The sequence below is a fragment of the Xanthomonas sp. CFBP 8151 genome, assembly GCF_011761885.1.
Classification (GTDB): Bacteria; Pseudomonadota; Gammaproteobacteria; order Xanthomonadales; family Xanthomonadaceae; genus Xanthomonas; species Xanthomonas arboricola_B.
The window spans coordinates 402,412-515,776 of record NZ_JAASQZ010000003.1; the positions used below are offsets into that span (position 1 = coordinate 402,412).

The following is a 113,365-nucleotide window of genomic DNA, read 5'->3' on the forward strand; positions in this document are numbered from 1 at the left end:
GCCGCCGGGCCAGACCTGGACGCGTGGCACGCCGAACATGTGGACCACCGCCGCGGCCGACGAACAGCTGGGCTATGTGTATCTGCCGATGGGCAACTCCACCGCCGATTACTGGAGCAGCTCGCGCACGCCGCAGGAGAATCGCTATGCGACCTCGCTGGTGGCGCTGGATGTCACCACCGGCAAGCCGGTGTGGAATTTCCAGACCACGCATATCGATGCCTGGGATTACGACCTGGGCTCGCAGCCGAGCCTGATCGACTTCCCCAAGGACGGCGTCAACGTGCCGGCGGTGTTGTTGCCGAGCAAGCAGGGCGAGTTGTACGTGCTGGATCGGCGTACCGGCAAGCCGCTGGTGGGCGTGGAAGAACGCGCGGTGCCAGGCGGTGGCGTGGAGCCGCAGATGCGTGCCAAGACCCAGCCATTTTCGCTGTACCACACGCTGCGCAAGCCGGATCTGACCGAGCGCGACATGTGGGGGATGACGCCGATCGATCAGCTGGTGTGCCGCATCCAGTTCCGCAAGGCCAGCTACAAGGGCATCTACACGCCGCCGGAAGCCGACCGCCATTCGATCGAGTATCCCGGCTACAACGGCGGTTCAGACTGGGGCAGCGTGTCGGTGGATCCGCGTCGCGGCGTGATCGTGGCCAACTACAACGACATGCCCAACTACAACCTGCTGGTGCCGCGCGCCAAGGCCGACAAACTGGGCTGGGCGCCGCGCGATGAAGTGCGCGGCGATGCCGGTGGCGCAGAAGGCGCGGGCGATCCGCAGGCCGGTACGCCGTATGCGATCAACGTCAACGCCGGCTGGCGCCTGCCGTTCACCAAGCTGCTGTGCAAGCAGCCGCCGTATGGCGGCATCCGTGCGATCGATCTGGCCAGCGGCAAGACGCTATGGGACCGCCCGTTCGGCAGCGCACGCGGCAATGGTCCGTTCGGCATCCGCTCGGGTCTGCCGATCGAGATCGGCACGCCCAACAACGGCGGTTCGGTGGTGACGGCCGGCGGATTGATCTTCATTGCCGCAGCCACCGACGACCTGATCCGCGCCATCGATCTGGCCACCGGCAAGGAACTGTGGCACGCCAAGCTGCCGGCCGGCGGCCAGGCCAACCCGATGGTCTACGCCTACGGCGGCCGCGAGTACCTGGTGATCATGGCCGGCGGCCACCACTTCATGGAAACGCCCGCTGGCGATGCTGTGGTGGCCTACGCGCTGCCGCAGCAGGCACCGTGATGAACGCAGCGATCAAACCAGCAAGCTGAGGGTTGTCGGCCATCCCCGAGGCCTGAAACGAAAAAGCGCACCGCAAGCGGTGCGCTTTTTTCATGGGCAATCGCATCACAGCAGTCGCTTCATCGGGAAGCGGTCAAACAGCATGCATCTACCTGTTGACCCAACAGAACCCCGCACCCACGCTCTTACGATTCCCGATTCCCGATTCCCGATTCCCGATTCCCGACTCACCCAACGTTAGCCGCAGCCGCATCCTCCATCACCGCATCCCGCACATCCTGCGCCAACGTGGCCTTGACGATGATCGAGCGGATGGCATCGGTGGCATCCGACAGCGGCACATCGCTGCTCAGGCGCTGGAAGGTATCGCGGCTGTTGTAGCCGGACCCGTCCTTCAGATAGTGGTCGTACATCGACAGCAGGTCCTGGCAGGCGGTGATCAGCGCCGCGACGTTGCCGCGCAACAAGGCATAGCCGATCTGGTCGAAGCTGTGCAGGCAATCGGCCAGCCAGTGCAGGTCGTAACGGGCAGTGGCCGGTTCCGGCGCAGTGTGGCCGCGGCTGTAGGCGCTGTAGCGGCGAAGGCTGCGTGCCACCCGTGCGACGTGCGCAAACAATGTGCCGATCTCGTTGGCGATATCCAGCCGCTGCACCATCACCATCGGAATCACCTGGCTGTCGGCAGCCGGCGCCTGTTCGGCGGCCGTCTGTTCCTGCTGCTCCAGCGATTGCTTGAGGACGGTGTAGCTGCGTTGCAGCGATTCCAGCTCCAGCACGCTGGCGGCCGCACGCGCCTTCGCCTGCGAGAGCGCGGCCTGGTAGCGGGCAAGGCTGTCCTGGGTGCTGGCGAGCTGGCCTGATTCGGCGCGCAGCTGCCGGCCACGCACGAACGCCAGCACGGTGGCAATCAGCGCCCAGAGCGCGAATGCAGGCACCAGGTAGATCAAGATGCCCATGGAGATTCCTCGAAACGTTGCATACCTTGTCGGCTTGCACGCGGCGGACTTGAGGGCAATCGTCGGGAATGTGACCGGCAACGATGTCCTCGCTTGCAACCTAAAGCCGGAAGCTCTCGCGCCCCTGACCAAAGGCACGTGGCGGGCGTTATCCCAGCATGCTCGAATCAGCGCACTCGCCAGCCCGGAGCCTTGCATGCGCAGATGGATCGATCGCTGGCCGCCAACACTGCGGCGCGTCCGCTCAGCCGGACTGATCTGCGTCGTGATGTGCGCCACCGCGCATGCCGTTGCAGCCATGCCGTCATCGGCATCCGTGCAGGTGGGTTACAGCGAGGCCACGGATCTGTTCAACCTGCTGGATAACCTGTCGGACTGGTTGCCGGGCTATACGGCGCCCGTCTATCGCAGCTATTTCGAAACCCATGGCGGGCTGGACCCGGCCGATCGTGCAGCCCTTGTGGCCTACGCAGCTTTCCGTCGGCGCACCTCGGGGCTGGCAAAGGACGACGATCTGGAGGTGCTCGACCGTGTGTTTGCGCCAGATGCCACTCGTGAGGTGGATCCTTTCTCCCGGCATTTCCTCGGGGATGCGGGATTCGAGGCCTCAGCGGACGCCGCCATTGCCGAGCAGTCGGCAGACGATCAGGGGATGTTGCACGCGTACTTTGCCCGCTTCGTTCCGCGCGCCAGGCGCCTGGTCGCCGTTGCACCGCGCTTCGAGCAACAGGCGCGCGAGCTGGGCGAAGAACTGTCCAACCCCGCCGTCTCGCGGTTGGCAGCGCAGATGCGGGCGTTCTTTGCGGTGCCGGAGCCTGCGGTGTTCCAGGCAAGATTCGTCTGGTGGCCGGAGCCGGACACCACCCAGGCCAAGGTGCGTGGACGCACCATGCTGCTGTATTCGCAGCATGATGCGCGTGCCGGCACGGCCTCGATGGACTGGGCGCCGATCGTGTTGCATGAATTGAGTCACTACCTGTCTGCGGGGCAGCCCTTGGCGCGCAAACGCATGCTCGCTGCCAACTTCGTGCGGCTGTGTCCGGGTGCGGCCACCTTGCGTAACCCGCTCAACGCGCTGGAAGAGCCGTTGGCGATCTACTGGGGACAGTATCGATTCGAGCAGGCAGTGCGCGGGCGTTCGCTGCCGCCGTCGTCGCAGTGGTATATCCAGGCGGACGCCGATCGCGCGGCGAAGGCGATCGCAGCGGCCTATCCAGCAAGCGGTGCGGCACCGGTGCTCGATGACAACGCATTGCTGGCCGCTGCTGCATCGGCCTGCAAGTAGACCTGATGGAGCTGGAAGCCGCCGGCAAAACGCAGCGGATCGTCGTCGCCTGCTGCGGATGGTGCGCTCACAACCGGTGATCTCCGCGTGCTGCGTGCCGACCGCGTGCGGCGTGCACGCGGTCGGCGAAACAACCGGGGCCGAAAATCCTCAGCCGAGAATGCCGGGCAAATCCAGGCCTTTTTCCTTCGCACAGTCGGTGGCGATGGCGTAGCCGGCATCGGCGTGGCGCATCACGCCGGTGGCCGGGTCGTTCCAGAGCACGCGCTCCAGGCGTCGGTCGGCCGCCTCGCTGCCATCGCAGACGAGGACCATGCCGGCGTGCTGCGAGAAGCCCATGCCGACGCCGCCGCCGTGATGCAGCGATACCCAGGTGGCGCCCGAGGCGGTGTTGAGCAGGGCGTTGAGCAGCGGCCAGTCGGAGACCGCATCCGAGCCGTCGGCCATGGCTTCGGTTTCGCGGTTGGGCGAGGCGACGCTGCCCGAATCCAGATGATCGCGGCCGATCACCACCGGCGCCTTCAATTCACCGCTGCGCACCATCGCATTGAAGGCCAGGCCGAGCCGATGGCGGTCGCCCAGACCGACCCAGCAGATCCGCGCAGGCAGGCCCTGGAAGGCGATCTTTTCGGCAGCCATGTCCAGCCAGCGATGCAGATGCGCATCGTCGGGAATGAGCTCCTTGACCTTGGCATCGGTCTTGGCGATGTCGTCCGGGTCGCCACTGAGCGCGACCCAGCGGAACGGGCCGATACCGCGACAGAACAGCGGCCGGATGTAGGCGGGCACGAAGCCGGGGAAGTCGAACGCGTTGTCGACGCCTGCTTCCAGTGCCATCTGGCGCAGGTTGTTGCCGTAATCCACGGTGGGCACGCCGAGTGCGTGGAAGGTGAGCATGGCGCGGATGTGGTTGGCCATCGAGTCGCGCGCGGCCGCTTCCACCTCCGTCGGTACGGACACGCGCCTGGCGTCCCATTCCTCCACCGTCCAGCCCTGCGGCAGGTAGCCGTTGATCGGGTCGTGCGCGGAGGTCTGGTCGGTCAGCAGGTCCGGCTTGACCCCGCGTAGCAGCAGTTCGTCTAGCACGTCGGCGACATTGCCGAGCAGGCCGACCGACAGCGGTTTCTTTGCCGTGCACGATTGCTCGATCAGGCGCAGCGCTTCGTCCAGGTCGTCGGTCCAGGTGTCCAGGTAGCCGGTGCGCAGGCGCATGTCGATGCTGGAACGGCGGCATTCCACCGCCAGGCACGAGGCACCGGCCATCACCGCGGCCAGCGGCTGCGCGCCGCCCATGCCGCCCAGGCCACCGGTGAACAGCCACTTGCCGGCCAGGCTGCCGCCGTAATGCTGGCGGCCCATCTCCACGAAGGTTTCATAGGTGCCTTGCACGATGCCCTGCGCGCCGATGTAGATCCAGCTGCCGGCGGTCATCTGGCCGTACATCGCCAGACCCTTGCGATCGAGTTCGTTGAAATGCTCCCAACTGGCCCAGCGCGGCACCAGGTTGGAGTTGGCGATCAGCACGCGCGGCGCATCGGCATGCGTGCGGAACACCCCGACCGGCTTGCCGGATTGCACCAGCAGGGTCTGGTCGTCGTCCAGGCGGGTGAGCGCGGCGACGATCGCATCGAAGGACTCCCAGTCGCGCGCGGCGCGGCCGATGCCGCCGTAGACCACCAGTTCCTGCGGGCGCTCGGCCACGTCCGGGTCCAGATTGTTCATCAGCATGCGCAGCGGCGCTTCGGTGAGCCAGCTTTTTGCGGTGAGCATGGTGCCGGTGGCGGCGCGGATGACGCGGGTTGCATCGTGACGGGTCATGCCGGTTTCCTTGCAATCAACGGTGCGCCGCAGGCGGCGTGGTGGCGGAGGAGTGCGCGGTAGCGTTCGCAAACTGCAGGCAGGTCAGCAGGACGTGGCGCAGCACCGCGCGCAGTGCGACCGCATGTGCGGGCAGCCAGGGCGTGGGCCAGGTCTGCGGGGTGATGGTGTCCGGCTCGCGCATATAGCCGCGGCAGGCCAGCTCCATCTGCAGCGTATGCACGCCATGCCCGGGCTGCGCGTAATGGCGGGTGATCCAGCCGCCCTTGAAGCGCCCGTTGCGCACGGTGCTCGAGCCGCTGCTGCGGCACAGCTGCTCCACGGCGTCGGCCAGTGCGGGATCGCAACTGCGCTCGTCGTTGCTGCCGATGTTGAACTGCGGCAGCTCGCCATCGAACAGGTGCGGAATATGCGAGCGGATCGAATGCGCGTCGTAGACCACGATGCTGGCGTGCTGCGTGCGCAGGCGCGCGATCTCGGCAGCGAGCGCAGCGTGATAGGGGTCGAACCACTGCGTGCGGCGCCAGGCGATCTGCGCTTGGTCGGGTTCGGCGCCGTCGGCATACAGCGGCTGATTGTCGAAGGTGGTCAGCGGACACAGGCCGGTGGTGTTCTGGCCGGGATACAGCGACGCCCCGCTGGGGTCGCGGTTGACGTCGATCACCGAGCGCGAGATGGCGGTGCGCACGGTGGTAGCGCCCAGCGATTGCGCGAAGTCGTACAGCTGATGCACCCACCAATCGGCATCGCGGCGTGCCAGCCAGGGCGAGACGAACTGGTCGACCATCTCCTCGGGCAGCTCGGTGCCTGTATGCGGGAAGCTGAGGATCAGCGGCGCATCGCCGCGGTGGATCTCGAGCCAGGGCAGGGCGCTCATCGCGGTGCGCCTTGTGCTGGTGCGATCGTCAAGACGCGACGATGTCGCGCCTGCATCCGCTCGGCGCGCGGCGCGCAAGCGCGCACCACGGCCTGACGCGCAAGCAATGCGCGCGCGCATATCGCCCGCAGTGCATGGTCGTCGCGCAGATGCGCGCTCGGCAGTGACGCAAAACCTTGCACGTGCGAACCCCACTTTGCCGAGATCATTCCAGCAGCTGCGATGTGTGGCGTCATGCGTGCTGCTCCACGCCCGGCAAGGCAATGGCGACCGCCTGCGCGAGCGCGCCCGAGCGCACCAACGCACTGGCCGCCAGCATGTCGGGATGGAAATAGCGGTCGTCCTGCAGCGTCGGCACCTGCGCGCGCAGCAGGGCGCGTGCGGCTTCCAGCGCGGCGCTGGAGCGCAGCGGCGCATGGAAGTCGCAGCCTTGCACGGCCGCCAGCAGCTCGATGCCGATCACGTGCGCGGCGTTCTCCGCCATCGCCAGCAAACGCCGCGCGCCGTGCGCGGCCATCGACACATGATCTTCCTGATTGGCGGAGGTGGGGATCGAATCGACACTGGCCGGATACGCGCGTTGCTTGTTTTCCGACACCAGCGCCGCAGCGGTGACCTGCGGAATCATGAAACCGGAATTCAGGCCCGGGCGCGGGGTGAGGAATGCCGGCAGGCCCGACAAGGCCGGGTCGACCAGCATCGCAGTGCGGCGTTCGCTGATCGAGCCGATTTCGCAGACCGCCATCGCCAGCATGTCGGCCGCGAAGGCCACCGGCTCGGCGTGGAAGTTGCCGCCGGACAAGGCCTCGCCGGTATCGCTGAACACCAGCGGATTATCCGAGACGCCATTGGCTTCGATCTCCAGGGTGCGTGCGGCCTGACGCATGATGTCCAGCGCCGCGCCGATCACCTGCGGCTGGCAGCGCAGGCAGTACGGATCCTGCACGCGCACATCGCCGAGCCGATGCGATTCGCGGATGCTCGAATCGGCCATCAGCGCGCGCAGTGCCGCAGCGGTGGCGATCTGCCCTGGTTGGCCGCGCAAGGCATGGATGCGCGCATCGAACGGCGTGTCCGAGCCCTTGGCCGCTTCCACCGACAGCGCGCCGGTGACCAGCGCGGCCTGCAGCACGGTTTCGATCTCGAACAGGCCGGCCAATGCGCAGGCGGTGGAGAACTGGGTGCCGTTGAGCAGCGCCAGGCCTTCCTTGGCGCCCAGCACGCGCGGCTGCAGCTGCGCCTGCGCCAGCGCGTCGGCCGCAGGCAGGCGTCGCCCACCGACGAAGGCTTCGCCGACGCCGATCATCACCGCGGCCAGGTGCGACAGCGGTGCCAGATCGCCGGAGGCACCGACCGAGCCCTGGCACGGCACCACCGGCGTGATGCCCAGGCGCAGCATCGCGTCCAGCAATGCCAGCGTCTGCGGCTGCACGCCGGAGGCGCCCTGGGCCAGGCTGGTGAGCTTGAGCGCCATCATCAGCCGCACCACTGGCACCGGCGTGGGCTCGCCGACGCCGGCGGCGTGCGAGAGCACGATATTGCGCTGCAGGGTCTGCAGGTCTTCGCGCTCGATGCGCACGCTGGCCAGCTTGCCGAAGCCGGTATTGACGCCATACACCGGCTCGCCGCGCGCCACGATGGCCTCCACCGTCTGCGCGCTGCGCAGCACCGCGGCCGCGCAGGCGTCGTCCAGCACGACGTCGGCGCCGCGATACAGCGCACGCCACTGCGCCAGCGTGACCTGGCCGGGCTGCAAGACAATAGATGCACTCATGACAACTCCGGATTCAGCAGGAATGCCCGCGCCAGACGCGGGCATGAAGAGGGTTGAAGCCCATGCGGTAGACCAGGTCGGCCGGCGCATCGATGTCCCAGATCGCCAGGTCGCAGTGCAGGCCGGCGCGCAGCCGGCCGAGTCGCTCGCCGCGCCCGAGTGCGCGTGCGGCTTCGCGGGTGAAACCGGCGATGCATTCGTCCACGGTCATGCGGAACAGCGTGGCGGCCATGTTCATCGCCAGCAGCGGGCTGGTCAGCGGCGAGGTGCCCGGATTGCAGTCGGTGGCCAGGGCCAGCGGCACGCCGGCGGCGCGCAACGCCGCGATCGGCGGCAGCTGGGTGTCGCGGGTGAAATAGAACGCGCCCGGCAACAGCACCGCGACGGTGCCGGCGCCGGCCATTGCGGCAATCCCGGCGTCATCCAGGTATTCGATGTGATCGGCCGACAACGCGCCATGGCGTGCAGCCAGTTGTGCGCCATGCTGGTTGCTCAGTTGCTCGGCATGGATCTTGATGTCCAGGCCGTGTGCCTGCGCGGCGCGGAAGACCTGTTCGGCCTGCGCGGGCGAGAACGCCAGATGCTCGCAGAACACGTCCACCGCCTCGGCAAGGCCTTGCGCGGCAATCGCCGGAATCATCTGCGTGCAGACCGCGTCGATGTAGGTTTGCGCATCCCCGCCCGGCGGCACCGCATGCGCGCCGAGGAAGGTTGGCACCACTTCGACCTTGCGCAGCGCAGCGAGCCGACGTGCCACGCGCAGCTGCTTGGTTTCGTCCTCCAGCGTCAGCCCGTAGCCGGATTTGATTTCCAGCGTGGTCACGCCTTCGGCGAGCATGGCGTCCAGGCGCGGCAGGCTGGCGGCCAGCAGCGCTGCGTCGTCGGCAGCGCGGGTGGCGCGCACCGTGGCCACGATGCCGCCGCCGGCTGCGGCAATCTCGGCATAACTGGCACCGCGCAGGCGTTGCTCGAATTCGTTGGCGCGATTGCCTGCGTACACCAGATGGGTATGGCAATCGATCAGGCCGGGGCTGATCCAGCGGCGCCGGCAATCGTGCGCGGTGCCCGGCTTCAGCGCCGGGGCCTGCGCGGCCGGGCCGGCATAGGTGATGCGGCCGTCCTGGCAGGCCACAACGCCATCGTCCACGATGCCCAGGCCACCATCGACCGCGTCCAGGGTCATCAGCTGTGCGTTGTGCCAGAGGACGTCGCAATGCATGGCGCAGGCTCATGGTGTCTGATATGTATATACAATAGAACCGGCAATCGAGGGTGTCCAGTGGCAGACCAACAGGTGCAGGCGTTGTGGGCAGCGCGGGCTCTCTTGCCCGATGGCTGGGCTGGCGATGTGCGGATCACGCTGGCGCAGGGGCGTATCGCGTCGGTACAGACTGCCACCACGCCCGCTGCCGACGACAGCCGGGTCGAGCTGCTGCTGCCTGGGCTGGGCAACCTGCACAGCCACGCGTTCCAGCGCGGCATGGCCGGCCTGAGCGAAGTGGGCGGGCGCAGCGGCGACAGTTTCTGGAGCTGGCGCGAGTTGATGTACCGCTTCGTCGACCGGCTCGATCCGGACAGCCTGCAGGCAATCGCCGAACAGGCCTATGTGGAGATGCTCGAAGGCGGCTTCACCCGCGTCGGCGAATTCCATTACCTGCACCACAGTCCCGGCGGCACGGCGTATGCGCAGGCCGGCGAAATGTCCGGACGCATCGCCGCTGCCGCCGCCAACACCGGCATCGGGCTGACGCTGTTGCCGGTGTTCTATGCGCATTCGGATTTCGGTGGCGTCGCGCCCAGTGCAGCGCAGCGACGTCTGATTCACGACATCGACGGTTTTGCGCGGTTGCTGGACGACTGCACGCGCAGCCTCGAGGTATTGCCGGATGCCGTGCTCGGACTGGCGCCGCATAGCCTGCGCGCAGTCACGCCGGAGCAGCTGGCTGCGTTGGTGCCGCTCACCGATGGCCCGATCCACATCCATATCGCCGAGCAGCAGCGCGAGGTCGAGGCCTGCCTGGCCTGGTCGGGCCAGCGCCCGGTGCAGTGGCTGCACGCCAACGCGCCGGTGGATGCGCGCTGGTGCCTGGTGCATGCCACGCATGTGGACGCGCGCGAGCTGCAGGCCATCGTCGACAGCGGCGCGGTGGTCGGGCTGTGCCCGATCACCGAGGCGAATCTGGGCGACGGCCTGTTCCCGATGCAGGCATTTGCCGCCGCGGGCGGGCGCTTTGGCGTGGGCTCGGATTCGAATGTGTTGATCGACGCGGCCGAAGAACTGCGCTTGCTCGAATACGGCCAGCGTCTGCGACTGCAGGCGCGCAATGTGCTGGCGCGGGCGGGCGCCTCCAGCGGACGTTGGTTGTTCGAGCAGGCCGGCGAGGGCGCGGCGCAGGCGTTGGGCGTTTCCCACTGCGGCATCCGTGTGGGTGCATCGGCCGACCTGCTCGAACTGGACCCGACCCATGCGGCGCTGCTGGCGCGCAGCGACGATGCGCTGCTGGATAGTTGGCTGTTCGCCGCGCGCGGCGGTGCGGTGCGCACCGTCTGGCGCGCCGGGCAAGCGGTGGTGCGCGATGGACGCCATGTGGATCGCGCGCGGATTGCCGCCCGTTTTGCCGGTGTCCTGCGATCGCTGCTGAGCAGTTGAACGGATGCGCGCACAATGCGGGTCTGACCGGAGACCTGTTTTGACCGCCACCCCCACCGCCGCGCCCGGCACCCTGCATCAACGCATCCGGCAGGATCTGGAGCGCCGCATCCACAGTGGCGATTGGCCGCCCGGTCATCGTGTGCCGCCCGAGCATGAACTGATGACGCAATACGGCTGCTCGCGCATGACCGTGAACAAGGTGCTCGGCCTGCTCGCCGATGCCGGCATGATCGAACGCCGGCGTCGCACCGGCTCGTTCGTGGCGCGGCCGCATCCGCATCTGGAGCAGGTCGCGTTGTCGATTCCCGACATCGAAGTCGAAATGACCGCGCGCGGTCACCTCTACCGGTTCTCGCTGTTGTCGCGCCGACTGCGCAACCTGCGCCTGCGCGTGCCGCAGGAGCGTGCCCTGGGCAGCAGCGGCAAGGTGCTGGCGCTGGAAAGCGTGCACCTGGCAGACGGCCGTCCGTTTGCGCTGGAGCAGCGGGTGATCGACACCACCACCGTGCCCGAGGCATTGCTGCAGGCGTTCACCGACGTGGCGCCGGGCAGTTGGTTGTTGCGCAACGTGCCATGGACCCGCGCCGAGCACCGCATCAGCGCCGTCAATGCGGATGCCGCACAAGCGGCACGCCTGCAGGTGGACGATGGCGCGGCATGTCTGGTCATCGATCGCCACACCTGGCGCGGAGATCAGCCGGTCACTTACGTGCGTCAACTGTTCCTGGGCGGATCCTACGACCTGGTGGCGCGCTTCGCGCCGGGAGTGCGCTGATCCCAGGCGGGACGGGCAGCGTATGGCTCGATGCGCGGATCAGATCGTCGTGCACTGCCGCCAGCGTACCGGTTCGTCCACGCCGGGGCGCGGATTGAGCTGCACACGCACGGTGCGCAGGTATGGGTAGCGCTGCAGTTCGCGGCAGATCAACGGCCACGCCGCCGCATCGTCAACCGAGCGATCGACCGCCAGCGTCGCCTGGGTGATCCAGATACCGCGCACCAGACCGGGTGTCTGTGCCAGTGTCTTGGACACCTCGCGCTGATAGCCCTGCATGGTCGCCGCATCCGGTTCGGCGCCGGCTGTCAGTGGTGTCGGTGCAGGCAACGCGGCTGATGGCGGCGCTGCCTGCGGCGAGCCTGTGCCCTGCGGTGAAGGTGGCGCAGCGACCGCTGCGGCAACGCGTGGAGCAGCCACCCCCGCTGCTTGCTGCGTGGGCGCAGGCGGCTCTGTCGGTTGCAAGGCTAGCCCCGCAGCCAGCGCCAGGGTCGCCAGTGCTGCACCGGCAATGAGGCTGTGAAGGATCGCGCGACGGCGCGCCATGCCGACCACGCCGGTTTCCACATCGCCCGGCAGATACGGTTTGAGCAAGGGCCACAGGCGCACGCCATCCAGCACTTCGATGGACTGTTTTTCGGCGGCTGCCAACCCTTCGCGTTGCATGCGCCCCTCGGTCACCATCACGCCGCCACCTGCGCCGGCCAGTCGCGCCATCGCGCCCAATTCGTTCACCGCTGCCACGCCGATGCGGTAGCCACGCCCGTGCTTGCAGGCCACCAGGCGCGTGCCTTGCTCGGTCTGCATCATGAAGTCAGCCGTCGGCAGGCCGTCCTGGGGCGCCTGGGTGGGTTGCCAGCCGCGCTGATCCTGCAGCACGCGCAGCACCACGGCGGAAAAGTCGCGCCAGTGCATTGCCGCCAGCGCACGCACGCCTTCACTGGTTTCGTCGGCGCGGCGGCGCACCAGCCACACATAGGCGCACACCCCCAGCCAGAGCAGCAGGAAAGCCACAAGCGCCACAATCCAGGAAGGCATGAGCATCAAGCGAAGGTATGGCACGTGTGACGGAGCGGTACGCCTAGAAGAATCTTTCGCGGCAGGTCCGTCAATGGATCGCGGGCGGCGATGGCACGAGCTGTGATCCAGATAGCGAAAGACCCGCCAGTCCGAAGCCGTGAGGGGAGGGGAGCAAACGGACTTCGTGTTACAGGACTGGCGGGTCCTTCCCGATTGTCTAAAAAATCATGCTGCTTTGCAACATTGTCGAGCTGGCTTATTCATCATCGAACGCAGTGCCGGTCGGACCGGAGCTGCCGCTGGCGGGGCCTGCACCAGTGGTGTCGCTGCTGGCGGCCTGCGCCGCCTGATTGGCGGTGCGGTTGGCGCGCTTGGTCGCGGCGGTGTTGGCGCGCACCTGGGCCTTGAGCGATTCCACCTCGCGACGCAGGTTTTCCAGTTCGTCCTGCTCGGGAATGTTGAGCGTGCGCAGCACGCCCTTGACGCGTTCGTCGAAGGCCTTGCCCAGCTTGTCCCAGCCGCGTACGGCGGTGTCACGCGCCTGCTCGAACTGGGTTTCCACCTCTTCGCGCAGCTCATCGACGCTTTCGGCCGCCTTGCGCTGGCCGCTGCGCTCGTACGCCGCGCCTTCGCGCACCAGCGAATCGAACAACTTGCCACCCTCGCTCTGCACCCGTCCCAGTGCACCGAGCCCGGCCAGCCACACCGTCTGCGCCGATTCGCCGAGCCGGCGCGAAATCTGTTCCGCCTGCGCCTGGAAGCCGTGCGCTGCGTCGTCGCGCTTGCCGTTCTGATCGTATCCGGTCGTCATGGAATGCTCCTGTGGGTTGCCAAAGTGACGTTGCCTTCACCCTAGTCCCGGCACTGCATCGGGCAGGTGAAGCACCCTCAGAGCATCCGCCTGCGATGGGCTGCGCGGGTGACTTGTCGCTGAAGCACCGGCGCGGCCAGGCATGGTCGGGCGACCCGGACCAACGGCACCCCGGACCAACGGCACCCCGGACCAACGGCACCGCATGCTCAGGCGAGTTTTTCGGCCAGTAGGCGGCGGATCTCCGATTCCACCATCGGTTGCATCGCCGACAACAGGAAGCCGAGCTCGGCGGTGACATGGACCTGCTGCGGCAGCAGGGCGATCGCCCCATCCACGCCGGCCCGCGCGATGCGCAAGGTATCGCCTTCCCAATGCGAGGCGACGCCGTAGCGATCGGTCAACTTGCGTGCCGCCGCGTCGATCGCTGCGCGGGCCTGGGCCGGCGACAAGGCATGGTCGTGGCGGATATCGATGCTGGACATGGGTTCCATGGGAAAGACGAAAGGAGCGCGCATTGTGCGCATGCGCGGGCCCGGCTCCAAGTGCGGCGCACGCGGGGCGGGCAGCGACGACGCCTCGGTATGGGCACACGTCGGCTGGACGCCGGTCGTTGTTGGCCGCTGCGCGTGGCAAACCTGCTAGTCTGCGGCGGGTGCGCGATCTGCAAGTTCATTTCACCCACCGGCAGCAGCCGGATCATTCCCTCAAACCCGGCGTCCACCGGATCGTCCGCCATGCCTCCGGCAGCGTGCGGGTGGTTGCCGATGCGCAGGGCGCGCTGCTGTTGGCGCAGTTTTGCCTGGATCAGCGCGGGCTGTGGCTGCAGGTGGCCAACGGGATCCGCGGCATCCACGTCAACGGACGTCCGGTACGGCGCATGGCGCTGCTGCGCCCCGGCGACGCCATCTATGCCGACGGCGTGGAGATGCTCCTGCGCAGTGCGCCGTCGAGCGCGCCGGCCAACGATGCTGCAGACGACGATGCCGGCCTGAGCGAGGTGTGCCTGCTGTTGCGCGGGCTGGGCGGACGCCATCATGGGCGTAGCTTCACGCTGGACCGCTCGCGCCTGGTCGGCAGCGACCCGGCGGCAGACATCGTCATCGACGACCCGGCCTTTGCCGCCCAGCATGCACGTCTGGAACGCCACGGCGACCGCGTGCTGATCCGCGATCTGGGCTCGGAAGAAGGCAGCTGGATCAACGGCGTGCAGGTGCGCGACGGCTGGCTGCAGGCCGGCGACCAGGTCGTGTTCGATGCCCGCCACCGCTTTGTCGTGGAAGTGCCGCGCATCCATCACGGCACCACCTGGGACATCCCCGAGCCGGAGCCGTTGCCGCCATCACGCGCGCCTGGCGAACCGGCGCGTGCGCCGGTCAAGGTCGCGCGCTGGCCATGGCTGCTGCTCAGCGCAGTGTTGCTGGCGGCAGCGTTGAGCGCCTTGCTGTGGTTCGGCGCGCGCTGAGTTTCTTCCAGATCCGCCAGCCCAGCAGCAGCGCCAGAATGCCGGCATACAGCGCCGGTTCGCGGATGTCGGATTTCACCAGCCACCAGAAATGCAGTACCGCCAGCAGCCCGATCGGGTAGATCAGCATGTGCAGGCGGCTCCAGTTGCGCTTGAGCCGCCGCATCCAGCCCTGGGTCGAGGTGATCGCCAGCGGCACCAGCAGCAGCCATGCCGCAAAGCCCACCGTGATGTAGGGACGCTTGAGGATCTCCTCGAAGATCTGCGTCCAGAAGCCGCGCAGATCCAGGCTCAGGTAGGCCGCCAGATGCACGCTGGCGTAGAAGAACGCGTACAGCCCCAGCATGCGCCGGAAGCGGATCAACGTCGCCTGGCCGGTGAGCTGGCGCAATGGCGTGATCGCCAGGGTGATCAACAGCAAGCGCAGCGCCCACAACCCGGTGCGGTGCTCGATCTCGGCCACCGGATCGGCGCCCAGCGCGTCGCTGCCGGTTTGCCATACCTGCCAGAACTGCCAGCCGAGCAGGGCGATCGGCGTCAGCGCGGCGACATGCACCAGGGTCTTGGCGGCGATCAGGGATGCGGAGGTCTTGGCCATGCGATCTCGAAGTAAGGAAGCGATGCCGCGCGGGCATGAAACGTAGGAGCGCACCTGGGCGCGACTGGCATGGCCAGCAAAGCCAGTCGCGCCCAGGTGCGCTCCTACGACAGGTGGATGTCAGATTGTGTGTTGCCTAGAACCACTTCTTCAGGTCCATCCCCGCATATAGCGAGGCGACCTGGTCCGCGTAGCCGTTGAACGGCGTGGTCGCGACGCGTTCGGCGAACAGTTTGCTGGCTGTGCCGGCGATACGGCGCTCGGTCTTCTGGCTCCAGCGTGGATGATCCACCGCCGGATTGACGTTGGAAAAGAAGCCGTATTCGGAGGGCTGCAGATCGTGCCACGCGGTCTCGGGCATCTTCTCGACAAAGCGGATCTCCACGATCGACTTGATGCTCTTGAAGCCGTACTTCCACGGCACCACCAGCCGCAGCGGCGCGCCGTTCTGCTGCGGCAGCGGCTTGCCGTACAGGCCGGTGGCCAGCAGGGTCAGTGGATGCATGGCTTCGTCGATGCGCAGGCCTTCCCGATACGGCCAATTGATCGAACGGTAGCGCACGCCCGGCATCTGCTGGGGATCGGCCAGCGTGGTGAACGCCACATACTTGGCCTTGGAGGTCGGCGCGAAGCGCTTGAGCACCTCGCCCAGTGGCACGCCCGTCCAGGGGATCACCATCGACCAGCCTTCCACGCAGCGCAGCCGGTAGATGCGTTCTTGCGCGCTGATGCCCTTGAGCAACTCGTCCAGCGACAGGCTGCCGGGCCTTTCGCACTCGCCGCTGACCTTCACCGACCACGGCGACAGCTTCAGGGTCTTGGCGGCCTTGGACGGGTCGGTCTTGTCGGTGCCGAACTCGTAGAAGTTGTTGTAGCTGGTGACGTCTTCCAGCCGGGTCAGTTCCTCGGCGGTACGGAAGCCGCTGCGCGCCTGCGCCGGGGTCACCACGGTCTTGGGCGGGGGCGGCGGATCGGCCTCGGCGCAGCCGGCCATGCCCAGCGCCGGGGTCAGCGCAAACAGCTGCAGCAGCCGGCGTCGGTCGCGGTAGACGGCCTCATCGGTGATCTCGCTGGACGGCGTCTTCAAGACATCGCGAAGGGACATGGCTCGCTCCTGACAGTGGCTGCTGATGAGAATAGCGGACCACGGTGATGGCGCTGCCGATGATCCAACCAGACCATACGTCGACGCCGATGAGAAGGATGCACATGCAACTTTTCTGCAACGCTGCCAAGGCCGGTGCGCTGCGGCATACTAGAAGGCTAGCTCGACAAGGTGTGCCATGACACGCGCGTTCAATTTCAGTGCCGGCCCTGCGACATTGCCGGAATCGGTCCTGCGGCAGGCGCAGACAGAGATGGTCGAGTGGAACGGCGTCGGCGCCTCGATCGTGGAAATCAGCCACCGCAGCGGCGATTTCATGGCCGTGGCGGCCGCGGCCGAAGCCGACCTGCGCACCCTGTTGTCGATTCCCGACGACTACGCGGTGCTGTTCACCGCCGGTGGCGCCACCACCATCCAGGCGCTGCTGCCGCTGAATTTCGCCGCACCCGGCCAGGCTGCCGACTACGTGATCACCGGCCACTGGGGCAAGACCGCGATCAAGCAGGCGGCCACCTATGTGGATGCGCGCATCGCCGCAGACGGGCAGGCGGGCGGCTTCACCGACATTCCGCCGGTGTCTGGTTGGACCTTGTCCCCGCACTCGGCCTATGTGCACATCACCGCCAACGAGACCATCCACGGCGTCGAGTTCCGCGACACGCCGGCCGTGGGCACGTTGCCGCTGTTTGCCGATTTCAGTTCGTCGATCGCCTCCGAACCGCTGGATGTATCGCGCTACGGGCTGATCTACGCCGGCGCGCAGAAGAATCTGGGCCCGGTGGGTATCTCCGTGCTGATCGTGCGGCGCGACCTGCTCGAACGCGCCGGCCAGCCGCGTGCGGACATTTTCAACTATGCCTCGCATGCCGCCCGCGATTCGATGCTCAACACGCCGCCGACCTGGAACTGGTATCTGCTCGGACTCACCGTGAAGTGGATGCTGGAGCAGGGCGGGGTGCAGGAGTTCGCCCGCCGCAACGCCGAAAAGGCCGCGCTGATCTATGGCGCGATCGATGGCTCCGGCGGTTTCTACCGCAATCTGGTCAAGCCGGCGGTGCGCTCGCGCATGAACATCCCGTTCTTCCTTGCCGACGAGCAGCTGGATGCGTTGTTCGTCAGCGAATCCAGGGCGGCCGGTCTGCTGGCGCTGAAGGGGCACAAGGCGGTCGGCGGCATTCGCGCTTCGCTCTACAACGCGATGCCGGTGGCGGGCGCGCAGGCGCTGGCGCGTTTCATGCACGACTTCCAGCAGCGTCACGGCTGAATCTTCATTCGACCGCGGCGCATGCCGCGCAGGCGCATGCGCCGTAATTTCAAGGAATGCCGAGCAATGGCTCCCAAGTCCAGCAAGCCCAGTGCCGCCAACGGCGGCAAGACCAAACCGGCAGGCAAGTCCGCGGCCAACTCCGCTGACAAAGGCGCGACCAAGCCTGCCACGGCTGCGCCGGTGCTGGCCGATGTGCGCGCCAAGATCGACGAGATCGACCGCACCATCCAGGCGTTGATCGCCGAACGTGCCAACTTCGCCCATCAGGTCGGCAAGGCCAAGGGCAAGCTCGCTGCGGCGGTGGATTACTACCGGCCCGAGCGCGAGGCGCAGGTGCTGCGCATGGTGGTGGACCGCAACGAAGGCCCGCTCAGCGATGAAGTGCTGGTGCACGTGTATCGCGAAATCATGTCCGCATGCCTGGCCCAGCAGGAGCCGCTGAAGATCGGCTATCTCGGCCCGGAAGGTACCTTCAGCCAGCAGGCGGTGCTAAAGCATTTCGGCCGTTCGGCAGTCGGCCTGCCGATGGCCACCATCGAGGAAGTGTTCCAGGAAGTGGAAGCCGGCAATGCCGATTTCGGCGTGGTGCCAGTGGAGAATTCCGGACAAGGCACCATCCAGGTCACCCTGGACATGTTCCTGACCTCCAACCTGAAAATCTGCGGTGAAGTCGAGCTGCGCGTGCACCAGTACCTGCTCTCGCGCAACGGCCGGCTGGAAGACATCGAGCGCATCTATGCGCATTCGCAGTCGTTTGCGCAGACCGCCGGTTGGCTGCGTTCGCACTTGCCAAAAGTGGAGAAGATCGCCGTCTCCAGCAATGCCGAAGGCGCACGCCGCGCGCGCAATGCCGAAGATGCCGCGGCGATCGGTGGCGAGAGTGCCGCGCATGTGTATGGCCTGAAGAAAGTCATCATGAAGTCGATCGAAGACGACGACGACAACACCACGCGTTTTCTGGTGATCGGCCGGCAGATCTTCCCTACCTCCGGGCATGACCGCACCTCGGTACTGGTGTTCATCCACGACAAGCCGGGTGCGTTGTTCGACGTGCTCAGCCCGTTCGCGCGGCATGGCATCAGCATGAACCGCATCGAGTCGCGTCCCTCGCATCAGGCCAAGTGGGAATACGGCTTCTTCATCGACCTGGCCGGTCACGTGGAAGACGAGGCGATGAAGCAGGCGCTGGCCGAACTGGAAGCGCACTCGGCGCAGATCAAGGTGCTGGGCTCCTACCCGGTCGCCATCCCCTGAGCGCAGGGCGTCCCGCCAGCGCGGTCCCAACTGGCGCGCCGTCGCCGGCCGAGGTGACGGCAGCGCCACCACACTCTTCAACACGCATCACCAAACCTGGCGATGCCGCAGCAACCGGATCACACGCATGAGCAGCAGCACGCACCACTGGATCGCCCGGCAGGGCAGCGCATTGCAGGGCAGCCTGGCCATTCCCGGCGACAAGTCGGTTTCGCACCGCGCGGTGATGTTCGCCGCGCTGGCCGATGGCGTGTCGCAGATCGACGGCTTTCTCGAGGGCGAAGACACGCGCTCCACCGCAGCCATTTTCGCCCAGCTCGGTGTGCGCATCGACACGCCGTCGGCGTCGCAGCGCATCGTGCACGGCGTCGGCGTGGATGGCCTGCAGCCGCCCGGCCAGGCGCTGGACTGTGGCAACGCCGGCACCGGCATGCGTCTGCTGGCCGGCCTGCTGGCGGCGCAGCGTTTCGACAGCGAGTTGGTCGGTGATGCGTCGCTGTCCAAGCGCCCGATGCGGCGCGTGACCGGCCCGCTGGCACAGATGGGCGCGCGCATCGACACGGAAGACGACGGCACCCCGCCGCTGCGTGTGCGCGGCGGTCAGACCTTGCATGGCATCGACTTCGTCTCGCCGGTCGCCAGCGCGCAGGTCAAATCCGCAGTGCTGCTGGCAGGCCTGTATGCGCAGGGCGAGACCTCGGTCAGCGAGCCGCACCCCACGCGCGATTACACCGAGCGCATGCTGTCCGCGTTCGGCGTGGAGATCGATTTCTCGCCCGGCAAGGCGCGGCTACGCGGTGGTCAGCGTCTGCGTGCGACCGATATTGCAGTGCCTGCCGATTTTTCGTCGGCCGCGTTCTTCATCGTGGCAGCCAGCATCATTCCCGGCTCGGACGTGCTGCTGCGGGCGGTGGGCCTGAATCCACGTCGCACCGGGTTGCTCGCGGCATTGCGGCTGATGGGCGCGGATATCGCCGAAGAACGTCATGCCGAACATGGCGGCGAGCCGGTGGCCGATCTGCGCGTGCGCTATGCGCCATTGCAGGGCGTACAAATTCCCGAAGCGCTGGTGCCGGACATGATCGACGAATTCCCGGCGCTGTTCGTGGCTGCCGCTGCCGCAACCGGGAAGACGGTGGTTACCGGCGCTGCCGAACTGCGGGTCAAGGAATCCGACCGCCTTGCGGCCATGGCCACCGGGCTGCGCGCGCTGGGCGTGCAGGTGGACGAAACCCCGGATGGCGCGACCATTCATGGCGGCAGCATCGGCAGCATCGGCAGCGGCGTGATCGAAAGCCATGGCGACCACCGCATTGCGATGGCGTTTGCCATTGCCGGGCAGCTGTCTACCGGCAGCGTGCGGGTCAACGACGTGGCCAATGTCGCAACCTCGTTCCCGGGCTTTGATAGCTTGGCGCGGGGTGCCGGTTTCGGGCTTGAAACGGCCTGAGTAGCGAGACAGCTTCGGTAGAAAAGCATGCAGTCCTCAGCGGATGAGGACTGCTCGACCAAATCGTGGTGGCTGAGTAACGCTTGGCGGTCGACGCTCGAATGCCGCATTGCAGCCAGCGCAGCGATGCTGCGATTCAGCTTGGTCGATGATCCCACTTAGCGCTCTGCCGTGAACTCCACCGGCACCTGCACGCTGCTGACGACGGCATGGCCATCGCGGGTGGCCGGCTCGAAACGCCACTGGCGCAAGCTATCCATCACCGCTGCGTCCAGGCGCAGGTCGTTGCTGCCGCTGCGATCGACGATGGTCACATCGCTCACCTGGCCTTGCACATCCAGTTGCAGGCGCGCGGTGCGGCGGCCTTCGATCCCGGCCTGCGCGATGTCCGACGGATACTTCGGCATTGCATTGCCCGGCAGCGGAATCGCCTCCTGGGTGCTGATCGGCGCGCGTGCGGGTGGGTGCGCGATCATGGTCATCGTAAGCGCGCCCTCCGAGGTCGGCAGGATCTGGCGGCTGGCTGCAGGCACGGGACGCGTGTCGGTCGCAAACGATTCGTCGCTGTGTCGGGCCCACCACCAGGTCGGCAGTACTACCAGTACCGCCAGCAGTGTCGCCCACAGCCATGGCGAGGCACCGTCGGCAGTGTCGTCGCGTACGCGGTCGTCAGCGTGCGCGGGCCGATGCGGTAATGCCTGCGTGGGATGTGAAGAGGGATTGGAGATGAAGGACATGGCCGGCCTCCTGGCACATCTTTGGGATGACGTGGTCAGTCTGGTCAGCCTTGCCTGAGGCCCAGCTAAGGCAGGGCACTTAGGAAGGTTTAAATGGCGGTAGACATTCAGCTTGGTCAAGCCGAGTCAAGGTCTGGTTCGACCCGCTTTGTCCGGTTAATGCGCAGTGATATTCGTCGATTGCGGCAGTTTGGCCGTCGTTGGTCTGCGGTGCGCACGACGCGGCTTATCGGCCGGGTTTACTGCGCCGGCTTGAACTCGAACGGGATATCCAGACTGCCGGCAACCGGCTGGCCGTTGCGCTGGGCCGGATGGAAGCGCCAGTGACGCACCGCCTCCATCGCGGCGCGATCCAGATCGCGCGAGCCGCTGCGTTGGACCAGCGTCACGCCGCCCGGATTGCCCGCTGCGTCCACGTCCACCCGCACCACCACATCGCCGGCATCGCCGCGACGCAATGCGGCCGACGGATAGCGCGGCGGCGGCATCTGGCCCTGCATCGGCACCGGGCGATCTCCACCTGCAGCCGCCGCGGCGTTCGCCGGTGCTGCGTTGCCCGGCGCACCGACAACCGCGTCTTCCGGCAAGGGCGTCGGCGCGGGCGTGGCTGCAGGCGCGGTTTCCACCAGTGTCGGGGTTTCTTCCGGCGGTTTGGCCTGCGGCATGTCGCTGGCACCGTCCTGGGCCGGCAGCGGCGCGGGCAGCGGCTGGATGTTGTCGTCGGCCTGCGCACCTGCAGCCGGTTGGGCCGGCGAGGCCTTGTAGAAGTCGTCCTTGCGGCCGGTGGCCCACACCAGCAGGAACAGCAGCAGGCCGGCGACGAAGGCAATGCCGGCAATTTTCAGGGTGTGGCGGGGCAGACGCAGGACGATCTGACGATCGGATGCAGGGCGGGGCGCGGGCATAGGGCTCACCTGAAGGATCGGGCCAATTCTGGCATAGCGGCGGTGAATCGATCGCAGCAGGTGGCGGAACAGGCGATAATCTCGCGCTTCCTACCGACACACAGACTCCCGATGCTAGATCCGGCCCTGCTTCGTCAACATCCCGCCGACCTTGCCGAGCGCCTGCGCAGCACGCGCAGTTTCTCCCTGGACACTGCGGAACTGGAGTCGCTGGAAAGCGAGCGCAAGCGCATCCAGGTGCGCACGCAGGAACTGCAGAGTCAGCGCAATTCCAAGTCCAAGGCGATCGGTCAGGCCAAGGCCAAAGGCGAGGATGTCACTGTGCTGATGGCCGAAGTGGCCGGTTTCGGCGATGAGCTCAAGGCCTCCGAAGAAGCGCTGGAGGTGATTCGCGCCAAGCTGGAGACCATCGCCCTGGGCCTGCCCAATCTGCCGGCCGACGCTGTGCCGCAGGGCAAGGACGAGAGCGAAAACGTCGAGCAGTCGCGCTGGGGGACGCCGCGCCAGTTCGACTTCCCGGTCAAGGACCATGTGGAACTCGGCGCGCCGCACGGCTGGCTGGACGGCGAGACCGCCGCCAAGTTGTCGGGTGCGCGCTTCACCGTGTTGCGTGGGCCGGTCGCGCGGCTGCACCGCGCGCTGGCGCAATTCATGCTCGACCTGCATGTGGGCGAGCATGGCTACGAAGAAACCAACGTGCCGCTGCTGGTCAATGCCGAGTCGATGCGTGGCACCGGGCAACTGCCCAAGTTCGAGGACGATCTGTTTCAGACCGAAGTGGGCGAGTCGCGCCGCTATCTGATCCCCACCTCCGAAGTACCACTGACCAATATCGTGCGCGACGAAATCATCGATGCTGAACGTCTGCCGCTGCGCATGACCGCACATTCCATGTGCTTCCGCGCCGAAGCCGGCAGCGGTGGCCGCGACACGCGCGGCATGATCCGCCAGCACCAGTTCGAAAAAGTCGAGCTGGTCACCGCCTGCGCGCCGGAACACAGCGACGCCGAACATCAGCGCATGACCCGCTGTGCCGAAGTGGTGCTCGAGAAACTTGGCCTGCCGTATCGCAAGGTGCTGCTGTGCACCGGCGACATGGGCTTCTCTGCGATCAAGACCTACGATCTGGAAGTGTGGCTGCCGTCGCAGGACACCTATCGCGAGATTTCGTCGTGCTCGAACTGCGGCGATTTCCAGGCGCGGCGCATGCAGGCGCGCTGGCGCAATCCGGCCAGCGGCAAGCCGGAGCTGTTGCACACGCTCAACGGCTCGGGCACCGCGGTGGGCCGCGCAATGATCGCGGTGATGGAGAACTACCAGAATGCCGATGGCTCGATCGATGTGCCCGAAGTGCTGCGTCCGTACATGGGCGGGCTCGAGCGGATCGGATAGGAGCGGCCAAGGCACCGGCTGCGCAACGTCCAGGCGGGCGCGGCCGATGCCTGAAATGGGCGTGCGTGCATCCTCATTTTCAATTCCGGGCGGGCAGCCAGTCTCGACTGGCGATTGCCAGCTCCGGCTCGCTCGTTAGCCTTCTTGGGCATGTTGTAGGCGCGGCCGCTCAGCTGCCCAAGTTGCGGTGGGATAGCTGTTGAAAATATTGATCAAGAACGGGGCCGTTACTGGCCCCGTTTGCATTTTCATGGTGCACGGCCTGTTGCGTCGCTTGGAAGACCCTGGCGGATCTTGCGAGCGCTACCTGACGACAGCTGCGCTTGGTGCTACGCGAGCCGCGAAAACGAGGGAGGTCCGAGCGCAAGAGTTCGATGTTCCGGCTGCGCGAAACTACATTTCTGATGTATCAGGTCGTTGCTCTGTTGGAATAAAGGTGATTAAATGTCACTTATCGTTCTATCCATGGATGCATGCGCCATGCACGACCTGAATGACCTGTACTACTTCGCGATGGTGGTGGACCACGGCGGCTTTGCCGCGGCCGAGCGTGCGCTTGGGATCCCCAAATCGCGCTTGAGCCGCCGTATCAGCCAGCTCGAAACCGACCTGGGCGTGCGCCTGTTGCAGCGCTCCACGCGCCGCTTTGCGGTCACCGACGTCGGCACCAGCGTGCATCGGCACGCGCAGACCATGCTGGCCGAAGCCCAGGCCGCGCGCGAAGTGGTGGATCGTCTCAGTGCCGAGCCGCGTGGCCTTGTGCGCGTGAGCGTTCCGGTCTCGCTGGCGCAGATCCAGTTGCCCAAGCTGTTGCCGGAGTTTCTGGCCAAGTATCCCAAGGTGCGGCTGCAACTCAACATCAGCAATCGCCGCGTCGACGTCATCAACGAGGGCTACGACATCGCGCTGCGTGTGCGCTCGCGCCTGGACGACGACGGCAGCCTGGTGATGCGCAGCTTCGGCCAAGTGCAGGAGTTGCTGGTGGCCAGCCCCAAGTATCTGGACCGCGCCGGCCGCCCCAAGGACCCGAGCGAGCTGGCCAACCACACCACCATGAGCACCAGCGAGGACGAAGCGCATCAGCGCTGGGAACTGCACGGCCCCAACGGCGAGATGCGCCGCGTGGACCTGCAGCCGCGTCTGGCCGGTTTCGATTTTCCGCTGCTGCAGTCGATGGCGCGCGATGGCTTCGGCATCACCATGCTGCCGGAAACCGTGTGCGCCCAGGCAGTGCGCAGCGGCGAGCTGGAAGTGGTGCTGCCGCACTGGTCGCTGCCGCAGGGCATCTGCCATGCCGTGTTCGCCTCGCGTCGCGGCCTGTTGCCGGCGGTGCGCGTGTTCATCGACTTCCTGGCCGAACACCTGCCGCAGGAAATCGAGCGCTCGCGTCTGGATTGCGGCGGCAATTGCGCCGAGCTGGCCGAGAAGCTCAAGCGTGCGGCCGCGACCGCACCGCGTCTGGCCGTGGCTGAAGCCGGCTGAGGCTGTGCCTCTGGTCGTGGCCGAAGCCGGCCAAGTGCTGCGCCTGGTCGTCGACGTCGGCACATCAGCGCTGTCGCCTGGCAGCGCTGCGTAATCGAGAACGCTGCGTAACCCGGCAAGCGGAACCGCTTGGCAGAGCTGTGCAGTTCAACAACACGCAGCGCTTAGCAAAGCGCGTCCGGGCATGCGAGAATGCGCGCCCGGGAGCAATCCCGGGTCGATGGCAGCGCGCAATGCGGCGTCCTTCGACATGAGTCACGCGCATCGCGCGTGGCGCAAGCGTGATCACCCGACGCCTTCGGCGGTCACGCAAAGCAGCATCGGAGAGATGGCCGAGCGGTTTAAGGCACCGGTCTTGAAAACCGGCGAAGGGTCAAACCTTCCGTGGGTTCGAATCCCACTCTCTCCGCCAATCACTCTTAAATCGTTGATTTGAAATTGAAATCAAATATTTGAGCTGATCGGAAAGCAGGAAGCATGTCGAGGAAACGCTCGCATGCGCATCCCACATCACTTGAGCCGGTCATCGACCGGCCGCTGGTCTTTCGTCCAGCGCGTCCCTGTTGATCTTCAAGCCGTGCTTGATTGCCGGCTGATCAAGCGCACCCTTCGGACAAAAGATTTGGCACAGGCCCACGTGCGTGCGGTCGTGCTGGGGTCGGGCTATGCTCGACTCTTCGCACAGTTGAAGGATCAACGCGTGGCCAAGCTCAGCAAAGCGGATGCTGACCTCCTCATTGCTCGCCTGACGAGCGCGGAGAACCTGCAGGAACTAACGCTCAACCGCACCCGTCAGCCGGACGGAACGGTGGTGGAACAGTGGCAGATCGACAGCCCCAAGGACCTCAAGCTCTATCGACAACTGATGGAGTTGGAGGCAATGGCTGGGGCAGCGGTGGCAAAACAGTCTCCGTTGGCTTCTTTGATGGTTCCGCCGCCGGCTGTGTTCCCGCAAAGGATGATGTCTCCCGCGGGGGCACCTGCAGCGGCGATCGAAACGATCACCCTTGGCAAGGCGCGGGACGCGTTCTTGGCGACACTCAAGCCTTCCTCGCTGCCCAAGACCTACACGATCAAGAAGACGGCCATCGAAGCGCTGGTGGCGTTCCTGTGCCCGAAGATTAAGGTCCATGCCATCACCCGTTCGGACCTGGCCCGCTGGTATCAAGACATGCGGGAGAAGGGCGCATCAACGCCGACGCTGACCAACAAGCAGAGCTACATCGGTGGGAAAGGCGGGTTCTTCGAATGGGCGATGGCGTCAGGCCACTATCCCCGTGGCGACAACCCTGCTTCCGGCCACGTGAGCTACTCCCAGAGAGAAAAGCGGTCTCGGAAAAAGCTCGGGTTCAAGGCCTACGATAGGGCTCAGATCCAGGCTCTGTTCGCCCCCAAGGCGCTCGCCAATCTGTCCGAATCGGCCGGTTGGGCCTCGCTCTTGGGACTCTACACGGGTGCGCGAGCGTCAGAGGTCGGACAACTGCTCATCAAGGACGTGTTTGAGGAGGAGGGCATCCCGTGCATACGCATTTCGGACGAGGGAGAGCACCAAAAGGTGAAGACTGAGGTGAGCATTCGCACGGTGCCCCTCCATCCCGAGCTCCTCAAAATGGGGTTCTTGGAATGGATCGATGAAAAGCGCAAGGCAGGTCATACGAGGGTGTTTCCTGCCGCCAAGGCCACAGCGGTCAATGGGCAAGGCAACTGGATCACTAAGGCCTTCAGTCGGCATCTGGCAGAGGTGGGCAAGGGCTGGGAGCCTGCAAAGCGCGGCTTCCACTCGCTTAGGAAGACGTTTATCCAGGAGCTGCAGGGGGCTGGTGTGGTATCCGAGCTGCGTGCGCAGATCGTAGGCCATGAGCTTGATGACGAGCACCACTCCACCTACAGCCGGGAGTTCAAAACGTCTGAAAAGCTTTATGGCCTGGGTGTTCACTCGCCAGGCTTATCGGCGCTTTACTTTGAACTTGAGCCTGCGGACTGATCCTTGCTGGATCCAGGTTGTGATGCCCACCTGTGGTTGGATTGCCACAATCTTCATATTTTTCTATGGCGTTGGCACCTTCATGCTGCCGCTGCGCCTTGGTGATCGCAACGAACTTAACGTCCTTAACTTGCTTCCAAAAGACAACGATTGATCATCAAGGCACCAGTTGGTCTCTGACGTTCGTAGGGCCTACTTTCGACGCCTGGAAGGCATTGAGCATGAGTGCGCCGAGATCCTTGTTCCGTTCAAGGGTCGCGCAGCAATGTATCAGCCTGGGCTCCATATCCTGTTAGCAGGGCGACTCTCTCGATTGCGGGTCAGCTCCTCAAGGTGGGCTTGAATGCCGCGATTGCTATTTGAGAAGGAGTTGCATCGCACGAACTCAATGTCCTCCCAAAAGCCCACTACAGTCGCAATCATCTGGTCTAAAAGGTTTCGCGGTAGGGTGATGTTCTCAAAAAGAGGATGTGGCAAGGCGTCTTTGGGGAAGCGCAACTGAATGCCTGCTACTTCCAGGACAGTTCCTGGAGGCAGCCATTGAGACCAAAGGGAGGGGCACAGATTGTGCAGTTCTTCAGCCGACGGGCCGTCTCCGTGTCTCAAAACATTTCCGAATACCCGTAGAACATTCAAGTCGGTTGGATCGCCGAACGAGTGAATCGGAGCATCAAAGAGGCTGTGAAATAGCGCAGGAACGCCTTTCTTGCCTGTGGACCAATCGGCAAGCTTGATCTTCCTCTGCTCGTCGGAAGTCCATTTCTTGGCTTTGGCCATGCCAATCATTAGCCCGCGAAGGCTGCGCTCATGCATGGATTGTGTCGTCAGCAAGAAGCCCTCTACGGTGCGGTGATGCAGTTCCGCATAAGAGTCAGCTCCAAATGCCCTTTCGGCAAGATTGTCGCTCTTCTCCATCTCATCGATCCGCCTCTCCAAGGCATCGAGGGAAGGACCTACCACCTCGTCTCGGAACATGGCGAAGGCGTGGAGATCCAGGCCGGCATTGATAGCGATGCTGTGGTCAGGCCAACGGATCTGGGTGAGCGATGTCATGGCAGTGTTCAATGATTTGCATCCGTGCGGTATGTTTCTATTTTGCCTCCGCCGTGAATGTATTCAAGTGGGCGGCCGGACTGGCATGTGAACTATGTAAACCGGGTGCTCAAGTCCGGAAGATTTCTACGCCGATCATCTGTATGGCAGGTCGTTAGGCTTTGTTGCGCCAGTCGCTCAAGATCCAAGTGTAGAGGTCGCTATCGGGTGATTGAATGCCAGTGCCTGGGATTGAACGCCATTGAACATCGATACGGACAAGTGGAATCTTCTCGAGAAAGCGCATGACTACAGGGGTCAGCTGCGCCTGCTCGGCTTTGTGCTGCTTGCAGACATTGTGCTCGTCCTTTCCACGGGCACAAATGTTTGGAATCTTCGTTGGTCGACCATTTCCGACCGACCTGCCGCTACCGTCTTGGTCTTGATTGCCTACGGTGCCGTGGTGAAGGTCGCGGTGCCTCTGCTACTACCCATCCTGCTGTCTGTGCTCATCACTTTGATTGGCTGGATTCAGCGCATTCCTGGAATGCTGCCGGAGCCTCGCCAGTCCGATTCGCTTACGCACGTGAGTTGGAGCACTGCCGACCGCTGGCTCGATGACGCACCTGACGGCTCTCGCAGGGCCGGCGTCGAGAGGCAGATGGCGGAAATCCGAGAAGACGAAGCGCATTGGCACTCAACTGTATGGGCCGGCTGGACAGCAGCCCTGCTGGTGCTGATCGGTTCCCAAGTTTCTGGTTCCGTGATAGCTACGGTCGCGCATTGGCAGCCATGGGCTCCTTGGGTGATCGCAATCTTCCCCGCAATCCCAGGTGCCTACGATCTGTGGGTCGGGTCACCCATTCGAAGGGAGATCCGAATGCCAGAGCTTGCACGGAAGCTCTATCACGAGCGGTATCCAAGCCAGTTTCGCTGATCCTTACTCGGAAAACTAAGCCCCAGTGGGAGATGCTGAGGGAAGTTTCGTTGCCCCAGCTATTCAGCGGTGCTTCGGGTCAATAGCTTTGCCAGTAGCTGGTCCCGCTCGTCGGCCGGCAGCTTCGTTAGTGCCCCAAGAACTTTTGCAAGCTGTTCCTGCTGGCCCTGCGCCTGTTCCCCCAGCGCCAGAATGGCATCGGCCATACCTGCGGTGCTGGCCAATAGGAAGGCCGGGGGCACTTCGAGCGCCTTGGCCATCTCAAACAGCGCTTCCAAGCTGATAGACATTGCTCCCGACTCGTAGCGGGAGATGCGCGCCGATGCCGTGTCTTTGTCTAGGCCCATTCGCACTCCTACCTCGCGCTGACTCAAGCCCCGGTGTTCCCGGGCTTGACGCAGGCGCGCAGCCACGACGTCCCGGGGAGCGGGAGTGGTGGGCTTCACAGGCTGAACCGATGCAGTGCAGGCATGCGGGGAGCATGACGGAAGCCTTACGCCACGGGTAGACTCTACGTGACACGTAAGTTTCTCGCAACCCGGCGCAAGGAGTGGGCATGAAGAAGCAGTGGGCAGTGGTCACGGGCGCTTTCGCCTTGGCCACAAGCATGGTGGTGCAGGCACAGGATGGGGGGAACCTGCTCCGGCAGATTGGACGGGCGATTGCGAACTCTCCTGAAACGTCCGCTGAAAGGAACAAGAGTCCCTACAAGGACGCTCCAGGGACCTACTGGGACCAGGATGAAGACACGCTGGCCGGAGCACAGCATGTCCGGGCTGGGCTGGCTTCGACGGGGTCGGGTGGGGCACGGACGTGCGATGCGCAGCTGATTGCAATGGCGCGCTCGGCCTACCGTCTGACCAAGGCGCAGCGGGAGCAGTGCCTGTATGCCGAATGGCTTATCGACACAAAGCAGCACGGGCCCAATGGCATCACCGCACAGCAGACGAACGCGATCGAGCGCACCTATGGTGCGGCGTTCGATGCCCGAGCCGAGCGTTTCCGCAACACCCACCGTTTTTCCGTGCGGCCCAACATCGACCCGCACCCCACCTACGACCAGGCGAGGGGAACCTTGGACATCTACGTGCCCATTCCGTGGATCAACGGTTTTCAAGTGAGTGGAGTGACGGGCGAGGGGTTCGTGCCTAGCAGTGCGAAGAGCCAGCGCACGGTCTGGACCCCGAAGAATGCAGGCCGCTATCACCTGCCCATCCGGATGAGCGAAAGCGAGGCCAACAACCTCATCCACCAGGGGCGGGACGCAAAGGACGACCTTATCGTGTTCTTCGTCAAACGCGTCTGGTTGGATCAGGCCGGACCCAAAGCGGAAGTACAAGTAGAGCGGGTCCACGTGGGCTACCGCAATGAACTCATCGGTGTCGATTTGACCAAGAAGAAGGGAGAGGAACTCTAATGCGCGGGCAGAACAAAGTTTGGATGTCGGCTTGCCTTATCCCGCTGATGTTGGCGGCGTGCGGAGGTGAAACGGGGCCAAGCAAGGAAGACGCTGTCACGGCCGTGGAGCGGTTCTTCACCGATCAAGGGCAGCAGGCGACCCTGCAGCGTTCGTGGCGCTTGGAAGTGAAGGACGCTGCCGGGCTGGAGCTGGACTGCGAAAAGATGCCCAACGGTGACCAGCAGTGCCGGGTGACCGGGGCTGTGGAGGCGCAGGGCGTCATTGGTGGACAGCCCACCACGCCCAGGCCCAAGGAAATGCGGTTGGACCTTCGGATGAGGTTCCGGCCGGACGGCGAGGGGTGGCGGGTATCCGAAGTGACGGATGAAGGAACCGCCGCCGGCTAACAACCCGGTTGCTGCCATTGATGGTCTGGCCCGGCCAAGCGCTGGGCCCTTTTCTAACCACTGAGGAATGTGCATGAACCACCCGCCCGTCTACCAGCGGCTGAACCCGCCTTCTGGGCCCGCGGCCATGATCCTGCCGGTCTTGATTCTGGGGCCGCTGGGCTTGCTACTCTTGGCTGGTGGCCTCGAGGCCATCAAAGGAAAACAGTTGCTGGGCTTGGTCTACTCGGCCGGAGGCGTCCTGATTCTTGGCTTCTTGAGCTTCTGCTTCGCCCTTCATGTCCGTGCCCAGCAGGTGTGGGCTTGGCATCTCAGCACGGGGCGTATTCCCTGCTTCCGACATGGAGGCTTCTGGAAGGGGGCGCTGTTCGGAGGTGGACTGGGCCTTGTCCTGGTCATGGCATGCGGCTGGATCGGGGCGGCCCACGCAGACCACCCGGTATACGGCGAGCTGGCAACCGTGGCCTTCTACTTGGCCTACCTCTACGGCATCGCCGTGATTGGCGTGCCGGCACTAGTGATCGGATGGGCTAAGAGGGCGTGGGACCGTAGCGCGGTCCCGCCGGGTTGACGTTCACTCGATGAGTTCTTCCCAGTAGGTATTCCACGCGATCACCGTATTTCCCGACAGGCTGGTCGCGGCTGGGCTGAAACGCTTCATGAAGCGCCGTCCTTTCCAAGTAACAACATCCTTGGAGCGAGCGGCCGGAAACTCAGCATCCAGCAGAGCATCGCGTTCTTCCGCGGGGGTTCGCTCCAGTAGCCCGGCCGCTTTGAGCTCTGTGCTGATAGCAAGCAATCTGGCCTTTCGGATTCCATATCCGCACGGAACTTGTTCGGATTGTTCCCGGAGTAGTTCTCCCACTTTTCTTTAAGCAAGGCCAAGGCTGAAATGGCTTGCGCGTGATCTTCGAGGGAGTAGTGGGTCATCGAGCAGCTCCGAGCGTGGGCGCGTGGATGTTACCCCTATCTGCCAGTAGGTCGTTGCGGGAGCGTCTGTCTACCTAAGGGGCGGCCCTAGTATGGCTGGGTCGAGGTCTGCTTTGAGCCGATGGTCCGCACGGACTGGTGGAAGGCCTGGCGAGTTTGGATAATGCCATCAACAATCTTCAGGACTTGACCCAAATGTCGAGTTTGACGCCCCGAGAGAAGCGAAAGCTGGAAGATCTCTTTGGTATGAATAGCGGATATGTATTGGACTTCTCGAACAACACGTTTGCGCGATTCTTCGATGAAGAAGTCGGCCGGAACATCTACGGCGGAGCCTATGAAGAGAACGGAAGCTCCAAAGCCAACCACCTGAGAAGCTTTTGGACGCGCGAGAGTGATGCTTTGGTGGGGCAGGCAATAAACGGACTGCTTGAGCACTGTAGGGATACTGGAAACCCTGCACTGGAACGGCAATCGCTATTTAAAGAGTGTGAACTGATCGCGGCGCGGCTGGCCCAGGCGAAGGATGTTCCTGACATAGAAGCGCTCGAGGGCGATACCCAAGACTTCCAGAAGGTGGCTAAGGCTGCCCGTGAGTGCTTCAATCGCAACGAACCCGAGCAGGGGTTGGACCGATTGCACACCTTTCTGGTCAAGTTCCTAAGGATGCTATGTGAGCGCCATGGCATACCAAAGGACCGCACTGTGCCTTTGGGCGGACTCATGGGTGCCTACGTTAAACGGATCAAGGAAAAGGGGTTGCTGACATCGCAGATGGCCGAACACATCCTCAAAGCCGCGATCACGGTCTTTGGGCAGTTCGACCACGTTCGTAACAACCATTCCATGGCACACGATAACCCTGTCCTTGCCTATGACGAGGCTCTGCTGATCGCCAGCAATGTCACGAGCACGGTCCGATTCATCAAGGCATGCGAGCAGCAGTGGCAGGCACTGGAACGGTCTCGCAGGGCCGACGCTGATCGACAAGACTTGGACATTCCCTTCTGACCAGAATGAGGATGACTAGTCGCTGGATGCAGTGACCAGCTCCGGTCGTATCCACCCGGGTTGGCGGCGCACCAAGTCGGGCTGCACAAACGGCCACTCGTTGATGCGCACTTCTCGCTCCCCTAGCTATTCGACCAATAGCGAACCCCCTGCGACCTGTCGACCTGTTTTCTCGTTCAGATAGGTGGCTTGGAGCACCCCGGCCTTCATCACCTCGGACGGATCAAAGCTGTCGGGTCGACCCCGAAGCGGTTCTCCAGGTGAGGCCATTCCACCCATCAGCGGTTGGATCAGAGCCGGCGTTTCAACGGCGTGCTTGGAATAGGCGGTTGCCAGCATTCGGTATTGGCTTGAGGACCAGCCTCCCACGATCAGCTCGGTCCTGAGATTATGACAGGGAAGGGAAAATGCGTCCGCAGCCTGCAGGTGGGTCAGCCACAGCCGGTCGATGGTCGGCCCGACCTCCGCCATCACCCCTCTAGGGTGAAGTCTGCGCGGAAACTAGCTCGCAGGGCCAAGTCATGGATCTTCAAGAAGAACTTGGCCGAGCCCCTACAAACCATGACCACAGTGTGCTGGGGGATGAGCAAGAGTCTTGCGCCCGCCGAGTGGTGGCCCATCTGGGCATCTTCGGCGAGGGTGTCGACCGCGACGAGCAGCCGGTCAGGGGAGAGCAGCACGTTCAGAATGTTCATTGCTCGTCAGCGTCCTGCGGGACGACACATGACCTGAAAGTCCTGGCCCCCGAAGGCCCGCTTAAGCTGAGGGAACAGCCTCAGTGCGGGCCTTCGGGTAGAGCCCTGCTAGGGTGCGAGACGTAAATGTCTCCCCGCACTGACGCTGAATGTGCGACCGACTCTGTTAATGCTGCGCGAAGTTAATGCTGAGGCCCTCCGATTCGGATGCGATGGCTTGACAAACTAAGGAGGTGGATTAGGTTGCGTGCGCGCAAATAGCTTTCCGCGCATCTCGTCCATTCAACCAAGAGACTGATCGCCGTGAAGCTGCCAAACACTCAAGATGTCGCTGAAATGCTGGCCCACTTCGACATGGCGATAGAGGAGACCGCTGATGGCCTGCGGGTCTTCTGGCGAGCATCGAACAAGGAGTATGGTTGTTTCACGGGGCCTGGTGCATTCCTTGATCATTGGGGGGAGAGCGCGGCTAAGGGTATTTACGAGAGCAGGAAACTGGATCTTGTGCGCCAGATATACCGCAATGCGGACGAATCCAGCCGGGCGAAGCTGCTATACGACATCCGCAGCTATTTTTTGGATAATAAGTCAGCGCTCAAGTCGCGGCTTAGTGAAGTTGAATGGACTCCTTCGGGTCGTCTTGAGGTTGGCTGGGTGGGTCAATACGCAAAGGTCCTGGCAGCGCCCCGTGGCGAAAGCAACTTTGATATAGGGATACTCGACTCAATGGCGGCGCTCGATCCAGCGCTCGAGGGTTGGGCCGCGGAGACGAGGCGGGAGCTCCGACGTTGGGTCGGATTGCCGATAGAATAGGTTACGATTTGCGCAACTCTGATCGAGGTGCGTGTATGTTGCCTGTCCTTCCTGATGAAGGTGTTTTGAGGGCGGCCTTCCGATTGACTCTGGACAGAGTTCAGTCGATGGCTTCAATGGGTCTTATTGACGAAGAAGGGCTTACAGCGAGCATTCTTGGTGGGGTCAGCACTGTTGCTCCACTACTCGAGCAACTTGTTCTCTGCGAAGCTGAAAAGGTCGAAGTTCAGTCAGATTGTATTTCTGTCGATAGCTCACCTCCCTCAATAGGAAATTCAGGCGCGCATTCGAGTGAGCCTGTTGCATCTTGGGGGACGTATACGAAGTCGGGCGGAGCGGCAGACCCTCTTAGTGAAACGTCGACTGGCGGTGACTTTGCATTGGTGATTTGGGATGGGGCCGGCAGCGCTCGATTGGCAATTTTTCAGGCCAAGAAGGGCACAGTTCATAAGAGAGAGGATAAGTGGACGCTTAACATAAGGCGTGGTCCCACGAAGACATCAAAGGGGTTTACTCAGTTCGTGATGCTGTTTGCGAATGCACTTAAGTGCAGTCAAGCACGCCTTAAGCAGGACGGCTTCAAAATCGCTGAAAGCTTTAAGGCAATTGCACTCTCGGAACTTAAAAAGGAATTAAAGAAGATTAGCTGGGTCCATTATTTGGCGTATATGGAAGGCACGTTTGCGTGCGTTCCATTGGCGGCGTGCACTGCCGCCTTGGCCGATGAGGTGGGAGTGATTGGGAAATCAAACACCATCGAAATATCTATCAAATCCCCGCCCTTTCGTCTCGTGATTGACGCAGGCTTCAAGGGAAAGAGCAAAATGTGGCTGTCAATTTCTCGGAAGAACCTTGAGGCGCTCCTTCCATCTCTTCTCCATCTGATGCCAGTTCACGTGGTTGATGAGAAGGGCGCTGGAGGTCTCATCCTGGGCACTATGGCGGGGACTCCATTCTTCGTATCTAGGGAGAGTGGTTCGAAATACCCTCCCATGGCACCCAAGTGACGGCCCTTTAGGGGTGGAACCTCTTTGAATCGGCGAGGCATTTTGCGAACTGCCCACGCTGATAGCGCGGCAGTTCTACGTCGGGCTGGTAAAGCTCCAAGGCGCTGATCTGCTTGCTCCGCGTCACCTGCGGCCGCTTGTGCAGGTAGTGCGAGCGCAGCACCTGGACCCGGTCGCGGGGATCGGTGCTGTGGCCGGTGATCAAGGCGATCTCCTTCTCTGGAACATCGTTGACATCGAGCTCGGTTGCGAGCGTGTGGCGGAATGCATGGAATCCCACGCCCTTTGGAAAGCCTAGGCTCTTCATGTAGCGGCCGAAGTCCACCACGAACTGTTGGCTGTAACGCGCATTAGTCTCGCCTGTGGTGCGATTCACGCCCGCCGAAAGGAGGGGGAACAGCCGAGGGTGTCCGGTGGCTTTCATGTCCTCTACGAACTCGAGGAAGCCAGCATCCAAGAGTGGTTTGGCAATCGGGACAATGCGCATGCAGCCCGCCCCCTTCATGCTTTGCCGGCACCGCCGCTTTTTCTTTGGGTCGGCAGCCAAATCCTTGTCCACCGTCTTCTGGAACGCGATGCACCAGATGCCGCGCTCTTCAATGATGTCGGTGAGCTTCAACTGACACACTTCGTTGACCCTCGCTCCGGTATACAAACCGAGCATAGGCGCCCACCAATGCTGCGGCTTCTTCGCCCAGGGCAGAAAGTTGGCCGGGTCAAAGATCGTTTGAAGGTCTTCGTCTTCGAACAGGCGGATGGCCTTTTCTGGATCGATGGTGTCGTCCTTCTTGGGCTTTCGGAATGCCTTCATCGGTGACACGTCGATGGCTTGTCCGTTGACCAAGTGGTTGAAGAAGGCGACCAAAAACCGGCGGTGTCGCTCCTCGGTGGCAGGCGCCAGCGGCGGCACGTCTTGCTCTTTACCCAGGGCGATTGCCTCGTCAAAGGAGAGGTCCTTCAGCAGCGGATCCGACACCAAGTTCCTCGGAGCCCAGCGCAGCAGCGTCCAGAGCGCTTGGATGTGGTAATAGTCGACTCGAGCTGCCGAGATGTTGCCGCAGGTGAGCAGCAGCAGTTTCAAAGTGCGCTCTGTGGACTGCACAGTCTTCGGGTCGAGCTGCCGGCGGCGCATGTCTTCGAGGTGGTCCTCGATTTCCTTGGCCAGTGGGCGTGACGGTGTGCCCATGGGCAGCTGCGCGGGGTAGCGTGTGTTGTTCTTCAGGCCGCTCTTCCGTCCGGTTTCGTCGAGCGCGGCGAGGATGCATTCTTGGAGATTGATGGCGGCTTCCCGGCCTCGGATAATAGCGAGGTCAATACGGTAGCGACCAATGTGGATGCCTTCCAAATGCAGGAGGCCGAAGGGCGAGGCGATGTAATCGTTGAGTGCTGCGGAGGGTAGAGCGGTCATGGGTCACTTCCATCGAGAGATGGAAGTAGGGATATGACAGGACGAAAATTCGTCAACGGGGGCGATACAAAAATTTGCGGTGGCGGCGCAGTCCTCAGGTGTTGGGGTCTCCCCTCCGGGGTGCTTCCTGGATTCGCTAATCCATTACCTGGCGAAACGCCTTACAAACCAAGGGTTTCAAGGAAAGCTGAGTCGATTTATCGCAGTCATTTGTGATCTGCGAGCGGACGGACGACGACAAGACACTCCTGCTTGCCAGTCGGCTGACGAAGCTGCCAGACGCACCGGCGCCAGTAGAGGACGCCTAAGTGGTTTCACCTGCTCTGGTTGGTAAATCCGGACCGGTCCGGCTGGGAAAGCAACTGGGCAAGGGGGGAGAGGGAACGGTCTTCGAGGTAGAGGGGAGGCCGGACTCGGCTGCCAAAATCTATTTGGCTGCGGTAAGCAGTGAGAGAGCCGACAAGCTGGTGGCCATGGCTGCCCTTCGGACCGCTGCGCTGGATCAGCTCACTGCCTGGCCTACTGACGTGCTGCGGCAATCCGATGGCAAGGTCTGTGGCTTTGTGATGGCCAACCTTCGCGCATCGAAGGACATTCATAAGCTCTACAGCCCCAAAAGCCGCTTGGCGGACTTTCCCCAGGCAGACTGGAGGCTAGTGGTTCGTGCCGCCTTGAACACTGCGCGAGCATTCTCGGTTATCCACCAAGCAGGTCACTTGGTTGGGGACGTCAATCACGGCGGTGTGCGGGTTTCATCGGATGCGACCGTGAAGCTGATTGACACAGACAGCTTCCAGATTTCGCATCAAGGGCGCACCTTCCTCTGTGAGGTCGGCGTCCAGGACTTCACACCGCCCGAGCTCCACGGAAAGGCCTTCAAACAAGTCACGCGAACCGCCAACCACGACAACTTCGGCTTGGCCGTCCTGATTTTTCAGATGCTCATGAACGGTCGGCATCCCTTTGCTGGCCGATACAGTGGGCCGGGCGATATGCCTATCGATAAGGCGATTCCGGAGTTCCGTTACGCCTACGGCAAAGACACTGCTCGGACACGTATGAGTCCTCCGCCGCTCAGTGCGGCGCCGGCCGCAGCGTCGCCTTGGGTTGAAGGCCTCTGGGAAAAGGCCTTTGGCTTCGATGGGGCGAAGCCTGGTGGGAGGCCAAAGGCAGAAGATTGGGTCCAGGCTCTAACGAAGCTGGAGCAGCACTTTAAACGGTGTTCATCCAGGCCGTCCCATTTCTATTTCGATGGGCTTACTGAGTGTCCGTGGTGTCCGATTGAACGTGCAGGCATTGCACTCTTTGGTGGTGCAGCGGTCGTTATCCCCAAGCTGGCCTCGGGCCCCTTCAACCTGGATGCGATCTGGCGAGATATCACGACAGCAGTGTTGCCACCCATGCACGCGCTGCCTCAGGTGAAGGCAGTGCCTGCCAATCCCCAGATTCAAGCATTGGGCCGCAGGCACACCTTCTGGAAAACGACCGGGTGGCTGGTGGGGCTGCTTATTGTGGTGCTTGGCATCGCGCTTTCTGCGGTGCTAGCCCCCGTGTGGGCGTGTCTGGGCTGGGCGATGGGCGCGTGGGTCAACAGCCGTGGCCGTTCGGACTTGGCACCACTGGCGTCCGGCTATAAGCAAGCGAAAGCCCAATACGACGGGCTCGTCGCTCGATGGAAGCAAGAGCAAGCGGACACTCAGCTTCAAGCGAAGCAGAATCAGCTTCGTCCGCTGCGGGATGAGCATGCCGGTCTGCAGGTGGAACGAGAAAGGCGCTATCGAGCGCTGTCTAACAATCGCGAACAGATCGCACGCAAAAAGTTCTTGGATCAGTTCGAGATCGAGCGGGCCACTATTCCAGGCGTCGGGGCGGCGAAGAAAGTCATGCTGGAATCGTTTGGCATCGAGACGGCAGCAGACGTGAACCGCAATGCGGTTCTAAACGTTCCAGGATTTGGGCCTGCGCTGACCGACCGCTTGATGAAGTGGCGACAGGAAAAGGAGGCGCGATTCCGCTTCGACCCGAATTCTTCAATCGATCCAAGGCAGGTCGCGGATCTGGATCGAACCATTCAAGCAAGAAGGGCCCAAATCGAGGCAGACCTGGTGGCCGGCCGCAGTGCCATTCTCCAGATGCGACAGGCCGCGATGGCTCGTCGCAGGTCTTTAGAGGAAGCCATGAGTGCCGCGGTGGAAGATTTCTCACAGAGGACAGCAGACGCTAGGGCTGCCGGGGTTCTTTAAAAGTCATTGCTGACAGAGGCGATCGCTAGGGCAGCTCTCTAGGCATGACTCGGGATAGGCCCTCAATGGCTGAGGCGAACCCAGCGGCTGATCCCAGACGAGAAATCTGTAGTAGCTCGTTGAGGCCGGTGTCGCTGCGCAGGGCGACCTCTTCGTATTGGCATACCGGCAGCTCCCGATTGTCCTTGAAGCGGCGGTCAGGGCCTCCTTTCTTATTGACGTAACGCCATGTCCGATCCACAACCGTTGCATCACGCGGAACGCTGCCATCCTCAATAAAGCGAGTGGATGACACCAGCACCTGTAGCTCTTTGTAGCCCACCGCGCCAACGCCATTCGCGTCGTAGATCAGAACACGGTCCGGGAAAAAATGGAGTGCCTGGGTTCCGACATTGACGGCGATGGTCTTGATGTTCGTTTTGACAAATGGGGGCGGTGCTGAGGCAAAGCGCGTCGGCTTGCGCTTAACAAGGGTTCCAGCCCCAGCGTGGTATTTCCGGTCGAAGACCTTGGCGTGGGAGGACACGTGCCACGTGGCATAAGCGGAGGCCATGGTTTGGGCTCCTGCGTGGAGTGCTTCCAATGCCTTCTGCATCGGCTCGTCCAGCTCATACATCAGAACTACCGTCTTCCGGAGTTGGTCCTTCAAATGCGCTGCGATAATGCCTCCCACGCTCAAGAGAGCCAGCATAACCAGCGCCCAGTCCGGGGCTTCGTTGCCAGTCGCAATCAAAAGCACCAGCGCCGAAACCATAGCGACGCCTGGCCACATGCGCCATCTCTTCTTCTTTGCATTGAGCTCTTCCAGCAATGCTTGGGAGGACGAGTCCACAATCGTGGTCGCGTCAGCCGAATCTATGTCGACCATCGGGCCATGCGTGCGCGAAATTTCAGGCCATTGTGGGGGTGAAGACGGGGAGTGCTGGGCACCAGGCACGGGACGGACGGAACCGCGTGGTGACACCGGGCGAGGACGCGTGGCTCCCGAAGGGATGGTTGCGCGGTAGTAAATGCCGCCTGCACCCATGTGCACGTAGTTACCCCGCGGACCAGTTCCGACCCGGAGCCCCTTGATTCCGGCCGAGACGCCAATCCCGCCCTTCGACAAGTTGAACCGCAGAGGTCCAACCCTTACGCTTTTGCGCAGATAAAGTCCCATGTTCAGGCCCCCCTAGGCCTCCGTGCCAGATGCTTGTATAGCATGTGACTCCACTTCAGTAGCGGGTTCGGGGCGCCTCAATGGTTCCGCTATTCGTCAGCGTTTGGCATCAATAGCTTTTGGACGCGCGCAGCACGCACCTTGGGCTCCAGCTTAGATAGCGCCACCAAGACCTTCGCCAGTTGGTCTTGCTGAGTATGGCTCTGCTCCCCTCCGGCGGCCGCTGCTAGCCGTCACGCCATACGACGGAGCGCGGCGGGTCGGAGCAAAAGATCCGCCGACCAACGGTGAGTTGAAAGCCAAGACTTTCGTAGGGCAGGTGGCATCCTGGGGAGCCGCTGTCATGCTTTTCGTGGAGTTTTAGATCTCCCGCCCCGCATTGGTTGGTTTCAGATGAGAGTCTGTCCAACACCATGCTTACCTTGTTAGGCGTCTCGCTTGCTGTGATAAACCATCGCCCCAAGCAACATGAGCATGATCAGGAGTAGTTCGTTTCGAACGTTGAACGAAAAGGCTGCATAGGCAAGCAATCCCAAGCATCCAAAAGCCAACAATAGCGCATAAATCACTTTTAAGAACATTATTTATCCTTCAGTGCATTCAATTGTTTCTTCCACCATCCCGGCTGGGCAGACTTCCTTGAGTTCGTTCATGAACTCAATGATGTCTTCATTTCTGACATCCGCCGAACCACCGTCTTTCAATCCGCTTTTGTCGATGACTTCTTGAAGCTTTGCCGTGCATATCCCGCATTGAATGCACGATGCGGAACTTTGGACTCTATATTTCCTGACACATTTCCCTTCCTTTGCGACCTCTTCGGTGAATTCCCCGAGCAAGCCTTCGGAAGCCCAGCCAATTAGAAAAGCGGCGATGGCATAAAAAAACCTCACCATCATGGTCATGGATGCCACCTGCTGATCGTAAATGCGAAATCGTCGTTATTAGTCGCGAGACCATGGATCTGCTTCAATGTATTTGCTGGATAAGTGGTTGATCTCCATAAGCTTTCGGCAAGGCGATGTTTCCGCAGGCGAAGTGCTGTCACTATCGATGTTGCGCAGGGAAGCAGCCCCTCAGCGAGGACAAGATCTATGCAGTCCTCGCTGCCGCCGATGATGGCAGCCTGCAACTCATCGTGCCGTCCCGGCACTCTTACTCGAGCTCCCCTCTGCAGCAAGAAGTCAACTTGGGGCACGGACGCGCGCATCAGTGCAGCTTTGAGCGCTGTATGGCCGATGGAACTGGCGGCGTTCGGGTCGGCATCGGCATCGGCAAGGACCTTAAGTTGTGCGAGGCTGCCGTGTGTCGCGACTAGGACAATCAAAGGGACGCGCTGTTCGCCGAAAACAGCATTTGGGGCACTTGATAAAAGGAGGCTTTTCGGTGATACCCCTTTTCTGATGGATTCGATGGTCTTCGCCATCGTGGTCGATGCCGGAGCGGCGCTCACTTTGTTAGATAGCCAGGCGGCTGCAAAGCTTGCCGACGCCATCACCTTTACAAATGTTCTTCTCTCCAAGATTTACGCTTCCTCTTCCATGGTGATCAACTGCTGCCAACGACGCCGCGCCAAAAGCTTGGCAGGTCACATTCTAGCAATAGATGAGACGCATTTGCATTTATCGGTGTGCTGTCACTTAACTGCGCACACAGCACCAAGAACAGTATCGGCAACGATTTCAGGATGGCCATCGCTCCCAAGCCCATGGTGACCGTCAAGGGCGTCATGACCCACCACTGGCCCCAGCTGAAGCCTCGGTCGCGCTGCCGAGCTGCGCCGGCCTCCTTTGGATAGAGCCGCTCCGCCTTCCGCAGACCCCGTCGAGCCATGAGAGGCCCGGCGATGAAACCGAACGGGCCCAGGAGGAGCAGGCTCAGCGAGAACCACCAGAAGAAACGATTGTGCGGCGTCATGACTTTCTTGGGGACGGCGCGCACGGCGTCGTCTTCGCGGAAGCCGCCCACAGCGCCGACTGCCTTTCCAGTCATCGAATTCGATTCGGTCTTCATTTGGCGTAGGCCTTCCAGGTGCCGTCGCTCTTGACGTAGCGAAGATTTTTGCTGACAGGAATGGGCACCTGCCGGCCCTCGATGTTGAGCACGGCTTGGCCGCGGGTATCGCAGCGGTAGCCGTCGACGCCCTCCGCCTCAACGCAGCCGGTGAGCTCGAAATTCTGAACGTCGGTGACTTGGCCGGCGCCGCTGTCTTGCAGCAACCGGACAAAGGCCTCTTTGGCATTGTCCGATGAGGGCTTGCCGCCGCAGGCGGTCAGGCCCAGGGCCATCGCGACCAAGCCAATCCATGCGTTTTTCATGTCGTTCCTTTATTGAGTAATGGGAGCAGGGACGGAGGCGGCTTACTTGTCGCGGTTCCCATCGGGTTTGAAGCCTGCGATCCAGAGCCTTGTGTCCTTGAAAGGCGTCAGCGTTCCGGAGGGGCCGGGATGCAGGTCTGAGGTCTGGATGAAGCCGCTGACCCACGCCACACGCAGCGACACGTCCACGGCCCGGTCAGCGACGCCAGGCCGGCTCACATTGACCACGAACGGCTGAGCCGGCGGGTTGGGACCCGTGGACCGCTGAGCCCCCGTGTTGGGCTTGCTGGGCGGCACACGGATGCCGCTGAGCGAGTCCCGGCCTTTCCACAGGGCTGCGCTGTTGAGCTCCGCCGTTTCGCCCAGGTCGTCGGTCTCGGTCACCGCGGCATCGAAGCAGGTGCGGAAGGTTTCAACGCTTGAGGCGGTGGGGCTGGTCCAGATGCGAGCCTCCGCGGTCCAGCAGGGCAGGGAAGCGCCCCACTCGGTGAAGGTCAACGCCACCCGAGGCCACTCCAGCTTCCCGCCCTGCGCCGCTTGGTGGTTGTCGCCCTTGAAGAGTCCGGGCAGCTTCCCAGCGCCGCTAAAGGGCGTGTAAATCGAGCCTGTTCCCTGACTGCCGACCTTGCTGCCGGCGTTCGGCTTGATGCCCACCATCTGCTTGCCAGTGTCCGCCAAGCCTTTGCCCAGTTGGCGAAAGAAGCCCGGCTTCTGTTCTTGTGCGTCCTGGGCCTGGGCGACGCCGGCCACGGTCAATGCGAGCAGGGCTGCGCCTGCGATCCTTGCGATTTCCATGAAATCCCCGTGTGTTGTTGGAGGGCGCTACATTTCATGAAGAGTCTGCCATGCAGTGGAGGAGCAAGTCATGCTGTCCGGCCAACTTTTCAACATTCGTTCACGTGCCGAAGGCTTCTCCCCGAGCTCTCTTTGCTGCCCGCCTGAAACAGGCTCGGGAACTGCAAGGCATCCCAAGCCAACGGGCTTTGGGGGTGCTGATGGGGCTCGATAAGAAGTTGGCCAGCAGCCGGGTCAATCGCTACGAGAACGAGACCAGTGGCATCGACTTGGATGGGCTGGGGAAGCTGGCCGATACGTTGGGGGTGCCGATGGCCTACCTGGTGGCTGAAGACGACCAAACGGCTGAAGCGATTCTGGCACTGGGGAAAATGTCACCCGAGGACCGGGCAAAGGCTCTGGCTTGGCTCCGGAAGTTCACCCGTTAGACGCGCACTGATTGGTATTGCTGTCGCAGGTGAATGGATGGAAGGGGCTACATGTTCATCTATGTTGACGAGTCCGGCAGCTTCGTTCCGGCGACGAGGAGCGATAGTTGGTGTGTCGTTGCGGGCTATGTCGTGCCAGAGGTTGCCAGGAGGCGAGTAGAATGCTCACTAAGCCTCCTCAAACGTCGTATTGGATGCGGATACCAGGACGAGCTCAAACTCCGGCACCTGTCGGAGTCGCAGCTGAAACGCTTCCTCGGTGAACTCGGCGACCTTGATGCGGCGCTCTTCATCTCCGCGATTGATCTCGGCCATCAAGACGCCCAAGCGGTGCTCATCCATCAGAGAAAGCAGGTTGAGAGCGTTCGAGCTAATCGGCCGAACATGCTCTATGAGGAAGGGCGCGCCTCCATTGATGACCTGTCGGGAAGGCTAGAGCGGTTGTCTCCACAGCTCTACACGCAGATGGTGGCTCAAATAGATCTGTTGGATCAGGTCTTTCGGATGGCAACGCTCTATTACGCCCAGCGGGTTCCGGCGACGTTGGGAAGCTTCAAATGGCGAATGGACGAGAAAAACTCAGCCCGCCCGCTGTTCGAGCAGACGCTGTCCCACATGGCACCAGCCCTCATCCAAGCCAAGTCTCTGAGAGACCCTGGAATCTTTGTTGAGGGGTTCGATTACTCACACTTTGAAAAGCGCTTCAGAAACGCGCCTGAGGACATCCCTACCTATCTTCAAGAAGCCGCCGGTCACACAATCAAGTCGGCAGTGAACCTAGGAGCGATCCTGCGAGATTCGCAGTTTGTCCGCTCACATGACGTTCCTGGTGTTCAAGTGGCTGATCTTCTTGCCTCGGCATGGCGCAGGGTTCTGAGGGGAGCGTTCGAGGACAACGATCGCATCGCCTTTCTTCTAGGGCGGCTGACGGTTCAGGGGCAGACGCCAAATCCATCAATCCACCTGATGTCGTTAGGCGACGAGCGTCTGGCCGAAGGGGGAGTCTATCGCGCAGTTTTGATCGCTAAGAAGAGTGCGAGAGCCATGTTTCGAGAACGCTAGCGGTTGCGCGTAGCGGCTTGAAAAAAGCGCCTGCCCAGCCACTTATCATTTCGGTTCGGAAGTGCTGTCGTAGAAGGCCATATGTTCAGTAGCTTGCAAGCAGGTCGACCCACAGTCTGCGAGCTGTCCCGGTCGGGCCCGAGCGAGGCGCCAGCGGTCAAGAGCTGAGCTGGCCAAGAGCTACTTAAGGGACGACCTTGAGCGTGCTAACGAATTGATTTTCTATAGGGGATATGGCCCTTTGTTGACTTGTGTCGCCGGGTTCCCTTTAATTCAACGAGGGGCGTTGGGCAGGGAGTTCTGACGCAGGGGGTATAGGGAATGAGTTCAAACGTCATCGCTGACTTTTTCTCTGCTGCTCCCTTGGCGGAAGAGGGCGGCGCCATCTCGGCTGATCGATTCGATTACCAAAAGAACTGGGCACTCGCGCGGTTGCTGACCTTGCATCAAGGTTCCGGGAACTATGTGCTTCTGTGTGAGTTGCATGAGGACATTGCTGTACTGTTTAATGCAAATAAGCTAACTAAAGCAGTCTTTATGTTAGTTTTTAAGGTGTACCGCTCCTAAATGACCTGCTCAGATGTTAGTATTATCTCGGTAGATAAAGCGGCCAAAAACGGGAGTTAACTAACATGGACCACTTCGAGGGCGTGGTGCTCGATTACCTCCGAGCGGACCGGGCGCTGTTCGTCAACAGCCAGTGCTGCATCCAGCTCAACGAGGGCGCGAACCCGGACACCAGCGGCCCGCATTGGTATTGCGACGCAGTGGCCGTGAGCTTCAAGGAACAGGCGGCCTACCTGTGCGAAATCAGCTACGCAGCCCGGGCCCCTTCCTTGATTGCTCGCCTGAAGGGATGGAACGAGCACTGGGCCGGTATCAGGGATGCCCTTGAGCGAGACAGCGGTGTGCCGCTGGGATGGACGGTGAGGCCTTGGCTTTTTGTCCCCGAGGCTCAGGCCGAGCGGTTGCGCGCCAGCATCGCAGGATTTGGCAACCTTCCCAGCCCCCGCATCACGTTTTTGGAGGACGTGGTGCCTTGGCGCTACCGGTCTTGGAATCGCGGTGCCTACGAAGACCCGGCCGAACAATGAGTCGCTCGGCTTTGGCTAAGCCGAGTTTCAATTTCGTAGGGCAACAGGGACGCCCGCCTCAGAACTTCCTTACGGTCCAAGGGGTGTGAGACCTATAGGCGACTAAACGCCCTGCGGCGCAACCTGACTTGGCCGGACGCGGGACCGATGATCGCTCACCCCGTGAGACGCCTGATCAGCGTCATGCCGTCACCCCATAAGAAGTTTGACCGGTGGCTGCGCCCAAGTAGCTTGGGGGCATAGCCGCCCTACGTGCTACCTGCGATTAAGCCAGGCGCCGGTAAGTGCGAGGCATCTAGTCAGCCCCGCGCGCTGTCAGCGCACGATCGTGGGGCTTCTGCCGTATCAGGGGTGACGGCGTGTCTCAAGCAGTGCGACAGCGCTGCCGATACTCGTGTCCATGGACCGAGCCGAGCTTTGCGGTCACCTTGAGCGTCTGATGCTGCGGTGCCCGCCCTGCGGGCCTGCATTCCTGATCGCCGCCACTTTCGGCAAGCTTGTGCCAACATGGCGGCTGCTATCGACAGCAAGGCGTTGACGATATGTATGTTGTGAATAGTAGTATTGTGAATACGAGCGAGCTCTAGGGGACCCGCGAATGACTCGATTTCCCGCTACGTTAGGGTGCTGCGGCAGAACTCAATGCACTAGATGGATCTCGCCTGTACTAGTCAGTTGACGACCCCGTAAAAGCGTGGGACAATTCAAATGCTTTGAGTTGATCAATCAAATCCTCAAAGCGTCTTGAAATGGTCGCCGATCAACGGTAGACCATTGAAAGGGCTGTTTTGGCGCCCAAGGGTCGCAAGAGTGTCGCTGAGCTCTCTCGTGCGGACGACGTCAAGACAGTAATGGAGCCCAGTAGGATGAAGGAAGTATTAGAAAAGCCGTTACTATAAGTTAACGGCTTTTATCTTTTGGGGCGTTTAGTCTATGGTTCCCGACCCGCATTTCTTACGCCTCGCTATAGAGCTCTTGCACGGCAGGCCACCTGAGCCCGCTGCACGATTGCGCAAGAACTTGGCCGAAGCTTACGCCCGCGAGGGATTGCCAAGTTTTGACTACAGAGCTGCGGGCTTCAAGCGCTTCAAGGATTACCTACTCGCCTGGGGTGAAGTGCTCAGCCTGACGACCCTGCCGGGTGGCGAGATGGTTGTGTCGCTTATCGGGGACAAGGCACAAAGTGCGCTGGCACCGACCGGGTGGCGAGGTAAGCTGCCTTCGGTTCGCTCAGATGTCTGGATTGCATTCGCCAATCCAGATCCGAAGCGCTTACGTTTTTACGATGCTACTGCCTCCCGCGTGGTGCACTTCATCGCGGACAGTGCAAATGGCGGAGCACCAGCCGCTCAGCGCCAACTGATCCGTATTCAACCAGTTAGTGTTGAAGACCAAAGTGGTTGGATCAGGCAGTTCTTAGAGCAAGAGGCGCCGACGCGTGACCCAGAACTTTGGTCATTTGCAACTCGTCCCTATGAGCCAGGGATTAATTTGAATTTTGCACAGGCGCTTGGCGACGACGGGGCTAGGTGGCGTCACTATCGAACCGCAAAGATGACTGGCTGTATTCGAAAATGGGCGGAAGATAATTCCGTGCCCTTTGCAGCCCTTTTGGCAGAGACTGGATATTCAACGAGGTCGCAGGGATCGGCGATCATGGATGTGCGCCAGCGCGTTGAAAAGATTCTTGCTCAGTTTAACGATGATGAACTCAGTAACACTGTGATTCCGGTATTGATGGCCATTGGTTTGATGAAAGCCTCGGATTAAGGCGCATCACGGATGAATGTCTTTGTCGTTGGATTGCCGTCGACGCTTCGGCTGCGATTAATCGCTCAGGCCGAGCTACATCAAGCCGCACTTAGTTTTTCACTCACTGCCCCTGATCGGTCTGGGCAATGGGTATTTGTGCCTTTTGAAGGCCAAGTAGCGTACGACCTTGCCGCTTTCAGCGATATCCATGCTTGGGACACCATTCATGTTGTTGTTCTGCCTTATGTCAAGTGCGGGCAGCGCGTCCTTGATGCTTTGGATGTCTTGCAAACGGCAGGTGCACGGGTAAGTTATCTGAAGGCCGGAATCGAAGGCTTACCAGAAGAAATTAAGGAGGGTGCCGAGGCCCATGATCCCATCAACCAGCTGTTTTTGGCTATTGGGCAGAGGTTGAATTGGGAGGCGCGGGCGGATCCGGTTGCGCGCTTTCGTGCCATCGCTAGGCGAAACAAACACTACATAATTTTTGATGGTGCATTGGATAATTGCCACGAAGCTCCTGTCTATCGTCATTGCTTTCTCAATAATACGGCAGATTTGTTGGAAAAATTCCTCAAGAAACGTGGTGTCTTGGGAAAAACGCTTGAAGCTTTCTTCAATGAAAAGAATATTGATTTTTGCAAAAGCGGGGGGATTGAGACAACGCTCACCCTTCAGCAATGCGGGCGAAGGGTAAGTGGACCACATGATTCTAAAATCCATGTAAAGGATGGTGACCGCACGACGCCCCAGGCGGCGGTGCGCGTCTATTTTCAGTACTTGGAATATGGGCAGGCGTTCTACCTTTTCTTATTCCATGCCGGTTCTCACCCTGACCGCAATATCCGTAGAGATTTTCATGTGGACGAGCTCGGCTGAGTATTTAAGGTTATTGATTAATGGTCTTTGCTCTAAGTCGCCGAGTGGCTAGTGCTGATAGTGTAGGTTTAGCAAGTTTTCTATTTGTCTTGTTACGTTTTCAGAAGAGGTCGTGCCTTGGCGCTATCGTTCCTGGAATCGCGGTGCATACACCGATACGCCCCATGACCCCGCTGACCTTTAGCGCTCCAAGTTACGCCCTCCTGCAAGCGACCACGCAGTGCTGGAAGTGCGCAAAGGCCATTCCTGTCACCACGGTGTGGGTGCCGTCCTTCATCGACAACGAAGGTGTGGAAGAGCCAGACGACGAGCCCGAGATAGGTGGCACGGCCATACTGGGCTACATCAATGCGCTGGACTCAGGCATAGCGGAGCAAATCCAGGAAGTCGCACCATGGCTCAAGCCGGGGCGCTCGGAGACCGCGAACGCGACCTATTGGGCCAATCACTGTGAGGCATGCGGGGCCATTCAAGGCGATCACTTCGTCAGGGGCGTCGACGGGCCGTTCTTTCCCCAGGATCAGGCTGGCGTGGACGCGTTCCAAGTCATCGCGGGCCGCGGCCCGTTGAGCGCGCAAGCTTCCGCATCCCCGTCTGGGTGGATGGATTTAATAGCCAAACGCTTGTTTAGAAGGTCATGGTGACCACATAAATTTGACGGGTCGGTGCAATCACGGTTGAACCCGTTAAGCTGAGTCTCTGAATGACAGGTATCATGGGTGCACGGTCCAAATAACTGGCACCGGCTCAAACTTGCGTTCCGTTCAGGATCCTTAGCGATTGCTAAGAATTTGGGCAAGCATGTTGTAACATCTGCATTACATGTGTAGCATGTGATGCGTTGGACCTATGGCAAGAGCCGGCGGTGATGCTTGGTCGAGGTTTTAGGCTACATCCGCAGAGGGTCACTTCACTATCGACAAGTGGAGTAGTGACGCCAGCCCGCGAGGGTGCCGACGAACCGCCCGTAATGGTGACATTGCGGCCTGCTAAGAAGGTTGCTTCGGCGTCACGGTTCAACGCGTTTAAGGGCTCCCACTTGGGAGCCCTTTGCGTAGGTGGGCTTATAGCCAGCGGTCACTACCGAGTAGGTTTCTGGCACAGATGTGCGAGCCAACTCAATAATCACTTGGCCGGCGCGGAGTGAAAAGACCTCCAGCCGCTCACCAAATTCATAATAGATCGCCGTATTTGGCCTCAAAGCGTTCGCGACCATTTTGCATACGAAAGACATAGCTTCATCGTGACTAGCAATGTGTGCGCAGTGCTCCCGCCAGATGTGTTGGAATCCGAATCCACGATGCTTGCCGCGGTGCTCGCCGTATTTCAGGTAAATGGCGCCAGCGGGAAAAGGTGGGCCGCTCTTGAAGTTTAGTTCTGGCACCAATCCGTAGACATCCGTTCCATTGCTGGGATGCAACAGTCGCTGCTCACGCGTCCATTCGATCGGTTTGTTCAAGAAGGAGACTTGTCTGCGGTCGATGAAGACAGCTGGCATGAAGGTGTTGGCGATATTAGCACCGAGTGGCCCACCGCATTAGTCGTGTCTGTCTACGCCGTTGCGAGAGCTTTTGTGGTGTAGTCGACGCTCAATCACTCATGGAGCAAGGCATGTCCCAGACAGTGCAGGAGATAGCAAAAGATATTCTTGTCGCAGCGCTTGCCAAGACTAATTGCGGCATCGGTGCGGCAGGGCAGTCAGATGCGGCAGCCGATTCAATTGCCAAGGCATACAAAATCATCCATGCAGCTGTGAAGGAAGCAAAGGGCGGCGGCGGATCACTATCGGGCTCACTCTAGGCGAAAGACCCTGCTCCGGCGGGGTCCTTTTTACATAGGAGGGTTGGAACTTCAGTCCTAAAACGCCGTATTTCTGTTCAACAAGATACGGTAAGTGGCAGTTGCCGTGCGAGCGGATGCGCTTCGCGGCGAAATGGAAGGGCCAGGCCTTATCAAGCGCTGGCGCACGTGCAAAGTGACAAGCTACTTGGCTTTTCAAACACTGGCATGGGAATTGCGCATCACCACTCTCCACCAGCGCTGGGCCTCTTGAAGGGAATCCTAGCTCCGCTGTCCCGACCGCAAGGACAAGCCTCCTCCTCGTCGCTGGCGCTTTGTTGCGGCCCTCCGCTGCGCGCCTAACGGTGCTCACTCCCGGGTGCGGTAGGGCCGGACGCTTCGCCTGCCGGTTCCCACGAGGCGCACAACGCGCTGGTGGAGAAGAACCGATGAAGCGCACCCAAGACCTGAAGGCTCAATACCAACTCCAGATGGACGAGGAGGGCATCTTGCTCGCCGCCGCGACCATCCTAGAACAACGCCTTCAACGCCAAGGCCGCATCCAAAGCCCGGAGCAAGCCGGCAGCTACCTGGTCGCCCGCTGCGCCCACCTGCCGCGTGAGGTCTTCGGATGCATCTTCCTCGACACCAAGCACCACATCTTGGCCACCGAGCACCTCTTCAGCGGCACCATCGACGGGTGCGATGTCCACCCGCGAGTCGTAGCAAAGCGTGCCCTGGACCTCAACGCCGTCGCCGTCATCCTCTTCCACAACCATCCGAGCGGGAATCCGGAGCCCAGCGAAGCCGACCGCAAAGTCACTAAGCGCCTGGAGCAAGCCTTGGGCCTCCTGGACATCCGAGTCCTCGACCACCTGGTCATCGGTGGCCGGCAGCACACCAGCCTAGCCGCAAGGGGGTGGGCATAGCCCCCTTCTTCCATCGGTTGACGACGGCGCCGATGTGCTCCGTAGAGCGGGAACCACGGCTTACCGCATAGCAAGCCATAGCAACAACAAGAAAACGGATGCGCCCGCGACGGTAGCGAACATCTTCCACTGTCGGAGTTCGGCTTTTAAGCCCTGACTATCCAGCTTGCTCTGTTGCAAGAGTTCACCCAAATGGCGACGCGTTTCATCAAGCTCAGACTCTCTCCGATCTAGTTTTGTCGAGAGTTGAATCAACTTGTCTTCGGCATCGCTTGCTTCGGTTCGTGCGTCTTCTGCCTCTTGAGCTGCATCCAGGCAATCTCGCAGTCGGTGGCCGAAATCGCTGGGCGTGAGGAAAACATCGTCGGCGTGCTTGTCCAGCAACAGCACGTCGTTGGCATGGCCCAGCGCGACATAGAAGGGCAGGCCTGTTTCGATCAGGGCACGGGTAACGTTGCGTGAGTCACCAATGGTCTCCAATCGCTCGCCACCACCTCGCGCGATGACCAGTCCTTTCACGCCGGTCCCAGTGAGCTGCTTCAATGCTTCAAGGAACTTGGTTTCATCCCCGAAGTGGGCCGTCACTTGCGAGTTGTTGCGCAGTTCTGGCAAGCGCGCTGCTGGGCAGATGTCATCCCAACCGGTCTTGCTCGCAAGGAAGCCAAGCCCAGAAAGGCCATTTCTCCCGAGGAACTCCCCAATCGCCACTGGATTGCGTCCTCGATCCGGGATGGGCACCACCACTGGCTCGCGCGTGACCGTGAGCCAGGGGCCCTCCACACGCCCCTGGAGCTCTACGGACATTTTTCTGTTCACCGTCAACACGCCTGCAATGATGATCGGGGCGTCGTCTTGAGGTTGCTCACCCACGGGAATCCTGAAGCTCAACTCGGTGCCGGGATAAGGCTCAAAAACCCCATAGCAGAAATGTTTCCAGGGCGAGAGTTTCTTCGCTCTTCCAGCCACGCGAATTGGCGTCTTCCCCCCTTCTAGCCGTGCAAGGGGCCCAACCTGGTCAGCGGTGATCCAAGGCGTGTTGGCGTCGGTGGCTGCTGAGTCGAGATTGCTGCTTGCTTGGGACATGAGCGCATCAATGGAAGCATTTCACTCAATGTAGCCCAGCGATCGAAACATGGCCCACGAGCGACTCGCTATACCGGGAGATATGTCACACAACCATGGGGTGCGTCCGGCAATTCTCACGTTTGACTTGCTGGGCTACTGTGCGGATAGACTGAGCCTCCCAACTCTTCATATGAGCTGGCTTATGGACTTCAGTCGCAATGGACGCCCCCTCTCCTGTGCCTTGACCATGACATTGGCCGCAGGGGTTTTGACTTCGGGACTGGTGGCGTGCGCTCAACCTTCGGCCGTGCCCCAGGAGACCACCGTGCCCAATCCCCCAAGCCAAGCCGCGATCGAGGCCGAACAGAACAAAGCTGCTGCCGCATCTGATATCGCGGCTGACGCGGCGGCAAAGGCCACGCCTCGGCTTGTCGATGTGGACGCTTACCCCGAGTTGCAGGCGGGTCCCGCGTTGACCGCCACTACGTTGATTAATGCCATGTCTCAGTTGGCGCAGGCTCTCCGATCCCAAGCCGACACGGCTCCAGGAGCTGTTGAGCAGGCCGTGGGGTTGAAGTTGCCTCCTGATGGCAAGGGGCGGCGCTATGGGGTCAAGGGTGCATTAGGGCAGGGTGGCTACGAGTTGGCGGTCTGGAAGCCTTACGCCAAGCACCCTGGGCACTTGATAGAAGTGTCGGTCAGCCCGCCTAGTTCATGCGAACTCACCATGGACGCGGTGCAAGCCCAGTTGGTGTCGGCGGGCTTTCGAATGACCAAGCCGGGTTTTGGTGACGACCACCGGATCATGTTCGACAAGCAGGCCGGTCAAAACCTTGGTGTCTACATCGCCGTTAAGACAGACAACCGCAACGATCCGCACTGTGTTTCGAGAGTGACCTTCGAGTTGGAGCCAATCGATGGTTGATCCACGTGTCGAGCAGCTGCTCAACGAGGTAGAGAAGAAGTCCGGGTTGCCGCCTTCGGCTGCTCGGGACTTTCGCGAGGCCGTCGAAACCTCTCCCTATCTTGCGTCTGCGATGGCGCAAGCCATCGAGAGCGGCAGCTTGCGTCACCTGTCGGTGTCAACCGGCCGAACGAGGGCGGGCACTACGACGCGAGCACGGGCACGGTCAATGTCAGCGCGGATATATTCCAGAGGACCAAGCAATCGGATCGCGTGGATTTGCTGACGGGTGTGTTGGGTCACGAGACCGGGCATGCGTTGATGGCCAAGTCGGCTGAGCAATCGCGATACAAGCTCGCCTACGGCATCGACCAAGCTCTGAAAGAGGGAGCCCAATACGGTGAGCCGGTGGTGGATGTCACTCCTATAGCCAAGGAATATCTTGCCTCCGCTCGCCGGGACGAGGGCCTGGCAGAGTTGATGAGCATGAACTCTGTGGCGAGCCGGGTTGTCACGACCACCGGCGAAGTCAACCAAAAAGACCTGCTTCGTCGGCTGGACCCCACGACCGCTTGCGTCACCAACGAGCAATTGGAGTCCGGCGTCCGGCTGGATGGGCATGGGTTGCAACTCACGCAGGGCCGTATTGCGAGTCCTGCCGTGGAGGCGGTGGCCGAGTGCCATTTTGACAAGGGCGGCAGCACCTTGGGGCACAAGGGCACCTCGGCCTATCAGGCCTACTACACGGCTTACGCCATCGGTGCTGGCGCCGAAATCTGGAAAGATCGTGCGAATGTCACGGCGCAGCCGATGCCTAAGTTGGGCTACAACCTGCAGGAGCTGGGGGTGAGTGCCCAGCAAGCCGAAGATGCGGGTATTGACCTGGGAGGGGTGGGCAAGACGTTCGGGTTTGCGGATACCTCCCAGGGACAAGTGCGTCAAGTGGAGGTGCGTCAGCTAGGCGCAGGCAACAGCAATCGCCCTGAGTTGAGGGCAGACAATGATGTCCAGCCGCAGCGGATTCTGGCCGATAACCCGGCGCACGCCTACCATCAGACTTATGCCCGCATTCACGACTGGGTCAAAGGCACGGGCAATTGGAACGACGAGGAGAGCAGGAACGTGTCGGCGTCGCTCTACAAGCAGCAAGCCGAAGACTCGCTGTTGCAACGGGTGGACCGGGTGACGGGAGGCTTGGGGGACAATGGCGCTCAAAACGTCTTCGCGGTCTATGCGCCCTTCGGGGACAAAGGACCGTTCTTCCATGCCCTCGTGGATGGGCGCGAGGCATCCCAGCAACCGGCCCAGCAGAACCTGCAGCAGGCGGAGGTCATTAAGCAGGACCAGACGCGACAGCAGCAGATGGAGCAGACCCAGCAACAAACAGCTCAGCAGGAGCAAGGACCGCGCATGACCATTTAGCGGGAAAGCTGGATGGAACGATGAGCAAGAATTTCGATTGAATTTGTCGGTGGGCGAAGACTCAACGAACAGGGGGCGGCATGAGCATAGTTGCGTATCGCGGCGGGAAGCAGATCACTGACGAGATAGAGCTTCAGGCTTATCTCGCCTCTTTGTTGAGGCTAGAAAACGTCGGTTTGCTGCTTGGGGCCGGAGCATCCTGCTCTGCTGGTGGGCAGACGATGAGGACTCTATGGAGCAGCTTCTTGGCAGGGAACCCAGTCAAGGCAGATTGGCTTCTGGCGCAAAAGTTCATCACGGAGAACGAGAAAAGATTGCCACTGCCTCCGGCTCCCCGGCCTCCTCCTGGAGTTGTGCCGTCCGCGGCGAACCCCTTCATCCAGGTCTCGGTCCCTGTCGCCGTTTTACCAAACTTCGAAGTCCTTCTGGACAAGCTTGAAATCGCAATCCTTGAATGGGAGCGTCAAGGTAGTCCTCAACTTACCGAAGCCCAGGGTGTCAGAACGGCCCTCTTCAGATCCGTCGTGAATGCTGCGAAGCTCAAGGAGGATTGGTGGAAGTCTCCCTTAGGTGCTGACTTGGCCGACGAACTGGGAGCCCATCGCTCGATTCTTCAGAAGCTCACCGCTGCACGCCAGCCTGGCCAGCCGGCCCCATGGGTCTTCACGACCAACTATGACTTGGCCATCGAGTGGGCGGCGGAGTCGGTAGACCTTCAGGTCATCAACGGCTTCCTTGGCGTGCATAGCCGCCGGTTTTCACCTCAAAGCTTTGATCTCGGATTCCGCAATGCCCAAGCCAAGGGAGAGGCTCGTTTCGGCGTTTACAACATCTACTTGGCCAAGCTCCATGGGTCATTAACCTGGAAGGAAGTTGACCACAGTTTGTATGAGGTATCGGCCTCTGAAGCATGGCGAGATATAGACGAGTTTCTTACTGGCTTCCAAGAAACGTTGAGCTATTTGGTCCTGCCGCGTGCCGCGAAATACCTTCAAACCGTGGGTTATGTCATGGGCGAGCTGCTCCGCCGGTTCGCGGAGTTCATGGCCCGACCGCAAACGGCGCTCATCATAAGTGGCTATGGTTTTGGCGATGAACACATAAACCGACTCATACGCTCCGCCTTGCTCAATCCGACGCTTCAGGTGGTCGTGTATCTCCCTGAGTTCAAGGGCGATCCCACAGCGGGTGATCTCCCGCAAACCGTGCGCAGATTGCTTGCGCTTCAAACGCCACGTTTGACCATCGTTGGTGGTGGTGAAAGAGCCTACACCAGCGCTTTGGCAGCCGATCTGCCTGATCCCACGATCTACGATCAGGAGCTGGCGGACTTGCGCAGGCGTTTGATGCCCGAGAAGCCCGACGTAGAGGAGGACGACGAGCTATGAGGAGCCGGCAGGCCATCGGCTACGTTGTCCAAATCGACGGCGTGGATATCACGCTGAACCTCATGGATGTCCATCGCGGCCAACTGGCCGCTCACGCGCATGGAGTCTCGGTTGTCACTGAAGTGGGAAGTCTTCTCGGGATTGAATCCGGTGGCCGGCTATTGGTGATGAAAGTTCAGTCCTTGTCCTTTGCTGAGCCCAAAGAGGTTCACCGGTTTGGGCTCTCGGGAACATCGGTTGCTTCCGAGCCATTGCGTCATCTCAGCGGTTTGGTGGTGGGTCGGCTGCGGCGTGACACGGGAAAACTGACTTACGTGTCTGACTCGCTTTCCTCGCCTGCGCTAGGCGCTGAGGCCTATCCGCTCACTGACGAAGAGCTGTCTTCGATCCTGCGTAGCTCTGTAGCCTCACCGGCAGACATTCACTTGGGGGATGACCTCCGGGGTGGTGGCCGTCTGATGGTGGACCTAGAGAGTTTGGTTTCCAGGCATGTCGCGGTGCTTGGCAGTTCAGGACAAGGCAAGAGCTGCTTTACGGCTGCGGTGCTCCAGCAGGTCGCTAAGATGCCCAAGGCGCGGGTGGTCATCTTCGATATCAACGGCGAATACGAAGACGCTTTCCCCGCTGCCAGCTATCCTCCGGGAGCCATCAAAGTCACACGCATCGGTGGGTCAGATCCAAATAGCTACCGTATCCCTTATTACGCGTTGGGTCGCTTGGGCCTACAACGCCTGCTGTTGCCCAGCGATAAGACTCAACGGCCCGCCCTGACCTTTGCTTTAGATCACCTCAACCAAGTGAAATGGTTCCCCGGGGACGGTGGCGTGGGCCTAGCGACGGACACGCAAGCATCGTTGTTCGACGACTGTCGGGGTGACCGCGTATCCGAGGCGCAGACCATCATCGAAAGCCTTCGTGCAGGGATGCCACCGCCGGCGCTCTCTTGGCCTCCCATGCAGGCCCTCGGTCCCTTGATTGCTGACAGCCACGCCATTGCTCCTGCGCGAAACGGCTTCGAACGCAGCGCCTGGAACTACGGAAACATTGCCCCGCTCATTACTCGCATCGCCAGATTCGTGGATGACGAGATGTTCAAGGATGTGGTGAGCGTAGCTGGTGGCCCGGGCTGCGGTGGTCCACTCAGCTGGAAAAACGAATCAAAAGCGGTGGTAGAGCGGCTGTTTGGTGGGGATGAGGTGGACTGGCGGGTGCACATCGTCGACCTGCGCCGTGTATCGCATGACTTGACTCCATTTGTCCTAGGGGCCGTCTTGGAGCTCTACGCGTTTGAGCTCTTCAGGCGCGGACAGGAGAACAAGCGGGAAACGCTGTTGGTGTTGGAGGAGGCGCACCACTACCTGCGGCAGATGGGGACAGGCGATGAAGCTGTGAACAATGCCCTGGCCTATGAGCGTCTTGCCAAGGAAGGGCGGAAGTTCGGACTGGCGCTCTGGCTTAGCACCCAACGACCGTCGGAAATATCTCCGACCGTTCTTTCCCAGTGCAATACGTGGGTGTCTTTCCGGCTGTCTTCGGAGAAAGACCTTTCAGCCATCCAGTCTGCGAGTGAATGGGCGGACAAGCGGGAGGTTCGACGAATTGCTGGTCTCGCCCGACAAAATGCCTTGGCCTTCGGTGGTAGCTTGCAGATGGCGACGCTGATTAAGGCCCCAACGGCGAATCCTCTGCCGCGCTCAGAAGACGGTCGCTTCAATCAATGGGTTAGTGATAATGAAGATATAGACGATGACGATATCCTTTAGATGTGCGGGTTTATGGGGTGATCAGCATTTCCCGTCGTGATTTTAGATGTCATCGCACGCCTGCTCATGTGGCTGCGTAGAGCGTCTGTTATTTCGGAGTCATCCAGCGATTCAGCCCCTACAAGGAACACGAGCTCTGCGATCCGAACGCGTCGCTTGGCTTGTTCGCGCATTTCAGCTTCCTTCTTCTTCGATTCTTGCCTTTGGTTAACTAAAAGCCGCTTCGCTTGAAGATGGGCCAGACGTTCCGTCGCGCGTTGAATTTGATCGTGATAGTGATTTGTGGTGGCCATGGGTTTCTCCTACGTTGTAGAAATGAGTCAAGCAGGAAAACGGCTTGCGTCAAGTTTCGGACGGTCTCGAATTTTGCCCGCTGCGAAAATCGAAAATATCTGAAAAACAAGAGCTTTTAAGAACAAGCAAGAGCGCACTGATGCAATGTCTGCGACATAGCGCGCGCCAGGTGCTACGCCCCCGGACCCCCAAGCGCTCCGCGCTTGCGCAAATCAAAAGCCACGGCATAAAGAGAGCAACCTCATCCGGAGCTCTGCATGGCCATCTACCACTCTCGCGTCAAAGTTTTTAGTCGTTCCCGAGGCGATTCCGCTGTCGCAGCCGCTGCCTACCGCGCTGGTCTACTTCTCATCGATCACATCACCGGACAGCGCCACGACTACCGCCGCCGCGGTGGTGTCGTGGAGACCATCTGCCTGGTCCCCCAGGACGCGCCCGACTGGGCGTTGATCCCTGGGGAGCTCTGGCCGAAAGCCGAGGCGGCGGAGAACCGCAAGAACTCGGTGGTGGCCCGCGAGTTCGAGGTCGCCTTGCCCCACGAGCTCAATGACGAACAACGGTCCGATCTCGCTGTGGCCATTGGCCAAGCGCTGGTCGCCCGCTACGGGTTTGCTGTGCAAGCCAGCATCCACTCGCCGGGCTCCCGTGACGGCCTGAACCATCACGTCCACCTCCTCGCCACCACGCGGCGGTTGACCAGCGACGGCTTTGCCGAGAAGACGCGGGAGTTGGATGGCGGCGCGTCTGGGAAGATCGAGATCGAATGGGTTCGCCACACATTCGCCTCCACGATCAATGAGCACTTGGCCGCTACCGGCATCGATGCTCGGGTCGACCACCGCCGCCTCGAAGTGCAGGCCGAAGATGCTCTGGCTCGCGGTGACTGGGCCGAAGCCATGGTGCTGTCCCGGCAGCCCACGAAACACATGGGCAAGACCGCCACGGCATTGGCTCGTAGGGGGGTGATGACCGACCGTGCCGCTGAGAACGAGCGCATCGTTCGAGAGAACGAGGAAGCCTTTGAACAGTTGCTCGCTCAAGCCGAGCAAGAGGGCAGGGCAGTTCCGGGCTCCAATGGTCATAGCCATAACCAGGCGCAGCGTGACCGTCGACGCCGGACTGGCTCCAGGAACGATCTCCCGACCTCTTTGCCTGGATTGGAAATCCACGGGCTTCGAGGCATGCGCCTGTCCGAAGCGCTTGGTTGGTCTGCAGAAGAGATGGAACCTCGACCAATGCGCTCCATCGGTGAGTTGGTCATGGAAGCGGCTCGTGACCTTGCAGAGATCCTCTCGACTCGGTCCGACCTGGTGTTGGTGGCAACCCAGCGACTGTTGCGGAACTGGACGGCGCAAACGGCGACGTTTGTCGACAACGCCGACCTTCGCCGAGGGCTTGATGGGCTGGTCGAACGACTGGGCCGCCTCAAGCGCAGCGCGGTGAAGTTCGCCCAACGAACCAGCGCCTTGGGGCGTGCCGAGAAGCTCTTCCACCTGGCTGAGCAAGCATGGGAGCAGTTCAACGGCGACCATCCTCGCCCCGATGGCGAGTGGTCCTCTCAAGAATGGGAAAAGCGACGAGGACGGCGGTTGGCCGTCCTGGAAAAGCGCACAGCCGAACTGGCGACAACCCGGGCAGCGGTCTCCGAGCAGCGGTGGAACGACGACGAGAACGAGATTGAGATCCGCGCCGCTCAGGTGGAGCAGTGGAGCGAGGCGATGCTTGCCAGTCCAGAGTTCGATTCCGTTTCTCGCTCTGTTGCGCCGATTAACGCTACTCCAGCTATGCCCAAGCCTTCGCCGATGCCAGTGTCAGTGCCAGCGCCGCAACCAACACGCCGCCGGCCGCGGCCCTGATGGATATCGAAAGCCCCGCAGATGCGGGGCTTTCTTCCTTGGGCCCTAGCGGCAGGCGCGAGGGCGAGGGCGCAAGTCTGCGCGTTCAATCCCAATGGGCTCCTTGGGGCGGGGGACATTGTCCTTGTCCTTCTTCTTGCGCGCCTCTCGCCACTCCTCAATGGAGGTAGGCATGGTCGGCACGACGCTGCGATCCACGGCCGCTCGTTTGACGAGGATGGGTTGAGAAGGTGCCATGGCTGACGCCTGGGTTTGACTGGCCGGCCCTGGCGCGCCGAGCCGTAGCAACTCTGCCGCCAAATCGAGCGCGTATTGGATGTCCTCGACTTGGTTCGGGGGAAGGCGTGTGGTGTGTTGCTGGAGGAGGTGGCCGAGCAGGCGGCTGGCGACTTGGATTTGCGTTTGGTGGTGCATGGGTGCTCCTGTGTTGGGTAAGCCCTCATCCAACCAAGAAACGGTGCTTACGCAAGAGCTCGCTTGTGGCTGCATTTCACAAATTTGAATACGCGAAGAAATTCGATGGCAGTTATGCCAATTGACGAATAGGAAAGACTTCAACTGGGTCGGCGTCGCCGATTTGTCGTTTGTAGAAGCACATGGTCCGCTGAGGCAACGGGAGTAATCGACCAACACGGCGACACGTGCTTCAAGCGGGCTGTTTGAGTTGCTCATGCCTGTGAGGTCCGAGTTTATGCAGACAGACAATGGCGTCAGCAACTTGCCGATGGCAAGCGGGCGCTAGCAATCGAGTCAGGCCCGGCGTTATGATCGAGGAAACATTGACAGGAAACCTGCCGAGCACGCTTTCTGCAACGGATTGAATGGGTTAATTCGGAGGTGATCCGATCCCACTCTCTCCGCCACTTGCTCATAAATCGTTGATTCAAATTGAGATAGGCGATTCTGGCCGAGTGGATAGCAGGAGGCATGCAGAGGAACCGCGCGCATGCGCATCCCGCATCATCGAGCCGCACCAAGACCGGCTGTTGGTCGTTTGGCCATCGTGTTCCCGTCGATCTCCAGGCAGTGCTTGATTGCCGGCTTATCAAATGTGCTCTTCAGGCGGCGAGCGGAATGCCGGGCGTGGGCTGGATCGTCTGCCCACTGGTGACTGCGCTTTGCAAGGGCCAGGCGGAACAGGCCTGTGCATCATCGAGCGTTGCCGTTTTTTGGCTTCGACGGAGCGTAAACAGCAGGTGGAGCACATTGGCTTCACCAGCCATAAAGCCAGGAACCTCATGAACGCGCCCGTCGAATACCGCCCCGATCTGGAAACGCCCAGCGTCAGTGAGCAGGAAACCATTCGTTCCCTGGAATCGCTGTTCGTCGACATGGCAATGACCGTGGCCGAAAAGGAAGGGCATGCGCACCGCGCGGTCCACGCGAAAGGGCAGGGCCTGTTCACCGCCAGACTCACCGTCTTCAACGATCTCCCCGAAGAGCTACGACAAGGCCTGTTCGCAGAGCCCGGGCAATACGCTGCCTACATCCGCCTGTCATCGCCACCTGCAGAACAACTGAGCGATGCTGTCTCGACCCCGCGTGCCTTGGCGCTGAAGGTGTTGGGTGTGAGCGGTGAGCGCGTCGAGGGTGGCGACGAGAAGCACAGTCAGGATTTCTTGATGGTCAATGGCCCTTCGTTCACTACCCCGGGTCCCGACGGGTTTCTGCGTAATTTCCGCGTCCTCGCAACGACCACGGAAAAAGCGCCACGCGCCAAGGCAGCTCTTTCGAAAGTGCTCCGGGGGGTCGAGAACACCCTTGAAAAGATCGGCGGGGGAAGTGGCAGCATCAAGCAGATGGGCGGACAGCCGCAAATTCATCCGCTGGGCGAGACGTTTTTTTCGCAGGTGCCGTTCCTCTACGGGCGCTACATCGCCAAGTTCTCGCTTGCGCCGGTGTCTAGAAACCTCATTGAACTCGACGGTCAGGCAGTGGGCGACTCTCAGGATGCGCAGCGTGAGGCCGTTCATCACTCCATCAGCACCCTGGCCAGCCCGGCCGAGTGGGAGCTGCGCGTGCAGCTGTGTCGAGATGTGGAAAAGATGCCGCTTGAGGATGCGTCGGTAGAGTGGTCCGAATCCATCAGCCCCTTTGTGGCGGTAGCGCGCGTAGTCGTCGAACGTCAGGCCGGCTGGGACGGGGAGAAATCGCTGCAGTTGGAAGACCGTATCGCCTTCTCGCCGTGGCATGCTCTAGCCGCTCACCGGCCGCTGGGCGCGATCAACCGGGCGCGCCGTATCGTGATGGCAGCATCGCGCCGATTCCGCTCCGAGTTCAATCGCTGCCCGATCCACGAGCCAGCCCGCCTCTAGCAGTTCTCGCTGCGTGAGCGTGTCATGCAGTGCATATGCATCCGTGGGGCTGGAGCGCCCCCGGATCGCAGATGCCAGACGAAGGTTCTGATGAATCATCGAGCAACTGTGGCGACCAGTGTGGCATGCCAGGGCCACATCACCCCGTTTGGAAAGGAGCGACAGACGGCATCCCCCATGCACCCGTGTTGCTGATCGTGTCCAGCTGAATGCTCGACTCGTGCAGGTTGCTGGATAGAGACAGGGCCATCAAGAAACGCCGATCGTTGCCGCTAGGGACGCATACCCAACGCAAGCAGCAGAGGTCGCTATGTTTTTCTCCGACAGCCACAAGGTGGAAGCACTGACCAAAGCGGTTGATGCCACGTTGAAAGGTGGCAGTGCGCAATGGCCCAACAACGGGTCGGCCGTGCTTCTCAAGAAGATGGCCGAGCGCTTGTGTGCGGCTGAGCAGGAGCGTGATCTGGCCAGGGCCCAGGTGGAAGACGCGACGATCGCGTTGCGCCATCTGGAGGGCCGCTTCGAGCTGGTCGCCAGCGGTACGACCGACGGGCTTTGGGATATTGGTGTGATTGCCGGAGATCCCAGTCATCCCGACAGCCCTGTGTGGTGGTCGCCGCAGATGCGTCGGCTGCTGGGCTTTGCTACCGAACAGGATTTTCCCAATGTCCTGGACAGTTGGGTCGCGTGTCTGCACCCGGATGACAAGCAGCCGACGCTAGATGCCTTCGCGGCGCACCTCGCCGATCGCAGTGGTCGAACACCCTATGACGTCGAAAACCGCTTGCGTCTGAAGTCCGGCGAGTACCGCTGGTTCCGGGCTTTCGGCACCACCGAGCGCGATGCGCAGGGCGTGCCGCTGCGCGTGGCCGGTTCGCTCACCGACATCACCGAGCGCCGCGAGCGGGAGCAGTTCCTCGACATCACCCTGACGCGCTTCGAGCTCGGCTCACAGATGCTCAGCGATGGCTTGTGGGACATGAGCGTGATCGCGGGTGACCCGATCAATCCGAACAACGAGTTCTGGTGGTCGCAGCAGTTCCGCCACCTCCTTGGCTTCGAGTCCGAGCAGGAGTTCCCCAATGTGCTCGATAGCTGGGCGTCACGGCTTCACCCGGAAGACAAGGAGCGTTCTCTCAACGCATTCGCGGCGCATTTGAATGATCGCAGTGGCCGCACCAACTTCGATATCGAGTATCGCCTGCAGCTCAAGAACGGCCAGTACCGATGGTTCCGCGCGCGCGGTCTGACCAAGCGCGCGGCAGATGGCACGCCTTTGCGCGCAGTTGGAGCATTGATGGACGTGGAAGCCGGACGTCAGCTGGGCGAGGTGGCGAACACGCTCAGCACTGCGGCCGGCGATATCGTGCGCAGCAACGACGACCTGTCGCGGCGCACGGAACAGCAGGCGGCCGCCCTCGAAGAGACTGCAAGTTCCATGGAGGAGATGACCAGCATCGTTCGCAAGAACGCTGACGGTGCGCGTCAGGCCAATTCCCTGGCGAGCAAGGCCGCAGAGACCGCCTTGCACGGCGGTGAGCTGGTCAATGGTGTTGTCAGCACCATGGCGGCGATCCAGGCGTCATCGCGGAAGATCGGCGAAATCATTACCGTCATCGACGGCATCGCGTTTCAAACCAATATCCTTGCGCTGAATGCGGCCGTGGAAGCGGCACGGGCAGGCGAGCAGGGGCGTGGCTTTGCGGTCGTCGCTTCCGAGGTGCGCAGCCTCGCCCAGCGCTGCACCATGGCCGCCAAGGAGATCCGTGACCTGATCGCCGATTCGGGTGCCAAGGTGGGTCAGGGGGCGGAGCAGGTCAACGTGGCGGGCAAGGCCATGGAAGAGTTGCTTTCCTCGGTGAAGCAGGTCAACGACATCATGAGTGGCATCGCCGCGGCCAGTCACGAGCAGAGCGCTGGCATCGAGCAGATCAATCAAACCATCTCGCAGATGGATGCAGCGACGCAGCAGAATTCCGCTCTCGTTGACACCATGGCATCGTCCGCCCGCGCACTTGAAGATCAGGCGACCGCTCTGGTGCAGAGTGTTGCGAACAGTTCACGCAGCGTCGGTGGCAAGGCGAAGCTCGCATTGGCTGCTTGACGCATGCAGCCACTGCGCTGCCCTGTTATTTGCTAATGCCAAGGGGCGGGGCGGTGCACTGGAAATCAGGATGCCTTCAATGGCATTTTCCGCGGCCATGCTGAAAAGGCGCACGGCACGAGCCGATCAGCTGGAACGTTTCATGGAGCCGGTGTGGCGCCAATGCGTGCGCCGGTAGCGAATGAGGCTCTCTGGATTTTCCCATCGACCACCTCGTAGATGCACAGCATCTCAAGACGACTGATCCCGTCAGGAAAGCTGCGGGTGATGAGTTCCGAATCGACGACGATGTTGCCGACGACGGTCCGCGACAACAGCCGCGCATGCAGGTCCGGCTCTTGAAAGCGGGTGAGAAACCGCTCGCGAAGCATGGCATGCCCCTTGGCCAGCTGTGGTCCGTGCAAGGCGTAATGCTCGGCATCGTCAGCATAGGTCGCCAGCAACGCGTCGATATCCTTGACGTTGTAGGCGTCCAGCTGCGCTTGAACGATCGAGAGCACGTTAACGGTGGTCATGTCTGGGCAGTCTGCTCATGCAGGGGAGGGCAAGTCGCCATCGCACAGCATCTGCGGATGGCGGGCGAAGGATTTCCTGGCAGTTAGGTGCCCAAGCAAGTGGATCGTGGTGGGTGCCCGCTAGTACCAACCCAGATATAGCGTCGCAATGCCCCACGTATCGATCAACCCATGCGCCAGGATCATCGCCCGGAGGTTGCGTCCTGATCGCAGGTAGACGTAGCCAAACAACGCGCCGACGAGTCCGGTCAGCAGCACCCCCGAGATGCCTTGGGTAAGGTGCATCGCGCCAAAGAGTGCTCCCCCTGCCACTGCCGCCATCACCTGTCCCCCACGATGGCGGCCCAGCAGGTGATCGAGGTGGTGCATCAAGAATGCGCGGAAGACCAGCTCTTCACCAAGCGCGGCGCTGAGCCAGGCGCCGCCTGCCAGGTGGGCGGCAGCGTTGAAGTTGCCAAGCAGAGCGCCGTAGCCGCTGTAGTCGGCCTTGGTCCCGGTTAGCGCGTCGATCAACGGCTGCATGACCGGGTTGACGAAGCCGACGACGAGCGCGAGCAGCAGCAGCGTCCAGCCGAACCAGGCGCGCAATGGCCGGTGTTGGAGCCCGCAGGCGCTCAACGAGCGCGTTTCGAGCCAAACCAATGCGATACCTACAATGCCAACAAGCGGCATACGCCAGGGAAACTGCATCCAGCGGTAATGCGCCAGCGCGAGGATGGCCGCGATCGCTGCGATTCGTGCCAAAGGATGTCCCATTGCAGAAAAGACCGGGCGGGGATGTGCGCTTGGGGAGCCTTGTTGAAACATGCTGGAAGAAGGATTGAGTAAGTTCTCGAACGGTAGCAACAGGAGCGACAAGCGTCCTGTGCCAGAGGGCATGGATTGCTGCGCGCACGAAGGCTGCGCGTACGAAGAGGAATGGAGGCAGGAGCTCCTTCAGGCTCTGGAGCATGATCCGGACGTCGTATCGGGCCCAGCCAAAGGCGACGCGTGCGGTCTAGCGTGCAGGTATGTTTTCAGGCGATGGTGCCATGTTGCAGAAGCTGCATTGGCTACCGGTGCCTGCTGACGTCTGTCAGGCAAACGCTGTGCTTGAAGCCGGCATCACTTGGTAGCTCGGCTGCGTTTGCGACGACTGGCACATAGCACCACCAACGGCATGTGGATCCGGATGCGCTAGGCGCTTCCCACGGCGTTTTGGAAAATTTGGGAGAGTTGAACGAGCAATGGATGACAACGGTGGTGGATGCGTTGAGCGACCTGCAGGCAGCAAGCGTCGTCGACAATGACCAAGCCCCATCGAGGCTGACACGTTTGAGCAGCTGGCAGCATGGATAGATCGAATGGAGCACTGCTTTGCCCCGGCGAGAGGGCAATCCTAGAATGCTCTGCTGCTGGCCTCGCGCTCGCGCTACATCGCCTCGGATCTGAAGTGGAAGCAATGATTTGATCAGCGGCCACCCTGAAAACTGAAGGTGAAGCGCATGTCGGCTACATAGGCCGCTGCTGAGTTTGCTGGTGCGGGCGTGGCAGCAAGCAACGTCAATTGGCCATCGGCAACAGGTATCGGAACGCCAAGGGTGAGATCGACCTGTTTGGACCAGCCGCCGCCGAGCACGGTCGCCCTGAGGATCAATCGGCCGGCCACCACACATTGCACATCGGATGGGCAACGGCTGTCTTCGATGACGTGGTCGGGGCGTACCCTGGGGCCATCGACCGCTGCGATTTCTCCCAGCCGCACCGGGCCTTCGATGGGCTGGCTGGTGACGGGGCCAGACGCCGCACACGCGGCAAGCGAGATGACAAAAAGCGTTGCAAGCACTGGCATGCGGAGGAAGCGGATACGTTCCATGGCGGTGGTCATGCTCGTGTGTAGTGGAGATGGTCGCTGATGTCCTCAGCGCGCTGCGCGGATGTAGCGATCACATCAGTATGATGCAGCGTCACGTTGCCAAGATGCGTTCGCACAGGTGTCAGCCATGCGCGAGAGCTGGCAGCGACAGGCGCGTCAATTGATCAATGCGCCCGGGAACGACAATGCATGACCATGGAACCGGGATTTTTTCGTGACCGAGCGCATCAGTGGCCGATCCACCTCGGCCCTGACTGCCGATGCGCTGCCGCCATCGGCTTCCACACCAACCGCGCAGGAATCCGGAGGCGGGCAGCGCAGGTTGGCATCACCGATCGCCCGAAGTCAGCCCTGGTCCGTCTCGCCGCGAGCAGATCGCGCTACCGGCCAGTCAGATCACCGACGCATTGACCTTGAACACCTCAACCGCCCGCGTCAGCTGGGTCGAATGCGCTTCCAGCGAACGTGCCGCCGTGCTCGCGGCTTCGACCAGGCTGACGTTCTGCTGGGTGGTTTCGTCCATCTGGGCGATGGTCAGGTTGACCTGCTCGATGCCGCCGGCCTGTTCCTGCGAGGCGGCGGAGATGTGGCCCATGATGTCGGTGACATGCTGGACGCTGGTGACGACTTCGCCCATGGTGGTGCCGGCCTTGTGCACCAGCGTTGCACCGTCGGCGACGCGCTGCACGGAGTCGTCGATCAGGCGTTTGATCTCCTTGGCGGCGTCCGATGAGCGGTGCGAAAGGGTGCGCACTTCCGAGGCGACCACGGCGAATCCGCGGCCCTGTTCGCCGGCGCGTGCGGCCTCGACGGCGGCATTGAGGGCCAGGATGTTGGTCTGGAAGGCGATGCCGTCGATGACCGAGATGATGTCGGCGATACGCCTGGACGAGGCCTCGATGCCGGACATCTGTTCGATGACCTGGCCAACCACGTCGCGTCCTTCCGAGGCGATGGCGGCGGCGCCCAGCGCAAGCTGATTGGCGCGGCCGGCATGCTCGGCATTCTGCTTGACGGTGGAGGTCAGCTCTTCCATCGAGGCGGCAGTTTCTTCCAGGCTGGCGGCCTGCTGTTCGCTGCGGCGGGACAGTTCCTGATTGCCGCTGGCGATGTCTTCGGCGGCAAAACCGATGCTGTTGGAGGTGGTCTGGATATGCGTGACGATGTCGGTCAGGCGATGCACGGTGCTGTTGGCATCGTCGCGCATGGAGGCGAACACGCCGTGGAAGTTGCCGCTCATGCGCACGGTCAGGTCGCCATCGGCAATGCAGCGCAGCAGGTCGGAGAACCTGGCCAGGTTGGTGTCGGAGGTGGCCATCATGGTGTTGAGGTTTTCCACCATCAGGCGGAAGTCGTGCTCGAATTTTTCCGGCTGGCCGCGCAGCGCGAAGTTGCCGGCGCACGCAGCCTGGGTGAGCTGCTGGATCTGCGCGTTGATGGCCTGCAGGTTCTGCTTCACCTGCTGCATGGTGGCGGTGATGGCGGCTTTTTCGCCGGGATATTGTTCGATTTCGGGAGCCAGGTCGCCGATCGCATAGCTGCCCATGACCTCGGTGATGCGCAGTTGGGTCTGCACATGCGCATGCACCAGTGTGTTGGTGTCCTGCACCATGTGCCCGTACTCGCCGGGGAACTGCCGGGCGTCGGTGCGATAGCTGATCTCGCCGGCATCGTGGCGGGCCGCCATGTTGCGCTGGGCGGAGATCACATCCTGCAGGCGGCGCTGCATCTGTTGCATGGCGCGCAGCAGCTGGCCGGATTCGTCCTTGCTGGTGGGCAGGTCCTGGCTGCGCAGATCGCCATCGTTGATGCGCTCTGCCAGCCGCAGCGACTGGCGCAAGGGCAGCACCACGCTGCGCGTCAGCAACAACGCAATGGTTGCGCCCAGCAGCAAGGCGATGATGGTGGAAACCACCATCAGCATGGCAAAGCTACGCGCGGTGGTCACCGCGTCTTTGGCGGCCGCGCGGTTCTTGGCTTCCTGCAGGTCGATGAACGCGTTGATGCTGGCCAGCCAGGCGACGAAGGCGGGGCGCGCTTGCTGCAGCAGGCGTTGTTCGGCATGCGGCTTGTCGGCGCCATCGCGGAATGCACGCACCTGCGCGATCAGCGGCATGGTGCGCTGTTCGACGGCCTTGATGCGTTGGAGGATGGCCTTTTCTTCGGCGTCCTTGGAGGCCGCGATCATGTCGTCCAGCGGCTGCGCCGAGCGGGTGTAGTCCGCGGCGAGCTTGTCGATCGATTGCTCTGCCGTGTGCCGCTCTGCCGGGTCGTCCAGCAGCACGACATCGCGCAGGGCGATCGCACGGTCGTGCACGCTGCCGCGGAAATTGATCGCGTAGCGTTGCTTGACGCTGTTGACTTCGTTGATGGCGGTGAGCTGCTGGTGGATGCTGCGCACGCGCTGGATGCCGACGATGGTGAGGATCACCATCAGGACAATGATCGCGAGGAAGCCGAGGGCCAGGCGCTGACCGATGCGCAGATTCGAAAGCAGTGGCATAGGGAGTTTGATCGGTGATCCGGCTAGCGGAAAAGCAGGAAGAGTCCCAGCAACAGCTGGGAGGCGATGCGCCCGGGACACCGATGGGGTCGGCAGCGTGACCGCTGCACGAAGGATGTCTCGACGTGTTCGTTAGCGGCCTGCGTCATCAGAAATGAAACCGCTCGCCACGGTGGGATTCATCTTCGGTTGGCGTCGCACTGCCGCCAGGCCAGGGCGATCGAAGTCGCAAGCCGCCAAGCGCGGCCGCTTGGCAGTGCTGCAGCGCCGGTCGGCGTCGGCAACAGGCGGATCGGTTTCGGCGGGTCGCCGAGTCGTTGCGACGGCCGCTGCGAGGGGCTGCGGCCACTTGCGGGTGTCGATGTAATACAGGCACACAGTGCCGCTACGTCAGCAGCGCCACCGATCTAGACCGCTTCAGTCATAGCGCGACAGATCCGGCGCCTTCATCGACGGCGTCATCAGCTTGGCGGCAATGTTCTGGATGCTGGGTTGGCTGGCGAATTTCAGTGCGCCGTGCAGCAGCTGGATGCCGAGCCGGCTATGCGGATTCATCAGGCGCGGGCCGATCTTCGGCACGCCCTGGCCTTGTTCCACCATCGGCCGCATGGCGTCGGCGTAGGCGGCAAAGGCCTGTTCTAGCGTCGCGGCGCGTGCGATCTCGTTGGCCAGCACGTAGCCGCCGGTGACCGCCAGGGTGGCGCCGATGCCGGCCAGCGGGGTTGCGCACCAGGCAGCGTCGCCGGTCAGCACGACGCGGCCAGCGTGCCAGCGCGGCATGCGCACCTGCCGCAAGGCATCGAAGTAGAAATCGTCGGTGGTGTCCATGCCGTCCAAAACCCGCGCAGCCTGCCAACCGGCGTCGGTGAAGCGTTCGCGCAGGTAGGCCTTTTGGGTTGCCATGTCCCAGTCCTGCTCGCCCTCGGAAACCTTCTGCAGCGACAGCATGGCGCGCGTGGTGCCGTGCTGGTCCGGGCGCAGCGAGATGCTGCGCCCGCCGGTGGTGTGATACCAGCGCCATAGGCGGTCATCGTCGGCGGCGCGTGCGATGGTGAAGTAGGCAATGGTCAGATCCATCCAGCGCGGGTCGTTCTCGCCGGGGAACAGTATCTCGCGTGTGGCCGAGCCGACGCCTTCGGCGACGATGACGGCATCGAAGCGGTCGCGGCGTCCGCTGCGGAAGCGGACGGTGGCCGCATCGCCGTCGTCGTCGATGCCGACGATGCGGTCGCCGAACCGATACTCGGCTTTCTGGCGGGCGGCGTCGTAGATCAGGCGGGCGAGGTCGCCGCGCAGGATTTCCAGTTCTGCGGTCGGGCCATCGCCGTCGATGTCGTCGGTCTTGAAGGTCGCCACCGCATGGCCGTGTTCGTCGACCCAGGCGGTGCCTTCCTCGCCGGTGCCGTGCTCGAGTGCGGCCTGCTCCAGGTCCATTCGCTGCAGGACCTCGCGGCCGACGCCGCGCACGTCGATGTTCTGCCCGCCATCGCGAAACTGCGCGGCCTGCTCGACGACGCTGACGTCAAATCCCCGCTGGGCGAGCGCCCAAGCCACGGTGTTGCCGGCGACGCTTGCGCCGGTGATGAGGATGCGACGCGACATGACGGATCACCCGAGGAATAAATATCAGGTGTGATATTACATGTCCTGGTCGCGCTGCTCCAGATTGACGATCAGGCGCTGCATGAACGCGACAGTCTGCTGTGCTTCCTCGGGTGCGAAGTCCTTCAGCGCATCGGCATTCAGATCGATCAGTATCTGGCCGCCGATGGCGGCGATCTTGCGTCCGCGGGGTGTGAGCGAGACCACCGCAGCGCGGCGGTCCTGCGGCGTCGGCGAGCGCTTGACCAGCTCCAGGCCCTCCAGCTTGTCCAGCAGGGCCACCATTGCCGGCTGCTTGACTGCCGAGTCGATCACCAGGTCGCGTTGCAGCATCGGCCCTTTCCAGGACAACAGCATGACCGGCCCGATCAGGGCCAGCGACATGCCGTGCGGTCGCAGTTGCGCATCTACCAGACGATTGAAGACCCGTGCAGCATGGTTGGCCAGATACCCCGGTGCCACCGCAGCCAGAGGATGAATGAGTACGTCGCGATCCTGCATCTGCGTCACCGTGCCACGCCTTTCGGCCATCTTGCGATTTTATCCGGGCACGCGCACCACGGGACATCGCCTGCGCGCCACGGCGAGGGATCTGACGGGTGCCGCGCAGCAACGCGCGCCGTGGTGGGGCCTGCACGCAATCGGGACGCATCGTCACGTGAGTGTTGTAACTTAGGCGGGCGCTGCATGCCGTGCAGGGCGCCAACGGCGACGCCGGATGGCGTTGGTTGCAGGTCAGGCCGGCATGTCGGCCTATCCGGTCCTGCCAGTCGGCGATGCGCGGCGTTGGCCCTTTGAGTCTTGTTCAATGGTTCGGAAAAAATGCTTGTTTGGGTGATTGGTAAGCTGGCTGCGCACCGCGTTGCGTCCCGCACGTACGACGACTGCCGCTGGACGGCAGCACGCCTGGGCGCCGCATGAGCGCGTCGTTTCCTTATGGCGAGAGCGCCATGGCGCAGGCCGTGCGCGCCTACGATTGGGCCGCAACGCCGCTGGGGCCGAGTGCGCAGTGGCCGTCGCCGCTGCGCAATGCTGTCAGCCTGATGCTCAGCTCGCCGGAAAGCATGTATGTGGTGTGGGGCGATGCGCTGACCTTTTTCTACAACGATGCCTATGCGCCGATCCTGGGGCCGCGGCAGCCGCATGCGCTGGGCGCGCCGCTGCGGGAGTTGTGGGCCGATGCATGGGGGGCGGTGCGTGCGCCGATCGAAGCCGCGTTCGCGGGGCGCGCCTCGCGCTTCGAGGAGGTGCCGATCGGCATGAACCGCTATGGCATGCCGGAAGACACCTGGTGGACGTTCTCGTTCTCGCCGATCTATCTGGACGATGGGCGTGTGGGCGGCGCGTTCTGCGTCACCAACGAAGTCACCGACCGCAAGGTGGCGCAAAACCGTCTTGCCGATGAGCACGAGCGGCTGATCCGGTTGTTCGAGCAGGCGCCGATGTTCATGGCGTTCCTCAGCGGTCCGCAGCATCGGGTGGAGTTCGCCAACCCGTGCTATTCGCGCCTGATCGGGCACCGCGACGTGATCGGCAAGCCGCTGGCCGAAGCCTTGCCGGATATGGTCGAGCAGGGGCATCTGCACCGCCTGGACGAGGTGTATCAGTCCGGACGCGCCTATGCGGCCAATGCGCTCACCTACAACGTGCAGGCCGAGCCCGGCGGCGCGCTGGAGCCGCGCCTGCTGGATCTGGTCTATCAGCCGATTGCCGGTGCCGACGGCACCGTTTCCGGCATCTTCGTGCAGGGCCTGGACATAACCGACCGCATCGGCCTGGAACGCGCGGTGCGCGAGGCGGAAGTGCGCAACCGGCAGATCCTGGACAGCGTGATGGACTACGCGATCATCGCAACCGATTTGCACGGCTTGGTGACGTCCTGGAACGAGGGTGCACAGCGCATTCTGGGATGGAGCGAGACCGAGATGCTGGGCCAGACGCTGGAGCGCACCTTTACCCCAGAGGATGTGGAGCGCCGGCAGATCCTGATCGAGGCAGCGGCGGCGCTGGAAAGCGGTAGCGGCATGGACGAGCGCTGGCACGTGCGCAAGTCCGGCCAGCGGTTCTGGGCGAACGGTTCGCTGATGGTGCTACGTGAAGAAACCGGCGCGGCTATCGGCTTTGTCAAGGTGTTGCGCGACCGTACCGCCGAGCGGCTGGCCAGCGAAGCCCTGCGCGCGAGCGAGCGCCGGCTGGATGCGCTGGTGCGCGCATCCTCGCAATCGATCTTTTCGGCCACCGCCGACTGGCGCGAGTTTCGCCAACTGGTTGGCGAGGGGGCGCTGAGCGATGCGCTCTCGGCAAGCCTGAACTGGCAGCAGGAGATGGTGCACCCGGACGATCGTGCGCGGCTGTCCGAAGCCATTGCGCATTCGATCATCAACAAGACCGGGCTGGATGTGGAGTATCGCGTGCTGGATGCCAATCAGCAGGTGGGGTGGACCCTGATGCGCGCGATCCCCTTGCTGGACGAGCGCGAGCAGATCGTGGAGTGGTTCGGCACCGCTGCCGACATCACCGACAAGCGGCTGGCCGAACAGCAGCTGCGTCAGTTGACCGAAACGCTGGAAGAGCGCGTGCGCGAACGCAGCGCGGCGCTGCTGCTGGCCGAGGAAAAGCTGCGCCAGAGTCAGAAGATGGAGGCGGTCGGTCAGCTGACCGGCGGGTTGGCGCACGACTTCAACAACCTGCTGACGGCGATCAGCGTCGGCCTGGAGCTGCTGCAGGCGCGAATCGAGCAGGGCAAGTACGATCGTCTGGAGCGCTATGTGGAGATGGCGCAATCCAGCGCCGCGCGCGCCACCGCGTTGACCCAGCGACTGCTGGCGTTTTCGCGCCGGCAGACCCTGGCGCCCACCGCGCTGGAGGTGCAGGCACTGGTGCAGGGCATGCATGACATCATCGCGCGCACGCTGGGCCCCTCGATTGCGTTGCGGCTGCGTCCTGCAACCGACGCCTGGAAAGTGCTGGTGGATGCGCCACAGCTGGAAAACGCGCTATTGAACCTGTGCATCAACGCGCGCGATGCGATGCCCGATGGCGGCGAGCTCACCATCGCTGTCGCCAACCGTTTGCTGGAGGCCGGCGCCGCCCAGCAGCTGGATCTGCCGATCGGCGAGTACGTATGCCTGAGCGTGCAGGACACCGGCACCGGCATGAGCGCCGACGTGATGTCCAAGGTGTTCGAGCCGTTCTTCACCACCAAGCCGATCGGGCAGGGCACCGGTCTGGGGCTGTCGATGATCTACGGGTTCACCCGCCAGTCCGGCGGCCACGTGCGGATCGATTCGGAGGTGGGCGTCGGCACCACGATGGCGTTGTACCTGCCGCGCTTCAATGGCGTGCTGGCGCTCGATGAGCTGGTGCCGGCGACCGAGCAACCGCTGCGCTCGGTGGCGCAGCGTTGCACGGTGCTGCTGGTGGAAGATGAAACCCCGATCCGCGTGCTGATGTCCGAGGTGCTGAGCGAAGCGGGTTACCGCGTCATCGAGACGGCAGAAGGCAGCGCGGCGGTGGAGCGCCTGCGCTCGCAGGAGACGATCGATCTGCTGGTGACCGACGTCGGGCTGACCGGCGGATTGAACGGGCGTCAGGTTGCCGACGCGGGGCGACAGCACCGACCGACGCTGCCGGTGCTGTTCGTCACCGGCTACGCGGCAACGGCGGCAGTGGGCGCGGGGCAGCTGGAGGAGGGCATGGAGGTGCTGACCAAGCCGTTTCTGGCGGTGGACCTGGAACGCCGCGTGGCGCAATTGCTGGAGCGCGGATCGCCCTGAAGCGTGCATGCAGGCGTGGCGACAACCCGGACGGCTTGCCTACAGCGCGGTTTGCACGATGCCCAACAGGTCGCGCAATGAAAACGGCTTGGTCAGCAGCCGCATGCCGGTATCCAGAAAATCCGCGCGCTTGGCGATGGAACCGGCGTAGCCGGTCATGAACACGACAGGCAAGGCGGGGTACAGGCGGCGCGCGTTGTCTGCCAGGTCGCGCCCGTTCATGCCAGGCAGGCAGATGTCCGAGAGCAGCAGATCGAACGGACGCGCATGGTTGAGCTGCTCCAGTGCCTGCTCGGCGTCGGAAGAAGCGGTGACCTGATAGCCCTCGTCACTCAGGATATCTGCGGTCAGCGCACGAATGGCATCGTCGTCTTCGACCAACAGGATACGGGCGCTACATGATGCGTGATTCACCGCTGTCCTCGAGCGATCGCAACCATGCGATGCACTTCAGGTGCAACGCTAGGCCTGGGCGCGTGACGAACGTGTCGCAACCGGCATCAAGCGCGGCGCAGGTCACGGCACCATGGCGGTATCGCCAGCGCTCAGGCCGCGCCAAGCAATCTGATCCATTCAGTGGCGCGCAGCGGTCGATCACGCGCCCGTGATAAATTTAAGCCTATGGGAAATTTGAAGCCGATGATCGCAAACCGCATTACGACTGGTACGACAGGGCTTGACACCATTCTGCGCGGCGGCCTGCCGGCCAACCGCCTGTACTTGCTGGAGGGCCAGCCCGGCTCGGGCAAGACCACCATGGCACTGCAGTTCCTGCTCGATGGCGCTGCCAAGGACGAGAGTTGTCTATACGTGACCTTGTCGGAGACCATCGACGAGCTCACCGAAGTGGCTGCGTCGCATGACTGGTCGTTGGATGCGCTGCATATCTTCGAGCTGGCATCGGCCGAAGCGTTCCTGGGCGATGGACGCCAGCAGTCCATTCTGCATCCGTGGGAAACGGAGCTGGATGGCACCATCAAGCTGATCCAGGCAGAGGTCGATCGGGTCAAGCCGACACGGGTGGTATTCGACTCGTTGTCCGAGTTGCGCCTGCTGGCACAGGACTCGCTGCGCTATCGGCGTCAGGTGCTGGCGCTCAAGCAGTTCTTTGCGCCGCGCAATATCACCTTGTTTCTGGTCGACGACCTCACCGGCGAGAACGGCCAACGCGATGCGCATCTGCACAGTCTGTGCCATGGGGTGATTTCGCTGGAACGCATGACGCTGGATTTCGGTGCGGCGCGTCGGCGCATGCAGGTGCAGAAACTGCGCGGCGTGGATTTCATCGCTGGCTACCACGACATCACCATCACCACCGGCGGCATGCGGATCTTTCCGCGCCTGATCGCCTCCGATCACCATGTGCCGTTCGTTGGCGATCTGGTGTCCAGTGGCGTGGAGCGTGTCGATGCGCTGTTGCACGGCGGCCCGCTGCGCGGTACCAGCACGCTGCTGACCGGGCCTGCCGGTTCCGGCAAGACCAACATCGCGCTGCAGTATGTGGCCGCCGCCTGCGAGCGCGGCGAGCATTGCTGCATCCTGGAGTTCGACGAGCGCACCGGTACCTTGCTGACGCGAGCCGAGAGCCTGGGCATGGACCTGCGCAAGTATCTGGACGCGGGTCTGCTGGAATTGCATCAGATGGATCCGGCCGAGCTGACCCCGGGTGAATTTGCCTGGGCGGTGCGCGCCAGTGTGGAACAGCGCGACTGCCGCGTGCTGGTGATCGATAGCCTCAACGGCTATCTCACCTCGATGCCGCAGGAAAAACAGCTGATGCTGCAGATGCACGAGTTGTTGTCGTACCTCAACCAGAGCGGTGTAACCACATTCCTGGTCAATCCGCAGCACGGCCTGGTCGGCACGATGTCCACCGGCAACCTCAACATCTCCTACATGGCCGATACCGTCATCCTGTTCCGCTTCTTCGAAGCGCAAGGGCGCATCCGCAAGGCCTTGTCGGTGATCAAGAACCGCAGTGGCGCGCATGAGGATTCGATCCGCGAGTTGCGCATCGGGACGAGCGGTATCCACCTGAGCGAGCCGCTGGAGAAGTTCCACGGCGTGCTGACCGGTACTCCGCATTTCGTTGGGGACGATACGCCGTTGCTGGATCGTCCACTTGACTACCTGTGATCCGGATGGATCCATCGTCCACATCATCGCGCCATTTGGCCGCGATGCGGAGAGCATTGCCGGGATCGTCGGTCAGCGCGGGCTGACGCGCCGGGTATACGGCTCGCTGGTTGCGCTGGCGGACGACCTGCTCGATGCCTCTGGCGTGGTGGTGTTGACCGAAGAGGCGGTCGGCGGCGATCTGCAGCAGCTCTCGCACGTCCTGCAGAGTCAGGCCGCATGGTCGGATATTCCGTTCGTGCTGCTGCGTGCGCCGCGCGGCACTCATCGTGGGCGTCAGGCCACGCTGCCGCCGGAAGTTACCAACGTCATCGAGCTGGAACGGCCGCTGAGTTCGTCTTCATTGCTGAGCGCGATTTCCACCGCATTGCGATCGCGACAGAAGCAATTCGTGATCCGCGACCAGATGGCGCAGTTGGCCGAAAACAAGACGGCGTTGATGTCGAGCGAGGCCGAGCTGCGCCGCGTCACCGACGCACTGCCGGTGCTGATTGCCTTCATCGACAAGAACCTGGTGTACCGGTTTGCCAACCGGTCGTATGAAGACTGGATCGGCATCCCGCCTGCCGATGTGATAGGGCGTCCGTTGGTGGACGTGGTCGGACCTGCGGTGGTGCAGGAGCGTCGCGCCTGGATCGAAGCCGCACTGGCCGGGCAGGCATTGACGGTGGAGGCCAGCTGGCCGCACGCCGACGGGCGTCGGCGCGATGCGGAGATCCGCTATATGCCGCGCCTGGCTGCGGGCGGCAAGGTGGACGGCTTTCATGTGTTTGCCACCGACATCACCGCGCGTGCGCTTGCGCTGGAGTCGATCCAGCAGCAAGCCAGCCTGCTCGAGGTCAAGGTGGCCGAGCGCACCGCCGAGCTGCAGCAGCAGATGCTGGCACGCGAGTCCAGCGAAGCGGCGTTGCGCCAGGCGCAGAAAATGGAAGCGGTGGGCCAGCTGACCGGCGGCATCGCACACGACTTCAACAACATGCTGACCGGGATCCTGTCGGCGCTGGACCTGGCGCGCCTGCGCATCGATCAGGGCCGCACCGAGGGGCTGGGCCGCTTTCTGGATGTGGCGTCGGCATCGGCCTTGCGCGCGGCGGCACTGACGCAGCGGCTGCTGGCGTTCTCGCGCCGGCAGTCGCTGGAAGCGCGGCATCTGCATCTGAACGATCTGGTGGTATCGCTGCAGGAACTGCTGGCGCGCACGCTGGGCGAATCGGTGCATCTGGAGACCGACCTGCAGGCCGACCTGCCGCAGGCGTATGTCGACGAAAACCAGCTGGAAAGCGCGCTGCTCAATCTGGCGATCAATGCCCGCGATGCGATGCCCGCTGGCGGGCAGTTGCGCATCGCCACCCGGCAGTTGCAGGTCGAAGGGCAGCCGCTGCAGCTCGGGCGCGGGGTGACGCTGGCACCGGGCAGTTACGCGGTGGTGTCGGTGACAGACAGCGGCGTCGGCATGCCGGCCGATGTGCTGGAGCGTGTGTTCGAACCGTTCTACACCACCAAGCCGATCGGGCAGGGCACCGGCCTGGGCATGTCGATGATCTACGGCTTCATGCAACAGTCCAACGGGCAGGTGTGGGTGGAGTCCGAGTTGGGGAAGGGCACCACGGTGAGCCTGTACCTGCCTGCCGGTCTCCATCCGCAAGCGCTGGCGCCGCAACCGCAAGCCGGCGCGGTGGTCGCCGGGCGCGGCCAGCAGGTGCTGGTGGTGGAAGACGACGAGCAGGTGCGGCTGCTGGTGACCGAACTGCTCAACGAGTTGGGCTATGAAGCCGATGTGGTGGCCGACGCCGATGCGGCGCTGCCGATCCTGGCCTCGCAACGGCGGATCGATCTGCTGGTGACCGATGTCGGCCTGCCCGGACTCAACGGGCGCCAGTTGGCAGAGATCGCGCGGCAGTCGCGGCGCGATCTGCCGGTGATCTTCATGACCGGCTATGCGGAAACCGCGCGCGATCGCGGCGAGTTTCTTGCCGAAGGCATGAGCATGATCGCCAAGCCGTTTACGCTGGGCGAGTTCAGCGGAAAGCTGCACGAGGTGCTGGGACCGTCGGCCTGATCGGATTGCGCGATCGATGGCGCCGGTCACCATCATGGCGCGGCCGCGATACCGTCACCGATCGGCCCGGAGCCGGTGCAGGGGGCCGGGACAGGTCGAACAACCCACAGGCATCCGTCCTGCGCAGGCAGGCGGATCTGCCGTCACTGCGGCGCCGGTCGGAAGTCGCTCGATCCGCGCAGCACCGTGCGGTGAGCCGGAAACGGAGTCAAGCGACGCCGCGCGCTGTTCGGCCACTGGAATGCTGTAATCCCCCCAGCGCCATCTCGGCAGGTGGCAAAGCCGCCTGGCCAGCCCCATCTGTTGCACATCACTCATTCCCCGGAGTCATCCGATGACGCCCATTTCCGTGCTCGACCTGGCGCCGGTCTGCGAAGGCAGCGACACCACCCACGCCTTCGCCAACATGCTCGATCTGGCCCAGCACGCCGAGCGCTGGGGCTACCAGCGTTACTGGCTGGCCGAGCACCACAACATGCCGGGCATCGCCAGCGCCGCCACCGCAGTGTTGATCGGCCATGTCGCCGGCGGCACGAAGACCATCCGCGTCGGCGCCGGCGGCATCATGCTGCCCAACCATGCGCCGCTGCAGGTGGCCGAACAGTTCGGCACGTTGGCCTCGTTGTATCCGCAGCGCATCGACCTGGGCCTGGGCCGCGCGCCCGGCACCGACCAGCCGACCGCGCGCGCCCTGCGCCGCTATTTCGACAGCGCCGACCATTTCCCGCAGGACGTGGCCGAGCTGCTGCGCTACTTCGCGCCGGTGGTGCCGGGGCAACTGGTGCAGGCGGTGCCGGGGGGCGGCCTCGACGTGCCGGTGTGGCTGCTGGGTTCCAGCCTGTTCAGTGCGCGGCTGGCCGCAGCGATGGGCTTGTCGTTCGCGTTCGCCTCGCATTTTGCGCCCGATGCGATGGACGAGGCGGTGGCGATCTACCGCCGCGAATTCCGCCCGTCCGCGCAGTTGGCCAGGCCGCACGTGATGCTGGCCTTGAATGTGGTGGCTGCGGAGACCGAAGCGCAGGCACGCCGCCTGTTCACCACCCAGCAGCAGAGCTTCGTCAACCTGCGCCGCGGCAAGCCGGGCAAGATTCCCGCGCCGGTCGACGACATCGACAGCTTCTGGCAGCCGCACGAGCGCGCAGGTGTCGAGCGTGCGCTGGCATGCACGGTACTGGGCGATGCCGGGCAGATCGCGCAGGGCGTGGCCGAGTTCATCGAGCGCCACACGCCGGACGAGCTGCTGTTCACCGCCAACATCTACGACCATGCTGCGCGTTTGCGTTCGTTCGAAATCGCCGCACTGGCTTGCCGCGAGCTGGACGTGACCCCTGCGTGATTCACGTCGCTTTGCGCGGCGATCGGCTCAGATGCGTGCACCTCCATTGGGAACACCAGCATGCAATTTCAGGAACGCAGCGAGAGCATCAAGCAGTTGGCGGAATTGATCCGCGGCGTGGACATCGCGATGTTCACGACCGTGTCGGCCGACGGCAAGTTGGTGAGCCGGCCGTTGGGCACGCAGGAGGTCGAATTCGATGGCGACCTGTGGTTCGCCACCGCCGCCGACAGCCCCAAGGTGGCCGAAATCGCCGCCGACCCGCGCGTCAACGTGGCCTATGCCTCGGCCTCGAAGAACAGCTACGTGTCGGTCGCCGGTACCGCACGCCTGGTCGATGACCGCGCCAAGATCGAGCAGCTGTGGTCGCCGGCGATGAAGGTGTTTTTCCCGGGTGGCAAGGACGACCCGAACCTGCGTCTGATCCATGTGCGCGCCGAATCGGCCGAGTACTGGGATGGCCCGAGCGGACTGCTGGGCAAGGCGCTGTATTTCGTGATGGCGGCCGTGACCGACGATACCGGCAGCCTGTCGGACAACCGCGTGGTCGATCTGAAGTAAGCGCGCTCCAGGTGCGCCGGTCGTTGCGCGCTCAGCGCCAGGCGGCCGGCCACCAACCTCGGATCAGCTCCAGCAACTGGTCCGAAGTGACCCCGAACACCGCCACCGAGATCAGCGCAGCGGCCCAGCCCACCAGCAGCAATGCGCCGTCGCGCTCGAGCAGGGCCAGCGCAAACAGCAGCAGGATCAGCCCGAAGATGTAATTGGTGAACGGAATCGGCAGCGTCAGCAAGATGCCGACCAGCACCAGCAGCACGCCGGTGAACATCTGCGCCGGAATCCGGTCCAGCATGCCGTGCAGGCGTGGCTTGAGCAGCCGGTCCAGGCGTTGCAGCGTCGGCGCAAGTCGCGCGACGAAACGCTGGCCGGTGCTGCGGCGCGGCCCGCGCTCACCTATAAAACGCGGCACCCACGGCTTGCGCAGGCAGCACACCATCTGCAATCCGATCAGCACCGTCAGCGGGCCGCTGATACCGCCAGCCACGCCAGGGATGGGAATGAACGACGGCAGGATCGCCAGGAACAGAAACACCCCGAACGCGCTCTGCTGCAGATCGGCCAGAATCTCGCGCACCCGCAGCACATGCTCCGGATCGCCCTCGCTGAAGGCTGCCAGCAGGCTGCGGATGCCTTCGTTGCGATAGCGCATCTGCTCGCCGTCCGCCGCATCCGATGGCGGTACGCCGTTATCCGACGATGTCATCGCTGCCCTCGTCGCCGACGCGGCTCAGCAGCAGCTTGTCCACGCGCGCGCCATCCAGATCGACGATCTCGATGCGCCAGCCAGCCCAATCGAAGAATTCGCCGGCCTGCGGGATGCGGCCGAAGTAGTAGATGCACAGGCCGGCGAGGGTGTGGTAGTCGCCTTCGTCGGCTTCCGGCAGTTCGGCGCCCAGCACCTCGCGCAGTTCCTCCACCGGCAGCGAGCCGTCGATCAACAGCGAGCCGTCGCCGCGCGTGACCACCAGCGCATCCTCGTCGGTGTTTTCCACCGCCTGCAGGCGGCCGACCACCGCGCCCATCAGGTCGCTGATGGTCACCAGCCCACGGATTTCGCCGTATTCGTCCACCACCAGCGCCATCGACTGCTGTTCTTCGCGGAAGATCTCCAGCAGCTTCATCGCATGCGTGGATTCGGACACGAACAAGGTGTCGCGCAGGGCCTGGAACAGATGCGCGCCGTGTCCATCCATGCGCGTGACCAGCGACTTGACCTCCAGCACGCCGGCGATGTCCTGGTCGCTGCCGCGGTAGACCGGGTAGCGCGAGAATTCGTGTTCGCGCATCACCAGCAGATTGCGTTCGGGTTCGGCATTGGCATCCAGCCAGGCGATGCGGTTGCGCGGCGTCATCAGGCTGTCGGCGGTGCGGTCGCCCAGCCGCATCACGCGGTTCATCATGTCGCGCTCGTGCGCATCGATCACGCCCGCCTCGTGGCTTTCGGCCACCAGCATGCGGATCTCCTCTTCGGTCACCGATGCCGATTCGTCCTTGCCCATGCCGAGCATGCGCAGCACCAGCCGGGTCGAGCGCGCCAGCACCCACACGCCGGGCGCGGCGATCTTGGCCAGCCAGGCCATCGGCACTGCGACCACCCCGGCAATGTCCTCGGAGTTGCGCAACGCCAGCCGCTTGGGCACCAGCTCGCCGAAGATCAGCGTCAGGAAGGTGATCAGGGCCACCGCCAGCGTGCTGCCGATCACCACCGAATACGGGCGCGGCTTGCCGACCAGTTCGAACGAGGCCGACAGTGCCGGGAACAGCCCCTGCAGCCAGCTGCTGATGGCCTCGCCGATCGCCTCACCACCGAACACGCCGGTCAGGATGCCGATCAGGGTGATGCCGATCTGCACCGTGGACAGGAAGTTTTCCGGGCTTTCGGCCAGCGCCAGTGCGCGCGCGGCACGCTTGCTGGAGCCGGCCATCTGCTTCAGGCGGCTCTTGCGCGAGGTCATCAGGGACATTTCCGACATCGCGAAGAAGCCGTTCAACAGGATCAGCGCAATGACGATCAGAAACTCAACCACGGGCGTCTTCCCCGGTCAGTGAAGGGGAGGGCGGGCGAGCACTGGGTTGGCCGGCGCGCGCAGCGGCGGGGCGGCAACGGGGGAATATAGGGTCGTCTTCCATAGGGTGCACCCGAAGGCGCGGGAGCATGTTAGCAAACCACAGGGTGGTTCGAACCGGGAAATGCCCATGTGAAGGCCGCTTGCGCGACCGAGATACCCAGACAGGTCATGGAACGGTCATAATTCGCGCTTGGCGTCCGTCTCTCCCTCGACGGCAGGAAGTTTTCCACCCATGTTCTCGTTGCAGACCATCTTCGGCTCCGGCAAGCAGTTCTATGCGCTTCTGAACGAAGCGGCGCAGGCCGCCTACGACAGCACCAAGGCCTTGCACGCCATGATGCGCACGTCCGACCGCCAACCCGCGCTGGACGCCTTCAAGCTGGCTCGCCTGCGCGAGCGCGCCGCCTCGGACAAGATCGGCCAGGCGCTGGTGGACAGCTTCATGACCCCGATCGAGCGCGAGGACATCGAAGCGCTGGGCTCGGCGCTGTACAAGATTCCCAAGCAGGTCGAGAAGTTTGCCGACCGGTACTCGCTGGCCACCAAGCATCTGGAGCACATCGACTTCGCCCCGCGCGCGGCGATGCTGGAACAGGCTGCCGCCGTGGTGGTGGAGATGGTGACCGACCTGCCGCAGATGAACATCGATCGCATGACCGCGCTCAACGACAAGCTGCGCATGCTGGAAAACGAAGCCGACCGGCTGATGCTCGAGCTGTATCGCGACATCTACTCCGGCCGCCTGGACACGCTGCAGATGTTCCTGCTCAAGGAATTCTTCGAGATTCTGGAGAAGGCCATCGACCGTTGCCGCGAGGCAGGGGTGGTGGTGTACCAGATCGTATTGAAGAACAGCTGAGGTCGCCGCGTGCTTACCCTAGTTCTGGTGGTGATCCTGGCGGCGTTGGTGTTCGAGTTCATCAACGGCTTCCACGACACCGCCAACTCCATCGCCACCGTGGTCGCCACCAAGGTGCTGTCGCCGGGCTGGGCGGTGATGCTGGCCGCCGGCATGAACCTGATCGGCGCGCTCACCGGCACCGCGGTGGCGTTGACGATCGCCTCCGGCCTGCTCAACACCGACGTGGTGGAGGTCACCCCGCAGGTGATCCTGTGCGCGCTGCTGGGCGGCATCATCTGGAACCTGATCACCTGGTGGAAGGGCCTGCCCTCATCGTCCTCGCACGCCTTGATCGGCGGGCTGTGCGGCGCCGGGCTGGCGGCCGCGCACAACAACTGGAATGCGTTGATCTGGTCGGAAAACATCGGCAACTGGGCCAAGAACAAGGGCCTGTTGTGGAAGGTGTTCGTGCCGATGATCACCTCGCCGATCGCCGGCTTCCTGCTCGGTATCGTGGTGATGCTGCTGCTGTGGGCGATCATCGCCGGCATGGCCCGACTGGGCGGGCCGATCGGACGGCTGGCGCGTCCGCGCTGGGTCAATGCGTTCTTCGGCAAGGCGCAGATCGCCTCGGCCGCCTACATGGGCTATGCCCACGGCCACAACGATGCGCAGAAGACCATGGGCATCATCGCCATGACCCTGATCGGTGCGCAGTCGGCCGGCGCATTGGACGATCTGCCGAGCTGGCTGTCGTTCCTGCATCCGGGCACCGGCCTGGCCGCCGGCGCCGGCATTCCGATGTGGATCGTGCTGACCTGTGCGGTGGTGATGGCCGCCGGCACCGCCTCGGGCGGCTGGAAGATCATCAAGACGCTCGGCCACAAGATGGTCAAGCTGCATCCCATCCACGGCTTTGCCGCAGAAACCAGCTCGGCGACCGTGCTGACCGTGGCCGCGCACTTCGGCATGCCGGTGTCGACCACGCACAGCATCTCCACCGCGATCATGGGCGTGGGCTTCGCCAAGAACCCCCGCTCGCTGCGGCTGGGCGTGATCGAGCGCATCGTCTGGGCCTGGATCCTGACCATCCCGGCCGCGGGCGGGGTGGCGTATCTGATCCTGCGCTGCTTCGAATGGTTCGGCTGGACCTGAGCGATGTCGCGCTGCGGTCACCTCGGTCGGCGAGCATGCGTGCCAACTACGGAGTGCCCGGCCGCAGGCTGTCCCGTTCGACCCTGATGTGCCAACGCGTCCTGCCTGAGGAAACGCGCCGATGATGCTTGCGCTGGTGTGCGTGCTGTTCCTGCTGTCCTGGCTGATCGGCCGCCGGCGCTGGCTGCGCGGTGCGCGTGCGCTGGCGGCAGCCGCGCTGGCGTTGCTGCTGCTGGTGGGCTGCGGCCCGTTGGCGAGCTGGATGCTGCACGGGCTGCAGCAGACCGGCGTCAACGATTTCAACGACTGGCGCGCGCGCAACATGATCGTGCTGCTGGGCGCCGGCACGGTGCGGCCGGATGGCCCCGATGCCACCGCCGAGGCCAACATGTTCGCCTACGGCCGCATCGTCGAGTCGGCGCGGCTGTACCGGCAATGCCGTGCGCATGGCGGCGACTGCAAGATCGAGATCAGCGGCGGCGACGCGCGCGGGCTGGGCCTGTCCGAGGCGGTGGTGTATCGAAAGGTGCTGATCGGGCTGGGCATCGCGCAGGCCGACCTGATCATGGAGCCGTCCAGCATGAACACCTGGCAGAACGCGCAGTTCAGCCAGCCATTGCTGCGCCAGTACCGCCCCGAGCGGGTCGTGCTGGTGTCCTCGGCCACGCATCTGCGGCGTGCCGAGCTGTACTTCCGCCACTTCGGCATCGACGCCACGCCGGTGCGGTCGGACTGGTTGACCGCGTCCTGGGCGTGGTTGCCGCAGAGCTACAACTTCACCGTGGCCGATGTCGCCTTGCACGAGTACCTGGGCATTGCGCGCTATCGGGTTTACGAGTGGCTGGGGTGGAATGTGGAGGCTGTTCGGGCTGGGGCGTTGTGAATGGGGAATCGGGAATCGGGAATGGTGATTCGGGATTCGGGATTCGTAGCAGCTGGTGCGGCGCGTTCTGACGCGCGCGGCTGATTTGATTCAGCGGCGCCTGGTGCCCCTTCGGATTGACGGGAGCAAGCCGGGTGCGCGGCGGTGGCGAAGGTCATTGCGCTGCTTGGTGGCGTCGCGGTCAGCTGCGTGTCTGCTCGCCACTGCCTTGATGCATCGCCGGCCGCGTGTTCGGCCGGCGATGGCGGTGCTCAGCGTGTTTCGTACATCGTCCTGACGTCGTTGCGGAACGCGGCCTGGCTGTCGGTGCGGTTGTAGAACATGTGGCCGCCGGGATATTCGCGGACCTGCACGCGCTTGGGGTCGCTGCCCATCGTCGGCATCTGGTCCACCGTCAGCACCGAGCCCATGAACGGGCAGGAGAGGTCGTTCCAGCCATGCGCGATCAACACGCGCAGCTTGGGGTCGATCGCCACCGACTGGCGCAGCTGGGTGACCGCACCCTTGCGCAGTTCGTCGTTCCAGTCCCATAGCTTGTTGACGTCGTAATTGAGCGCCTGATAACGCGCATCGACCTTCCAGCCGACCACACGGGTGACGAAGTCCACCATCGCGGTGGTGGTCGGCGCGATGATGCTGTCCAGCAGCGGGTCGTTGGCGCGCTGCTCCGGATCGTTGGGGAAAGGGTCGAACGCGGTCACGTTGGAATCGTAGCGGCTGCCCAGCTCGCCCTTGTCGCGGAACACCTCGCGCAGGTACGCCTGGGTGTCCAGTCGTCCGCCGGAGCGGCGCACATAGGTCGCGTCCAGTCCGGTCATGCGGGCGACCTGCTGCAGCATCGCTTCGGTCGCCTGCGGGTCGGTGCGGCCCTTCATCAGCGCCACCGCGTAGTCGCCGCGGGTGTAATCGATCACCTGGCGCATCGCCGTGTCGCTGAGCTGGCCCTGGCGTTCCAGATGCGCGGCGGCGATCGAGGGCAGCGTCATCATCCAGGCCAGTGGCGACACATCGCTGTTGTCGTCCAGGGTGGGATTGAGATACGGCGACACCAGCACCACGCCGTTCATCGCCACGCCCAGCCGGATCTGCAGGTACTGGGTGATGCGCGGACCGCGGAAGCCGCCGTAACTTTCGCCGACCAGGTACTTGCGTGCCTGCAGGCGGCGGTTCTTGAGCAACCAGTCGTAGACCACGCGCGAGAGATATTCCACGTCGGCCTGCGGGTTGTAGAACTGCTTCTTGGCCTCGTCGTCGCCGATCAGGGCGCGGCTGAAGCCGGTGCCGACCGGGTCGATGAACACCAGGTCGGTGAAGTCCAGCCAGGTGCCGGGGTTGTCGCGCAATGCCGCCGGTGCGGAGGCGCTGTCGCCTTCGGCGCCGAAACCGACCACCTTGGGTCCGATCGCGCCCATGTTCAGATATACCGACGACGCACCTGGCCCGCCATTCAGTGCGAAGGTCACCGGGCGGTCCTTGCCATCGACGGTATAGGCGGTGAACACCACCTCGCCGGTGGTCCTGCCCTGCGCATCGCGCACCGGCAGCGTACCGACGGTTGCGGTGTAACTCAGCGTGCGTGCGCCCACGCGGGTGCTTTGCCGCACGCTGGCATCGGCCGGCAGTGGCACGGGCTTGGCGGCCGCCGCATCGGATTTGGCGTCGGTTTTTGTATCGTTCTTGTCGGGCGCGTCGGCCAGCGCGGTTCCGCTGAGCAGGGCGCAGGCCAGCAGGCTGGCGCGGAGGAAGCAGGGCATGAGCATCGGGGGTTCGGCAGGGGAGCGACGATGCTAGGTCGCCGGTAGCACCTTATGGATGTGCACAAAGGCATGCGTGTCGCGCTGACCGACGTGGCATGCCTGGCTTGGAGCGGGATGTGCCGCTGCAGGCAGCCTTCTGAGCCAACGGGTGGGGGCTGCGCAGCCCGCTGAAATCCGCATCGACCGAAAAGAAACCCGGTGACGCCTTCTTCTGCCCTCGGGAGAAGGTGCCCCGCAGGGGCGGATCAGGGGGCGGGGCGAAGCCTCGTGCGATTACTTGCCCAATGGCTTCGCGTACCCTCACCCCAACCCCTCTCCCGACCGGAGAGGGCTTAAAGCTTCCAGAGGTTCTTAAACCTCCAGCGACGCCAGGTCGCCCTTGGTCTCCAACCACTGCTTGCGGTCGCCGGCGCGCTTTTTCGCCAGCAACATGTCCATCAGCGAGCGGGTCTGTTCGCCATCGTCGATGGTCAGCTGCACCAGGCGACGCGTGTCCGGATGGATGGTCGATTCGCGCAGCTGCTGCGGATTCATCTCGCCCAGGCCCTTGAAGCGGGTGACGCTGACCTGGCCCTTGAGCTTCTCGCGCGCGATCTTGTCCAGCAGCGTGGTCTTTTCCTCCTCGTCTAGCGCATAGAACACCTGCTTGCCTACGTCCACGCGGAATAACGGCGGCATCGCCACGAACACATGGCCGGCCGCGACCAGCGCCGGGAAATGCTGCAGGAACAGCGCGGTCAGCAGGGTCGCGATATGCAGGCCGTCGGAATCGGCGTCGGCCAGGATCACCACCTTGCCGTAGCGCAGCCCGGTGATGTCGTCCTTGCCCGGGTCGCAGCCGATCGCGATCGCCAGGTTATGCACTTCCTCGGAGGCCAGTACGCTGCCCGATGCCACTTCCCAGGTATTGAGGATCTTGCCGCGCAGCGGCAGGATCGCCTGGAAGTCCTTGTCGCGCGCCTGCTTGGCCGAGCCGCCGGCCGAGTCGCCCTCGACCAGGAACAATTCGGTACGCGACAGATCCTGGCTGATGCAGTCGGCCAGCTTGCCGGGCAGGGCCGGGCCCTGGGTGACCTTCTTGCGGACGATCTGCTTTTCGGTCTTCAGGCGCGCACTGGCGCGGTCGATGGCGATCTGCGCGATCTTCTCGCCGATCTCAACGTTCTGATTCAGATACAGGCTGAAGGCATCGTGCGCGGCGCCTTCGATGAAGCCGGCGGCCTGGCGCGAGGACAGGCGTTCCTTGGTCTGCCCGGAGAACTGCGGGTCGGTCATCTTCAGGCTCAGCACGAAGGTGACCCGGTCCCACACGTCTTCCGGTGCCAGCTTGACCCCGCGCGGCAGCAGGTTGCGGAAGTCGCAGAACTCGCGCAGCGCATCGGTCAGCCCCGATCGCAGGCCGTTGACGTGGGTGCCGTGCTGCGCGGTCGGGATCAGGTTGACGTAGCTTTCCTGCACCAGCTCGCCTTCCGGCACCCAGGCCGCGGCCCAGTCGACGATTTCGGTATCTTTCTTCAGGCTGCCTGCAAACAGGTCGGCCGGCAGCATCTCGTGCTCGGCCATCTCGCCCTTGAGGTAATCGCGCAGGCCGTTCTCGAAGTACCAGCTGTCCTGCTCGCCGGTGGCCTCGTCGTGCAGCTTGACGGTCAGGCCGGGACACAGCACCGCCTTGGCGCGCAGCAGATGGCGCAGCGCGCGCACGTTGAACTTGGGCGTGTCGAAATACGTTGGATCGGCCCAGAAGCGCAGCCGCGTGCCGGTGTTCTTCTTGCCGACGGTGCCGACCACTTCCAGCTTGGAGGCGGCGTGGCCGTCGCGGAACTCCATGCGGTGCTCGCTGCCTTCGCGTTTGATGAACAGCTCGACCTTGGTCGACAGCGCATTGACCACGCTCACGCCCACGCCATGCAGGCCGCCGGAGAAGGTGTAGTTGCGGTTGTTGAACTTGCCGCCGGCATGCAGCCGGGTCAGGATCAGCTCGACACCGGGAATCTTCTCTTCAGGGTGCATGTCCACCGGCATGCCGCGACCGTCGTCGGACACCTCGCAGCTGCCGTCCTTGTACAGGGTCACTTCGACCTGCTTGGCGTGACCGGCCAGCGCCTCGTCGACCGAGTTGTCGATCACTTCCTGCGCCAGATGGTTCGGGCGCGCAGTGTCGGTATACATGCCAGGGCGGCGTTTGACCGGGTCCAGGCCCGACAGCACTTCAATATCGGCGGCGTTATAACGGGTGTTCATGCATCTCGTTGGCACGTGAAACGACGCGCAAGTGTGGGGGCTGAGGCGATTTTTTGCACGCGCCCGGCGTTCAGTGCAGGGCGGGGTGCGGATGGATACCCTGGCATTGGATTCGGAATCAAACGTCCCAACCTGAGGATGTCACCGAACCCGGAGGACACCATGAAGTTCAAGCACATCCTGATGCTCACCCTCGGTGCTGCCGCAGTGGCCGCGCTTCCTGCCCTGGCCCAGGCGGCTCCTCAGCAGAGCGGGCAGGACGCCGGCGCCAGTGCGCAGAAGGCCGACGACGCCAAGGCCAAGACCGAAGCCGAGCGCAAGGCCGAGCGCCGTGCTGCCGCAGCGGCGCACAAGCCCAAGGCCGACACTGCTCCGCGCGAGGAAGAGGAAGAAGAAAAGCCGGCGCGCTGATTCCATCTCGGGTCGGCAATACGCCACACGGACGCCCCGGCTTCGGCCGGGGCGTCTGCATTTGTGCGCCATGCACGGCGCGTTCTTTGCCGCTGTGGCGACATGATCGTCACGCAACCCTTGGGCATTCGCCCGTCACCCGCTAAACTATGGCTTTCCGGGAGGCTTCAAGCCCCATGACCCCCCTGATTTTTGTTACCGGCGGCGTAGTGTCCTCGCTAGGCAAGGGCATTGCCGCCGCTTCGCTTGCCTCCATTCTGGAAGCGCGTGGCCTGAAGGTCACGATGATGAAGCTGGATCCCTACATCAATGTGGATCCGGGCACGATGAGCCCGTTCCAGCATGGCGAGGTCTACGTCACCGACGACGGCGCCGAGACCGACCTGGATCTGGGTCACTACGAGCGTTACGTGCGCACGCGGTTGTCGCGCAAGAACTCGGTCACCACCGGCCGGATCTACGAGAACGTGATCCGCAAGGAGCGTCGCGGCGATTATCTGGGCGCCACCGTGCAGGTGATCCCGCACATCACCGACGAGATTCGCCGTTGCATCGACGAGGCTACCGCCGGGTTCGACGTGGCGCTGATCGAGATCGGCGGCACTGTCGGCGACATCGAGTCGCTGCCGTTCCTGGAAGCGATCCGCCAGGTACGCACCGAGCGTGGTGCCGAGAAGGCCATGTTCATGCACCTTACCCTGGTGCCGTACATCGCCGCCGCCGGTGAGTTGAAGACCAAGCCGACCCAGCACTCGGTCAAGGAGCTGCGCTCGATCGGTATCCAGCCGGACGTGCTGCTGTGCCGTTCCGAGCAGGCGGTGCCGGATTCGGAGCGCCGCAAGATCGCGTTGTTCACCAACGTTTCCGAGCGCGCCGTGATCAGCTGCCCCGACATCGATGTGCTGTACGGCATGCCGCTGGAGCTGCGTCGCCAGGGCCTGGACGAACTGGTCATCGATCAGTTCAAGCTGCGCGACAAGGTGGCTGCGCCCGACCTGTCCGAATGGGCTGCGGTGGTGGATGCGGTCAAGCATCCGCTGGACGAGGTCACCATTGCGGTGGTCGGCAAGTACGTCGATCACCAGGATGCCTACAAGTCGGTGGCCGAAGCGCTACGGCACGGCGGCCTGCGCCAGCGCACCAAGGTCAACCTGAAGTGGCTGGAGGCGCAGGATCTGGAAGGCAGCGACATGGCGGCGCTGCAGGATATCGACGGCATTCTGGTGCCGGGCGGCTTCGGCGATCGTGGCTTCGAAGGCAAGGTGCTCACCTCCAAGTACGCCCGTGAGCACAAGGTGCCGTACTTCGGCATCTGCTACGGCATGCAGGCGGCGGTGGTGGACTATGCCCGCCACGTGGCCGATCTGGACGCAGCCAACAGCACCGAGAACGATCGCCAGTCGCCGCACCCGGTAATCGGCCTGATCACCGAATGGCGCACCGCCAGCGGCGAAGTCGAAAAGCGCGACGAGAAGTCCGACCTGGGCGGCACCATGCGGCTGGGCCTGCAGGAGCAGCGGCTCAAGCCGGGCACGCTGGCGCGCGAGGTGTACGGCAAGGACGTGGTCGCCGAGCGTCACCGTCACCGCTACGAGTTCAACAACCGCTACCGCACCCAGCTGGAGGACGCCGGCCTGGTGATCTCCGGCAAGTCGATGGACGACACGCTGGTGGAGATGGTCGAGCTGTCGCGCGATGCGCACCCGTGGTTTCTGGCCTGCCAGGCGCATCCGGAGTTCCTGTCCACCCCGCGCGATGGGCATCCACTGTTCATCGGCTTCGTGCGCGCTGCGCGCGAGAAGAAGGCGGGCGGAAAACTGCTGAAGGAAGCGCGTGCGTGAGGGTTTCCTTCTCCCCCCGGGAGAAGGTGGCGCGTAGCGCCGGATGAGGGGCGCCGCAACACAATGAGAGGTGGCAGCCATGATGAACGCGTCGCCACGCGTCAGCCAGGGCAAAACCATCGCACTTCAGCAGTGCTTCGCAACCGTACCCTCACCCCAACCCTCTCCCGGCGGGAGAGGGGCTTTAATCAATAGGTGACCTGATGAAACTCTGTGACTTTGACGTTGGCCTGGATCAGCCGTTGTTCCTGATCGCCGGCCCCTGCGTGATCGAGTCGATGCAGTTGCAGCTCGACGTGGCCGGCAAGCTGAAGGAGATCACCGGCAAGCTGGGGATCAACTTCATCTTCAAGTCCAGCTTCGACAAGGCCAACCGCACCTCCGGCACCAGCTTCCGCGGCCCGGGCCTGGAAGAAGGCCTGAAGGTGCTGGAGGCGGTGAAACAGCAGATCGGCGTGCCGGTACTGACCGATGTGCACGAGTACACCCCGATGAACGAGGTCGCCGCCGTCGTCGACGTGCTGCAGACCCCGGCCTTCCTGGTGCGCCAGACCGACTTCATCAAGAACGTCTGCGCCGCCGGCAAGCCGGTCAACATCAAGAAGGGCCAGTTCCTGTCGCCGTGGGACATGAAGCCGGTGGTGGACAAGGCCAAGTCGACCGGCAACGCGCAGATCATGGTCTGCGAACGTGGCGCCTCGTTCGGGTACAACAATCTGGTCAGCGACATGCGCTCGCTGAGCGTCATGCGCGACACCGGCTGCCCGGTGGTGTTCGATGCCACCCATTCGGTGCAGTTGCCGGGCGGGCAGGGCAGCAGTTCCGGCGGTCAGCGCGAATTCGTGCCGGTGCTGGCGCGCGCGGCGGTAGCGGTGGGTATTTCCGGCCTGTTTGCCGAAACCCATCCGGACCCGTTCAAGGCCTTGTCGGACGGCCCCAACGCCTGGCCGCTGGACAAGATGGAGGCCCTGCTGGAGACGCTGCTGGCGCTGGACTCCATCACCAAGCGTCACGGCTTTCTCGAGCAAGGCGTCTGATCAGGCAAGGCAGTGGAGCGCGCGGTCCGTGCTGCGTGGTCCGTTACCGCTGCAGGTGCGGATGCGCGGTGTGCCGGCTCCCGCACAGCGATGTCGCCTGCGACAGCGGAAGCTGACACGGCAGCAGCGCACTCCGTACCACCGGCCACGCGCCGCAGCGGCGTTCTGACGTATCGTCATCGCCGGGCCGCGCGATCACGCCATTTGGCAAGCCGCAGTCCTGCGGCGATAATCCGGCAGCTTGTTTCCGGTGTACTTCCCCCTTACTGGTAACCGATCGACCTATGACCACTATCGCCAAGATCCTCGCCCGCGAAATCCTCGACTCCCGCGGCAATCCCACGCTGGAGGCCGAAGTCACGCTGGACGACGGCTCGTTCGGCCGCGCTGCCGTGCCCTCGGGCGCCTCGACCGGCACCAAGGAAGCGGTGGAACTGCGCGATGGCGACAAGACCCGTTACCTGGGCAAGGGCGTGCTGCACGCGGTGCAGAACGTCAACGGCACCATCGCCGAGACGCTCAAGGGCCTCGACGCAGCCGACCAGCAGGGTCTGGACCGCCGCCTGATCGACCTGGACGGCACCGAGAACAAGGGCCGCCTGGGCGCGAACGCGCTGCTGGGTGTGTCGCTGGCCGCCGCGCATGCCGTGGCCGCCTCGCGCAGGCAGCCGCTGTGGCAGTACCTGTCCACCATCACCGAATCGGACGTGGCACTGCCGGTGCCGATGATGAACATCATCAACGGCGGCGCGCATGCCGACAACAATGTCGACTTCCAGGAGTTCATGGTGTTGCCGGTCGGCTGCAGCTCGTTCTCCGAAGCGCTGCGTGCCGGTACCGAAATCTTCCACGCGCTCAAGTCGGTGCTCAAGGGCCATGGCCTGAGCACGGCAGTGGGCGACGAAGGCGGCTTTGCACCGGACTTCCGCAGCAATGTCGAAGCGCTGGACACCATCCTCGAGGCGATCGGCAAGGCGGGCTACACCGCGGGCGAAGACGTGCTGCTGGGCCTGGACGTGGCCTCCAGCGAGTTCTACGACAACGGCAAGTACAACCTGGTCGGCGAGAACAAGCGCCTGACCAGCGAACAGTTCGTCGACTTCCTGGCCGACTGGGTCGCGCAGTACCCGATCATCAGCATCGAAGACGGCCTGGCCGAGGACGACTGGGCCGGCTGGAAGCTGCTCACCGACCGCGTCGGCAAGAAGGTGCAGCTGGTCGGCGACGATCTGTTCGTCACCAACCCGAAGATCTTCAAGCAGGGCATCGACTCGGGCACCGCCAACGCGATCCTGATCAAGGTCAACCAGATCGGCACGCTGACCGAGACGCTGGAAGCCATCGCGATGGCGCATGCGGCCAACTATGCCTCGATCGTCTCGCACCGCTCGGGCGAAACCGAAGACACCACCATCGCCGACATCGCCGTGGCCACCACCGCCACGCAGATCAAGACCGGCTCGCTGTGCCGCAGCGATCGCGTCGCCAAGTACAACCAGCTGCTGCGCATCGAGCAGGCGCTGGGCTCCGGCGCGCGTTACGCCGGCCGCGACGCGTTCGTTTCGATCAAGCGATAAGCCGTGCGCAACTGGCGCTGGCTACTGCTGGTGCTGGCGGTGCTGCTGGCTTGGCTGCAGTACCGCTTCTGGTTCGGGCCTGGGAACTCCGGCGAAGTCATGATGCTGGAAGCCCAGGTCGCGCATCAGACACAGGACAACGAAGGTCTGCGCCAACGCAACCAGGCGTTGGCAGCAGAGGTGAAGGATTTGAAGGACGGCGAGGCGGCAATCGAAGAGCGCGCGCGCAGCGAGCTGGGCATGATCAAACCGGGCGAGACGTTCTATCGCGTGGTCGAGGATGCACCGCCGCTGCCGCCTGCAGTGGCCACGCCGTCCGCTGCGCCCGTCGAGCCTGACGCTCCGGCGGAACAACCATGACCGGTTCGATCTGGGCGATCGTGCCGGCCGCCGGGCGCGGCACGCGCTTTGGTGGGCAGACCCCCAAGCAATATCTGCCCGCCGCCGGGCAACCGCTGATGGCCTACACGCTGGCGGCGCTTGCCGCGCATCCGGTGGTGGCCGGCATCGTGGTGGCCATCGCCCCCGACGATGCGGATTGGCCAGGCTGGACCTCGGTGCAGGGCAAGCCGGTGCTGACCTGTGTCGGCGGCGGGACACGTGCGGCATCGGTGCTGGCCGGATTGCTGGCCTTGCCCGAGAGCGTGCGTGCCGATGACTTCGTGCTGGTGCACGATGCCGCGCGGCCCAATCTCGCCTTGGCCGATCTGGAGCGCCTGCTGGAAATCGGCCGCGGCGATCCGGTCGGCGCGATCCTGGCTGCGCCGGTGCGCGACACGCTCAAGCGTGCCGGCGACGATGGCGGCATCGATGCCACCGAACCGCGCGAGCGGCTGTGGCGGGCGCTGACTCCGCAACTGTTCCGTCGCCATCAACTGATCCGCGGCCTCACCGAGGCGTCAGCGGCCGGGGTGGACGTGACTGACGAGGCGATGGCGATGGAGCGGCTGGGATTGCGCCCGTTGCTGGTGGAAGGTGCCGAAGACAACTTCAAGGTGACCACGCCAACGGATCTGGCGCGCTTCGAATTCGAACTGGCGCGCCGCGGCTTGGCAGTGGATGCCTTGTCGCCTGCAACCGATCTGCGCGCCGAGGCGGTCGTTGGCCGCAATGATGCGGTGTCCGCTGGCGCGCACCACGACGCCGACGCTCCCTAATCACCACGGATTCTCCATGTCTTTCAATTTTCGAATCGGTCAGGGCTACGACGTGCACGCGTTCGGTGCGGGCGACCATGTGATGCTGGGCGGCGTGCGCGTCGCGCATAGCCATGGCGTGCTTGCGCACAGCGATGGCGACGTGGTGTTGCATGCGCTGTGCGATGCGATGCTGGGCGCCCTGGCGCTGGGCGATATCGGCCAGCACTTTCCGCCGTCCGATGCGCGCTGGAAGGATGCCGACAGCGCGCAGTTCCTGCAGCATTGCGATCACTTGCTGCGCGAGCGCGGCTGGCGCGTCGGCAATGCCGACGTCACCGTGATCTGCGAGCGTCCCAAGATCGGCCCGCACGCGCTGGCGATGCGCGAACGTATCGCAGGCCTGCTGGCGATCGAACTCGATGCAGTCAGCGTCAAGGCCACCACCAGCGAAAAACTCGGCTTCACCGGCCGCAGCGAGGGCATCGCCGCGCAAGCGGCGGTCTTGCTCGGCAAGATCGCTGGCTGACTGCGGCTGACAAACGCCTGCGCTTACCGTCGGTGGCGCGACGTTGCCGGGCACGGCGATTGTCACGCATACCCTGCAGTGCCGAGCATGCCGTCTACACTGCCGGCCAGGTGTTGCAGCCGCTCCAGATCGCGGTTACCTGCGCCGAGCTCGTCTTGGCGTTGTACCGCGACACCACCGCGCCGAAGCATTCGGCACACAGCGCACGACCTGTCGGCGCGAAGGTAAACCACAGCATGAGCGACACCTTTGTTCTGCCGCGCGCGCATGGCGCTGCGGTCCTCGGCGCGGCGATGCGCAGCACGCCCGAAGATTTTCAGGTCGATGAGCTGCCGGCTTTCGAGCCCACCGGCGAGGGCGAGCACCTGCTGCTCACCATCCGCAAGCGCGGGCAGAACACCGCCTATATCGCGAAGAAACTCGCGCAGTGGGCCGGAATCGCCGAGATGGGCGTCAGCTACGCCGGGCTGAAGGACCGCCATGCGGTGACCACGCAGCGCTTCAGCGTGCATCTGCCCAAGCGCATCGCGCCGGAGCTCGCCACGCTCGACGACGATGAGATGCAGGTCATCGCCAGCACCTGGCACAACCGCAAGCTGCAACGCGGCGCACTGCTGGGCAATCGTTTCGGGTTGACGTTGCGCCAGGTGCAGGGCGAGCGCGCAGCGATCGAACAGCGTCTGCAGGCGATCGCCGCGCGCGGTATCCCCAACTGGTTTGGCGAACAGCGTTTCGGCCGCGATGGCGGCAACGTGGCGTCCGCGCTGGCGATGTTCGGTTATGTGTCCAATGCCGACGGCACCTTGTCAGCGGCGCCGGCATCCAGGCGGCGGCTGCGCAACGATCAACGCTCGATGCTGCTGTCTGCAGCGCGCTCGGCATTGTTCAATCGCGTGCTCACCGCACGCGTGGAGCAGGGCAGCTGGGATACCGCGCTGGATGGCGAGGCGTGGATGCTGGATGGCTCACGCAGCGTGTTCGGCCCCGAGCCGTTCAACGATGTACTGGCGGAGCGCCTGGCGCGCTTCGATATCCATCCCAGCGGGCCGTTGTGGGGCGCAGGCGAGCTGCGTTCGACCGACCAAGCTGCGGCGGTGGAGCAGGGCGCGTTGTCCGATCCGCAATCAGGAGCGCTGCGTCAAGGGCTGGAAGCTGCGGGCTTGAAGCAGGAACGTCGTGCACTGCGCTTGCGTCCGCAGCAGCTGGAGTATCGCTGGCGGGATGCCGAAAGCCTGCAGATCGAATTCGCACTGCCGCCGGGTTGCTACGCCACCGCGGTGCTGTGGGAGCTCGGCGAGGTCAGCGACGCCGGCCGTCTCAACGCCAACACGCGTCCCGACGCCTAGCCTGTTCGGCTGTCGTTGGCCACCCGGCACACACGTCACCGCCGTAGGAGCGGACCTGGCCGCGACAGGCCTGCCCATTGACGCATCCTTTGCGCAAGCGCATGCCTACATCGGCGACCCATTACCCAATCGGCCCTAACGCCGCGCCAGCAACACCAGCAACGCCCCGGTGCCACCTTGCGTGGCCGGCGCTGAATGGAACGCCAGCACGTCGTTGCGCTGACGCAGCAGACGATCCATCAGGTTTTTCAACACTGGCGCGCCAGTGTCGGACTGCAGCCCCTTGCCGTGGATGATGCGCACGCAGCCATGTTCGTGTGCATGTGCTTCGATCAGAAACTGCCGCAGCAGGGATTCGGCCTGCGCGGCGGTGGCGCCATGCAGATCCAGTTCGTCCTGGATCGAAAACTGACCACGCTTGAGCCGTTGAAACAATCGGGTGGGAAGATTCTCGCGTCGGTAGCTGGCGGTATCGCCTGCCTCCAACGGGGCGCTGTCGCGCAGCAGACGCGCAAATTCGGTATGCGCTTGCGCCTCGTCGTGCTCGGCCATGCGCGCGCGCGGCTTGGGGCGCGGCTTGGCATTGGCCGGTGGGGCGACTTCACGAATCGGCTTGACCGCGCCGATCGCTGCGCGGAACAGCGCGCCGTCGTCTTCGTCTTCGGGATGGGACATGCTCACAGCGTAACGTGCCCAACCTCAGGTGCAAGCGAAGATCAAGCGCGAAGGGCGCGGACGCATCCGGTATCATGGCCCGGTTTTCCGAGGAGTCCCATGCGCGTACTGGTTAGCAACGACGACGGTGTCGACGCCCCCGGCATCCAGATTTTGGCCGAGGCGCTGCGCCATGCCGGTCATGAAGTGATGGTGGTCGCGCCCGACCGCGACCGCTCCGGTGCCAGCAATTCGCTGACGCTGGATGTGCCGATCCGCACCCGCCGCATCGACGCGCAGACCTGCGCAGTGGCCGGCACGCCGACCGACTGCGTGCATCTGGCGCTGACCGGCATGCTCGATTACGACCCGGATATCGTGGTCTCCGGCATCAACAACTCGGCCAATCTCGGCGACGACGTGATCTATTCGGGCACCGTGTCCGCCGCGATGGAAGGCCGTTTCCTCGGCCTGCCGGCGGTGGCGGTCTCGCTGGTGACGCACAATCACCAGGCGCATCACTACGAGACCGCCGCGCGCGCCGCGGTGGAGATCGTGGCGCGGCTGAAGGCCGATCCGCTGCCTGCCGACACCATCCTCAACGTCAACGTGCCGGACCTGGCTTGGTCGGATGTGCTTGGTTTCGAGGTCACCCGGCTGGGCAACCGCCACCGTTCCGAGCCCTGCGTGCCGCAGCGCGACCCGCGCGGCCGCACCGTGTACTGGATCGGCCCGGCCGGGCCGGAGCAGGACGCCGGCGCCGGCACCGACTTCCATGCCGTGCGCACCGGGCATATCTCGGTCACCCCCATCCATGTCGATCTGACCCGCTATCAGGCGTTGGAAACGGTGGCCGGCTGGGTGGGCGGCTTGACCGCCGCGCTGGATACACCGGCATGACGCCGAGGCTGCGTCTGCAACCGGAATCGGTCGGGATCGGCATGACCTCCCAGCGCGTGCGCGACCGGCTGGTCGAGCGCCTGCGCGAGGCCGGCATCCAGGACGAGGCCACGCTCAACGCGATGCGTACCGTGCCGCGCCATCTGTTCATCGACGAAGCGCTGGCCTCGCGCGCTTACGAAGACACGGCCTTGCCGATCGGCCACGGCCAGACCATTTCGCAGCCCTGGGTGGTCGCGCGCATGACCGAGGCGGTGCTGCAGGTCGGCCCGACCAAGGTGCTCGAAGTGGGCACCGGTTCCGGCTACCAGGGGGCCATCCTGGCCGCGCTGGGGCTGGAGGTGTACACGGTCGAGCGCATCGGCGATCTGCTGCGGCAGGCGCGCAAGCGCTTCCGGCACCTGGGCATGAACGTGCGCAGCAAGCACGACGATGGCCGCATCGGCTGGCCCGAACACGGCCCCTACGATGCCATTGTGGTCACCGCCGCCGCGCCGGCGCTGGTCGATGCGCTGGTCGACCAATTGGCGGTCGGCGGGCGGCTGGTCGCACCGGTCGGTGGTGCCTCGTCGCAGTCGCTGGTGCAACTTACGCGCAGTGCCGACGGCGCGATCGAACAGCAGGTTCTGGCGCCGGTCACGTTCGTCCCGCTGTTGTCGGGCATGCTGGATTGAATCCATGAGAGTTTCTCGATGAAGATCTTCGGGCCGTTGTACGACGTGGCCATCCGTTGGTCGCGTCATCGCCGCGCTCCGGCGCTGCTGACCGGCCTCAGTTTCGTGGAGGGTTTCATCTTTCCGGTGCCGCCGGAGGTGATGCTGGCGCCGATGTCGCTGGCCGAACCCAGGCGCGCCTTGTGGTTCGCCACCTTGAGCCTGATCGGCTCGGTCTGCGGTGCGCTGGTCGGTTATCTGCTGGGCCATTTCGCCTTCGCCGCACTACAGCCGCTGATCGAATGGCTGGGCTGGAGTGCGAAGATCCAGGCGCAGATCGAGACGCTGCGCACGCTGGTCGCCGATTCGCCGTGGAAGGCCTTCTGGGCGCTGGTGCTGGTGGGCTTTACCCCGATTCCGTTGAAGATCTTTACCTGGGCCTCGGGCGTGGTCGGCGTGCCGATCCTGCCTTTCATCGCCAGCATGTTGGTCGGGCGCGGCAAGCGCGTGTATCTGGTGGCCGGCGCGATCCGGTTGGGTGGGGCGCGTGCCGAGGCCGCGTTGCATCGCTGGATCGAGCCGCTGGGCTGGGTGGCCATGGCCGTTTTGGCGGTGGGAGCGGGGTGGCTGGTGTGGAAGACAACCAACGGATGAGCAAGTTGCAGATGAATTCGGTATGTAAGACAGCAGTCCTGCTCGCACTTGCCGTCGGGCTGGGCGCCTGCAGCAGCGCCACGGTGATGCGTTCGCCTGGAGCCGGCGGCGGTTCGTCGTCCGCGCGTCCGTCCGCAGCACCGCGTCCGTCGGTGCCGCGCCCGGGTGCGACCGTCACCGTTCAACGCGGTGACACGCTGTACGCCATCTCGCGCCGCACCAACATCACCGCGCCGGATCTGGCAGCCTGGAATGGCCTGTCCTCACCGAACACTATCTACCCCGGCCAGACCCTCAAGCTCTACCCGCCCGGAGCCAGCAGACCGGGCGGCAGCACCTCTACCGCCGGTACGGTGGTTCCGCCGCGCCCGAGCGCTCCGATCGCAGCACCGGTCAGTAGCGGATTTCCGTGGCGCTGGCCGGCCGATGGCGTGGTGGTCGGCACCTTCGTCACCGGCGAGACCACCAAACAGGGCGTGGACATCGCCGGCGCCAGCGGGCAGGCGGTGCGTGCCGCGGCCGATGGCGTGGTGGTGTACTCCGGCGCCGGCCTGGTCGGCTACGGCGAGCTGATCATCATCAAGCACAACGACCAGTGGCTGTCCGCCTACGGGCACAATCGCAAGCGTCTGCTCAACGAAGGCCAGAGCGTCAAGGCCGGTCAGCAGATCGCCGAAATGGGGCGCAGCGGCGCTGCCCGCGACATGTTGCACTTCGAGATTCGCTACAACGGCAAGCCGGTGGATCCGCTGTTGTATCTACCTAAAAAATGAATAGGGAATAGGGAATAGGGAATCGCAACAGCCTTGGCCTGGAGCTTTATCGGTGGACCGCGTGCGATGCCCGGCAAAGGCGCGGCATCTTAGGCTTTGTCAAATTATTGTTTGACAGAAAAACTTTAGCTCGGCCTGCTTTTCCGATTCCCGATTCCCGATTCCCGATTCCCTAATCCCGGCCTTCCAGAATCATCGCCAACGCCACCCGGCGGCCTTCGCTGGCCAGCACGTTGTAGGTGCGCGCCGCGGCCGCGTTGGTCATCGCTTCCAGGCCGATGCCGCGGGTCAGGCAGGCTGCCAGTACGTCCGTCTTCGGAAACTGCTGCCGCTCGCCGGTACCGAGCAGAATCACCGCCGGGGCAAGCGCCAGCACCGCGTCCATGTGCGCGACCTGGAGTTGCTCCAGGGCGGAGACCGGCCAGCCTTCCACCAGCTCGTCGGGCATCAGGATGAAACTGCGTTGCAGAATCTGGTCGTTCACCTTGGCATGGCGGCCATCGGCCGCGCGCAGCGCATAGGTGTAGTCGGGGTGTTCCTGGCTTAAAGGCATGTCGAACCTGTCGGGTCAGCCGCGCGGCAGCACGATCTGGCGCTTTTCCTTGCTGGGGCGGTACAGGATGGCGACGTGGCCGATCCGCTGCACCAGCGCGCTGCCGGTCTGCTCGGTCAGTTGGGCGATCATGGCGTCACGGGCCTGGCGATCCTCCGATGTCACCTTCACCTTGATCAGTTCGTGGCGCTCGAGCACGTCCTCGAGTTCGGCCAGAAATGCCGGCGTGACCCCTTTTCCGCCGGTCTGCAGCAGTGCCTTGAGATCGTGGGCCTGGCCGCGCAGGAAACGGTTCTGGGCGGAGGTGAGAACAATGGACATGCAGGATCAAAGGGCAGCAAAGGGTGTTCAGGGTATCATGGCGACCCGTACAGACCCCTTTGCCGATGCCTTCCCGTAGTAAAAGCAGCCAGCGCTGGCTCAAGGAACACTTCGCCGATCCGTTCGTCAAGAAGGCGCAGGCCGAAGGCATGCGTTCGCGCGCGGCCTACAAACTGGAAGAACTGCTCCAGCGCGACCGTCTGCTCAAGCCGGGCATGGTGGTGGTCGACCTGGGCGCCGCACCAGGCGGCTGGTCGCAACAAGTACGCAAGTCCATGGGCGACAGCGGCCGTGTCGTGGCGCTGGATATCCTGGAGATGCCGCCGCTTGCCGGCGTGGAGTTCCTTCATGGCGACTTCAGGGAGCAAACCGTCCTATCGGATTTCGAGGCGATGCTGGGCGATGTGCCGGTGGACCTTGTGCTGTCCGATATGGCCCCCAATAAGAGTGGCATGGATGCGGTCGACCAACCGCGGATGATGCACCTTGCGGAACTGGCGATGGAATTTGCCGACGCCCACCTCAAACCGGGCGGGGCGTTCCTGATCAAGCTGTTCCAGGGTGTCGGGTCCGACGACTACATTCGTGAGCTTCGCCGCCGCTATGACAAGGTGACGATTCGCAAACCGGCGGCCTCGCGCAAGCGCTCCCCGGAAGTTTATGCGCTCGGTCAGGGCAAGCGTGTCCAGATCAAGTAAGCTGCCAATGACCACCGTGTTTCAAGAATTGAAGAGTAGAGGGCACCGGAGCCAATGAGGATGAACGACTTGACCAAGAATCTGCTGCTGTGGGTGGTCGTCGCGGTTGTGCTGATGGTCGTCTTCCAGAGCTTCTCGCCGCGGATGGCGGGCGGTGTCGGCCCCGACTCGATTACCTACACCCAGTTCCTGAAGGAAGTGGACTCCGGACGCGTCAAATCGGTGGACTACACCGACGAGACCAACCTGGCGGTCAACGCGATCCGCTTCAAGCGTACCGACGGCAGCGAAGCCACCGTCTACGGTCCGCGCGACGACAAGCTGGTCGACGTGTTGTATAGCAAGAACATCGAGATGACCCGCCAGAAGCCCTCCACCGGGCCGGGCTTCTGGTCGTTGGTGCTCAACTTCCTGCCGGTCATCCTGATCATCGGCTTCTGGCTGTTCATCATGCGCCAGATGCAGGGCGGTGGCGGTGGCGCCAAGGGCGCGATGAGCTTCGGCAAGTCGCGCGCCAAGCTGCAGGGCGAGGATCAGGTCAAGATCACGTTTGCCGACGTTGCCGGTTGCGACGAGGCCAAGGAAGAGGTTGGCGAGCTGGTCGACTTCCTGCGCGACCCGACCAAGTTCACCAAGCTGGGCGGCAAGATTCCGCGTGGCGTGCTGATGGTCGGACCGCCCGGTACCGGCAAGACGCTGCTTGCCAAGGCGATTGCCGGCGAAGCCAAGGTGCCGTTCTTCAGCATCTCCGGCTCGGACTTCGTGGAAATGTTCGTCGGCGTGGGTGCCAGCCGCGTGCGCGACATGTTCGAGCAGGCCAAGAAGCATGCACCGTGCATCATCTTTATCGACGAAATCGATGCAGTGGGTCGTCATCGCGGCGCCGGGCTCGGCGGCGGGCATGACGAGCGCGAGCAGACCCTGAACCAGTTGCTGGTCGAAATGGACGGTTTCGAAGGCGGCGAAGGCGTGATCGTGATCGCTGCGACCAACCGCCCCGACGTGCTGGATCCGGCGCTGCTGCGTCCGGGCCGTTTCGATCGCCAGGTCGTGGTCGGCCTGCCGGACGTCAAGGGGCGCGAGCAGATCCTGCGCGTGCACATGCGCAAGCTGCCGTTGGCCGACGACGTGGTACCGATGGTCATTGCACGCGGCACCCCGGGCTTCTCCGGTGCCGACCTGGCCAACTTGTGTAACGAAGCGGCGTTGTTTGCCGCACGCGGTAGCGAGAAGGAAGTCCGCATGGACCACTTCGACCGTGCCCGCGACAAGATCCTGATGGGTGCCGAGCGCCGCTCGATGGCCATGAGCGAGGACGAGAAGACGCTCACCGCGTATCACGAGGCAGGCCATGCCATCGTCGGCCGCCTGGTGCCCGAGCACGACCCGGTCTACAAGGTCACGATCATTCCGCGCGGTCGCGCCCTGGGCGTGACGATGTACTTGCCGGAAGGCGATCGGTACTCGATGAATCGGGTGGCAATCGAATCCCAGCTCTGCTCGCTGTACGGCGGCCGGGTGGCGGAAGAGCTGATCTTCGGCGGCGACAAGGTCACCACCGGCGCGTCCAACGACATCGAGCGTGCGACCAAGATGGCGCGCAACATGGTCACCAAGTGGGGCCTGTCCGACGAGCTGGGCCCGGTGGCCTACGGCGAGGAGGAAGACGAGGTGTTCCTGGGGCGTTCGGTCACCCAGCACAAGAACGTTTCCGACGAGACCGCGCGCATGATCGACGAAGTGGTGCGTTCGATCCTGGACAAGGCCTACAGCAAGACCAAGGCCATCCTCACCGAGAACCTGGACAAGCTGCATGCGATGTCGCAGCTGCTGCTGCAGTACGAGACCATCGACGTGCCGCAGATCGATGCCATCATGGAAGGTCGCGAGCCGCCGCCGCCGGCGGGTTGGGGCAAGTCCGACAAGGACGGCGGCAACAACAACGACAAGGGCAGCCCGCGTCCGTTGCCGCCGATTGCCGGGCCGGCCGAGCAGCTGTAACGCCGCGCATCGCCCAGCTGCAGACGCATTCATCAAGGCCGGGAAGCGATTCCCGGCCTTGATGCGTTGTAGGGCCGCATCGCCCGAGCAGCGCTTACCGCAACCATCCAAGGAGACACCACCGATGTTCGACACCGCCCTCAAGCTGGATTGCGCCGGTCGCGAGCTGCGACTGGACGCGCCGCAGGTGATGGGGATCGTCAATGTCACGCCGGACTCGTTTTCCGACGGCGGCCAGCACGCCAGCTGCGAGGCCGCCATCGCGCATGGCCTGGGTCTGGTCGAGCAGGGCGCTGCGGTGCTGGATATCGGTGGTGAATCCACCCGTCCCGGCGCCACGCCGGTGTCGCTGGAGGAAGAACTGCAGCGCGTGATCCCGGTGATCCAGGCATTGGCGCAGCAGACCACTGTGCCGATCAGTGTGGACACCTTCAAGCCGGAAGTGATGCGCGCGGCGGTTGCGGCCGGCGCCGGCATGATCAACGACGTGCATGCGCTGCGCTCGCCGGGTGCGCTGGATGCTGCGGCCGAATTGCGGGTGCCGGTGGTGTTGATGCATGCACGCAGCGCGCCGCATGCGATGCAGGACGCGCCGCACTACGACGACGTGGTGGCCGAGGTGCATCGCTTCCTCGCCGAGCGCATCTTCGCGGCCGAAATGGCCGGGATCGACAAGCGCCGGTTGATCCTCGACCCGGGTTTCGGCTTCGACAAGACCACTACGCACAATCTGACCGTGCTGGCGCAGTTGCAGCGCCTGCAGGAGTTCGGCCTGCCGATCCTGGCGGGGCTGTCGCGCAAGCGCAGCATCGGTGAGCTGACTGGGCGCCAGGTCGCCGCAGAGCGCGTATACGGCTCTGTCGCCGCGCATCTGCTCGCCGCCCAGCACGGCGCGATGCTGCTGCGCGCGCACGATGTGGCCGCCACCGTGGATGCTCTGAAGGTGTGGAACGCGATGGCGGCGATTCCGCTGCCGAGCGTGAACGCGCCTGCGGCACCGAGCGTTCGTTGGCCGGACGAGGACTGATGCCGGCCGACCGCCGCCCGCTGGCGATCGCACTGATGGGCCCCACCGCCAGCGGCAAGACCGCGCTGGCACTGGACGCCGCGCAGCGCTGGAACGGCGAGATCGTCAGCGTCGATTCGGCGCTGGTGTACCGCGGCTTGGACATCGGTGCGGCTAAGCCGGATGCCGCGATGCGCGCGGCGGTGCCACACCACCTGATCGATCTGCGCGATCCCTGGCAGATCTACTCGGCGGCGGAATTTGCCAGCGATGCGCGGCAGGCGATCGAGCAGATCGTGGCGCGCGGCAAGCTGCCGATTCTGGCCGGCGGCACCGGGCTGTACTTCCGCGCCTTGCTGGAGGGGCTGTCGCAGTTGCCCGAGGCCGACCCGGCGGTGCGCTCGGCAATCGCAGCCGAAGCCGGGCAGCTTGGCTGGGCCCGGATGCACGCAAAACTGGCGGACGTCGACCCTGTTGCGGCGGCGCGCATCCATACCACCGATCCGCAACGGATCCAGCGCGCGCTGGAGGTCTACCGGATCAGCGGCCGGCCGATCAGCTACTGGCAGGCGCGACCGCCGGGCCCGCGCTTGCCGGTGCGGGTACTGAAGGTGGTGCTGGCGCCGCGCGAGCGCGCGGTGCTGCATGCACGCATCGAACAGCGCCTGGACACGATGCTGGCCCAGGATTTCCTGGCCGAAGTGGAACGCCTGCGGGCCCTGCCGCGCTTGCGTGCAGTCGCTGCGCCGCTGGATCTGCCAGCGGTGCGCGCCGTTGGGTATCGCCAGGCCTGGGAGTATCTGGATGGGGCCGGCAGCCTGGCCGACTTCCGCGATAGGGCGGTGCAGGCCACCCGTCAGCTGGCCAAGCGCCAGCTCACCTGGCTACGTGGCGAGCTCGACGCGCGCTGGTTCGACCCGGAGCATGACCGCCATCGATTGGAAAGCGCACTTGTCGACTTCCTCGGCCAACGTCCCGCTGTGCGGCAGGCTTCAGGCGTGTAACATCCCGTTTCCGGGGCCAGCTGGGGATGGCGGGTGTCGACCGGGACTATAAGAACAATAATGAAGAGGAGTTTTCGATGGCTAAGGGGCAATCTTTACAGGACCCATTCCTCAATGCGCTGCGGCGCGAGCGGGTGCCGGTCTCTGTGTATCTGGTCAACGGCATCAAGCTACAGGGCACGATCGAGTCGTTCGACCAGTTTGTGGTCCTGCTGCGCAACACCGTGAGTCAGATGGTCTACAAGCACGCCATCTCCACGGTCGTGCCGGCGCGCAATGTGCGCGTGGGACCGGGTGGTGGGTATGTGCAATCCAATGAAGGCAACCAGGCGGAAGATGACGACGTCGAGCAGTAATGGAGTAGTGCGTGTTTGATCGCTCCCGCAAGGGTGAACACGCGTTGTTGATTCAGACCCATTCCGGTGGGCCTGCCGAAGAGGATGTGCTGGAGGAGTTCGCCGACCTTGCCAAGTCGGCGGGCGCCACGGTGGCGGCCACGCTCACCGCACGTATCGACAAACCGAACCCGTCGACCTTGATCGGCAGCGGCAAGCTGGAAGAGATCAAGGCCGCCGCCGAGGCCACCGGCGCGGATCTGGTGCTGGTCAACCACACCTTGTCGCCCGGTCAGGAGCGCAATCTGGAGCGCTATCTGGAGCGGCGCGTGATCGACCGCACCGGCCTGATCCTGGACATCTTCGCGCAACGGGCACGCAGCCACGAGGGCAAGCTGCAGGTGGAGCTGGCGCAGTTGCGCCACATGGCCACCCGCCTGGTACGCGGCTGGACCCACCTGGAGCGTCAGCGCGGTGGTTCGATCGGCCTGCGCGGCCCTGGCGAAACCCAGCTGGAAACCGACCGCCGCCTGCTCCAGAAGCGGGTGGAGCAGTTGCAGCAGCGGCTGGAAAAGGTCGAGGTGCAGCGCACCCAGATGCGGCGTGCGCGCATGCGCAGCGAGCTGCCGCGGATTGCGTTGGTCGGTTATACCAACGCCGGCAAATCCACGCTGTTCAACGCCTTGACCGGTGCGGAGGCCTACGTGGCCGACCAGTTGTTCGCCACGCTCGATCCCACCGTGCGCCGCATCGCGTTGCCCGGTGGCAGTGCGATCCTGGCCGATACGGTCGGCTTCGTGCGCGATCTGCCGCACCAGCTGGTCGCCGCATTCCGTTCGACCTTGTCCGAGGCGCGCGACGCCGATCTGTTGTTGCATATCGTCGATGCGGCCGACCCGCTGCGCGAGGAACGCATCCAGCAGGTCGATGAGGTGTTGCACGCGGTGGGCGCAGGCGATTTGCCGCAACTGCTGGTGTTCAACAAGATCGACAAGATCGAAGGCGCGCAGGTGCGTCACGATGCGCAGGACGGCATTCCCGACCAGGCGCGGCGCGAACGCGTGTGGGTTTCTGCGCGCGACGGGCGCGGGCTGCAGGAGTTGCAGCACGCGCTCGGGCAGCGACTGGATCTGCGTCATGTGACCGGGCAATTGCGGTTGCCGCCGTCCGCCGGCCGTCTGCGCTCCAAGTTGCATCAACTGGAAGTGGTGCGCGGCGAGCAGTCAGACGAGGACGGCTGGTTGCTGGATGTGGACCTGCCGATGGTCGAGGCCGAGCGCCTGGCTGCCGGCGACGACGGTGCGCCACTGCGCGCGATGCTGCCCGATCGTCGAGAAGACTGGGAGTCGTGATCGGTACACGGTCGGCTTGCGCCGGCCGTGCGGATCGCCGTTGTCAGGGTGCCGGCGGCGGCGATCGTGCGTCGGTCTCGGTCCTGGCATCCCGTTTGTTTGCGCGACCGGATGGGTATCTGTGCAGGCATAAGAATGTCGGCCATCGCCGCCGACACCGTTGCGATCCGGCCGCCAGCGCTACCGATGCCTGCTGCCATTGGCTGCATACCGCCACTGAACCCCGGCCCCGTCTGCGCTGGCGCGGGATGGGCGCCAGCGCAGACAGGCGCGGCAAATTCGGCTAAAACGTCGGTTGCTTCTTCATTCGTCGTGCCCATGTCCATGTCCGCCGATTCCGAACTGCAGCAGCTGGCCGAACACCTTGGTCAGCAACTGCTTGCCGCGCGTGAGCGCCTGGTCACTGCCGAGAGCTGTACCGGTGGCTGGATCGCCAAGGCGGTCACCGATGTAGCGGGATCCTCGCACTGGTTCGATTGCGGCATGGCCGCTTACAGCTACGAGGCCAAGCAGGCCTTGCTGGGTGTGCGGCCGCACACGCTGGAAGTGCATGGTGCGGTCAGTCGCGAAACGGTGATCGAAATGGTGTCCGGCGCGCTGGTCAACTCCGGTGCGAGCATCGCGGTGGCAGTGACCGGCATCGCCGGGCCGGGTGGCGGCAGTGAGGACAAGCCGGTCGGCACGGTATGGATCGGCTGGAAGCGGCGTGGCGGCTATGCCACCGCGCAGTTGTTCCACTTCGCTGGCGATCGCGATGCAGTGCGTCGTCAGACCGTGGTCGCCGCGCTGCGGGGCCTGAGCGCACTGCTCTAGTCCCGGTGCGGAAGACGGCGCGCGCGCCATGCTGCGAAGCGCGTGACTCTGGCTGCGGCGATTCTCTTGGACAGTGAGCGATTGCGCATTTGGTACGTGGCTGCAATGCAGCCTTGATGGCAGTGCGTTCGTTGTGCGCTCCGCAGGTTCTGCCAGCAGTGTTTCCAGCCTCGATCATCGGCACCAAGATCCATGCGTCAGCGCAACCTCGGCTAAGCCCGCAGGCGCCCAGGACGCGACAGGCACGTGCAGATGGGCTACAAACAAGGTCTCGTTGCCAACCTGCGTGCCAATGCTGCCGCTTTCCGCTCATGCGTTGTTGTTGTCCGCCCCGCACCGATCTGCTGGCAGCGTGCTGGCGTTGCTGGGTGATCGGCGCGCAGCCGTCCCGCAGCCGATGCTCGAGGTGGCCGGTCAGTGCGCGGTCTTGTGCGCGAGCGATCATGCAGCCACCGGCATTGCGCGTGGTGGTGCATGGTCAATGCGCACTTCCAGCTACGCCAGGCGGGCAGCGATGCACATGAATGCGATAGAGCCCGGTGCCGCAGCGCAATCGCAGGCGGTGCGCTGATGTGGGAAGCACTCGGCACCGTTCGGGACCTTGGGCGGCTGCAGGAAATCGCTGCGGTGCTGATCCGTTATGGATTCGGCGATGTGGTGCGTCGCATCGGCCTGGCCGACGTGCTCGAGCGCGCCGGCAAGCTGCTGCACTGGCACAACGCCGAGGGCCGCCTGCGCATGTCTGCGGCGATGCGGGTGCGGCGCGCGCTCGAGGAACTCGGGCCGACCTTCGTCAAGCTGGGACAGGTGCTGGCCACGCGTGTGGACCTGCTGCCGCCGGAGTGGATCGAAGAGCTGAGCGAGCTGCAGAACGCAGTGCCTGCGCTACCGTTCGAACAGATCCGCCCGCAACTGGTCGCAGCCCTGGGCGCGGAGCCGGGAAGCGTGTTCGCACGCCTGGACGAACAGCCTTTGGCTGCGGCATCGCTGGCGCAGACGCATCGCGCCTGGCTGGCCGATGGCACACCGGTGGTGCTGAAGATCCGCCGCCCCGGCATCGGCGATGTTATCGATGCGGATCTGCGGCTGCTGGCACGCCTGGCGGAAATCGTGGAAACGCGTGCGCCCGATCTCAAGCGTTATCGCCCCGCTGAAGTGGTGCAGCAATTCACCGTCTCCTTGCGGCGCGAACTCGATTTCGCCGCCGAGTGTCGCAATGCCGAGCGCATCGCAGCCAATTTCGCCAGCGACGCCCAGGTGGTGGTACCGTCCGTCTATTGGCAGTGGACCTGCGAATCGCTCAACGTGCAGGAATTCATCGATGGCATCCCGGGGCGGGATCTGGCGGCTGTGGATGCGGCAGGCCTGGACCGCAAGGCGCTCGCACGTACCGGTGCCGGAATCGTGCTGAAGATGGTGCTGCATGATGGCTGTTTCCATGCCGACCCGCACCCGGGCAACATCTTTTATCTGCGCGACGGGCGCATCGCCGTCATCGATTTCGGCATGGTCGGACGCGTTTCCGAGCAGCGTCGCTTCCAGGTCGCGCAACTGCTGCATGGCATGGTCAGCTACGACGCCGAAGCGGTCATCGACGTACTGCTGGAATGGGCCGGCACCAGCCTGGAGATCGATGAGTCGCGACTGCAGCAGGATATCGGCGCCTTCGTCGACGAGTACCGCGGGGTGCCGCTGAAAGAGCTGCGCATCGGCGCGATGCTGGGTGATGTCACCTCGATCCTGCGCGATCACGGGTTGACCCTGCCGTCGGATCTGGCGCTGATGATCAAGGCGTTTCTCACGCTCGAAGGCATGGGCCGTCAGCTCGATCCGGATTTCGACATGGCCACCGAGGCGCGACCGTATCTCGAACGCGTGGTGCTGCAGCGTTATGCGCCGAGCGCGATGCTGCGGCGCAGCCGTCGCACCGTGACCGGTGCGATCGACTTGATCGGCGATCTGCCACGCGATCTCAAACGGCTGCTGCAGGCCGCACGACGCGGCAAGCTGCAACTGCAGATCGAAACGCGTGCCTTGCGCGAGTTCGGCGAACAGGTCGATCGCGCGGCCAACCGGCTCACCATGGGGATCGTGACTGCTGCGCTGGTGATCGGCTCGTCGATCGTCATGAACAGTGTCGGTGGCAGTGCCAGCCGCTGGCTACTTGCGTTGGGGGTCGGTGGTTTTATCGGCGCAGCGATCTGCGGCGTCTGGATCCTGTTCTCCATCTGGCGGAGCCGCCGTTAGACGCGACGCGCGTGTCGCCCCCGATTGCAGAACCGCGCATCGCGCACCACACGGCTATTGCGCAGGCGTCAGTTAGTAGTAATACTACTAACAATGGACCTGACCGATACCCAGCAAGCAATCCTGGCCTTGATCGCCGAGCGCATCGATGCCGATGGCGTACCGCCCTCGCAGACCGAAATCGCGCGCGCCTTCGGCTTCAAGGGGGTACGCGGCGCGCAATACCATCTGGAGGCATTGGAACAGGCCGGTGCGATCCGTCGCGTCCCCGGACAGGCCCGCGGCATCCGCCTGGCCGGGCAGGGCGCCCAGTCGCGCACCCCACCTGCCGCTGCAAACGAGCCGATGCGCGACGATGTCCTGCGCCTGCCGGTGCTGGGGCGCGTGGCGGCAGGCCTGCCGATCGGCGCGGATATCGGCTCGGACGACTTCGTGGTGCTGGATCGGGTGTTCTTCTCGCCGTCGCCGGACTATCTGCTCAAGGTACAGGGCGACTCGATGCGCGACGAAGGCATCTTCAATGGCGACCTGATCGGGGTGCACCGCACCCGCGACGCGCGTTCGGGGCAGATCGTGGTGGCGCGGATCGATGAGGAGATCACGGTCAAGCTGTTGAAGATCGGCAAGGACCGCATCCGCCTGCTGCCGCGCAACCCGGACTATGCGCCGATCGAAGTGTTGCCGGACCAGGATTTCGCGATCGAAGGCCTGTATTGCGGGCTGCTGAGGCCGAATCGTTTAGCGCTGCGCCGATGGACATAATGGCGTTATCCCGAGTTGGTAATGCAGGATTCCCCGCTGCCACCGCCATGGCCACCACTCTAATCTGAGTATGTCGCAGCCAGTCTCAGCCTGTGCGATACACCGCCGTTACATTAGCCCTACACCGAAATCACTGACAAGGATCACCCAGATGGATGAGAACAAGAAGCGCGCCCTTTCCGCCGCACTGAGCCAGATCGAAAAGCAATTCGGCAAGGGCTCGGTGATGCGCATGGGCGACCGTGTGATCGAGGCCGTCGAAGTCATTCCGACCGGCTCGCTGATGTTGGACATCGCGCTGGGGATCGGCGGCCTGCCCAAGGGCCGTGTGGTCGAAATCTACGGTCCGGAATCGTCCGGCAAGACCACCCTGACCCTGCAGGCGATTGCCGAGTGCCAGAAAAAGGGTGGCACCGCAGCCTTCATCGACGCCGAGCATGCGCTGGACCCGATCTACGCCGCCAAGCTGGGCGTCAATGTCGACGACCTGCTGCTGTCGCAGCCGGATACCGGTGAACAGGCGCTGGAGATCGCCGACATGCTGGTGCGTTCCGGTTCGGTGGACATCGTGGTGGTCGACTCGGTCGCCGCGCTGACCCCGAAGGCCGAAATCGAAGGCGAAATGGGTGATCAGTTGCCGGGTCTGCAGGCCCGCCTGATGAGCCAGGCGCTGCGCAAGCTGACCGGCAACATCAAGCGTTCCAACACGCTGGTGGTCTTCATCAACCAGCTTCGCCACAAGATCGGGGTGATGATGCCGGGCCAGAGTCCGGAAGTGACCACCGGCGGCAACGCGCTGAAGTTCTACGCGTCGGTCCGTCTTGATATCCGTCGTATCGGCGCAATCAAGAAGGGCGACGAAATCATCGGCAATCAGACCAAGATCAAGGTGGTCAAGAACAAGCTGGCGCCTCCGTTCAAGCAGGTCGTGACCGAAATCCTCTACGGCGAAGGCATCAGCCGCGAGGGTGAGCTGATCGACATGGGCGTGGAAGCCAAACTGGTCGAAAAAGCCGGCGCCTGGTACAGCTATGGCGAAGAACGCATCGGGCAGGGCAAGGACAACGCGCGCGGCTATCTGCGCGACAACCCGCAGGTCGCGGTGCGGCTGGAAGCCGAACTGCGCGAGAAGTTCCAGCCGGCCGAAGCGCCGCGCGAAGCCGGCGACGACGTCGAGAAGGAATAACAGCCGCCAGGCAGGGCGGGACGAGTCGTCATCAGGCAGGTGTGGCGGCAAGCGCGAACCGGGACGTCCGAGTGGGCCAGCCCCGTTCTGCCTGGCTGCCGCGTCCGCCTGATGGGGACTGGCAGCGCTGATGGCTGCGGCAGGTTTTCCATCGCGGGGACGGCGGAGTCAGTGCCGTTGCTTCCCGCGGTAGATCTATCGAAGGCCAGGAGGGCAGGCGCCATGGATGGCGCATTGAGGTTGTGTGA

General features: G+C 63.2%; 108 protein-coding genes, 1 tRNA gene and 3 pseudogenes (1 of these 112 cut by a window edge). 67 read left to right on the top strand and 45 right to left on the bottom strand.

Annotation, left to right across the window (positions count from 1 at the left end; translation table 11 throughout):
* Positions 1–1,243: the 3' portion of a membrane-bound PQQ-dependent dehydrogenase, glucose/quinate/shikimate family gene (locus FHT08_RS15940; RefSeq protein WP_166775698.1), read on the top strand. 1,235 nt of this gene lie to the left of the window's left edge; 1,243 of the gene's 2,478 nt are visible here — the last part of the coding sequence; its start codon lies off the left edge, out of view; it ends in the stop codon at positions 1,241–1,243.
* Between the two features lie 227 nt (positions 1,244–1,470).
* Here FHT08_RS15940 and FHT08_RS15945 read toward each other — a convergent pair whose 3' ends face one another.
* Positions 1,471–2,199 carry a hypothetical protein gene (locus FHT08_RS15945; RefSeq protein WP_104605518.1) on the bottom strand — a complete coding sequence of 243 codons (729 nt, stop codon included), beginning with the start codon at positions 2,197–2,199 and terminating at the stop codon, positions 1,471–1,473.
* On the opposite strand from FHT08_RS15945, the gene FHT08_RS15950 reads away from it, so the two are divergent.
* Positions 2,192–3,484 carry a hypothetical protein gene (locus FHT08_RS15950; RefSeq protein WP_243849057.1) on the top strand — a complete coding sequence of 431 codons (1,293 nt, stop codon included), beginning with the start codon at positions 2,192–2,194 and terminating at the stop codon, positions 3,482–3,484. The genes FHT08_RS15945 and FHT08_RS15950 overlap by 8 nt on opposite strands.
* A 150-nt stretch (positions 3,485–3,634) precedes the next feature.
* Here the strand turns inward: FHT08_RS15950 and hutU are convergent, their stop codons facing one another.
* From hutU to hutI, 5 genes are read right to left on the bottom strand one after another with little or no spacing between them, the layout of a single operon-like run.
* Positions 3,635–5,302, bottom strand: a complete 1,668-nt coding sequence (gene hutU, locus FHT08_RS15955) for a urocanate hydratase (protein WP_166775699.1) — start codon at positions 5,300–5,302, stop codon at positions 3,635–3,637.
* A gap of 16 nt (positions 5,303–5,318) precedes the next feature.
* Positions 5,319–6,179, bottom strand: a complete 861-nt coding sequence (hutG, locus tag FHT08_RS15960) for an N-formylglutamate deformylase (protein WP_166775701.1) — start codon at positions 6,177–6,179, stop codon at positions 5,319–5,321.
* Positions 6,176–6,415: a hypothetical protein gene (locus FHT08_RS15965; RefSeq protein WP_166775703.1), complete on the bottom strand. Its 240-nt coding sequence runs from the start codon at positions 6,413–6,415 to the stop codon at positions 6,176–6,178. Before FHT08_RS15965 ends, hutG begins: the two co-directional genes overlap by 4 nt.
* On the bottom strand, positions 6,412–7,953 hold the full coding sequence (gene hutH / locus FHT08_RS15970) for a histidine ammonia-lyase (protein ID WP_166775705.1): 1,542 nt from the start codon (positions 7,951–7,953) through the stop codon (positions 6,412–6,414). The genes FHT08_RS15965 and hutH overlap by 4 nt, the downstream gene beginning before the upstream one ends.
* A 13-nt stretch (positions 7,954–7,966) precedes the next feature.
* On the bottom strand, positions 7,967–9,172 hold the full coding sequence (gene hutI, locus FHT08_RS15975) for an imidazolonepropionase (protein ID WP_166775707.1): 1,206 nt from the start codon (positions 9,170–9,172) through the stop codon (positions 7,967–7,969).
* A 60-nt stretch (positions 9,173–9,232) separates the two neighbouring features.
* On the opposite strand from hutI, the gene FHT08_RS15980 reads away from it, so the two are divergent.
* Together FHT08_RS15980 and hutC are read left to right on the top strand one after the other, a co-directional pair.
* Positions 9,233–10,603, top strand: a complete 1,371-nt coding sequence (locus FHT08_RS15980; RefSeq protein ID WP_166775709.1) for a formimidoylglutamate deiminase — start codon at positions 9,233–9,235, stop codon at positions 10,601–10,603.
* Positions 10,604–10,607: 4 nt separating this feature from the next.
* Positions 10,608–11,381, top strand: a complete 774-nt coding sequence (hutC, locus tag FHT08_RS15985; RefSeq protein ID WP_166775711.1) for a histidine utilization repressor — start codon at positions 10,608–10,610, stop codon at positions 11,379–11,381.
* A 39-nt stretch (positions 11,382–11,420) separates the two neighbouring features.
* Here hutC and FHT08_RS15990 read toward each other — a convergent pair whose 3' ends face one another.
* From FHT08_RS15990 to FHT08_RS16000, 3 genes are all read right to left on the bottom strand, one after another.
* On the bottom strand, positions 11,421–12,425 hold the full coding sequence (locus tag FHT08_RS15990; protein WP_208409074.1) for a restriction endonuclease: 1,005 nt from the start codon (positions 12,423–12,425) through the stop codon (positions 11,421–11,423).
* A 232-nt stretch (positions 12,426–12,657) separates the two neighbouring features.
* Positions 12,658–13,212, bottom strand: coding sequence for a phasin family protein (locus FHT08_RS15995; RefSeq protein WP_104537964.1), 555 nt, complete (start codon positions 13,210–13,212; stop codon positions 12,658–12,660).
* Between the two features lie 209 nt (positions 13,213–13,421).
* The gene (locus FHT08_RS16000) at positions 13,422–13,697 is read right to left on the bottom strand and encodes a polyhydroxyalkanoic acid system family protein (RefSeq protein WP_102596972.1); all 276 of its coding nucleotides are present in this window, start codon (positions 13,695–13,697) and stop codon (positions 13,422–13,424) included.
* A 170-nt stretch (positions 13,698–13,867) separates the two neighbouring features.
* Here FHT08_RS16000 and FHT08_RS16005 point away from each other — a divergent pair, with 170 nt between their 5' ends.
* Positions 13,868–14,677, top strand: coding sequence for an FHA domain-containing protein (locus tag FHT08_RS16005; protein ID WP_104537963.1), 810 nt, complete (start codon positions 13,868–13,870; stop codon positions 14,675–14,677).
* Here FHT08_RS16005 and msrQ read toward each other — a convergent pair.
* A complete protein-coding gene (gene msrQ, locus FHT08_RS16010; RefSeq protein WP_104537962.1) occupies positions 14,619–15,275 on the bottom strand; it encodes a protein-methionine-sulfoxide reductase heme-binding subunit MsrQ in 657 nt (218 codons plus the stop codon). The genes FHT08_RS16005 and msrQ overlap by 59 nt on opposite strands.
* 136 nt (positions 15,276–15,411) lie before the next feature.
* Positions 15,412–16,380, bottom strand: a complete 969-nt coding sequence (msrP, locus tag FHT08_RS16015) for a protein-methionine-sulfoxide reductase catalytic subunit MsrP (protein WP_104537961.1) — start codon at positions 16,378–16,380, stop codon at positions 15,412–15,414.
* Positions 16,381–16,558: 178 nt separating this feature from the next.
* Here msrP and serC point away from each other — a divergent pair, with 178 nt between their 5' ends.
* From serC to aroA, 3 genes are all read left to right on the top strand, one after another.
* Positions 16,559–17,644, top strand: coding sequence for a phosphoserine transaminase (gene serC / locus FHT08_RS16020; protein WP_104537960.1), 1,086 nt, complete (start codon positions 16,559–16,561; stop codon positions 17,642–17,644).
* Between the two features lie 66 nt (positions 17,645–17,710).
* Positions 17,711–18,901 (top strand): prephenate dehydratase, encoded by a 1,191-nt coding sequence (pheA, locus tag FHT08_RS16025; RefSeq protein ID WP_047125565.1) that lies wholly within the window; start codon positions 17,711–17,713, stop codon positions 18,899–18,901.
* Between the two features lie 127 nt (positions 18,902–19,028).
* Positions 19,029–20,351 carry a 3-phosphoshikimate 1-carboxyvinyltransferase gene (gene aroA / locus FHT08_RS16030; protein WP_166775715.1) on the top strand — a complete coding sequence of 441 codons (1,323 nt, stop codon included), beginning with the start codon at positions 19,029–19,031 and terminating at the stop codon, positions 20,349–20,351.
* A 158-nt stretch (positions 20,352–20,509) separates the two neighbouring features.
* Here aroA and FHT08_RS16035 read toward each other — a convergent pair whose 3' ends face one another.
* Positions 20,510–21,088 carry an energy transducer TonB gene (locus FHT08_RS16035; RefSeq protein ID WP_166775717.1) on the bottom strand — a complete coding sequence of 193 codons (579 nt, stop codon included), beginning with the start codon at positions 21,086–21,088 and terminating at the stop codon, positions 20,510–20,512.
* Between the two features lie 239 nt (positions 21,089–21,327).
* On the bottom strand, positions 21,328–21,993 hold the full coding sequence (locus FHT08_RS16040; RefSeq protein WP_166775719.1) for an energy transducer TonB: 666 nt from the start codon (positions 21,991–21,993) through the stop codon (positions 21,328–21,330).
* 111 nt (positions 21,994–22,104) lie between these two features.
* Here FHT08_RS16040 and serS point away from each other — a divergent pair, with 111 nt between their 5' ends.
* The 4 genes from serS (at position 22,105) to FHT08_RS16060 (ending at position 26,851) form a co-directional block, all read left to right on the top strand.
* Entirely contained in the window at positions 22,105–23,385 is a 1,281-nt protein-coding gene (gene serS / locus FHT08_RS16045) for a serine--tRNA ligase (protein ID WP_104605542.1), read from the top strand.
* Between the two features lie 465 nt (positions 23,386–23,850).
* On the top strand, positions 23,851–24,867 hold the full coding sequence (locus tag FHT08_RS16050) for a LysR family transcriptional regulator (RefSeq protein ID WP_016903391.1): 1,017 nt from the start codon (positions 23,851–23,853) through the stop codon (positions 24,865–24,867).
* A gap of 322 nt (positions 24,868–25,189) precedes the next feature.
* Positions 25,190–25,279: transfer RNA gene (locus FHT08_RS16055), tRNA-Ser, on the top strand.
* Positions 25,280–25,363: 84 nt separating this feature from the next.
* The gene (locus tag FHT08_RS16060) at positions 25,364–26,851 is read left to right on the top strand and encodes a site-specific integrase (RefSeq protein ID WP_166775720.1); all 1,488 of its coding nucleotides are present in this window, start codon (positions 25,364–25,366) and stop codon (positions 26,849–26,851) included.
* A gap of 270 nt (positions 26,852–27,121) precedes the next feature.
* On the opposite strand, the gene FHT08_RS16065 is transcribed toward FHT08_RS16060, so the two are convergent.
* A complete protein-coding gene (locus FHT08_RS16065) occupies positions 27,122–27,904 on the bottom strand; it encodes a hypothetical protein (protein ID WP_166775722.1) in 783 nt (260 codons plus the stop codon).
* Between the two features lie 241 nt (positions 27,905–28,145).
* Here FHT08_RS16065 and FHT08_RS16070 point away from each other — a divergent pair, with 241 nt between their 5' ends.
* On the top strand, positions 28,146–28,820 hold the full coding sequence (locus tag FHT08_RS16070; RefSeq protein ID WP_166775724.1) for a hypothetical protein: 675 nt from the start codon (positions 28,146–28,148) through the stop codon (positions 28,818–28,820).
* Positions 28,821–28,879: 59 nt separating this feature from the next.
* On the opposite strand, the gene FHT08_RS16075 is transcribed toward FHT08_RS16070, so the two are convergent.
* Positions 28,880–29,266, bottom strand: a complete 387-nt coding sequence (locus tag FHT08_RS16075) for a helix-turn-helix transcriptional regulator (protein WP_166775728.1) — start codon at positions 29,264–29,266, stop codon at positions 28,880–28,882.
* 110 nt (positions 29,267–29,376) lie between these two features.
* Between FHT08_RS16075 and FHT08_RS16080 the strand changes: the two genes are divergently transcribed.
* From FHT08_RS16080 to FHT08_RS16090, 3 genes are all read left to right on the top strand, one after another.
* Positions 29,377–30,237 (top strand): hypothetical protein, encoded by an 861-nt coding sequence (locus FHT08_RS16080; protein WP_166775730.1) that lies wholly within the window; start codon positions 29,377–29,379, stop codon positions 30,235–30,237.
* Positions 30,237–30,626 (top strand): hypothetical protein, encoded by a 390-nt coding sequence (locus tag FHT08_RS16085; RefSeq protein WP_166775732.1) that lies wholly within the window; start codon positions 30,237–30,239, stop codon positions 30,624–30,626. Before FHT08_RS16080 ends, FHT08_RS16085 begins: the two co-directional genes overlap by 1 nt.
* 73 nt (positions 30,627–30,699) lie before the next feature.
* The gene (locus FHT08_RS16090; protein ID WP_243849059.1) at positions 30,700–31,197 is read left to right on the top strand and encodes a hypothetical protein; all 498 of its coding nucleotides are present in this window, start codon (positions 30,700–30,702) and stop codon (positions 31,195–31,197) included.
* Positions 31,198–31,200: 3 nt separating this feature from the next.
* Here the strand turns inward: FHT08_RS16090 and FHT08_RS16095 are convergent, their stop codons facing one another.
* Positions 31,201–31,425, bottom strand: a complete 225-nt coding sequence (locus FHT08_RS16095; RefSeq protein WP_166775733.1) for a hypothetical protein — start codon at positions 31,423–31,425, stop codon at positions 31,201–31,203.
* A 269-nt stretch (positions 31,426–31,694) separates the two neighbouring features.
* Between FHT08_RS16095 and FHT08_RS16100 the strand changes: the two genes are divergently transcribed.
* Positions 31,695–32,567: an abortive infection family protein gene (locus tag FHT08_RS16100; RefSeq protein ID WP_166775735.1), complete on the top strand. Its 873-nt coding sequence runs from the start codon at positions 31,695–31,697 to the stop codon at positions 32,565–32,567.
* A gap of 126 nt (positions 32,568–32,693) precedes the next feature.
* Here the strand turns inward: FHT08_RS16100 and FHT08_RS20075 are convergent, their stop codons facing one another.
* Positions 32,694–33,038 (bottom strand): hypothetical protein, encoded by a 345-nt coding sequence (locus FHT08_RS20075; RefSeq protein ID WP_243849060.1) that lies wholly within the window; start codon positions 33,036–33,038, stop codon positions 32,694–32,696.
* Positions 33,038–33,262 carry a hypothetical protein gene (locus tag FHT08_RS20080; protein WP_243849061.1) on the bottom strand — a complete coding sequence of 75 codons (225 nt, stop codon included), beginning with the start codon at positions 33,260–33,262 and terminating at the stop codon, positions 33,038–33,040. The genes FHT08_RS20075 and FHT08_RS20080 overlap by 1 nt, the downstream gene beginning before the upstream one ends.
* 303 nt (positions 33,263–33,565) lie before the next feature.
* Between FHT08_RS20080 and FHT08_RS16110 the strand changes: the two genes are divergently transcribed.
* Positions 33,566–34,075, top strand: coding sequence for a hypothetical protein (locus FHT08_RS16110; RefSeq protein ID WP_166775737.1), 510 nt, complete (start codon positions 33,566–33,568; stop codon positions 34,073–34,075).
* 35 nt (positions 34,076–34,110) lie between these two features.
* Positions 34,111–35,082, top strand: coding sequence for a hypothetical protein (locus FHT08_RS16115; RefSeq protein WP_166775739.1), 972 nt, complete (start codon positions 34,111–34,113; stop codon positions 35,080–35,082).
* 7 nt (positions 35,083–35,089) lie between these two features.
* On the opposite strand, the gene FHT08_RS16120 is transcribed toward FHT08_RS16115, so the two are convergent.
* The gene (locus FHT08_RS16120) at positions 35,090–36,490 is read right to left on the bottom strand and encodes a site-specific integrase (protein WP_166775741.1); all 1,401 of its coding nucleotides are present in this window, start codon (positions 36,488–36,490) and stop codon (positions 35,090–35,092) included.
* 308 nt (positions 36,491–36,798) lie between these two features.
* Here FHT08_RS16120 and FHT08_RS16125 point away from each other — a divergent pair, with 308 nt between their 5' ends.
* Positions 36,799–38,733 (top strand): hypothetical protein, encoded by a 1,935-nt coding sequence (locus tag FHT08_RS16125; protein ID WP_166775743.1) that lies wholly within the window; start codon positions 36,799–36,801, stop codon positions 38,731–38,733.
* Between the two features lie 25 nt (positions 38,734–38,758).
* On the opposite strand, the gene FHT08_RS16130 is transcribed toward FHT08_RS16125, so the two are convergent.
* From FHT08_RS16130 to FHT08_RS16155, 7 genes and pseudogenes are all read right to left on the bottom strand, one after another.
* On the bottom strand, positions 38,759–39,601 hold the full coding sequence (locus FHT08_RS16130) for a hypothetical protein (RefSeq protein ID WP_243849075.1): 843 nt from the start codon (positions 39,599–39,601) through the stop codon (positions 38,759–38,761).
* Positions 39,602–39,745: 144 nt separating this feature from the next.
* Positions 39,746–39,892, bottom strand: a pseudogene (locus FHT08_RS20085) (DUF4236 domain-containing protein); the annotation flags it as partial.
* Between the two features lie 584 nt (positions 39,893–40,476).
* On the bottom strand, positions 40,477–40,797 hold the full coding sequence (locus FHT08_RS16135; protein ID WP_104539036.1) for a hypothetical protein: 321 nt from the start codon (positions 40,795–40,797) through the stop codon (positions 40,477–40,479).
* Positions 40,794–41,414, bottom strand: coding sequence for a hypothetical protein (locus FHT08_RS16140; protein WP_146096412.1), 621 nt, complete (start codon positions 41,412–41,414; stop codon positions 40,794–40,796). The genes FHT08_RS16135 and FHT08_RS16140 overlap by 4 nt, the downstream gene beginning before the upstream one ends.
* 116 nt (positions 41,415–41,530) lie before the next feature.
* Positions 41,531–41,905: pseudogene (locus tag FHT08_RS16145) on the bottom strand (hypothetical protein); the annotation flags it as partial.
* Positions 41,902–42,210, bottom strand: a complete 309-nt coding sequence (locus tag FHT08_RS16150) for a hypothetical protein (protein ID WP_166775745.1) — start codon at positions 42,208–42,210, stop codon at positions 41,902–41,904. The pseudogene FHT08_RS16145 and the gene FHT08_RS16150, both read right to left, overlap by 4 nt.
* A gap of 42 nt (positions 42,211–42,252) precedes the next feature.
* A complete protein-coding gene (locus FHT08_RS16155; RefSeq protein WP_166775747.1) occupies positions 42,253–43,005 on the bottom strand; it encodes a hypothetical protein in 753 nt (250 codons plus the stop codon).
* Positions 43,006–43,109: 104 nt separating this feature from the next.
* Between FHT08_RS16155 and FHT08_RS16160 the strand changes: the two genes are divergently transcribed.
* The 7 genes from FHT08_RS16160 (at position 43,110) to FHT08_RS16190 (ending at position 48,864) form a co-directional block, all read left to right on the top strand.
* On the top strand, positions 43,110–43,433 hold the full coding sequence (locus FHT08_RS16160; RefSeq protein ID WP_343204158.1) for a helix-turn-helix transcriptional regulator: 324 nt from the start codon (positions 43,110–43,112) through the stop codon (positions 43,431–43,433).
* A 51-nt stretch (positions 43,434–43,484) separates the two neighbouring features.
* On the top strand, positions 43,485–44,495 hold the full coding sequence (locus FHT08_RS16165) for a DUF3800 domain-containing protein (protein WP_166775749.1): 1,011 nt from the start codon (positions 43,485–43,487) through the stop codon (positions 44,493–44,495).
* Positions 44,496–44,816: 321 nt separating this feature from the next.
* On the top strand, positions 44,817–45,062 hold the full coding sequence (locus FHT08_RS16170) for a dsDNA nuclease domain-containing protein (protein ID WP_166775751.1): 246 nt from the start codon (positions 44,817–44,819) through the stop codon (positions 45,060–45,062).
* A gap of 65 nt (positions 45,063–45,127) precedes the next feature.
* A complete protein-coding gene (locus FHT08_RS16175; RefSeq protein WP_166775752.1) occupies positions 45,128–45,589 on the top strand; it encodes a hypothetical protein in 462 nt (153 codons plus the stop codon).
* A gap of 1,020 nt (positions 45,590–46,609) precedes the next feature.
* Complete coding sequence (locus FHT08_RS16180) at positions 46,610–47,359, top strand: hypothetical protein (RefSeq protein ID WP_166775754.1); 750 nt, start codon at positions 46,610–46,612, stop codon at positions 47,357–47,359.
* A 12-nt stretch (positions 47,360–47,371) separates the two neighbouring features.
* Complete coding sequence (locus tag FHT08_RS16185) at positions 47,372–48,220, top strand: hypothetical protein (RefSeq protein WP_166775756.1); 849 nt, start codon at positions 47,372–47,374, stop codon at positions 48,218–48,220.
* Positions 48,221–48,384: 164 nt separating this feature from the next.
* Positions 48,385–48,864, top strand: coding sequence for a hypothetical protein (locus FHT08_RS16190; RefSeq protein ID WP_166775758.1), 480 nt, complete (start codon positions 48,385–48,387; stop codon positions 48,862–48,864).
* A gap of 365 nt (positions 48,865–49,229) precedes the next feature.
* Here FHT08_RS16190 and FHT08_RS16195 read toward each other — a convergent pair whose 3' ends face one another.
* Complete coding sequence (locus FHT08_RS16195; protein WP_147313396.1) at positions 49,230–49,718, bottom strand: hypothetical protein; 489 nt, start codon at positions 49,716–49,718, stop codon at positions 49,230–49,232.
* 113 nt (positions 49,719–49,831) lie between these two features.
* Between FHT08_RS16195 and FHT08_RS16200 the strand changes: the two genes are divergently transcribed.
* Both FHT08_RS16200 and radC read left to right on the top strand, forming a co-directional pair.
* The gene (locus tag FHT08_RS16200; RefSeq protein WP_147308792.1) at positions 49,832–50,020 is read left to right on the top strand and encodes a hypothetical protein; all 189 of its coding nucleotides are present in this window, start codon (positions 49,832–49,834) and stop codon (positions 50,018–50,020) included.
* 344 nt (positions 50,021–50,364) lie between these two features.
* Positions 50,365–50,928, top strand: coding sequence for a DNA repair protein RadC (gene radC / locus FHT08_RS16205; RefSeq protein WP_343204159.1), 564 nt, complete (start codon positions 50,365–50,367; stop codon positions 50,926–50,928).
* A 60-nt stretch (positions 50,929–50,988) separates the two neighbouring features.
* Here the strand turns inward: radC and FHT08_RS16210 are convergent, their stop codons facing one another.
* Positions 50,989–52,011: an exodeoxyribonuclease VII large subunit gene (locus FHT08_RS16210; RefSeq protein WP_166775761.1), complete on the bottom strand. Its 1,023-nt coding sequence runs from the start codon at positions 52,009–52,011 to the stop codon at positions 50,989–50,991.
* 307 nt (positions 52,012–52,318) lie between these two features.
* Here FHT08_RS16210 and FHT08_RS16215 point away from each other — a divergent pair, with 307 nt between their 5' ends.
* From FHT08_RS16215 to herA, 4 genes and pseudogenes are all read left to right on the top strand, one after another.
* Entirely contained in the window at positions 52,319–52,918 is a 600-nt protein-coding gene (locus FHT08_RS16215) for a hypothetical protein (protein ID WP_343204160.1), read from the top strand.
* A gap of 999 nt (positions 52,919–53,917) precedes the next feature.
* Positions 53,918–54,319 (top strand): annotated as a pseudogene (locus FHT08_RS20220) (XVIPCD domain-containing protein); the annotation flags it as partial.
* An 80-nt stretch (positions 54,320–54,399) separates the two neighbouring features.
* The gene (locus tag FHT08_RS16225) at positions 54,400–55,707 is read left to right on the top strand and encodes an SIR2 family anti-phage-associated protein (RefSeq protein WP_166775765.1); all 1,308 of its coding nucleotides are present in this window, start codon (positions 54,400–54,402) and stop codon (positions 55,705–55,707) included.
* Entirely contained in the window at positions 55,704–57,470 is a 1,767-nt protein-coding gene (gene herA / locus FHT08_RS16230) for an anti-phage-associated helicase HerA (protein ID WP_166775767.1), read from the top strand. Before FHT08_RS16225 ends, herA begins: the two co-directional genes overlap by 4 nt.
* Here herA and FHT08_RS16235 read toward each other — a convergent pair.
* Positions 57,467–57,763: a hypothetical protein gene (locus tag FHT08_RS16235; RefSeq protein WP_166775769.1), complete on the bottom strand. Its 297-nt coding sequence runs from the start codon at positions 57,761–57,763 to the stop codon at positions 57,467–57,469. The two genes, herA and FHT08_RS16235, sit on opposite strands and share 4 nt — an antisense overlap.
* A gap of 258 nt (positions 57,764–58,021) precedes the next feature.
* On the opposite strand from FHT08_RS16235, the gene mobQ reads away from it, so the two are divergent.
* Positions 58,022–59,620: a MobQ family relaxase gene (gene mobQ / locus FHT08_RS16240; RefSeq protein ID WP_166775770.1), complete on the top strand. Its 1,599-nt coding sequence runs from the start codon at positions 58,022–58,024 to the stop codon at positions 59,618–59,620.
* A 45-nt stretch (positions 59,621–59,665) separates the two neighbouring features.
* Here mobQ and FHT08_RS16245 read toward each other — a convergent pair whose 3' ends face one another.
* Positions 59,666–60,034: a hypothetical protein gene (locus FHT08_RS16245; RefSeq protein ID WP_055844487.1), complete on the bottom strand. Its 369-nt coding sequence runs from the start codon at positions 60,032–60,034 to the stop codon at positions 59,666–59,668.
* A gap of 824 nt (positions 60,035–60,858) precedes the next feature.
* On the opposite strand from FHT08_RS16245, the gene FHT08_RS16250 reads away from it, so the two are divergent.
* Together FHT08_RS16250 and FHT08_RS16255 are read left to right on the top strand one after the other, a co-directional pair.
* Positions 60,859–61,935 (top strand): catalase family protein, encoded by a 1,077-nt coding sequence (locus FHT08_RS16250; RefSeq protein WP_166775772.1) that lies wholly within the window; start codon positions 60,859–60,861, stop codon positions 61,933–61,935.
* 310 nt (positions 61,936–62,245) lie between these two features.
* Complete coding sequence (locus FHT08_RS16255; RefSeq protein ID WP_166775774.1) at positions 62,246–64,039, top strand: methyl-accepting chemotaxis protein; 1,794 nt, start codon at positions 62,246–62,248, stop codon at positions 64,037–64,039.
* A 140-nt stretch (positions 64,040–64,179) separates the two neighbouring features.
* Here the strand turns inward: FHT08_RS16255 and FHT08_RS16260 are convergent, their stop codons facing one another.
* From FHT08_RS16260 to FHT08_RS16285, 6 genes are all read right to left on the bottom strand, one after another.
* Positions 64,180–64,554 (bottom strand): nuclear transport factor 2 family protein, encoded by a 375-nt coding sequence (locus FHT08_RS16260; protein ID WP_104537839.1) that lies wholly within the window; start codon positions 64,552–64,554, stop codon positions 64,180–64,182.
* Positions 64,555–64,674: 120 nt separating this feature from the next.
* Positions 64,675–65,226, bottom strand: a complete 552-nt coding sequence (locus FHT08_RS16265; protein WP_104606749.1) for a CPBP family intramembrane glutamic endopeptidase — start codon at positions 65,224–65,226, stop codon at positions 64,675–64,677.
* Between the two features lie 778 nt (positions 65,227–66,004).
* Positions 66,005–66,421, bottom strand: coding sequence for a hypothetical protein (locus tag FHT08_RS16270; protein WP_104537838.1), 417 nt, complete (start codon positions 66,419–66,421; stop codon positions 66,005–66,007).
* A gap of 379 nt (positions 66,422–66,800) precedes the next feature.
* Positions 66,801–68,912 (bottom strand): methyl-accepting chemotaxis protein, encoded by a 2,112-nt coding sequence (locus FHT08_RS16275; protein WP_166775777.1) that lies wholly within the window; start codon positions 68,910–68,912, stop codon positions 66,801–66,803.
* A 417-nt stretch (positions 68,913–69,329) separates the two neighbouring features.
* A complete protein-coding gene (locus tag FHT08_RS16280; RefSeq protein ID WP_166775779.1) occupies positions 69,330–70,514 on the bottom strand; it encodes an FAD-dependent monooxygenase in 1,185 nt (394 codons plus the stop codon).
* A gap of 36 nt (positions 70,515–70,550) precedes the next feature.
* Positions 70,551–71,015, bottom strand: a complete 465-nt coding sequence (locus tag FHT08_RS16285) for a MarR family winged helix-turn-helix transcriptional regulator (protein WP_104537951.1) — start codon at positions 71,013–71,015, stop codon at positions 70,551–70,553.
* Positions 71,016–71,431: 416 nt separating this feature from the next.
* Between FHT08_RS16285 and FHT08_RS16290 the strand changes: the two genes are divergently transcribed.
* On the top strand, positions 71,432–74,290 hold the full coding sequence (locus FHT08_RS16290; RefSeq protein ID WP_166775781.1) for a PAS domain-containing protein: 2,859 nt from the start codon (positions 71,432–71,434) through the stop codon (positions 74,288–74,290).
* 39 nt (positions 74,291–74,329) lie between these two features.
* Here the strand turns inward: FHT08_RS16290 and FHT08_RS16295 are convergent, their stop codons facing one another.
* The gene (locus FHT08_RS16295) at positions 74,330–74,674 is read right to left on the bottom strand and encodes a response regulator (protein ID WP_104606751.1); all 345 of its coding nucleotides are present in this window, start codon (positions 74,672–74,674) and stop codon (positions 74,330–74,332) included.
* A gap of 237 nt (positions 74,675–74,911) precedes the next feature.
* On the opposite strand from FHT08_RS16295, the gene FHT08_RS16300 reads away from it, so the two are divergent.
* From FHT08_RS16300 to FHT08_RS16315, 4 genes are all read left to right on the top strand, one after another.
* Complete coding sequence (locus tag FHT08_RS16300; RefSeq protein ID WP_104537834.1) at positions 74,912–76,426, top strand: ATPase domain-containing protein; 1,515 nt, start codon at positions 74,912–74,914, stop codon at positions 76,424–76,426.
* Positions 76,413–78,485, top strand: coding sequence for an ATP-binding protein (locus tag FHT08_RS16305; protein WP_166775784.1), 2,073 nt, complete (start codon positions 76,413–76,415; stop codon positions 78,483–78,485). Before FHT08_RS16300 ends, FHT08_RS16305 begins: the two co-directional genes overlap by 14 nt.
* Positions 78,486–78,819: 334 nt before the next feature.
* On the top strand, positions 78,820–79,821 hold the full coding sequence (locus FHT08_RS16310; RefSeq protein WP_166775786.1) for an LLM class flavin-dependent oxidoreductase: 1,002 nt from the start codon (positions 78,820–78,822) through the stop codon (positions 79,819–79,821).
* A gap of 60 nt (positions 79,822–79,881) precedes the next feature.
* The gene (locus FHT08_RS16315; protein ID WP_104537831.1) at positions 79,882–80,382 is read left to right on the top strand and encodes a pyridoxamine 5'-phosphate oxidase family protein; all 501 of its coding nucleotides are present in this window, start codon (positions 79,882–79,884) and stop codon (positions 80,380–80,382) included.
* A gap of 31 nt (positions 80,383–80,413) precedes the next feature.
* Here FHT08_RS16315 and FHT08_RS16320 read toward each other — a convergent pair whose 3' ends face one another.
* Together FHT08_RS16320 and FHT08_RS16325 are read right to left on the bottom strand one after the other, a co-directional pair.
* Complete coding sequence (locus tag FHT08_RS16320) at positions 80,414–81,085, bottom strand: exopolysaccharide biosynthesis protein (RefSeq protein ID WP_166775788.1); 672 nt, start codon at positions 81,083–81,085, stop codon at positions 80,414–80,416.
* Complete coding sequence (locus FHT08_RS16325; protein ID WP_104537829.1) at positions 81,069–82,409, bottom strand: hemolysin family protein; 1,341 nt, start codon at positions 82,407–82,409, stop codon at positions 81,069–81,071. The genes FHT08_RS16320 and FHT08_RS16325 overlap by 17 nt, the downstream gene beginning before the upstream one ends.
* Before the next feature lie 274 nt (positions 82,410–82,683).
* Here FHT08_RS16325 and FHT08_RS16330 point away from each other — a divergent pair, with 274 nt between their 5' ends.
* From FHT08_RS16330 to FHT08_RS16340, 3 genes are all read left to right on the top strand, one after another.
* A complete protein-coding gene (locus FHT08_RS16330; protein WP_006452783.1) occupies positions 82,684–83,310 on the top strand; it encodes a DUF47 family protein in 627 nt (208 codons plus the stop codon).
* 9 nt (positions 83,311–83,319) lie between these two features.
* Positions 83,320–84,447, top strand: a complete 1,128-nt coding sequence (locus FHT08_RS16335) for an inorganic phosphate transporter (protein ID WP_047128560.1) — start codon at positions 83,320–83,322, stop codon at positions 84,445–84,447.
* 121 nt (positions 84,448–84,568) lie between these two features.
* Positions 84,569–85,330, top strand: coding sequence for a YdcF family protein (locus tag FHT08_RS16340; RefSeq protein WP_104606710.1), 762 nt, complete (start codon positions 84,569–84,571; stop codon positions 85,328–85,330).
* A gap of 251 nt (positions 85,331–85,581) precedes the next feature.
* Here the strand turns inward: FHT08_RS16340 and FHT08_RS16345 are convergent, their stop codons facing one another.
* Together FHT08_RS16345 and parE are read right to left on the bottom strand one after the other, a co-directional pair.
* Entirely contained in the window at positions 85,582–87,084 is a 1,503-nt protein-coding gene (locus FHT08_RS16345; protein WP_166775790.1) for a S10 family peptidase, read from the bottom strand.
* A gap of 354 nt (positions 87,085–87,438) precedes the next feature.
* Positions 87,439–89,328, bottom strand: a complete 1,890-nt coding sequence (gene parE, locus FHT08_RS16350; protein WP_104606711.1) for a DNA topoisomerase IV subunit B — start codon at positions 89,326–89,328, stop codon at positions 87,439–87,441.
* Between the two features lie 162 nt (positions 89,329–89,490).
* Here parE and FHT08_RS16355 point away from each other — a divergent pair, with 162 nt between their 5' ends.
* The 7 genes from FHT08_RS16355 to ispF all read left to right on the top strand — a co-directional run bounded on the left by FHT08_RS16355 (position 89,491) and on the right by ispF (position 95,859).
* The gene (locus tag FHT08_RS16355; RefSeq protein WP_166775793.1) at positions 89,491–89,739 is read left to right on the top strand and encodes a hypothetical protein; all 249 of its coding nucleotides are present in this window, start codon (positions 89,491–89,493) and stop codon (positions 89,737–89,739) included.
* 176 nt (positions 89,740–89,915) lie between these two features.
* Positions 89,916–91,580 (top strand): CTP synthase, encoded by a 1,665-nt coding sequence (locus FHT08_RS16360; RefSeq protein ID WP_104606712.1) that lies wholly within the window; start codon positions 89,916–89,918, stop codon positions 91,578–91,580.
* Between the two features lie 203 nt (positions 91,581–91,783).
* Complete coding sequence (kdsA, locus tag FHT08_RS16365) at positions 91,784–92,617, top strand: 3-deoxy-8-phosphooctulonate synthase (RefSeq protein ID WP_166775795.1); 834 nt, start codon at positions 91,784–91,786, stop codon at positions 92,615–92,617.
* Positions 92,618–92,901: 284 nt separating this feature from the next.
* Positions 92,902–94,194 carry a phosphopyruvate hydratase gene (eno, locus tag FHT08_RS16370; protein WP_104606713.1) on the top strand — a complete coding sequence of 431 codons (1,293 nt, stop codon included), beginning with the start codon at positions 92,902–92,904 and terminating at the stop codon, positions 94,192–94,194.
* 3 nt (positions 94,195–94,197) lie between these two features.
* The gene (gene ftsB, locus FHT08_RS16375; RefSeq protein WP_024939567.1) at positions 94,198–94,554 is read left to right on the top strand and encodes a cell division protein FtsB; all 357 of its coding nucleotides are present in this window, start codon (positions 94,198–94,200) and stop codon (positions 94,552–94,554) included.
* Positions 94,551–95,351, top strand: a complete 801-nt coding sequence (gene ispD / locus FHT08_RS16380) for a 2-C-methyl-D-erythritol 4-phosphate cytidylyltransferase (protein WP_166775797.1) — start codon at positions 94,551–94,553, stop codon at positions 95,349–95,351. The genes ftsB and ispD overlap by 4 nt, the downstream gene beginning before the upstream one ends.
* Positions 95,352–95,367: 16 nt before the next feature.
* Positions 95,368–95,859: a 2-C-methyl-D-erythritol 2,4-cyclodiphosphate synthase gene (ispF, locus tag FHT08_RS16385; RefSeq protein WP_039515953.1), complete on the top strand. Its 492-nt coding sequence runs from the start codon at positions 95,368–95,370 to the stop codon at positions 95,857–95,859.
* A 94-nt stretch (positions 95,860–95,953) separates the two neighbouring features.
* Here the strand turns inward: ispF and FHT08_RS16390 are convergent, their stop codons facing one another.
* Positions 95,954–96,097 carry a hypothetical protein gene (locus FHT08_RS16390; protein WP_166775799.1) on the bottom strand — a complete coding sequence of 48 codons (144 nt, stop codon included), beginning with the start codon at positions 96,095–96,097 and terminating at the stop codon, positions 95,954–95,956.
* Between FHT08_RS16390 and truD the strand changes: the two genes are divergently transcribed.
* Positions 96,096–97,205 carry a tRNA pseudouridine(13) synthase TruD gene (gene truD, locus FHT08_RS16395; protein ID WP_166775801.1) on the top strand — a complete coding sequence of 370 codons (1,110 nt, stop codon included), beginning with the start codon at positions 96,096–96,098 and terminating at the stop codon, positions 97,203–97,205. The genes FHT08_RS16390 and truD overlap by 2 nt on opposite strands.
* 135 nt (positions 97,206–97,340) lie before the next feature.
* On the opposite strand, the gene FHT08_RS16400 is transcribed toward truD, so the two are convergent.
* Entirely contained in the window at positions 97,341–97,880 is a 540-nt protein-coding gene (locus FHT08_RS16400; protein WP_166775803.1) for a Smr/MutS family protein, read from the bottom strand.
* A 99-nt stretch (positions 97,881–97,979) separates the two neighbouring features.
* Between FHT08_RS16400 and surE the strand changes: the two genes are divergently transcribed.
* From surE to FHT08_RS16420, 4 genes are read left to right on the top strand one after another with little or no spacing between them, the layout of a single operon-like run.
* Positions 97,980–98,759 (top strand): 5'/3'-nucleotidase SurE, encoded by a 780-nt coding sequence (gene surE / locus FHT08_RS16405; protein WP_104537818.1) that lies wholly within the window; start codon positions 97,980–97,982, stop codon positions 98,757–98,759.
* Positions 98,756–99,433, top strand: a complete 678-nt coding sequence (locus tag FHT08_RS16410) for a protein-L-isoaspartate(D-aspartate) O-methyltransferase (RefSeq protein ID WP_104537817.1) — start codon at positions 98,756–98,758, stop codon at positions 99,431–99,433. Before surE ends, FHT08_RS16410 begins: the two co-directional genes overlap by 4 nt.
* A gap of 18 nt (positions 99,434–99,451) precedes the next feature.
* Positions 99,452–100,066 carry a YqaA family protein gene (locus FHT08_RS16415; RefSeq protein ID WP_104537816.1) on the top strand — a complete coding sequence of 205 codons (615 nt, stop codon included), beginning with the start codon at positions 99,452–99,454 and terminating at the stop codon, positions 100,064–100,066.
* On the top strand, positions 100,063–100,839 hold the full coding sequence (locus FHT08_RS16420) for a peptidoglycan DD-metalloendopeptidase family protein (RefSeq protein ID WP_166775805.1): 777 nt from the start codon (positions 100,063–100,065) through the stop codon (positions 100,837–100,839). The genes FHT08_RS16415 and FHT08_RS16420 overlap by 4 nt, the downstream gene beginning before the upstream one ends.
* 172 nt (positions 100,840–101,011) lie before the next feature.
* Here FHT08_RS16420 and FHT08_RS16425 read toward each other — a convergent pair whose 3' ends face one another.
* Positions 101,012–101,392 (bottom strand): Mth938-like domain-containing protein, encoded by a 381-nt coding sequence (locus FHT08_RS16425; RefSeq protein WP_104537814.1) that lies wholly within the window; start codon positions 101,390–101,392, stop codon positions 101,012–101,014.
* A 15-nt stretch (positions 101,393–101,407) separates the two neighbouring features.
* Positions 101,408–101,713: a ribosome assembly RNA-binding protein YhbY gene (yhbY, locus tag FHT08_RS16430; protein WP_104537813.1), complete on the bottom strand. Its 306-nt coding sequence runs from the start codon at positions 101,711–101,713 to the stop codon at positions 101,408–101,410.
* Positions 101,714–101,778: 65 nt separating this feature from the next.
* On the opposite strand from yhbY, the gene rlmE reads away from it, so the two are divergent.
* The 11 genes from rlmE (at position 101,779) to recA (ending at position 113,117) form a co-directional block, all read left to right on the top strand.
* Positions 101,779–102,411, top strand: a complete 633-nt coding sequence (gene rlmE / locus FHT08_RS16435) for a 23S rRNA (uridine(2552)-2'-O)-methyltransferase RlmE (protein ID WP_047128569.1) — start codon at positions 101,779–101,781, stop codon at positions 102,409–102,411.
* Between the two features lie 60 nt (positions 102,412–102,471).
* Positions 102,472–104,412 carry an ATP-dependent zinc metalloprotease FtsH gene (gene ftsH, locus FHT08_RS16440; protein WP_016904004.1) on the top strand — a complete coding sequence of 647 codons (1,941 nt, stop codon included), beginning with the start codon at positions 102,472–102,474 and terminating at the stop codon, positions 104,410–104,412.
* Between the two features lie 124 nt (positions 104,413–104,536).
* Positions 104,537–105,439 (top strand): dihydropteroate synthase, encoded by a 903-nt coding sequence (gene folP / locus FHT08_RS16445; protein WP_166775806.1) that lies wholly within the window; start codon positions 104,537–104,539, stop codon positions 105,437–105,439.
* Positions 105,439–106,422: a tRNA (adenosine(37)-N6)-dimethylallyltransferase MiaA gene (gene miaA, locus FHT08_RS16450; RefSeq protein ID WP_104537948.1), complete on the top strand. Its 984-nt coding sequence runs from the start codon at positions 105,439–105,441 to the stop codon at positions 106,420–106,422. Before folP ends, miaA begins: the two co-directional genes overlap by 1 nt.
* 77 nt (positions 106,423–106,499) lie before the next feature.
* Positions 106,500–106,778 carry an RNA chaperone Hfq gene (gene hfq / locus FHT08_RS16455; protein ID WP_005915027.1) on the top strand — a complete coding sequence of 93 codons (279 nt, stop codon included), beginning with the start codon at positions 106,500–106,502 and terminating at the stop codon, positions 106,776–106,778.
* A gap of 11 nt (positions 106,779–106,789) precedes the next feature.
* Positions 106,790–108,109 (top strand): ribosome rescue GTPase HflX, encoded by a 1,320-nt coding sequence (gene hflX / locus FHT08_RS16460; RefSeq protein ID WP_039527808.1) that lies wholly within the window; start codon positions 106,790–106,792, stop codon positions 108,107–108,109.
* A 318-nt stretch (positions 108,110–108,427) separates the two neighbouring features.
* Positions 108,428–108,922, top strand: coding sequence for a CinA family protein (locus FHT08_RS16465; RefSeq protein WP_164740302.1), 495 nt, complete (start codon positions 108,428–108,430; stop codon positions 108,920–108,922).
* Positions 108,923–109,214: 292 nt separating this feature from the next.
* Positions 109,215–109,493, top strand: a complete 279-nt coding sequence (locus FHT08_RS16470; RefSeq protein WP_146096327.1) for a hypothetical protein — start codon at positions 109,215–109,217, stop codon at positions 109,491–109,493.
* Positions 109,493–111,169, top strand: coding sequence for a 2-polyprenylphenol 6-hydroxylase (ubiB, locus tag FHT08_RS16475; RefSeq protein WP_166775808.1), 1,677 nt, complete (start codon positions 109,493–109,495; stop codon positions 111,167–111,169). Before FHT08_RS16470 ends, ubiB begins: the two co-directional genes overlap by 1 nt.
* Before the next feature lie 93 nt (positions 111,170–111,262).
* Complete coding sequence (gene lexA, locus FHT08_RS16480; protein WP_166775810.1) at positions 111,263–111,931, top strand: transcriptional repressor LexA; 669 nt, start codon at positions 111,263–111,265, stop codon at positions 111,929–111,931.
* A gap of 151 nt (positions 111,932–112,082) precedes the next feature.
* Positions 112,083–113,117, top strand: coding sequence for a recombinase RecA (gene recA / locus FHT08_RS16485; protein WP_016904265.1), 1,035 nt, complete (start codon positions 112,083–112,085; stop codon positions 113,115–113,117).
* Positions 113,118–113,365: the final 248 nt, after the last annotated feature.

Bases quoted from the DNA above. Each gene is read 5' to 3' on its own strand.
- FHT08_RS16315 (WP_104537831.1), top strand. From the start codon at position 79,882: ATGCAATTTCAGGAACGCAGCGAGAGCATCAAGCAGTTGGCGGAATTG.
- FHT08_RS20080 (WP_243849061.1), bottom strand. From the start codon at position 33,262: ATGAACATTCTGAACGTGCTGCTCTCCCCTGACCGGCTGCTCGTCGCG.
- FHT08_RS16425 (WP_104537814.1), bottom strand. From the start codon at position 101,392: ATGCCTTTAAGCCAGGAACACCCCGACTACACCTATGCGCTGCGCGCG.
- surE (WP_104537818.1), top strand. From the start codon at position 97,980: ATGCGCGTACTGGTTAGCAACGACGACGGTGTCGACGCCCCCGGCATC.
- FHT08_RS16175 (WP_166775752.1), top strand. From the start codon at position 45,128: ATGGACCACTTCGAGGGCGTGGTGCTCGATTACCTCCGAGCGGACCGG.
- eno (WP_104606713.1), top strand. From the start codon at position 92,902: ATGACCACTATCGCCAAGATCCTCGCCCGCGAAATCCTCGACTCCCGC.
- FHT08_RS16195 (WP_147313396.1), bottom strand. From the start codon at position 49,718: ATGCCAGCTGTCTTCATCGACCGCAGACAAGTCTCCTTCTTGAACAAA.
- FHT08_RS16120 (WP_166775741.1), bottom strand. From the start codon at position 36,490: ATGACCGCTCTACCCTCCGCAGCACTCAACGATTACATCGCCTCGCCC.
- FHT08_RS16135 (WP_104539036.1), bottom strand. From the start codon at position 40,797: ATGACCATGATGGTGAGGTTTTTTTATGCCATCGCCGCTTTTCTAATT.
- FHT08_RS16410 (WP_104537817.1), top strand. From the start codon at position 98,756: ATGACGCCGAGGCTGCGTCTGCAACCGGAATCGGTCGGGATCGGCATG.
- miaA (WP_104537948.1), top strand. From the start codon at position 105,439: ATGCCGGCCGACCGCCGCCCGCTGGCGATCGCACTGATGGGCCCCACC.
- hutU (WP_166775699.1), bottom strand. From the start codon at position 5,302: ATGACCCGTCACGATGCAACCCGCGTCATCCGCGCCGCCACCGGCACC.
- FHT08_RS16280 (WP_166775779.1), bottom strand. From the start codon at position 70,514: ATGTCGCGTCGCATCCTCATCACCGGCGCAAGCGTCGCCGGCAACACC.
- FHT08_RS16065 (WP_166775722.1), bottom strand. From the start codon at position 27,904: ATGACATCGCTCACCCAGATCCGTTGGCCTGACCACAGCATCGCTATC.
- FHT08_RS16265 (WP_104606749.1), bottom strand. From the start codon at position 65,226: ATGCCGCTTGTTGGCATTGTAGGTATCGCATTGGTTTGGCTCGAAACG.
- FHT08_RS16360 (WP_104606712.1), top strand. From the start codon at position 89,916: ATGACCCCCCTGATTTTTGTTACCGGCGGCGTAGTGTCCTCGCTAGGC.
- FHT08_RS16190 (WP_166775758.1), top strand. From the start codon at position 48,385: ATGACCCCGCTGACCTTTAGCGCTCCAAGTTACGCCCTCCTGCAAGCG.
- kdsA (WP_166775795.1), top strand. From the start codon at position 91,784: ATGAAACTCTGTGACTTTGACGTTGGCCTGGATCAGCCGTTGTTCCTG.
- hfq (WP_005915027.1), top strand. From the start codon at position 106,500: ATGGCTAAGGGGCAATCTTTACAGGACCCATTCCTCAATGCGCTGCGG.
- FHT08_RS16170 (WP_166775751.1), top strand. From the start codon at position 44,817: ATGAGTTCAAACGTCATCGCTGACTTTTTCTCTGCTGCTCCCTTGGCG.
- serS (WP_104605542.1), top strand. From the start codon at position 22,105: ATGCTAGATCCGGCCCTGCTTCGTCAACATCCCGCCGACCTTGCCGAG.
- ubiB (WP_166775808.1), top strand. From the start codon at position 109,493: ATGTGGGAAGCACTCGGCACCGTTCGGGACCTTGGGCGGCTGCAGGAA.
- FHT08_RS16225 (WP_166775765.1), top strand. From the start codon at position 54,400: ATGAGCATAGTTGCGTATCGCGGCGGGAAGCAGATCACTGACGAGATA.
- FHT08_RS16090 (WP_243849059.1), top strand. From the start codon at position 30,700: ATGAACCACCCGCCCGTCTACCAGCGGCTGAACCCGCCTTCTGGGCCC.
- FHT08_RS16080 (WP_166775730.1), top strand. From the start codon at position 29,377: ATGAAGAAGCAGTGGGCAGTGGTCACGGGCGCTTTCGCCTTGGCCACA.
- FHT08_RS16085 (WP_166775732.1), top strand. From the start codon at position 30,237: ATGCGCGGGCAGAACAAAGTTTGGATGTCGGCTTGCCTTATCCCGCTG.
- mobQ (WP_166775770.1), top strand. From the start codon at position 58,022: ATGGCCATCTACCACTCTCGCGTCAAAGTTTTTAGTCGTTCCCGAGGC.
- FHT08_RS16050 (WP_016903391.1), top strand. From the start codon at position 23,851: ATGGATGCATGCGCCATGCACGACCTGAATGACCTGTACTACTTCGCG.
- FHT08_RS15990 (WP_208409074.1), bottom strand. From the start codon at position 12,425: ATGCTCATGCCTTCCTGGATTGTGGCGCTTGTGGCTTTCCTGCTGCTC.
- parE (WP_104606711.1), bottom strand. From the start codon at position 89,328: ATGAACACCCGTTATAACGCCGCCGATATTGAAGTGCTGTCGGGCCTG.
- hutC (WP_166775711.1), top strand. From the start codon at position 10,608: ATGCGCGCACAATGCGGGTCTGACCGGAGACCTGTTTTGACCGCCACC.
- FHT08_RS16185 (WP_166775756.1), top strand. From the start codon at position 47,372: ATGAATGTCTTTGTCGTTGGATTGCCGTCGACGCTTCGGCTGCGATTA.
- FHT08_RS16320 (WP_166775788.1), bottom strand. From the start codon at position 81,085: ATGACATCGTCGGATAACGGCGTACCGCCATCGGATGCGGCGGACGGC.
- FHT08_RS16250 (WP_166775772.1), top strand. From the start codon at position 60,859: ATGAACGCGCCCGTCGAATACCGCCCCGATCTGGAAACGCCCAGCGTC.
- ispF (WP_039515953.1), top strand. From the start codon at position 95,368: ATGTCTTTCAATTTTCGAATCGGTCAGGGCTACGACGTGCACGCGTTC.
- FHT08_RS16330 (WP_006452783.1), top strand. From the start codon at position 82,684: ATGTTCTCGTTGCAGACCATCTTCGGCTCCGGCAAGCAGTTCTATGCG.
- pheA (WP_047125565.1), top strand. From the start codon at position 17,711: ATGGCTCCCAAGTCCAGCAAGCCCAGTGCCGCCAACGGCGGCAAGACC.
- FHT08_RS16285 (WP_104537951.1), bottom strand. From the start codon at position 71,015: ATGCAGGATCGCGACGTACTCATTCATCCTCTGGCTGCGGTGGCACCG.
- msrP (WP_104537961.1), bottom strand. From the start codon at position 16,380: ATGTCCCTTCGCGATGTCTTGAAGACGCCGTCCAGCGAGATCACCGAT.
- hutG (WP_166775701.1), bottom strand. From the start codon at position 6,179: ATGAGCGCCCTGCCCTGGCTCGAGATCCACCGCGGCGATGCGCCGCTG.
- FHT08_RS16115 (WP_166775739.1), top strand. From the start codon at position 34,111: ATGTTGCCTGTCCTTCCTGATGAAGGTGTTTTGAGGGCGGCCTTCCGA.
- FHT08_RS15950 (WP_243849057.1), top strand. From the start codon at position 2,192: ATGCCCATGGAGATTCCTCGAAACGTTGCATACCTTGTCGGCTTGCAC.
- herA (WP_166775767.1), top strand. From the start codon at position 55,704: ATGAGGAGCCGGCAGGCCATCGGCTACGTTGTCCAAATCGACGGCGTG.
- FHT08_RS16290 (WP_166775781.1), top strand. From the start codon at position 71,432: ATGAGCGCGTCGTTTCCTTATGGCGAGAGCGCCATGGCGCAGGCCGTG.
- FHT08_RS16355 (WP_166775793.1), top strand. From the start codon at position 89,491: ATGAAGTTCAAGCACATCCTGATGCTCACCCTCGGTGCTGCCGCAGTG.
- FHT08_RS16235 (WP_166775769.1), bottom strand. From the start codon at position 57,763: ATGGCCACCACAAATCACTATCACGATCAAATTCAACGCGCGACGGAA.
- ispD (WP_166775797.1), top strand. From the start codon at position 94,551: ATGACCGGTTCGATCTGGGCGATCGTGCCGGCCGCCGGGCGCGGCACG.
- truD (WP_166775801.1), top strand. From the start codon at position 96,096: ATGAGCGACACCTTTGTTCTGCCGCGCGCGCATGGCGCTGCGGTCCTC.
- hutI (WP_166775707.1), bottom strand. From the start codon at position 9,172: ATGCATTGCGACGTCCTCTGGCACAACGCACAGCTGATGACCCTGGAC.
- FHT08_RS16400 (WP_166775803.1), bottom strand. From the start codon at position 97,880: ATGTCCCATCCCGAAGACGAAGACGACGGCGCGCTGTTCCGCGCAGCG.
- FHT08_RS16310 (WP_166775786.1), top strand. From the start codon at position 78,820: ATGACGCCCATTTCCGTGCTCGACCTGGCGCCGGTCTGCGAAGGCAGC.
- msrQ (WP_104537962.1), bottom strand. From the start codon at position 15,275: ATGGCCAAGACCTCCGCATCCCTGATCGCCGCCAAGACCCTGGTGCAT.
- serC (WP_104537960.1), top strand. From the start codon at position 16,559: ATGACACGCGCGTTCAATTTCAGTGCCGGCCCTGCGACATTGCCGGAA.
- FHT08_RS15995 (WP_104537964.1), bottom strand. From the start codon at position 13,212: ATGACGACCGGATACGATCAGAACGGCAAGCGCGACGACGCAGCGCAC.
- yhbY (WP_104537813.1), bottom strand. From the start codon at position 101,713: ATGTCCATTGTTCTCACCTCCGCCCAGAACCGTTTCCTGCGCGGCCAG.
- FHT08_RS16060 (WP_166775720.1), top strand. From the start codon at position 25,364: ATGCGCATCCCACATCACTTGAGCCGGTCATCGACCGGCCGCTGGTCT.
- lexA (WP_166775810.1), top strand. From the start codon at position 111,263: ATGGACCTGACCGATACCCAGCAAGCAATCCTGGCCTTGATCGCCGAG.
- ftsH (WP_016904004.1), top strand. From the start codon at position 102,472: ATGAACGACTTGACCAAGAATCTGCTGCTGTGGGTGGTCGTCGCGGTT.
- FHT08_RS16245 (WP_055844487.1), bottom strand. From the start codon at position 60,034: ATGCACCACCAAACGCAAATCCAAGTCGCCAGCCGCCTGCTCGGCCAC.
- FHT08_RS16470 (WP_146096327.1), top strand. From the start codon at position 109,215: ATGCTGCCGCTTTCCGCTCATGCGTTGTTGTTGTCCGCCCCGCACCGA.
- hutH (WP_166775705.1), bottom strand. From the start codon at position 7,953: ATGAGTGCATCTATTGTCTTGCAGCCCGGCCAGGTCACGCTGGCGCAG.
- FHT08_RS16035 (WP_166775717.1), bottom strand. From the start codon at position 21,088: ATGTCCTTCATCTCCAATCCCTCTTCACATCCCACGCAGGCATTACCG.
- FHT08_RS16255 (WP_166775774.1), top strand. From the start codon at position 62,246: ATGTTTTTCTCCGACAGCCACAAGGTGGAAGCACTGACCAAAGCGGTT.
- FHT08_RS16415 (WP_104537816.1), top strand. From the start codon at position 99,452: ATGAAGATCTTCGGGCCGTTGTACGACGTGGCCATCCGTTGGTCGCGT.
- FHT08_RS16200 (WP_147308792.1), top strand. From the start codon at position 49,832: ATGTCCCAGACAGTGCAGGAGATAGCAAAAGATATTCTTGTCGCAGCG.
- rlmE (WP_047128569.1), top strand. From the start codon at position 101,779: ATGCCTTCCCGTAGTAAAAGCAGCCAGCGCTGGCTCAAGGAACACTTC.
- folP (WP_166775806.1), top strand. From the start codon at position 104,537: ATGTTCGACACCGCCCTCAAGCTGGATTGCGCCGGTCGCGAGCTGCGA.
- FHT08_RS16275 (WP_166775777.1), bottom strand. From the start codon at position 68,912: ATGCCACTGCTTTCGAATCTGCGCATCGGTCAGCGCCTGGCCCTCGGC.
- aroA (WP_166775715.1), top strand. From the start codon at position 19,029: ATGAGCAGCAGCACGCACCACTGGATCGCCCGGCAGGGCAGCGCATTG.
- FHT08_RS16130 (WP_243849075.1), bottom strand. From the start codon at position 39,601: ATGGTCGACATAGATTCGGCTGACGCGACCACGATTGTGGACTCGTCC.
- FHT08_RS16210 (WP_166775761.1), bottom strand. From the start codon at position 52,011: ATGTCCCAAGCAAGCAGCAATCTCGACTCAGCAGCCACCGACGCCAAC.
- FHT08_RS15965 (WP_166775703.1), bottom strand. From the start codon at position 6,415: ATGACGCCACACATCGCAGCTGCTGGAATGATCTCGGCAAAGTGGGGT.
- FHT08_RS16155 (WP_166775747.1), bottom strand. From the start codon at position 43,005: ATGGAAATCGCAAGGATCGCAGGCGCAGCCCTGCTCGCATTGACCGTG.
- FHT08_RS16150 (WP_166775745.1), bottom strand. From the start codon at position 42,210: ATGAAAAACGCATGGATTGGCTTGGTCGCGATGGCCCTGGGCCTGACC.
- FHT08_RS16300 (WP_104537834.1), top strand. From the start codon at position 74,912: ATGGGAAATTTGAAGCCGATGATCGCAAACCGCATTACGACTGGTACG.
- FHT08_RS16345 (WP_166775790.1), bottom strand. From the start codon at position 87,084: ATGCCCTGCTTCCTCCGCGCCAGCCTGCTGGCCTGCGCCCTGCTCAGC.
- FHT08_RS16465 (WP_164740302.1), top strand. From the start codon at position 108,428: ATGTCCATGTCCGCCGATTCCGAACTGCAGCAGCTGGCCGAACACCTT.
- FHT08_RS16390 (WP_166775799.1), bottom strand. From the start codon at position 96,097: ATGCTGTGGTTTACCTTCGCGCCGACAGGTCGTGCGCTGTGTGCCGAA.
- FHT08_RS16040 (WP_166775719.1), bottom strand. From the start codon at position 21,993: ATGCCCGCGCCCCGCCCTGCATCCGATCGTCAGATCGTCCTGCGTCTG.
- FHT08_RS16270 (WP_104537838.1), bottom strand. From the start codon at position 66,421: ATGACCACCGCCATGGAACGTATCCGCTTCCTCCGCATGCCAGTGCTT.
- FHT08_RS16340 (WP_104606710.1), top strand. From the start codon at position 84,569: ATGATGCTTGCGCTGGTGTGCGTGCTGTTCCTGCTGTCCTGGCTGATC.
- FHT08_RS16000 (WP_102596972.1), bottom strand. From the start codon at position 13,697: ATGTCCAGCATCGATATCCGCCACGACCATGCCTTGTCGCCGGCCCAG.
- recA (WP_016904265.1), top strand. From the start codon at position 112,083: ATGGATGAGAACAAGAAGCGCGCCCTTTCCGCCGCACTGAGCCAGATC.
- FHT08_RS16165 (WP_166775749.1), top strand. From the start codon at position 43,485: ATGTTCATCTATGTTGACGAGTCCGGCAGCTTCGTTCCGGCGACGAGG.
- FHT08_RS16260 (WP_104537839.1), bottom strand. From the start codon at position 64,554: ATGACCACCGTTAACGTGCTCTCGATCGTTCAAGCGCAGCTGGACGCC.
- FHT08_RS15945 (WP_104605518.1), bottom strand. From the start codon at position 2,199: ATGGGCATCTTGATCTACCTGGTGCCTGCATTCGCGCTCTGGGCGCTG.
- FHT08_RS16420 (WP_166775805.1), top strand. From the start codon at position 100,063: ATGAGCAAGTTGCAGATGAATTCGGTATGTAAGACAGCAGTCCTGCTC.
- FHT08_RS20075 (WP_243849060.1), bottom strand. From the start codon at position 33,038: ATGGCGGAGGTCGGGCCGACCATCGACCGGCTGTGGCTGACCCACCTG.